This is a genomic window from Streptomyces sp. NPDC001822 (assembly GCF_042892135.1).
GTDB lineage: Bacteria > Actinomycetota > Actinomycetes > Streptomycetales > Streptomycetaceae > Streptomyces.
The window spans coordinates 1-115343 of sequence record NZ_JBIATW010000013.1 but is presented as its reverse complement, the minus strand read 5'-3'; the positions used below and the strand labels follow the sequence as shown (position 1 = coordinate 115343).

89 protein-coding genes, 1 tRNA gene, 1 pseudogene and 1 riboswitch (1 of these 92 running past the window's edge) are annotated in these 115343 nt (G+C 70.7%); of the genes and pseudogenes, 25 read left to right on the top strand and 66 right to left on the bottom strand.

The features are described from left to right. From ACFYY2_RS26665 to ACFYY2_RS26655, 3 genes are all read right to left on the bottom strand, one after another. Positions 1-264, bottom strand: partial view of a M23 family metallopeptidase gene (locus tag ACFYY2_RS26665; protein ID WP_388747372.1) — the 5' end (the start) only. 492 nt of this gene lie to the left of the window's left edge; only the first 264 of its 756 coding nucleotides appear in the window; its start codon is at positions 262-264; the stop codon falls past the left edge of the window. A 12-nt stretch (positions 265-276) separates the two neighbouring features. Next, positions 277-446, bottom strand: a riboswitch (cyclic di-AMP (ydaO/yuaA leader). A 189-nt stretch (positions 447-635) separates the two neighbouring features. Beyond that, positions 636-2018: a M16 family metallopeptidase gene (locus ACFYY2_RS26660; protein ID WP_388747604.1), complete on the bottom strand. Its 1383-nt coding sequence runs from the start codon at positions 2016-2018 to the stop codon at positions 636-638. 26 nt (positions 2019-2044) lie between these two features. Beyond that, positions 2045-3412, bottom strand: a complete 1368-nt coding sequence (locus tag ACFYY2_RS26655; protein WP_388747369.1) for a M16 family metallopeptidase — start codon at positions 3410-3412, stop codon at positions 2045-2047. 246 nt (positions 3413-3658) lie between these two features. On the opposite strand from ACFYY2_RS26655, the gene ACFYY2_RS26650 reads away from it, so the two are divergent. Continuing rightward, positions 3659-6109 carry a DNA topoisomerase (ATP-hydrolyzing) subunit A gene (locus tag ACFYY2_RS26650; protein ID WP_388747366.1) on the top strand — a complete coding sequence of 817 codons (2451 nt, stop codon included), beginning with the start codon at positions 3659-3661 and terminating at the stop codon, positions 6107-6109. Between the two features lie 34 nt (positions 6110-6143). On the opposite strand, the gene ACFYY2_RS26645 is transcribed toward ACFYY2_RS26650, so the two are convergent. Both ACFYY2_RS26645 and ACFYY2_RS26640 read right to left on the bottom strand, forming a co-directional pair. Continuing rightward, positions 6144-7319, bottom strand: a complete 1176-nt coding sequence (locus ACFYY2_RS26645) for a CobW family GTP-binding protein (RefSeq protein ID WP_388747363.1) — start codon at positions 7317-7319, stop codon at positions 6144-6146. Next, on the bottom strand, positions 7316-8503 hold the full coding sequence (locus ACFYY2_RS26640; RefSeq protein WP_388747361.1) for a citrate synthase/methylcitrate synthase: 1188 nt from the start codon (positions 8501-8503) through the stop codon (positions 7316-7318). Before ACFYY2_RS26640 ends, ACFYY2_RS26645 begins: the two co-directional genes overlap by 4 nt. Positions 8504-8654: 151 nt before the next feature. Here ACFYY2_RS26640 and ACFYY2_RS26635 point away from each other — a divergent pair, with 151 nt between their 5' ends. Further along, the gene (locus ACFYY2_RS26635) at positions 8655-10172 is read left to right on the top strand and encodes a citrate/2-methylcitrate synthase (RefSeq protein WP_388747358.1); all 1518 of its coding nucleotides are present in this window, start codon (positions 8655-8657) and stop codon (positions 10170-10172) included. Positions 10173-10320: 148 nt separating this feature from the next. Here ACFYY2_RS26635 and ACFYY2_RS26630 read toward each other — a convergent pair whose 3' ends face one another. Continuing rightward, positions 10321-11328: a LacI family DNA-binding transcriptional regulator gene (locus ACFYY2_RS26630; protein ID WP_388747355.1), complete on the bottom strand. Its 1008-nt coding sequence runs from the start codon at positions 11326-11328 to the stop codon at positions 10321-10323. A 276-nt stretch (positions 11329-11604) separates the two neighbouring features. On the opposite strand from ACFYY2_RS26630, the pseudogene ACFYY2_RS26625 reads away from it, so the two are divergent. Together ACFYY2_RS26625 and ACFYY2_RS26620 are read left to right on the top strand one after the other, a co-directional pair. After that, a pseudogene (locus ACFYY2_RS26625) lies at positions 11605-13337 on the top strand (ATP-binding protein). Continuing rightward, positions 13334-14011, top strand: coding sequence for a response regulator (locus ACFYY2_RS26620; protein ID WP_388747352.1), 678 nt, complete (start codon positions 13334-13336; stop codon positions 14009-14011). The pseudogene ACFYY2_RS26625 and the gene ACFYY2_RS26620 overlap by 4 nt, the downstream one beginning before the upstream one ends. Before the next feature lie 348 nt (positions 14012-14359). On the opposite strand, the gene ACFYY2_RS26615 is transcribed toward ACFYY2_RS26620, so the two are convergent. The 6 genes from ACFYY2_RS26615 to ACFYY2_RS26590 all read right to left on the bottom strand — a co-directional run bounded on the left by ACFYY2_RS26615 (position 14360) and on the right by ACFYY2_RS26590 (position 21144). Further along, positions 14360-15952, bottom strand: coding sequence for a cation acetate symporter (locus tag ACFYY2_RS26615; RefSeq protein ID WP_388747349.1), 1593 nt, complete (start codon positions 15950-15952; stop codon positions 14360-14362). Further along, a complete protein-coding gene (locus ACFYY2_RS26610) occupies positions 15949-16425 on the bottom strand; it encodes a DUF485 domain-containing protein (protein ID WP_388747346.1) in 477 nt (158 codons plus the stop codon). Before ACFYY2_RS26610 ends, ACFYY2_RS26615 begins: the two co-directional genes overlap by 4 nt. Positions 16426-16521: 96 nt before the next feature. After that, a complete protein-coding gene (locus ACFYY2_RS26605; protein ID WP_388747343.1) occupies positions 16522-17199 on the bottom strand; it encodes a response regulator in 678 nt (225 codons plus the stop codon). Further along, on the bottom strand, positions 17196-18359 hold the full coding sequence (locus tag ACFYY2_RS26600; protein WP_388747340.1) for a sensor histidine kinase: 1164 nt from the start codon (positions 18357-18359) through the stop codon (positions 17196-17198). The genes ACFYY2_RS26605 and ACFYY2_RS26600 overlap by 4 nt, the downstream gene beginning before the upstream one ends. Next, positions 18356-18895, bottom strand: a complete 540-nt coding sequence (locus ACFYY2_RS26595) for a DUF1453 domain-containing protein (RefSeq protein ID WP_388747337.1) — start codon at positions 18893-18895, stop codon at positions 18356-18358. The genes ACFYY2_RS26600 and ACFYY2_RS26595 overlap by 4 nt, the downstream gene beginning before the upstream one ends. A 122-nt stretch (positions 18896-19017) precedes the next feature. Then, on the bottom strand, positions 19018-21144 hold the full coding sequence (locus ACFYY2_RS26590; protein WP_388747334.1) for a type IIA DNA topoisomerase subunit B: 2127 nt from the start codon (positions 21142-21144) through the stop codon (positions 19018-19020). 432 nt (positions 21145-21576) lie between these two features. Between ACFYY2_RS26590 and ACFYY2_RS26585 the strand changes: the two genes are divergently transcribed. Next, entirely contained in the window at positions 21577-21810 is a 234-nt protein-coding gene (locus ACFYY2_RS26585; protein ID WP_327113740.1) for a hypothetical protein, read from the top strand. Between the two features lie 106 nt (positions 21811-21916). Here the strand turns inward: ACFYY2_RS26585 and ACFYY2_RS26580 are convergent, their stop codons facing one another. The 6 genes from ACFYY2_RS26580 to ACFYY2_RS26555 form a co-directional block, all read right to left on the bottom strand. Continuing rightward, the gene (locus tag ACFYY2_RS26580) at positions 21917-22747 is read right to left on the bottom strand and encodes a S1 family peptidase (RefSeq protein WP_388747328.1); all 831 of its coding nucleotides are present in this window, start codon (positions 22745-22747) and stop codon (positions 21917-21919) included. Between the two features lie 154 nt (positions 22748-22901). Continuing rightward, the gene (locus tag ACFYY2_RS26575; RefSeq protein ID WP_388747325.1) at positions 22902-24449 is read right to left on the bottom strand and encodes an RNA polymerase sigma factor; all 1548 of its coding nucleotides are present in this window, start codon (positions 24447-24449) and stop codon (positions 22902-22904) included. A 323-nt stretch (positions 24450-24772) separates the two neighbouring features. After that, positions 24773-25633, bottom strand: coding sequence for a FadR/GntR family transcriptional regulator (locus ACFYY2_RS26570; RefSeq protein ID WP_388747322.1), 861 nt, complete (start codon positions 25631-25633; stop codon positions 24773-24775). 180 nt (positions 25634-25813) lie between these two features. After that, positions 25814-27574: an ATP-binding cassette domain-containing protein gene (locus tag ACFYY2_RS26565; protein ID WP_388747319.1), complete on the bottom strand. Its 1761-nt coding sequence runs from the start codon at positions 27572-27574 to the stop codon at positions 25814-25816. A gap of 146 nt (positions 27575-27720) precedes the next feature. Further along, a complete protein-coding gene (locus ACFYY2_RS26560; protein WP_388747316.1) occupies positions 27721-28485 on the bottom strand; it encodes an NUDIX domain-containing protein in 765 nt (254 codons plus the stop codon). Positions 28486-28629: 144 nt separating this feature from the next. After that, complete coding sequence (locus ACFYY2_RS26555; protein ID WP_388747314.1) at positions 28630-30057, bottom strand: DUF4192 domain-containing protein; 1428 nt, start codon at positions 30055-30057, stop codon at positions 28630-28632. Between the two features lie 111 nt (positions 30058-30168). Between ACFYY2_RS26555 and ACFYY2_RS26550 the strand changes: the two genes are divergently transcribed. Then, a complete protein-coding gene (locus ACFYY2_RS26550; protein ID WP_388747310.1) occupies positions 30169-32340 on the top strand; it encodes a RecQ family ATP-dependent DNA helicase in 2172 nt (723 codons plus the stop codon). Positions 32341-32627: 287 nt separating this feature from the next. Then, positions 32628-33260 carry a hypothetical protein gene (locus ACFYY2_RS26545; protein ID WP_388747307.1) on the top strand — a complete coding sequence of 211 codons (633 nt, stop codon included), beginning with the start codon at positions 32628-32630 and terminating at the stop codon, positions 33258-33260. 72 nt (positions 33261-33332) lie between these two features. Here the strand turns inward: ACFYY2_RS26545 and ACFYY2_RS26540 are convergent, their stop codons facing one another. The 6 genes from ACFYY2_RS26540 to ACFYY2_RS26515 all read right to left on the bottom strand — a co-directional run bounded on the left by ACFYY2_RS26540 (position 33333) and on the right by ACFYY2_RS26515 (position 39475). Beyond that, positions 33333-33968 (bottom strand): hypothetical protein, encoded by a 636-nt coding sequence (locus ACFYY2_RS26540; RefSeq protein ID WP_388747601.1) that lies wholly within the window; start codon positions 33966-33968, stop codon positions 33333-33335. Positions 33969-34023: 55 nt separating this feature from the next. Beyond that, the gene (locus ACFYY2_RS26535; RefSeq protein WP_388747303.1) at positions 34024-34734 is read right to left on the bottom strand and encodes a ribonuclease HII; all 711 of its coding nucleotides are present in this window, start codon (positions 34732-34734) and stop codon (positions 34024-34026) included. A gap of 303 nt (positions 34735-35037) precedes the next feature. Next, positions 35038-36936, bottom strand: coding sequence for a DUF4153 domain-containing protein (locus ACFYY2_RS26530; RefSeq protein ID WP_388747300.1), 1899 nt, complete (start codon positions 36934-36936; stop codon positions 35038-35040). 227 nt (positions 36937-37163) lie between these two features. Beyond that, the gene (locus tag ACFYY2_RS26525; RefSeq protein WP_388747297.1) at positions 37164-38078 is read right to left on the bottom strand and encodes an ADP-ribosylglycohydrolase family protein; all 915 of its coding nucleotides are present in this window, start codon (positions 38076-38078) and stop codon (positions 37164-37166) included. Positions 38079-38090: 12 nt separating this feature from the next. After that, a complete protein-coding gene (locus tag ACFYY2_RS26520; RefSeq protein ID WP_388747294.1) occupies positions 38091-38750 on the bottom strand; it encodes a histidine phosphatase family protein in 660 nt (219 codons plus the stop codon). Positions 38751-38869: 119 nt separating this feature from the next. Then, positions 38870-39475, bottom strand: a complete 606-nt coding sequence (locus ACFYY2_RS26515; protein ID WP_388747291.1) for a YdbC family protein — start codon at positions 39473-39475, stop codon at positions 38870-38872. A gap of 202 nt (positions 39476-39677) precedes the next feature. Here ACFYY2_RS26515 and ACFYY2_RS26510 point away from each other — a divergent pair, with 202 nt between their 5' ends. Beyond that, the gene (locus ACFYY2_RS26510; protein ID WP_388747287.1) at positions 39678-40208 is read left to right on the top strand and encodes a TerD family protein; all 531 of its coding nucleotides are present in this window, start codon (positions 39678-39680) and stop codon (positions 40206-40208) included. 212 nt (positions 40209-40420) lie between these two features. Here the strand turns inward: ACFYY2_RS26510 and ACFYY2_RS26505 are convergent, their stop codons facing one another. Next, complete coding sequence (locus ACFYY2_RS26505; RefSeq protein ID WP_388747284.1) at positions 40421-43330, bottom strand: vitamin B12-dependent ribonucleotide reductase; 2910 nt, start codon at positions 43328-43330, stop codon at positions 40421-40423. Positions 43331-43475: 145 nt separating this feature from the next. Next, entirely contained in the window at positions 43476-43991 is a 516-nt protein-coding gene (gene nrdR, locus ACFYY2_RS26500; protein WP_327113771.1) for a transcriptional regulator NrdR, read from the bottom strand. A gap of 556 nt (positions 43992-44547) precedes the next feature. On the opposite strand from nrdR, the gene lexA reads away from it, so the two are divergent. Then, positions 44548-45345, top strand: a complete 798-nt coding sequence (gene lexA, locus ACFYY2_RS26495; RefSeq protein WP_327113773.1) for a transcriptional repressor LexA — start codon at positions 44548-44550, stop codon at positions 45343-45345. Between the two features lie 311 nt (positions 45346-45656). Here the strand turns inward: lexA and ACFYY2_RS26490 are convergent, their stop codons facing one another. Genes ACFYY2_RS26490 through ACFYY2_RS26470 form a run of 5 tightly spaced genes read right to left on the bottom strand, consistent with a single transcriptional unit; the run spans position 45657 to position 53679 of the window. Then, positions 45657-47624: an ATP-dependent DNA helicase gene (locus tag ACFYY2_RS26490; protein ID WP_388747277.1), complete on the bottom strand. Its 1968-nt coding sequence runs from the start codon at positions 47622-47624 to the stop codon at positions 45657-45659. 50 nt (positions 47625-47674) lie between these two features. Next, the gene (locus tag ACFYY2_RS26485) at positions 47675-49519 is read right to left on the bottom strand and encodes an IucA/IucC family protein (protein ID WP_388747274.1); all 1845 of its coding nucleotides are present in this window, start codon (positions 49517-49519) and stop codon (positions 47675-47677) included. Between the two features lie 60 nt (positions 49520-49579). After that, positions 49580-50275 (bottom strand): GNAT family N-acetyltransferase, encoded by a 696-nt coding sequence (locus ACFYY2_RS26480; protein WP_388747271.1) that lies wholly within the window; start codon positions 50273-50275, stop codon positions 49580-49582. A gap of 40 nt (positions 50276-50315) precedes the next feature. After that, positions 50316-52259 carry an IucA/IucC family protein gene (locus tag ACFYY2_RS26475; RefSeq protein ID WP_388747268.1) on the bottom strand — a complete coding sequence of 648 codons (1944 nt, stop codon included), beginning with the start codon at positions 52257-52259 and terminating at the stop codon, positions 50316-50318. A gap of 28 nt (positions 52260-52287) precedes the next feature. After that, a complete protein-coding gene (locus ACFYY2_RS26470) occupies positions 52288-53679 on the bottom strand; it encodes a diaminobutyrate--2-oxoglutarate transaminase family protein (protein WP_388747265.1) in 1392 nt (463 codons plus the stop codon). A 346-nt stretch (positions 53680-54025) separates the two neighbouring features. Between ACFYY2_RS26470 and ACFYY2_RS26465 the strand changes: the two genes are divergently transcribed. Then, positions 54026-55237, top strand: coding sequence for a trypsin-like serine peptidase (locus ACFYY2_RS26465; RefSeq protein WP_388747597.1), 1212 nt, complete (start codon positions 54026-54028; stop codon positions 55235-55237). A gap of 69 nt (positions 55238-55306) precedes the next feature. On the opposite strand, the gene hflX is transcribed toward ACFYY2_RS26465, so the two are convergent. The 10 genes from hflX to miaA form a co-directional block, all read right to left on the bottom strand. Then, positions 55307-56827, bottom strand: coding sequence for a GTPase HflX (hflX, locus tag ACFYY2_RS26460; protein ID WP_388747262.1), 1521 nt, complete (start codon positions 56825-56827; stop codon positions 55307-55309). A gap of 133 nt (positions 56828-56960) precedes the next feature. Then, complete coding sequence (locus ACFYY2_RS26455) at positions 56961-58451, bottom strand: M1 family metallopeptidase (RefSeq protein WP_388747259.1); 1491 nt, start codon at positions 58449-58451, stop codon at positions 56961-56963. Positions 58452-58551: 100 nt separating this feature from the next. Then, positions 58552-60696, bottom strand: coding sequence for a RelA/SpoT family protein (locus tag ACFYY2_RS26450; protein ID WP_388747255.1), 2145 nt, complete (start codon positions 60694-60696; stop codon positions 58552-58554). A gap of 141 nt (positions 60697-60837) precedes the next feature. Then, positions 60838-61710 (bottom strand): diaminopimelate epimerase, encoded by an 873-nt coding sequence (dapF, locus tag ACFYY2_RS26445; protein WP_388747251.1) that lies wholly within the window; start codon positions 61708-61710, stop codon positions 60838-60840. Between the two features lie 78 nt (positions 61711-61788). After that, entirely contained in the window at positions 61789-62226 is a 438-nt protein-coding gene (locus ACFYY2_RS26440; protein ID WP_388747594.1) for a hypothetical protein, read from the bottom strand. A 245-nt stretch (positions 62227-62471) separates the two neighbouring features. Further along, entirely contained in the window at positions 62472-63269 is a 798-nt protein-coding gene (locus ACFYY2_RS26435; RefSeq protein WP_388747248.1) for a thioesterase II family protein, read from the bottom strand. Between the two features lie 248 nt (positions 63270-63517). Beyond that, the gene (locus tag ACFYY2_RS26430) at positions 63518-64393 is read right to left on the bottom strand and encodes an acyl-ACP desaturase (protein ID WP_388747245.1); all 876 of its coding nucleotides are present in this window, start codon (positions 64391-64393) and stop codon (positions 63518-63520) included. Positions 64394-64468: 75 nt separating this feature from the next. Continuing rightward, positions 64469-64723, bottom strand: a complete 255-nt coding sequence (locus tag ACFYY2_RS26425) for an acyl carrier protein (protein ID WP_388747242.1) — start codon at positions 64721-64723, stop codon at positions 64469-64471. A gap of 238 nt (positions 64724-64961) precedes the next feature. Beyond that, positions 64962-66596 carry an AMP-binding protein gene (locus tag ACFYY2_RS26420; protein ID WP_388747240.1) on the bottom strand — a complete coding sequence of 545 codons (1635 nt, stop codon included), beginning with the start codon at positions 66594-66596 and terminating at the stop codon, positions 64962-64964. Between the two features lie 849 nt (positions 66597-67445). Beyond that, positions 67446-68384, bottom strand: coding sequence for a tRNA (adenosine(37)-N6)-dimethylallyltransferase MiaA (miaA, locus tag ACFYY2_RS26415; protein ID WP_388747237.1), 939 nt, complete (start codon positions 68382-68384; stop codon positions 67446-67448). Positions 68385-68558: 174 nt separating this feature from the next. On the opposite strand from miaA, the gene ACFYY2_RS26410 reads away from it, so the two are divergent. Beyond that, positions 68559-68816, top strand: a complete 258-nt coding sequence (locus tag ACFYY2_RS26410; protein WP_327113795.1) for an antitoxin — start codon at positions 68559-68561, stop codon at positions 68814-68816. 105 nt (positions 68817-68921) lie between these two features. Here ACFYY2_RS26410 and ACFYY2_RS26405 read toward each other — a convergent pair whose 3' ends face one another. Continuing rightward, entirely contained in the window at positions 68922-69641 is a 720-nt protein-coding gene (locus tag ACFYY2_RS26405) for a class III extradiol dioxygenase subunit B-like domain-containing protein (RefSeq protein ID WP_388747234.1), read from the bottom strand. A 14-nt stretch (positions 69642-69655) separates the two neighbouring features. After that, positions 69656-71170: a tRNA (N6-isopentenyl adenosine(37)-C2)-methylthiotransferase MiaB gene (gene miaB / locus ACFYY2_RS26400; RefSeq protein WP_388747231.1), complete on the bottom strand. Its 1515-nt coding sequence runs from the start codon at positions 71168-71170 to the stop codon at positions 69656-69658. 98 nt (positions 71171-71268) lie between these two features. On the opposite strand from miaB, the gene ACFYY2_RS26395 reads away from it, so the two are divergent. Next, the gene (locus ACFYY2_RS26395; protein ID WP_388747228.1) at positions 71269-72267 is read left to right on the top strand and encodes a TAXI family TRAP transporter solute-binding subunit; all 999 of its coding nucleotides are present in this window, start codon (positions 71269-71271) and stop codon (positions 72265-72267) included. An 81-nt stretch (positions 72268-72348) separates the two neighbouring features. Here ACFYY2_RS26395 and ACFYY2_RS26390 read toward each other — a convergent pair whose 3' ends face one another. Together ACFYY2_RS26390 and ACFYY2_RS26385 are read right to left on the bottom strand one after the other, a co-directional pair. Next, positions 72349-73743, bottom strand: coding sequence for a sensor histidine kinase (locus ACFYY2_RS26390; RefSeq protein ID WP_388747225.1), 1395 nt, complete (start codon positions 73741-73743; stop codon positions 72349-72351). Positions 73744-73757: 14 nt separating this feature from the next. Further along, positions 73758-74450 carry a response regulator transcription factor gene (locus ACFYY2_RS26385; protein WP_388747222.1) on the bottom strand — a complete coding sequence of 231 codons (693 nt, stop codon included), beginning with the start codon at positions 74448-74450 and terminating at the stop codon, positions 73758-73760. A 355-nt stretch (positions 74451-74805) separates the two neighbouring features. Between ACFYY2_RS26385 and ACFYY2_RS26380 the strand changes: the two genes are divergently transcribed. From ACFYY2_RS26380 to ACFYY2_RS26340, 9 genes are all read left to right on the top strand, one after another. Continuing rightward, a complete protein-coding gene (locus tag ACFYY2_RS26380) occupies positions 74806-75591 on the top strand; it encodes an amino acid ABC transporter ATP-binding protein (RefSeq protein WP_327113807.1) in 786 nt (261 codons plus the stop codon). Between the two features lie 62 nt (positions 75592-75653). Next, positions 75654-76493 carry a glutamate ABC transporter substrate-binding protein gene (locus ACFYY2_RS26375; RefSeq protein WP_388747217.1) on the top strand — a complete coding sequence of 280 codons (840 nt, stop codon included), beginning with the start codon at positions 75654-75656 and terminating at the stop codon, positions 76491-76493. Positions 76494-76591: 98 nt separating this feature from the next. Beyond that, positions 76592-77260, top strand: coding sequence for an amino acid ABC transporter permease (locus ACFYY2_RS26370; RefSeq protein WP_329041096.1), 669 nt, complete (start codon positions 76592-76594; stop codon positions 77258-77260). Next, positions 77257-78171 (top strand): amino acid ABC transporter permease, encoded by a 915-nt coding sequence (locus tag ACFYY2_RS26365; RefSeq protein ID WP_388747213.1) that lies wholly within the window; start codon positions 77257-77259, stop codon positions 78169-78171. The genes ACFYY2_RS26370 and ACFYY2_RS26365 overlap by 4 nt, the downstream gene beginning before the upstream one ends. Positions 78172-78356: 185 nt before the next feature. Beyond that, positions 78357-79991 carry an FAD-dependent monooxygenase gene (locus tag ACFYY2_RS26360; RefSeq protein ID WP_388747210.1) on the top strand — a complete coding sequence of 545 codons (1635 nt, stop codon included), beginning with the start codon at positions 78357-78359 and terminating at the stop codon, positions 79989-79991. Positions 79992-80023: 32 nt separating this feature from the next. Continuing rightward, positions 80024-80110, top strand: coding sequence for a putative leader peptide (locus ACFYY2_RS26355; protein ID WP_311605579.1), 87 nt, complete (start codon positions 80024-80026; stop codon positions 80108-80110). A 199-nt stretch (positions 80111-80309) separates the two neighbouring features. Then, positions 80310-80840: a cysteine dioxygenase gene (locus ACFYY2_RS26350; protein WP_388747207.1), complete on the top strand. Its 531-nt coding sequence runs from the start codon at positions 80310-80312 to the stop codon at positions 80838-80840. Continuing rightward, entirely contained in the window at positions 80837-81265 is a 429-nt protein-coding gene (locus ACFYY2_RS26345) for a rhodanese-like domain-containing protein (protein WP_388747204.1), read from the top strand. The genes ACFYY2_RS26350 and ACFYY2_RS26345 overlap by 4 nt, the downstream gene beginning before the upstream one ends. Positions 81266-81702: 437 nt before the next feature. Then, positions 81703-82368: a hypothetical protein gene (locus ACFYY2_RS26340; protein WP_388747591.1), complete on the top strand. Its 666-nt coding sequence runs from the start codon at positions 81703-81705 to the stop codon at positions 82366-82368. 467 nt (positions 82369-82835) lie between these two features. Here ACFYY2_RS26340 and recX read toward each other — a convergent pair whose 3' ends face one another. From recX to ACFYY2_RS26320, 4 genes are all read right to left on the bottom strand, one after another. Then, positions 82836-83555, bottom strand: a complete 720-nt coding sequence (gene recX, locus ACFYY2_RS26335) for a recombination regulator RecX (RefSeq protein ID WP_388747201.1) — start codon at positions 83553-83555, stop codon at positions 82836-82838. Positions 83556-83558: 3 nt separating this feature from the next. After that, positions 83559-84689 (bottom strand): recombinase RecA, encoded by a 1131-nt coding sequence (recA, locus tag ACFYY2_RS26330; protein WP_388747198.1) that lies wholly within the window; start codon positions 84687-84689, stop codon positions 83559-83561. Between the two features lie 323 nt (positions 84690-85012). Next, complete coding sequence (locus ACFYY2_RS26325; protein WP_388747588.1) at positions 85013-86134, bottom strand: AI-2E family transporter; 1122 nt, start codon at positions 86132-86134, stop codon at positions 85013-85015. A 316-nt stretch (positions 86135-86450) separates the two neighbouring features. Further along, on the bottom strand, positions 86451-86645 hold the full coding sequence (locus ACFYY2_RS26320; protein ID WP_327113828.1) for a DUF3046 domain-containing protein: 195 nt from the start codon (positions 86643-86645) through the stop codon (positions 86451-86453). 79 nt (positions 86646-86724) lie between these two features. Here ACFYY2_RS26320 and ACFYY2_RS26315 point away from each other — a divergent pair, with 79 nt between their 5' ends. Continuing rightward, positions 86725-87639: a hypothetical protein gene (locus ACFYY2_RS26315; RefSeq protein ID WP_388747195.1), complete on the top strand. Its 915-nt coding sequence runs from the start codon at positions 86725-86727 to the stop codon at positions 87637-87639. Between the two features lie 10 nt (positions 87640-87649). Here ACFYY2_RS26315 and ACFYY2_RS26310 read toward each other — a convergent pair whose 3' ends face one another. Genes ACFYY2_RS26310 through ACFYY2_RS26300 form a run of 3 tightly spaced genes read right to left on the bottom strand, consistent with a single transcriptional unit; the run spans position 87650 to position 89608 of the window. Further along, entirely contained in the window at positions 87650-87955 is a 306-nt protein-coding gene (locus tag ACFYY2_RS26310) for an AzlD domain-containing protein (RefSeq protein ID WP_388747192.1), read from the bottom strand. Further along, positions 87952-88734 (bottom strand): AzlC family ABC transporter permease, encoded by a 783-nt coding sequence (locus ACFYY2_RS26305; RefSeq protein WP_388747189.1) that lies wholly within the window; start codon positions 88732-88734, stop codon positions 87952-87954. Before ACFYY2_RS26305 ends, ACFYY2_RS26310 begins: the two co-directional genes overlap by 4 nt. A 10-nt stretch (positions 88735-88744) precedes the next feature. Beyond that, a complete protein-coding gene (locus tag ACFYY2_RS26300; RefSeq protein WP_388747186.1) occupies positions 88745-89608 on the bottom strand; it encodes an AraC family transcriptional regulator in 864 nt (287 codons plus the stop codon). A 101-nt stretch (positions 89609-89709) separates the two neighbouring features. On the opposite strand from ACFYY2_RS26300, the gene ACFYY2_RS26295 reads away from it, so the two are divergent. Then, a complete protein-coding gene (locus tag ACFYY2_RS26295; protein WP_388747183.1) occupies positions 89710-94410 on the top strand; it encodes a DEAD/DEAH box helicase in 4701 nt (1566 codons plus the stop codon). 57 nt (positions 94411-94467) lie between these two features. Beyond that, complete coding sequence (locus ACFYY2_RS26290; protein ID WP_388747180.1) at positions 94468-95274, top strand: Fpg/Nei family DNA glycosylase; 807 nt, start codon at positions 94468-94470, stop codon at positions 95272-95274. On the opposite strand, the gene ACFYY2_RS26285 is transcribed toward ACFYY2_RS26290, so the two are convergent. The 11 genes from ACFYY2_RS26285 to ACFYY2_RS26235 form a co-directional block, all read right to left on the bottom strand. After that, a complete protein-coding gene (locus ACFYY2_RS26285; protein ID WP_388747177.1) occupies positions 95271-95564 on the bottom strand; it encodes a hypothetical protein in 294 nt (97 codons plus the stop codon). The genes ACFYY2_RS26290 and ACFYY2_RS26285 overlap by 4 nt on opposite strands. A 294-nt stretch (positions 95565-95858) precedes the next feature. Next, positions 95859-96047, bottom strand: a complete 189-nt coding sequence (locus tag ACFYY2_RS26280; protein ID WP_388747174.1) for a CsbD family protein — start codon at positions 96045-96047, stop codon at positions 95859-95861. Positions 96048-96073: 26 nt separating this feature from the next. Further along, positions 96074-96544: a DNA starvation/stationary phase protection protein gene (locus ACFYY2_RS26275; protein WP_327113843.1), complete on the bottom strand. Its 471-nt coding sequence runs from the start codon at positions 96542-96544 to the stop codon at positions 96074-96076. A gap of 216 nt (positions 96545-96760) precedes the next feature. Next, positions 96761-97135: a helix-turn-helix domain-containing protein gene (locus ACFYY2_RS26270; RefSeq protein ID WP_388747170.1), complete on the bottom strand. Its 375-nt coding sequence runs from the start codon at positions 97133-97135 to the stop codon at positions 96761-96763. Positions 97136-97244: 109 nt separating this feature from the next. After that, positions 97245-97757 carry a CinA family protein gene (locus ACFYY2_RS26265; RefSeq protein WP_388747166.1) on the bottom strand — a complete coding sequence of 171 codons (513 nt, stop codon included), beginning with the start codon at positions 97755-97757 and terminating at the stop codon, positions 97245-97247. Then, positions 97754-98557, bottom strand: coding sequence for a CDP-diacylglycerol--glycerol-3-phosphate 3-phosphatidyltransferase (gene pgsA / locus ACFYY2_RS26260; RefSeq protein WP_388747163.1), 804 nt, complete (start codon positions 98555-98557; stop codon positions 97754-97756). The genes ACFYY2_RS26265 and pgsA overlap by 4 nt, the downstream gene beginning before the upstream one ends. Further along, the gene (rimO, locus tag ACFYY2_RS26255) at positions 98554-100032 is read right to left on the bottom strand and encodes a 30S ribosomal protein S12 methylthiotransferase RimO (protein WP_388747160.1); all 1479 of its coding nucleotides are present in this window, start codon (positions 100030-100032) and stop codon (positions 98554-98556) included. The genes pgsA and rimO overlap by 4 nt, the downstream gene beginning before the upstream one ends. Positions 100033-100217: 185 nt before the next feature. Further along, positions 100218-101018 carry a helix-turn-helix domain-containing protein gene (locus tag ACFYY2_RS26250; protein WP_388747158.1) on the bottom strand — a complete coding sequence of 267 codons (801 nt, stop codon included), beginning with the start codon at positions 101016-101018 and terminating at the stop codon, positions 100218-100220. A gap of 213 nt (positions 101019-101231) precedes the next feature. Next, positions 101232-104003 (bottom strand): DNA translocase FtsK, encoded by a 2772-nt coding sequence (locus tag ACFYY2_RS26245; protein ID WP_388747155.1) that lies wholly within the window; start codon positions 104001-104003, stop codon positions 101232-101234. 109 nt (positions 104004-104112) lie between these two features. Beyond that, positions 104113-104793, bottom strand: coding sequence for a two-component system response regulator (locus ACFYY2_RS26240; RefSeq protein ID WP_388747148.1), 681 nt, complete (start codon positions 104791-104793; stop codon positions 104113-104115). A 284-nt stretch (positions 104794-105077) separates the two neighbouring features. Beyond that, positions 105078-110510 carry a HAMP domain-containing protein gene (locus tag ACFYY2_RS26235; RefSeq protein ID WP_388747145.1) on the bottom strand — a complete coding sequence of 1811 codons (5433 nt, stop codon included), beginning with the start codon at positions 110508-110510 and terminating at the stop codon, positions 105078-105080. A gap of 403 nt (positions 110511-110913) precedes the next feature. Between ACFYY2_RS26235 and ACFYY2_RS26230 the strand changes: the two genes are divergently transcribed. Then, positions 110914-113541, top strand: coding sequence for a SpoIIE family protein phosphatase (locus tag ACFYY2_RS26230; protein WP_388747142.1), 2628 nt, complete (start codon positions 110914-110916; stop codon positions 113539-113541). Between the two features lie 68 nt (positions 113542-113609). Here ACFYY2_RS26230 and ACFYY2_RS26225 read toward each other — a convergent pair whose 3' ends face one another. The 3 genes from ACFYY2_RS26225 to ACFYY2_RS26215 all read right to left on the bottom strand — a co-directional run bounded on the left by ACFYY2_RS26225 (position 113610) and on the right by ACFYY2_RS26215 (position 114986). Next, a complete protein-coding gene (locus ACFYY2_RS26225; protein WP_388747139.1) occupies positions 113610-114080 on the bottom strand; it encodes a hypothetical protein in 471 nt (156 codons plus the stop codon). Between the two features lie 140 nt (positions 114081-114220). Continuing rightward, positions 114221-114754 (bottom strand): DinB family protein, encoded by a 534-nt coding sequence (locus ACFYY2_RS26220; protein WP_388747135.1) that lies wholly within the window; start codon positions 114752-114754, stop codon positions 114221-114223. 159 nt (positions 114755-114913) lie between these two features. Beyond that, positions 114914-114986 (bottom strand) — tRNA-Thr (locus ACFYY2_RS26215). Between the last annotated feature and the right edge of the window lie 357 nt (positions 114987-115343).

Sequence of the window (115343 nt, the reverse complement as noted above, 5' to 3'; positions counted from 1 at the left end):
CTCGGCCTTCGCCGCGGCGACGTCGGCCTGGTGCTGCTGCGCCTCCGCCTGGGCCTCGATCTGTGCGGCGAGGCTCGTGTCGAGGGCGACCGCCTGGGCCAGGCCGGTGCTTGCGGTGACCTCGGAGTCCGCGGCGAGCGCCGGGGAGGCTGTGGCGCCGATGACACCGGTGGTGGCGAGGGCGGCGATGCCGGCGACCCGGGCGCCCCTGCGCGTCAGGCGGCTCGGGGCACGGTGCTTCCCGGCGGCACGGATGAACGCCATGAAGTGGCTGGTCCTTTCCTTCCTTCTCGCCTACCGGGTTAGCTGACGGGTTCGGAGCAGGAAGGTCTCCTACGGGCCCCTCTCGTCTCGTGCGAGACGCAGGGATCCGATTCACCCCAGGGACTTCATGGGTCCCCGGCTCCCCAGGCTCGCGCCTGACGGGGACTCGGCGATGGCTGTCCGGAGCCGCGGTCGCGGCTCGTGTCCGGCGGACAGCCGAGCCGACGCTAGGACGGGCCCCTCGCCCGCACCAAACGGAAAGCATCTTTTGTCGGACATCCCACAGGATGAACGCGCACTTCTCTTGATAAATCAGACAAAAGACAGGACCCCGGCGGAGTGCCCGCCGGAGTCCCGAATGTGCCGGACCGTCAGCCGCTGACGACCGTCACCTCGCCGATGCCCAGCTCCCGTACCGGGTCCGCGATCTGCGCGGCGTCACCGACCAGCACGGTGACCAGACGGTCGACCGGGAAGGCGTTGACCACCGCGGCGGTGGCCTCGACCGTGCCCGTCTCGGCCAGGCGCGCGTACAGCGTGGCCTGGTAGTCGTCCGGGAGGTGCTGCTCCAGCTGGTCGGCCAGGGTTCCCGCGACAGAGGCCGCCGTCTCGTACTTCAGCGGGGCCACGCCGACGAGGTTCTGCACGGCGGTCTCACGCTCAGCGTCGGTGAGCCCCTCGGCCGCCAGGGTGCGCAGGACCTTCCACAGGTCGTCGAGCGCCGGCCCGGTCGACTCCGTGTCCACGGAGCCGCTGATGGCGAGCATCGCCGCACCGGTGGAGCCGGAGGACGAACCGGGGGCCGTCGAACGCAGCACCTGGCCGAAGGCCCGGACACCGTAGGTGTAGCCCTTCTCCTCGCGCAGCACGCGGTCCAGCCGGGAGGTCAGGGTGCCCCCCAGGCAGTACGTGCCGAGGACCTGGGCGGGCCACACGCTGTCGTGCCGGTCGGCGCCGATCCGCCCGATGAGGAGCTGGGTCTGCACGGCCCCGGGTCGGTCCACGATGACCACACGGCCGGTGTCGTCGGCGGTGATCGGGGGCACCGGGCGTGCCTGGACCGTGTCCCCCGACCAGTCGCCGACGGTGTCGGCGAGCAGTTCGTCCAGATCGATGCCGGTGAGGTCGCCGACGACGACCGCGGTCGCGGTGGAGGGACGGACGTGCGCGTCGTAGAAGGCGCGGACGGCCGCGGCGTCGATGCGCCGCACCGTCTCCTCCGTCCCCTGGCGCGGACGCGACATCCGGGCGGTCGCCGGGAAGAGCTCCTTGGAGAGCTGCTTCGCCGCCCGCCGGGCGGGGTTGGCCTGCTCGTGGGGGATCTCGTCGAGCCGGTTGCCCACCAGGCGCTCGATCTCGCTCTCCGCGAAGGCCGGGGCCCTCAGCGCCTCGGCGACCAGGCCGAGCGCCTTGGCGAGCCGGGAGACCGGCACCTCCAGGGAGACGCGGAGACCCGGGTGGTCGGCGTGGGCGTCCAGGGTGGCGCCGCAGCGCTCCAGCTCGGCCGCGAACTCCTCCGCGGAGCGCTTGTCCGTGCCTTCGGACAGCGCGCGGGCCATGATCGTGGCCACACCGTCGAGGCCCTCGGGCTCCGCGTCCAGCGGCGCGTCGAGGAAGATCTCCACGGCGACGACCTGCTGGCCGGGGCGGTGGCAGCGCAGGACGGTCAGGCCGTTGGGCAGGGCACCCCGCTCGGGCGCGGGGAAGGCCCAGGGCCTGGCCTCGCCGGCGGTCGGCTGCGGGTGGTACTCCATCGCTACTCCAGTCACGGCGGCGTCGGTCACTTGTCGGCCCCCTCGTGCGCGTCGGTCTCGGGCGCGTCGGTGCCGTCCGCCTCGTCCGCCGGCTCCACCGGCTCGTAGACCAGGACGGCACGGTTGTCGGGCCGCAGATGGGCCCGGGCGGCGGCCTTGACCTCGTCGGCGGTCACGTCGAGCACGCGGCCGACCGCGGTCAGGGCGAGCTGCGGGTCGCCGAACAGGACGGCGTACCGGCACAGTTCGTCGGCACGGCCGGAGACCGTGCCGAGCCGGTCCAGCCACTCGCGCTCCAACTGTGCCTGGGCGCGTTCCATTTCCTCAGGGGTGGGGCCCTCCTCGGCGAAGCGGGCCAGCTCCTCGTCGACCGCCTCCTCGATCCGCGGGACCTCGACGCCGCCGGACGTCTTGACGTCCAGCCAGCCCAGCGAGGGCGCGCCGGAGAGCCGCAGCAGCCCGAATCCCGCGGCCACGGCCGTACGGTCGCGGCGGACCAGGCGGTTGTGCAGGCGGGACGACTCGCCGCCGCCGAGCACGGTCAGCGCGAGATCCGCGGCGTCGCAGGCACGGGTGCCGTCGTGAGGAAGCCGGTAGGCCGCCATCAGCGCACGCGCCGGCACCTCCTCGTGGACCACTTCGCGCAGCTGGCCGCCGATGATGTCCGGCAGCGTGCCGTCACGCGGGGGCTGCTTGCCGTCGTGGGAGGGGATGGACCCGAAGTACTTCTCGATCCAGGCGAGCGTCTGCTCCGGGTCGATGTCCCCGACCACGGAGAGCACGGCGTTGTTCGGCGCGTAGTACGTCCGGAAGAACGCCTGCGCGTCCTCCAGGGTCGCCGCGTCCAGGTCGGCCATCGAACCGATCGGCGTGTGGTGGTACGGGTGGCCCTCCGGGTAGGCGAGCGCGGTGAGCTTCTCGAACGCCGTGCCGTACGGGACGTTGTCGTAGCGCTGGCGGCGCTCGTTCTTCACCACGTCCCGCTGGTTCTCCATGGACTCCTCGTCGAGCGCGGCGAGCAGCGAGCCCATCCGGTCGGCCTCGAGCCACAGGGCCAGCTCCAGCTGGTGCGTGGGCATCGTCTCGAAGTAGTTGGTGCGCTCGAAGCTGGTGGTGCCGTTGAGGGACCCGCCGGCTCCCTGCACCAGCTCGAAGTGTCCGTTCCCCTTGACCTGGCCCGAGCCCTGGAACATCAGGTGCTCGAAGAGGTGGGCCAGGCCTGTGCGGCCCTCGACCTCGTGTCGGGAACCGACGTCGTACCAGAGGCAGACCGCGGCTACCGGGGTCAGATGGTCCTCGGAGAGCACCACGCGCAGGCCGTTGGCCAGCCGGTGCTCGGTCGCCGTCAAGCCGCCGGAACCGGCCTGGGCTGTGGCCGTGTGACCCATGGGCATGTACGTCCCTTCGATCGGTACAGGATTTTCCTGCCGGACCTGCCACTGTAAGCAAGCGCACGGGCACCTGGCGAAGTTCCCGCCGGGTGAATGTTGTCGTAGATCCTGCCGTGAAGAGGGGCTTCGCGGGGCCCCGGAGACCGCTTCGGACGGGTCGAGGTCGGGGTTGTCGGTGCGGCGGTCCACAATGGTCGGCGTCAGAACCTGAGGTTGCCCGACAGAATCTGTGAAGGAGTCGCAGCCGCGATGGCCCGCCGCAGCACCAAAACCCCGCCGCCGGACGACTTCGAGGAGAAGATCCTCGACATCGACGTCGTCGACGAAATGCAGGGCTCCTTCCTCGAGTACGCGTACTCGGTGATCTACTCCCGGGCTCTGCCGGATGCCCGGGACGGCATGAAGCCCGTGCACCGCCGCATCGTGTCTCAGATGAACGAGATGGGACTGCGCCCCGACCGTGGGTACGTGAAGTGCGCACGGGTCGTCGGCGAGGTGATGGGCAAACTGCACCCGCACGGCGACGCGTCGATCTATGACGCACTGGTGCGCATGGCACAGCCGTTCTCGATGCGCCTGCCCCTCGTCGACGGGCACGGCAACTTCGGCTCCCTGGGCAACGACGACCCGCCGGCCGCCATGCGGTACACCGAGTGCCGGATGGCCGACGCCACGTCGCTCATGACGGAGTCGATCGACGAGGACACCGTCGACTTCCAGTCGAACTACGACGGCCAGGAGCAGGAGCCGGTCGTCCTCCCGGCGGCGTACCCGAACCTCCTGGTCAACGGCGCTTCGGGGATCGCGGTCGGCATGGCCACCAACATGCCCCCGCACAACCTCGGCGAGGTCGTCGCCGCCGCGCGCCACCTGATCCGGCACCCGGGCGCCGACCTCGAGACCCTGATGCGATTCGTCCCCGGACCCGACCTGCCGACCGGTGGCAGGATCGTGGGCCTCGGCGGCATCAAGGACGCGTACGCCTCCGGGCGCGGCACGTTCAAGATCCGTGCCACGGTCGCCATAGAGAGCGTCACGGCGCGCCGCAAGGGCCTCGTGGTCACCGAACTCCCCTTCACCGTCGGTCCGGAGAAGGTGATCGCCAAGATCAAGGACCTGGTCGGGTCGAAGAAGCTCCAGGGCATCGCCGACGTCAAGGACCTCACGGACCGCGCGCACGGGCTCCGTCTGGTGATCGAGGTCAAGAACGGCTTCGTGCCCGAGGCCGTGCTGGAGCAGCTCTACAAGCTGACGCCGATGGAGGAGTCCTTCGGCATCAACAACGTCGCGCTCGTCGACGGACAGCCGCTCACCCTGGGGCTCAAGGAGCTCCTGGAGGTCTACCTCGACCACCGTTTCGACGTGGTGCGCAGGCGCAGCGAGTTCCGCCGGACCAAGCGTCGCAACCGGCTCCACCTGGTCGAGGGCCTGCTCGTGGCCCTGCTCGACATCGACGAGGTCATCCGCCTCATCCGGGACAGCGACAACTCGGGACAGGCGAAGGAGCGCCTGATGGAGCGCTTCTCGCTGAGCGAGATCCAGACGCAGTACATCCTGGACACCCCGCTGCGCCGCCTCACCCGCTTCGACCGGATCGAGCTGGAGACCGAGCGCGACCGCCTGAACCAGGAGATCGCCGAGCTGACCGCGATCCTGGAGTCGGACGCCGAGCTGCGCAAGCTCGTCTCGGCCGAACTGGCCGCCGTGGCGAAGAAGTTCGGCACCGACCGGCGCACGGTACTGCTGGAGTCGTCGGGTTCGCAGGTCGCCTCGGTGCCGCTGGAGGTCGCCGACGACCCCTGCCAGGTGCTCCTCTCCTCGACCGGCCTGCTGGCCCGTACGGCGAACGCCGAGCCGATCGTCCAGGCCGAGGACGCGAGGAGGGCGAAGCACGACGTGATCGTCTCGGCCGTCCGCGCGACGGCACGCGGCGACGTGGGCGCGGTGACGTCCGGCGGACGGCTGCTCCGCCTCTCGGTGATCGACCTGCCTCAGCTGCCGGACACCCATGCGGCGCCCAGCCTGTCGGGCGGGGCGCAGATCTCGGAGTTCCTCACGCTTGAGGCGGACGAGACCCTGGTCTGCCTCACCACCCTGGACGAGGAGTCACCGGGTCTGGCCATCGGCACCCTGCAGGGTGTGGTGAAGCGCGTGGTGCCCGACTACCCGGCCAACAAGGACGAGTTGGAGGTCATCGCGCTGAGGGACGGCGACCGGATCGTCGGCGCCTCCCAGCTGCGTACGGGCGAGGAGGACCTGGTCTTCATCACGTCCGACGCACAGTTGCTGCGCTATCCGGCGGGTCAGGTCCGGCCGCAGGGCCGGGCGGCCGGCGGCATGGCGGGCATCAAGCTCGCGGCGGGATCGTCGGTCCTGGCCTTCTCCGCGGTCGACCCGTCCGCGGACGCCGTGGTGTTCACGGTCGCGGGGTCGCACGGCACGCTGGACGACTCCGAACGGACCTGGAAGCTCACCCCGTTCGATCAGTATCCGCGCAAGGGCAGGGCCACCGGCGGGGTGCGCTGCCAGCGCTTCCTGAAGGGTGAGGACGTCCTGGTGTTCGCCTGGGCCGGGGAGACACCGGCGCGGGCGGCGCAGAAGAACGGCACACCGGCGGATCTGCCTGCCCAGGATCCGCGCCGTGACGGTTCGGGGACACCGTCCACGAACCCCGTCGCGGTGATCGCCGGACCGCTGTAGGACCCCGGCCGGACGGCGGGACCGGGGTAAGCCCTCAGGCCCCGCCGTCCGGCTGCCGCACATAGCGCAGGACGCCCCACATGCTGCGTTCCAGCTCGTCGGCGGCGTCGGTGTCCTGCGGCACCCGGGCGGCGGCGGTGTCCTGCCGTTCCCGGTCGGCGGCGTCGGTGTCCTGCGGTACCCGGTCGGCGGCGTCGGTGTCCTGCCGCCCGTCGAGGGCGTTGCGCGGCTCCTCGCGGCACCCCTCAAGCTGCTTGTGGAGCGCCTCGGCGTCGATGCCGGACCCGATCAGCACCAGTTGGGTCCGCCGGGGCTCATGCCGGGGCCACGCCTGCGGGACGAAACGCAGGAACCCGCCGACGGCATGCAGGGCGTAACGGTTGCGCGGATCACCCGCGCCGAAGTCGGCGAAGCCCTTGATGCGGTAGAGCCCGGCCCGCCGGGAGTCGAGGAACTCCATGAACCTGCGGGGGCTGAGCGGCAGTTCCGTGGTGAAGGAGACGCTCTCGTACGCCGCGTGCAGATGGGCCTCGTGCGTACGGTCCGCCTCGGGAAGCAGATCCTCGAAGGTCAGCTGCCGCGCGATCTCGCCCTCGTCCGGCGCGAGGGCGGGGTCGAAGAGGAGCTCGGGGTCGATTCTGCCGTAGACGGCGCTGATCACGGCCGCCCTGCCACCGGCCTCACCGACGGCACCCCGCACCTCGCTCAGGTCCGCTTCCGTCACCCGGTCGGTCTTGTTCAGCACGATCAGGTCGGCGACGGCGAGGTGACGGTCGATCTCGGGGTGGCGCGTCCTGGTCGCCGGGAATTCGGCGGCGTCGACAACCTCGACCAGCCCTCCGTACCTGATGTGGGGGTTGTCGCTGGCCAGCAGCATGCGCACGAGTTCCTGCGGCTCGGCCAGGCCGCTGGCCTCGATCACGATCACGTCGAGTCGGGCGCTCGGCCGGGTGAGCTTCTCCAGGAAGGTGTCGAGTTCGCTCGCGTCGACCGCGCAGCACAGGCAGCCGTTGCCGAGGGACACCGTGGCCCCGACGTGACCGGCGACCGTCATGGCATCGATCTCGATGGATCCGAAGTCGTTGACGATCACGCCGATCCGGTTGCCCGACCTGTTGCGCAGCAGATGGTTGAGCAGCGTCGTCTTACCGGAGCCGAGGAACCCCGCCAGGACGACGACCGGGATCTGCGAGGCGTGGGGCGGGGTCAACTGGTGCCTTCCTGGGTCGGCCGGAGCGCCGGTACGGGGCGCGGCGGCGGGGTCCCGACATAGCGGGCCGCCGGTCGGATGATCTTCGGGTCCTGCGCCTGCTCCAGGATATTGGCGCTCCAGCCGACCATGCGCGCGGCACAGAAGGTGGGCGTGAACATCTCACGGGGAAGCCCGCAGAGCTCCATGACGACACCGGCGTAGAACTCGACGTTCGTGTGCAGCTCACGCCCGGGCTTGAGCTCGGCGAGAATCGCCTCGACCTGCTGCTCGACCTCGACCGCGAAGTCGGCCAGCGGTCCCCCGAACCCCTGCGCGATCGACCGCAGCATGCGGGAACGCGGGTCCTCGGTGCGATAGACGGGGTGCCCGAACCCCATGATCCGCTCCCCCGCGAGGACCCGTTCCCGGATCCAGCCGTCGATGCGGTCGGGGCTGCCGATGGCGTCGAGGGTGTCCAGCGCCCGGCTGGGGGCGCCGCCGTGCAGCGGCCCGGAGAGCGCGCCCACGGCCCCGACCAGACAGGCGGCGACGTCCGCGCCGGTGGAGGCGATCACCCTCGCGGTGAACGTGGAGGCGTTGAAGCCGTGATCGATCGTGGAGATCAGGTAGCGCTCGACCGCCGAGGCCCGCGCGGCGTCCGGCTCCTCGCCGGTGAGCATGTACAGGTAGTTCGCGGCGAACGGCAGGTCGTCGCGCGGCTCGACCGGTTCGAGGCCGGCGCCGAGGCGGTACAGAGCGGTCAGCAGGGTGGGAACCACGGCACACACGGCGAGCGCGTCGTCCCGGCGGCGGTCGGCGCCGATGTCGTACACCGGACGGAAACCGGCGGTCGCGCCGAGGAGCGAGAGCGCGGTACGGAGCCCGGCGAGCGGACCGGAGACCGCTCCGGCGCGGGCGATGGACGGCAGCGCCTCCCGCACCTCCGCGGGCAGGCGGCGCAGGCCCGCGGTACGCGCGGCGAATTCCTCGGCGGCGGCCGGGGCGGGAAGCTCCCCGTGGAACATCAGGTACCAGACGTCCTCGAAGCTGCGGCTCGCCGCCAGCTCGATCGCCGAGTAGTGCCGGTAGTGGTAGAAGCCCTCGCGGCCGCGTACGTCGCCGAGAGCGGTGTCGGTGACGATCACACCGGCGAGCCCGCGGGGCACGTCGAGCGAGGTGGTTTCCGTACGCGTGGAAGGCATGGCAGATCTCTTTCCGCTGGGAGGTCGTGCATTGATTCCACTGTCCAAGGTTGACGGCAATGTCGTCAATGTTGATTGAATCAACATCAGGACCGGATTCCTCGTGACTGAACATGGATGAGACATGGACAGGCACGGGTACGGTGATGTCATGACGCATGAGCCAGTCCATGGAGCCGCCGGCGATGAACGCGAGGCCGGTGTGAGCCGGGAGGCCGACCTGAGCCGGGAGGCACGGGGAACGGGCGCCGGCCGTGAGTCGTCGGGAGCTGGCTTCGGGTCGGACATCGGGGAAACGGACTCCGGGCCGGACGCCGGAGCGTCGGGCCGGGGTGGCAGGCTCACCACCCGCGAGGCCGCGGACCTGCTGGGGGTCAAGCCCGAGACCGTCTACGCGTACGTGAGCCGCGGACAGCTCACCAGCAGGCGCACTCCCGGCGGACGCGGCAGCACGCTCGATGCCGCACAGGTGGAGGCGTTGGCCCGCCGGACCGGGCGCAGGGACCCGGCCACTGCAGCGGCCGGTGATCTGGTCTTCCGCACAGGCCTCACGCTCATCGAGCCGGACCGGTACTTCTTCCGTGGCGTCGACGCCACGCAGCTCGCTCGCCATTACGGCTTCGAGGAGGTCGCCGAGTGGATCTGGACCGGCGAGCTGCACCCCGGCATCCGATTCGCCGCCGCCCCCGACTCACTGGCCGCCGCCCGGCGTACGGCCGCCGCGCTGCCCCGGCACAGCAGCTCCACGGACAGGCTGCGAGCGGCGGTCGCCGCGGCGGCGGCCGCCGACCCCTTGCGGTTCGATCTCTCCGCCCAGGGGGTCCTCGACTGCGCGCGCAACCTGGTCCCCACCCTGGTCGGGGCGCTGCCCGATGCGGCCGAGGCAGGCCCGGCCTCGGCCGGGCCGGAGCCCGCCGTCGGTTCGCAGGAGGCACAGGATGTGCAGCAGGCGCAGGAGAGTGCCTTCGGCAAGGAGGACGGTGCGGGTGAATCGCTGGCCCACCGGCTGTGGCGGAAGCTCTCGGGCCGGCCCGTGGACGCGGCCTCGCTGGACGTGTTGGACACCGCGCTCGCGCTGCTGGCCGACCACGATCTGGCGGCTTCGACCCTGGCAGCACGGGTCGCCGCGTCGACGCACGCGCATCCGTACGCCGTGGTCTCCGCCGGCCTCGGCGTCCTGGAGGGGCCCCTGCACGGTGCCGCGAGCGGGCTGGCCCACCGCATGCTGGCCGAGGTCGTGGAGCGGGGCAGCGCGGCACCGGTGGTCGCCGACCACCTGCGGGCGGGCCGCCCGATCCCGGGACTCGGCCACAAGCTCTACACGGGCGAGGACCCACGGGCGCGACTGCTCTTCACACTGCTGGAGAGCGTGCCCCAGGCGGAGGCCGCACTCACGGCGGCTCGCGACGTCATCACCACCACGGCCCGCCACACTCCCCTGCACGCCAACATCGACCTGGCGCTCGCCGTGCTCTCGGTGTCCTCCGGCATGACAGGAGAGGCGGGCGAGACCGTGTTCGCGGTGTCCCGCACGGTCGGCTGGATCGCCCACGCCATGGAGGAGTACGCGGAACGTCCGCTGCGCATGCGTCCCAGCGGGCAGTACTGCGGGCCGCGCCCACCCCGCCCCCTGCCGACTCCCCTGCCGTCCGTACCGGACGCCGAGTAGGCACCGCCGTACGACGGCGTGGCAGCCGGCGACGCGGTCGTCGTACGACTCCGGGCGCGGCGTCGGCCGCGCTGCACGACTCGGCAGCGCGACTGTCGACCCCGTCACCGCAAATTAGCTACAGCCGACGGCAATTCTCTCCTGTGCGCTACCGGGGCGGGCGGGTCGTGGACCCGCGGACCACCAGTTCCGGCTCGAACAGGAGCTCGTCGGACGGCACCGTACGCCCGGCGATCTGCACGGAAAGCAGCTCGACGGCCGCCCGCCCCATGGCCTCGATCGGCTGTCGCACCGTGGTCAGGGGCGGCTCGGTGCAGTTCATGAACGCAGAATCGTCGTAGCCCACGACGGAGACGTCACCGGGAACGGACAGTCCGCGGCGCCGCGCCGCGCGCACCGCTCCGAGAGCCAGCGGGTCACTGGCACAGATGATGCCGGTGACGCCGTGGTCGAGCAGCCGCATGGCCGCGGCCTGGCCGCCCTCCAGCGAGAACATGGCCCGCGCCACCCACTCGTCCGGGATGGTGACCCCCGACTGCTCGGCCAGCGCTCGGGCGGCGGCCAGCTTGCGCTGGGAGGGCACGTGATCGGCCGGGCCGAGGACGAACCCGATCTTCTCGTGCCCCAGGGAGACGAGATGGCGCCAGGCCTGTTCGACGGCCACCGAGTCGTCGCACGAGACCGCGGGGAAGCCGAGGCGCGCTATGGCGGCGTTGATCAGCACGACCGGGATCTTGCGGTCGGCCAGCACCTTGTAGTGGTCGTGGGGCGCGTCGGCCTGGGCGTAGAGCCCACCCGCGAACACGACTCCGGACACCTGCTGCTGGAGCAACAACTCGACGTAGTCGGCCTCCGAGACACCGCCCTTGGTCTGCGTGCAGAGGACCGGCGTCAGCCCCTGTTGGGCGAGCGCGCCGCCGACGACTTCGGCGAAGGCCGGGAAGATGGGGTTCTGCAGTTCCGGCAGGACCAGTCCGACCAGTCGGGCCCGCTCTCCGCGGAGTTGCGTGGGACGTTCGTATCCGAGGACGTCGAGGGCGGAGAGGACGGCTTGCCGTGTGGCGTCGGAGACACCCGGCTTGCCGTTCAGCACGCGGCTGACCGTGGCCTCGCTGACTCCTACTTTCTTGGCAACCTGAGCAAGTCGTCGCGTCATGAACGCAAGATTAGCGCAAGAAGCGCAAACAGATTGCGTGGAGTCGGATGCCCATAGAACGCTCACAGACGCGACTCCCGAAGGCAAGGGCCCCGGTGCGCCGGTGTTCGGACGAACCGGGCGGACGGGCCACCGTTTCGGTCCACCGGCGCTGGAGCCGGCGCCGGCTCTGACTCCGGCTCCGGCTCCGGCTCCAGCTCCAGCTCCAGCTCCAGCTCCAGCGACCGAACCGTGCAGATTTCGGGAAGGCCGCGTTCGGCATCTACCGTTCGTACGATGAGCGCCCCACCGACCACCCCGCGGGGACAGCGCCGGTTCGGCCGGCCGAGACGGGTCTTCTCGCAGGTCCTCCTGATGCAGCTGGCCATCATCACCGGCGTCACCGTTCTCGCCACCGGGCTCTTCCTGGCGCCGCTCAGTGCGCAGCTCGACGACCAGGCCATGCGACGCGCCCTGGCCATCGCGCAGAGCACGGCCGCGCAGCCGCAGATCGCCGAGGCCCTGCTCACCAGCGAAGCGAGCGCGCACGGCCCGGTGCAGTCCGCGGCCGAACGGATCCGACGGTCGACCGGTGCCGAATACGTCGTGGTCATGGACCTGCACGGGGTGCGCTGGTCCCACACTGATGTCTCCCGCATCGGCGGCATCGTCTCGACCGATCCCAGCAGCGCGCTCGCCGGCAGGTCGGTGATGGAGATCGACAGCGGAACCCTCGGCCGGTCCGCGCGCGGCAAGGTGCCGCTGCGCGACGGATCGGACCGTGTGGTCGGGGCCGTCTCGGTCGGCATCGCGTACGACAGCGTTCGCGCCCGGCTGCTCTCCGTGATCCCGGTTCTGCTCGCCTACGCCGGGGGGCACTGGCCGTGGGCGCCCTTGCCGCGTACCTGATCTCCCGGCGCCTCCAGAGGCAGACCCACGACCTGGCGTTCTCCGACATCTCAGCGCTGCTGACGGAACGTGAGGCCATGCTCCACAGCATCCGTGAGGGCGTCGTCGCGCTGGACCGCACCGGGCACATCAGGCTCCTGAACGACGAGGCCCAGCGTCTGCTCGGCCTCGGCCCGGACGCCGCGGGCAAGCAGCTCGAAGAGGCTCTAGGTGCGGGCCGGACCGCCGACGTACTGGCAGGGAGGGTCGTCGGCGACGACCTGGTGACCGTACGCGGCAGCCGGGTGCTCCTCGCCAACCGGATGCCGACCGACGACGGCGGGGCCGTCGCCACGCTGCGCGACCGTACGGAGCTGGAGTACCTCGGGCGTGAACTCGACTCCACCCACGGCCTCATCGACGCGCTCCGCGCCCAGGACCACGAGCACGCGAACCGCCTGCACACGCTCCTGGGGCTCCTGGAACTGGAGATGCACGAGGACGCGATGGAGTTCGTCACGGAAGTCGTCGGCGTCCACCGGGCCACGGCCGAGCAGGTCACCGAGAAGGTGCACGACCCTCTGCTGGCCTCGCTCCTGGTCGGCAAGACGACCGTGGCCGCTGAGCGGGGTGTCGCCCTGCGGATGGCGCCGGGGTCATTGCTGCCGGACCGGCTGGTGGACCCACGCGGCCTGGTCACGGTCCTGGGCAACCTCGTGGACAACGCCCTGGACGCGGCTTCCGGGTCCACCGGTGCCCGGATCGAGGTCGGGCTGCGCGCCGAGGGCCGCACCGCCGTACTGCGGGTGCACGACAGCGGGCCGGGTGTGGCTGCGGATGACCGGGAACGCATCTTCACCGAGGGCTGGTCGACCAAGGAGGTTCCCGCCCACGGCAAACGAGGCCTGGGATTGCCCCTGGTACGCCGGTTCGCGGAGCGACAGGGGGGCAGCGTCTCCGTGACGGACGCCGACGAGGGCGGGGCGGTGTTCACCGTCGTTCTCCCCGAAGCGCTCCGCGAAACGCCACCGGGACCGGAACCCGGGCCGGGACCGGCGGCTGCGCAGGTCGGAACGGACATCCCTGATCCGTGCGGCCCGTCGGTTCACACACCGTCCGCGAAGTCTGGAGAAGCCCTGTGATCGAGGTCCTCGTCGTGGACGACGACGTAAGGGTGGCCCGCATCAACGCGGCCTACGCCGCCAAGGTGCCCGGCTTCCGCGTGGCCGCCGTGGCACATTCCGCGGCCGAGGCTCTCGCCCGGGTCGGGGAGATGCCGGTCGACCTGATCCTGCTCGACCACTACCTGCCGGATCGCGACGGCCTGGCCGTGGTACGGGAGTTGCGTGAGCTGGGCCACCAGGCGGACGTGATCATGGTGACCGCGGCCCGCGACGTCGCGACCGTCCAGGCAGCGATGCGCCACGGTGCACTTCAGTACCTGGTGAAGCCGTTCGCGTACGCCGGGCTCCGCACCAAGCTGGAGGCGTACGCGGCGCTGCGCCGCACCTTCGAGGGCGGTGGCGAGGCCGAACAGACCGAGGTGGACCGCTTGTTCGGCGCTCTGTGGGCCACGGGCGAATCAGGTCTGCCGAAGGGGCACTCGGCGACGACCGCGGAACTCGTCCGTCAGTCGCTTCGCTCGGCCGCCGGGCCGCTGTCCGCTCAGGAGATCGCGGACGGCGCCGGTATGAGCAGGCAGACGGCCCAGCGCTACCTCAAGCTGTTGGAGCGCACCGGCCGGGTACGGCTGTCCCTGAAGTACGGCGAGACGGGCCGCCCAGAGCACCGGTACACCTGGGCCACGGACTCCTGAGCTCCGCCGGAACGGACTCCTGAAGTCTGCCGACGTCTGCTGATGTACACGCGGCGCATAACGGCGGTGCAGACGCTCAGGCGCCACGGCCGGTCGGAGCACGGTCGGTCAGGCGCCCCGTCAAGGACGCGCAGCACCGCCGGGCGGGTGGCCGGCGATTGCGCTGCCTGCGGTTCCGGGCGCCCTATCCGGGGCGCCCGGAACCGCAGGCAGCGCACACACGGGCATGGGGCGCGGGGCATGTGCCTGGCTGGGGCTCCGGGCCTCCGGAGCCAACAGCGCCGAGCCAAGGCCACGAAACCAGCACCGCACCGGCACCGGCTCCGCCACCCACACCACCGGTCGGGGCTACGCCGCACCCGCTCCGGTGAGCGCCCGGACCTCCGTCTCCGCGTGCTTCGCCGTGTCCGGAGGTTCGGAGGACGTGACGGTGCCGATCCAGCCCGCCAGGAATCCGGCAGGGATGGACACCAGTCCGGGGTTCTCCAGCGGGAACACCGCGAAGTCCACGCCCGGGAGGAGTGAGGCCGGCCCCCCGCTGACGACCGGCGAGAGCAGAACGAGCAGGATCGCCGGGACCAGTCCGCCGTACACCGCCCAGACCGCTCCCCGGGTGGTGAAGTTCCGCCAGAACAGCGAGTAGAGCAGCGCCGGGAGATTGGCGGAAGCAGCGACCGCGAAAGCCAGCCCCACCAGGAAGGCGACGTTCAGGTTCTGCGCGAGGAGACCCAGCGCGATGGCCACCACCCCGACGCCGGCCGCCGCCACCCTTGCCACGCCTACCTCACTGCGCTGCTTGGCACCTGGCCGCCGGAACGAGGCGTAGAGATCGTGGGCGACCGAGGCGGAGGACGCGAGGGTGATACCGGCCACGACGGCGAGGATCGTGGCGAAGGCGATCGCGGCGACGACGGCGAAGAGCACCGTGCCTCCCGTAGAGCCCTCGCCGCCTCCCAGGACGAGTGCCAGGAGGGGAACCGCCGTGTTCCCGGAGGTGTTCGACGCACGGACGTCGGCCGAGCCCACGAGCGCGGCGGCTCCGAAGCCGAGCACGATCGTCATCAGGTAGAAGCTGCCGATCAGGCCGATGGACCAGACGACGGAGCGACGGGCCGCCCGCGCCGTCGGCACGGTGTAGAAGCGCGACAGGATGTGCGGCAGGCCCGCCGTCCCGAGGACGAGTGCCAGGCCGAGGCTGATGAAGTCGAAGCGCGCGGTCCAGCTGCCGCCGTACCTGAGCCCCGGAGCGAGGAAGTCCTTGCCGTGACCACTGCGGTCGGCGGCGGCGGTGAGGAGGGCGTTGAAGTCCCCTCGGAAGTGCACGAGGACGAGAACCGTGAGTGCCACGGCCCCGGCCATGAGCAGGACGGCCTTGACGATCTGGATCCACGTCGTGGCACGCATGCCGCCGAGGGACACATAGACCACCATGAGCGCACCGACTCCGACCACCGTCCAGGACCGGGCGGTGTCGCTCGTACCGCCGAGCAGCAGCGCGACGAGGCTACCCGCGCCCACCATCTGTGCCACGAGGTACAGCACCGAGACGGTGACGGACGACGCCCCCACCGCCGTACGCACGGGGCGCTCCGCCATACGGGCGGCGACCACGTCCGCGAGCGTGAAACGCCCGCAGTTGCGCACGAGTTCCGCCACCAGCAGCAGGACGACCAACCAGGCCACGAGGAAGCCCACCGAGTAGAGCATGCCGTCGTAGCCGAAGAGCGCGATCAGCCCGGAGATCCCGAGGAAGGAGGCGGCGGACATGTAGTCCCCGGCGATGGCGAATCCGTTCTCCATGGGTGAGAACAGTCGGCCTCCGGCGTAGAACTCCTCCGCCGAACCCTGCCGATTCCGGCTCACCCACGTCGTGATGCCGAGTGTGACGGCGATGAACACGCTGAACAGCAGCAGCGCCAGCGTCTGGTGGTTCCCGCTCACCGGCTGATCCCTCTTGTCATCTCCTGGGTCTCCCAACGCAGTTCCAACGCCGCCCGGTCCCGGTGCAACCGCGCGTGCCGCGCGTACGCCCAGGTAAGGAGGAAGGTCGTGAGGAACTGCCCCAGCCCTGCCACCATCGCGACGTTGAGCGCCCCGGCCACGGGGCGCGCCATCAGGTCGTGAGCCGTGGTGGCCGCGATGACATAGGCGAGGTACCAGAGCAGGAACGCGGCAGCCGCGGGAACCACGAACCGCCGGTACCGGCGCCGCACTTCGCGAAAGGCCGGACTGTTCTGCACCTCCAGATAGATCTCGGCCGCGCTGTACTCCTGCCGTGCCCCCGCATGGGACCAGCCGTCCCCGGCCGCACTGCCTCCCGCGCCGTCCGGCTCGCCCCACCCGGCGGCCGGCGCCTCGTACCACGGGTCGTCGAGCCGCAGTCCTGCGGCGTCCGGCCCTGCTTCCTTCTCCACCAACAACTCCCTTGTCCACGAGCCTTTTCGGCCGCGTAGCCAAGAATGGGCAGATCGGGAAGATCCCGGGCACTTCATTCGCCGTGCTTCACCATTTCAGGTGACGGAAGTCCCGGGTGGGTGTGCGATCCCCCTGCCGTACGCATAGCGCACCGCCCCTGTTCTGTCGCGCGCTCCCGTCTTGGCGAAGAGATTGTTGATGTGCGTCTTCACCGTGGCCCGCGAGATGTGGAGGGTGCGAGCGATCTCCGCGTTGGAGAGCCCGTCCGCGATGAGGATCAGCACCTCGGCCTCGCGGGGCGTGATCCCGTCGGGCAGTTCGGACGGGACCGCAGAACCCGACACGGCGGCCTGGGCGGTGACCCGCTCGAGCAACCTGCGCTGCACCTTCGGTGAGAGCCCCGCCTCACCGGACAGCACCGCCTGGATGGCCTGCGCGATCTCCTCGCCGCGGGCGTCCTTGGTCAGATAGCCACGAGCGCCCGCCTGCAGAGCGGTGAACAGCGAGTCGTCGTCGGCGAAGGTCGTAAGGACCACCACCTGGGTGCGCGGATGCTCACGGCGGATGCGACGCGTCGCCTCGACCCCATCGCATCTCGGCATCCGGAGATCCATCAGGACCACGTCGGGCGCTTTCTCCTCGACGAGGGCGACTGCTTCCTCCCCGTCCTTGGCAGCCCCGACGACCTCGATCCCGGGCAGCAGTCCCAGCAGCATGACGATGCCCTCGCGGACCACCGACTGGTCGTCGGCGACCACCACCCGCGCGGTCACGCGGGAACCCGCAGACTCACCACGAACCCCTCCTCGTCCGGCCCTGCCTCCAGGGTGCCGCCGAGCAGCTCGGCGCGCTCTCTCATCCCGAGAAGACCGTAACCGGACCCACTGTCAGCGAGATCCCCACCCGAACGGTTGCCCCCGGCATCCCGGACCTCCAGTACCACGGTCTCCGGCCCGTACTCGAGGCGGACGAACACGGCCGCCCCGGGGGCGTGCTTCCGGGTGTTCGTCAGCGCCTCCTGAGCGACCCTGCGGACCGTCTGCGACGCCTCCGCGGTGAGCTCCCGGCGCTCCCCTGCCACAGACACCTCGGCCGGCTCACCGGCGACCAGTTGCTTCAGGAACTCCTCCACCGGAGTCATCTCCCCACGCAATGCGGACAGAGCCTGGCGCGTTTCGGCGAGACCCTCACCCGCCATGGCCCGGGCGGCCACCACCCTCGCCAGCACCTGATCACGGAACGGCCCGGCAGGCTCCCGCTCGATCAGCAGCCTGGCCGCCTCCAGATGCACCAGTTGCGCGGAGAGACTGTGGGCCAGTACGTCGTGGATCTCGCGGGCGATCCTGGACCTCTCCGCCAGGGCGGCTGCCCCTGCCTCTGCCTTACGAGCGGCCCTTTCCTGGGCGAGGAGCCTCCGGGAACTGCCACGGGCCTCCGCGTCGAGTCGCAGTACGTATCCGCCCAGGCACAGACTGCCCGTGGTGATGACAGTGGTCAGCCAGCCGTCCTGCTTCACGACCGCGTAAGCGACGAGCGCCACTGCCGTGAGGGGTACCCCGGCGGAGAGCGGGAGGCGTTCCAGCGCGATCACGGCACAACCGCACCACAACGCCACCGCGAGTGCGCCCGCACCGGCTTCCAGAGCCCCGAACGCCACCGTGATCAGCAAAACGAGCAACCCGAGGGACGGCCACAGCCGGTGTTCCCTGGTGGTGCGGAAGAACGTCCTGCCCGCCATGGCACAGCCTGCCGTCAGCAGCAGGCCGATCGCGATCTGCCACAGCGCGAACCGGCCGTCCGAGAAGGCTGACCAGAGGAGACCGATCAGCACCGCGCTCCACACGAACCGCGCGATCATCGCCCGGCTGCGGGCCTGGGGCGCCTTGCTGAGAGCTTCCCGGGACGGCCAGTCCGTCCACGTACTCCGCATCACGCGCGGCCCTTCCCCATGCTCTGCGCGGGCGTCGGAGGCATGACGCCCGCTGCGACAGCGACTGCGTCACCGTACTGCTCGCGCAGACTCCGGGTCCGCAGGACCAGCACGCCGCTGCGGGCCAGCAGCATGGCCGCCAGCGACACGAGCAGGGCCGGCGTGCCCTGGTGTATCCCCAGGGCGAGGGCGGCGGCCGCGAGGGACACCCGCAGGCCCATGCCCCCGGCCCATATGAAGAGGGTGGCCCTGGTCCCACGGCTCCAGACCGACGCGTCGGGCTCCTGCCACAGCCGAGCGGTCCATCCCCACCCGGCACCGGTGATCAGCCCCACCAGCAGTCCCGCGCCGAGCATCGCGCCGGAGATCGCTTCATGGTGAGGGTCGATGACGCCGTCGCTCTTCAGGGCGACGAACGTCAACACGGCCGGCAGCACCCACCAGCGCCTCTCGTCACCGACCCGCTGGGCCGAGAACTGGCGCGCGACGAGAAGCGCGAGGACCGCGCAGATCACCAGAACGTCGAAGAGCCGTGACATGGCTGCCTCCGGGAGACGTGAAGAAGTGTTGTCTTCGACGCTACGGAGGCCCGGCGATCATGGGATCGGCCCAGGGGTTGACCGTGAGTGGAGAAGCACTCTCCACCCACGGGTGGAGAGTGTCAGACGTCGATCCGCGACCGGTCCAGTGTGGCCGCCGAGCTCGTGATGAACTCCTTGCGGGGCGCGACCTCGTTGCCCATCAGGAGGTCGAAGACCTGCTCGGACGATTCCAGGTCCCCGATGTTGATGCGCCGCAGGGTGCGGTGGCGCGGGTCCATCGTGGTCTCCGCCAGCTGGTCCGCGTCCATCTCGCCGAGGCCCTTGTACCGCTGGATCGATTCCTTGATCCGGACGTTCTTCCGCTGCAGCTCCAGCAGCGTCTGGCGGAGCTCGTTGTCGGAGTACGTGTAGATGTACTTGTCCTGGCCCTTCTTGGGCTGGACCAGCTCGATCCGGTGCAGCGGGGGCACGGCCGCGAAGACCCTCCCCGCCTCGACCATGGGCCGCATGTAGCGCTGGAAGAGCGTGAGCAGCAGGGTGCGGATGTGCGATCCGTCGACGTCGGCGTCCGTCATCATGATCACCTTGCCGTAGCGTGCGGCATCGATGTCGAACGTGCGGCCGGATCCAGCTCCTATGACCTGGATGATGGCGCCGCACTCCGCGTTCTTCAGCATGTCCGAGACGGACGACTTCTGGACGTTGAGGATCTTTCCGCGGATGGGCAGCAGCGCCTGGAACTCGCTGTTGCGAGCCAGCTTCGCGGTGCCGAGCGCCGAGTCGCCCTCGACGATGAAGAGCTCGCTGCGCTCGACGTCGTCACTGCGGCAGTCGGCGAGCTTGGCCGGCAGCGAGGAGGACTCGAGCGCCGTCTTGCGGCGCTGGGCGTCCTTGTGCTGGCGGGCCGCGATGCGCGTGCGGGCCGCGGCCACGGCCTTGTCCAGGACAGCCCTGGCCTGGGCCTTGGCGTCCCGCTTCGTGGACGTCAGGAACGCCTTCAGTTCCTTGGCGACCACGTTGGCGACGATGCGATTGGCCGCGGAGGTACCCAGCACCTCCTTGGTCTGGCCTTCGAACTGCGGCTCCGCGAGGCGCACGGTGACGACCGCCGTGAGGCCTTCGAGGGCATCGTCCTTGACGACGTCGTCCTCGGCGACCCGCAGCAGCTTCGCGGAACGCAGTGCCTCGTTGACCGTCCGTGTCAGTGAGCGTTCGAAGCCCGACACATGGGTGCCGCCCTTGGGGGTGGCGATGATGTTGACGAAGGACTTGACGTTGGTCTCGTAGCCGGTTCCCCAGCGGAGGGCGATGTCCACACCCAGTTCACGGGTGACCTCCGTCGCGGTCATGTGCCCCCGGTCGTCGAGCACCGGCACGGTCTCCTTGAATGTCCCGGTCCCACTGAGCCGCTGCACGTCGCAGACGGCCTTGTCCTGGGCCAGGTACTCGCAGAACTCGCTGATACCGCCGTCGAAGCGGAAGGTCTCCTCCGTCTTGCCCTCGCCGTCGATGCCCCGCTCGTCGCGCACGACGATGGTGAGGCCGGGGACGAGGAAGGCGGTCTGGCGGGCCCGCTGGTACAGCGTCTCGAGGTTGAGCTTGGCGTCCTTGAGGAAGATCTGGCGGTCGGCCCAGTACCGCACGCGGGTGCCGGTACGGGTCTTGGGGACCCGCTTGCCCTTGCGGAGGCCGTTGGCGGGGTCGAAGGGGCTGTCGGGGTCCTGCTCGGTGAACATGCCCGGGACCCCGCGCCGGAAGCTGATGGAGTGGGTCGCGCTGTTGCGGTCGACCTCGACGTCCAGCCGGGCGGAGAGCGCGTTCACGACGGATGCGCCCACGCCGTGCAGGCCGCCCGAGGCCGCGTAGGAGCCGCCCCCGAACTTTCCGCCGGCGTGCAGCTTGGTCATGACGACCTCGACGCCGGAGAGGCCGGTCTTCGGCTCGACGTCCACCGGGATCCCGCGGCCGTTGTCGCGCACCTCGACGGAGGAATCGTCATGGAGGATGACCTCGATGGAGTCGCAGTAGCCGCCCAGGGCCTCGTCGACCGAGTTGTCGATGATCTCCCAGAGGCAGTGCATGAGTCCGCGGCTGTCCGTGGACCCGATGTACATTCCGGGGCGCTTACGAACCGCTTCGAGCCCTTCGAGGACGAGAAGGTGCCGCGCGGTGTAGTTGGAGCTGTCCCTGTCTGCGCCGCCTGCTCCGGTCAGCAGCGCAGTGGACGGCACGGAATCGGCGGTCACGCGGTTCGCTCCTCGCTGAATTTCATTTTGGGCCCAGTGGGGATCGGGCTCGGCCTGGGTGGCCGCTGAGAGCCTACCGAGGCCTGGTAGAGCGGTTGTAACGCCACCCATGGGGAATCCTTATGCTAGTGCAGCCTCGCATAGGCGTTCGATCACTCGTCGGAGTGACGCGCACATCACGTTCCCTTCGAGGCATGAACCATTTAGGCTCCGGGCACGTCCTCATGAACAACCGGCACGCCAGCCGGCGGACCGGCCCACACAAGCAACGCGAAACCGTAGCGCTACGCAATACGGCACATTCGCCGCCAACCGGCGACAGACAGCCATCCCGAGAAGAAGTTTCGAAGAAATGCCACGAGCGGGAACGTTTTCGGCCTGGTTGGATGTTGACCCTGGTACGACAGCTCGTCGAGCTAGAGAAGAGGCGACGTGACTACTGTTCTGACCCCCGCGAGCCCGCTGACCGCAGCAGACCGCTGTGACCGTTGCGGCGCCCAGGCATATCTGCGCGTCGTCCTGATCAGCGGCGGTGAACTGCTCTTCTGCGCCCACCATGGTCGCAAGTTCGAGCCGGAACTCAAGAAGATCGCCGCGGAAATACAGGATGAGACGGACCGGCTCACTGCCGTGCAGGCCAGTTCCGCCGACGAGGAACAACACTGACACCTCGCATCCACGACGAGCCATGGGCCCGGTCCTGGACCGGCCGACGGGCGGCCTCCCGGCAGGGGGGCCGCCCGTTCTCATGTGCCGCGACGCGATCCGGCGGTCAGCTCCGGCCGGCCATCCACCGGATCGCCGACGAGACGCGCGTGTACACACCGGGGCTTCCGGGGCTCCCGCAGCCGCTGCCCCACGAAACGAGCCCGACAAGGCGCCCACGGGCCACCAGCGGCCCTCCGCTGTCCCCCTGGCATGCATCCCGCCCCCCGGCGGTGTCACCGGCGCAGAGCATCGATGAGGCGTCGTACGCACCCCTTGCGCCGCCGGGGTAGGCCCGGGCGCAGTCACTGTCCGGGAGCACCCGCACCGAGGCGGCCCGCAGCCGGGCCGCGTAGGTGCCGTATCCGGTCGTGTCCCCCCAGCCGTACACCTTTGCGGCCGTACCCGGCTCGTATGCCGCGCTCCCCGCTCGCGCCATCGGGATGACACTGCTCTCCGGCAGCGCACGGGCCAGGGTGACCACCGCGAGGTCGCCGGCGTTCGTACGGGGGTCGTACGCCGGATTGGCCCATGCGGACCGCACCGGGATCTCCTGGCCACCGGGTCCGTTCAGTTCGTCCCGGCCGACGATGATCCGCAGGTCTCGGATCTCCGAGACGGCCGCCCCGAGGACGTCCTGCCTCAGACAGTGGGCAGCGGTCAGCACCTGTGTGGGGGCGATCGCCACACCGCCGCAGAACTGGCCCGCGCGGGTTCCCCCGAATCGGTCACGGCTCGACAGGGCCACCACCCACGGAGTGTCCGCGATCGCCGCCGGTTTGCCGCCGATGATGATGCTGTCAGCCGCCGCGGTGGACGGGGGGCCGAGCGGCGTGACGGCGGTAGCTATCGCCAGGGTGCAGGCCGCCGGCAGGACACGGGCGAGGACGCGGGGCATGAAGACTCCTTACGCCGAGGTGATCAGTGTCCACTCAGCGTGATCTCCATTGACGTGGGCCGCACGCGGACATGGGCCGGGGCCCGGAACCTCTTCTGGTTCCGGGCCCCGGCCCATGTCCGTACGCGACGACCCTGTCCGTACTCGACGCGGTCTAGTCGAGGTAGTCGCGCAGCACCTGCGAACGCGACGGGTGGCGGAGCTTCGACATCGTCTTCGACTCGATCTGGCGGATGCGCTCGCGCGTCACCCCGTAGACCTTGCCGATCTCGTCGAGCGTCTTCGGCTGGCCGTCGGTGAGGCCGAAGCGCATCGAGACGACGCCGGCCTCACGCTCGGAGAGCGTGTCGAGCACGGAGTGCAGCTGCTCCTGGAGCAGCGTGAAGCTCACCGCGTCGGCCGGCACGACCGCCTCGGAGTCCTCGATCAGGTCTCCGAACTCGCTGTCCCCGTCCTCACCCAGCGGGGTGTGGAGCGAAATCGGCTCACGGCCGTACTTCTGGACCTCGATGACCTTCTCAGGGGTCATGTCGAGCTCCTTGGCCAGCTCCTCGGGCGTGGGCTCACGGCCCAGGTCCTGCAGCATCTGACGCTGCACGCGCGCGAGCTTGTTGATGACCTCGACCATGTGCACCGGGATACGGATGGTGCGGGCCTGGTCGGCCATGGCCCGGGTGATCGCCTGACGGATCCACCAGGTGGCGTACGTGGAGAACTTGTAGCCCTTGGTGTAGTCGAACTTCTCCACCGCGCGGATCAGACCGAGGTTGCCCTCCTGGATGAGGTCCAGGAAGAGCATGCCGCGGCCCGTGTAGCGCTTGGCCAGCGAGACCACGAGACGGAGGTTGGCCTCCAGCAGGTGGTTCTTGGCCCGGCGGCCGTCCTCGGCGATGATCTCCAGCTCGCGCTTGAGCTTCGGCGCGAGCTTGTCGGAGTTGGCGAGTTTGTCCTCGGCGAACAGACCCGCCTCGATGCGCTTGGCGAGCTCGACCTCCTGCTCGGCGTTGAGGAGGGGAACCTTTCCGATCTGCTTCAGGTAGTCCTTGACCGGGTCGGCCGTGGCGCCGGCGACGGCGACCTGCTGCGCAGGCGCGTCGTCCTCGTCGTCGTCGGAGAGGACGAAGCCCTTGTTCTCGCCCTCGCCCTCCTCTTCCTCACCCTTGCCGGCCTTGACTTCCTCGGCCGCCTCGTCACCGTCGAGCAGTTCGTCGTCCTGCTTGCCGGACTTCTTCGCGGCGGTCTTCTTCGCCGCCGTCTTCTTCGTGGCGGTCTTCTTGGCAACCGTCTTCTTGGCTGCCGTCTTCTTCGCAGGAGCGGCAACGGCAGCGTCGTCCGCTGCGGCGTCCGCACTCTCGGCCGCCGGAGCGGTGGACGCCGCGACGGTCCGCGTCACGGTCGTCTTGGCGGCGACTGTCTTGGCGGCGGTGCGCTTGACCGGGCTCTTCGCTGCGACGCTCTTGCGGGCGCGCTTAGGCGACTCCGCGGCACTGACCATCAGCGTCACACCCTCTTCCTCGAGGATCTGGTTGAGGCTGCGCAGAACATTCTTCCACTGGGTTGGCGGAATCTGGTCAGCCTCGAAGGCCCGACGCACGTCGTCGCCGGCGATCTGCCCATCAGCCTTTCCCCGCTCGATGAGCGCCATCACAGACTCGGACTCGGCGATCTCCGGCGGGAGCGTACGGGATGTGCTGGCCGACACGAACAACCTCTCGGAACGATGGAAACGGCTTCCGGCCCGGCCCTGAAGAGGACTGGAACCGACGACCGGCGGCTGGGGATGTCGCCGACGGCGCGGGCTTGGCCTCAGAACTGCACAGCGCACTACGTGGCTGCTGTATTCCTTCCGCGGCGGTCACCTCTTAGGTCATCGCACTGTTTCGAGGAGTGTTACGCCCAATTCGCGTGGCCCCAGTCACACCTCATTCGCGACAAACCGACCCAGAGGTCATATCTCCGCATAACTGCTCCGCCGAGCCGCACCGGCTCGGCGGCACAGGGACCCCATACCCCGGTCCGGGCGGTTCAGTGCTCGCGCGGCGCGGGGACGACGCGCTCCTGGTGCCCGACCAGCAGCTGTCGCATCGCGGTCTCGGCGCCGACACCGTCACCCGACGCCAGAGCCTCGGCGATGCGCGCGTGATGACCGAGCGACGACTCCGCCGGCCTGTCGCAACCCGTGACCGGTCCGCCGGACACGTGCAGCGCCGCCGACACGATGCCGGAAAGGTGTTCGAGCATGCGGTTCCCTGCCGCCTGGATCAGCAGGGAGTGGAACTCCGCGTCCGCCCGGGAGAAGGTGATGGCGTCCCCCTGCCCCATCGCGTGCCCCATGATCTCGATCATGTCGCCGAGGCGCTGCTGAATGTCTTCGCGGCCGTGGCCGGCCGCCAGCCTGGCGGCGAGTGGCTCGATGGTCCACCGGAGGTCGTCCAGTTCGCGGCGCTGGTCTTCGCGCTGCGGCCCGAACGCACGCCATTCGATGATGTCCGGATCCAGCAGATTCCAGTCACTCACCGGCCTGACCCGCGTGCCCACGTTGGGCCGCGCGCTCACCAGCCCCTTGGCCTCGAGCACGCGCAGGGATTCCCTGACAACGGTGCGGGAGACCTCGAAACGCTGCCCGATCTCCTCCGGGACCAGGGGCCTGTCGGCGCCGAGGTCACCCGAGACGATCATCTGGCCGAGCTGCTGGACCAGTTGACCGTGAAGCCCGCGGCCCCGGCTGGCCGCACCGCGTCGGCCCACCCGCCCCAGTTCGGAATCGGTGCCGCCCCAGGAGCGCAGCGCGGCACGTTCGCCGGGCGGCGCCTCGGTGTACGGGTAGCGGTCGATCTCGCCCGGGCCGGCCAGGCCGGAGTCGGCGGAGCGGGCGGCGGTCATCATGGTATGCGCAAGGGTACTCACGCATCCTTTTTCGGCGCGGCTCAGCCACCCCTTGAGGTCTTTGCTGAAAAGCACACGAAAGGGTGATCGGCGCCCACCTCTCAATTGACGCGTTATCGGTAGAAATCGAGCGTTTTCAGGGGAGTTGCGAATGAGGGGTCGCCGGCGGCCGCACGGTGATCACCAACGAGCCTTCCCGCGTAGCCCGGTGAACGCATACGCGCAGATCAGAGCCGCCAACGAGAGCGTGAGCGCCAGTCCCACAGGTTGCGCGACGACCCTCACAGCCGCCATGGCCCAGCGATCCACTTCGTACGGCCACTGCAGCCAGGCCAGTTCGCGCAAGCGGCCCGGAAGTCCCGTGATCGAACGCGCGGACGGACCCGCGAGGAGCTTCTGCACCAGTGGCACGACAAGGACCGGAACCGCCAGCACGGCGGCGACCCCCGCCCCCGCGAGCCTGAAGACACCGGCGGCCAGCAGGCCGGCCCAGGCGCAGCCGATCGAAAGCCCCGCCCAACTTGCTGCCATGCGCGGCGCATTGGCGGGAACGGACACCAAGTCGCCGCCGTAGACGAGTCGCAGGACTTCCGCGTTGCCCACTACCGCCAGCAGAGCGAGCAGGAGGGCCACCCCCGCGGAGACCGCCAGCTTGGCAAGCAGGAGGCCGAGACGACGCGGCACAGTCCCCCGCCCCGCAGCGAGCGCCGGATAGCGAAACTCGTCACCGAACGACAGCGCTCCCAGCAGTCCTGCGGCGAAAGCGGCCGGGGGAAGGGGAAGCAAGGGCGGCCACGCGACCAGCAGATCGGACAGGGGCGTCCTCCCGGACCGGGCCAGCACTACGGAGAGCCCCGCCGAGACCACGAGCGCAGCCGCCATGATCATGACGGTGGTCCTGACGCCGAAGAGACGCCGCAGTTCGTAGCGCAGGGGCCGCAACGGGCCGCGTGCCGGCCTCACCGGGATCGGAGGAGGCAGCTCCGAGATCGCCACCGCCGAGGCAGGCCCCGGGGGAACGGCCCTCGTCGCGGCCCCGGGCAGCGCCCGTCCAGGAACTGTGACGGGGCCCGCGTCACCGGTCTCGTCGGAGAGTTGGTGTACGGGGACGCCGTGCCGGTACGCCGCGTCACCGACCTCGGCGCAGCTGCTGCCGTACACGGACAGTCGGCTGCCCCCCTCGGCGACGACCTCGACCGACCGCCGGGAGACCCGGGCCTCCCGGTTCATAGCCGCTGCCAGCCGGGCCGCGTGCGGCGTCCGTACGGCGACGCGCGGACGGAGGCGGGTGCGGGAGAAATCCGCGACGTCCTGATCCGCGACAAGCCGGCCGTCGTCGATGGTGACCACGTGATCGGCGGCGCGGGCGGCCTCCTTGGGATCACTCGTCGTGTGCAGGACCGTGCCCCCTTCGGCCGCGTGCGCGCGCAGCAGCCCGTGGAGCCAGCTCCTTTCGCGCGGCGAGAGCCCCTTGGACGGCTCGTCGAGCACAAGGGTGTGCGGGTCGCCGAGCAGCGCCGAGGCAAGGCCGAGCCGACGGTCCATGCCGGCCGACAGTGTGCCGATGCGCTGGTCGCCCAGGCCGGCGAGCCCGACGACCTCGAGCAGTTCGTCGGCGCGCGAGGCAGGAACTCCGGCGGCGGCACAGAGCATGCGGAGTTGCCCGCGTGCCGTGCGCACCGGGTGGCCCGGCACGTCTCCGAGCAGCACCCCGACCTCTCGGGCGGGATGACCGATGCGATGCAGCGGCCGGCCTCTGAAGTAGGTGACGCCCCGCCCCGCTTGGAGTTCGAGCATCAGTCGCAGGGCGGTGGACTTGCCGGCTCCGGGAGCACCGAGCAAGGCGGTGACACGGCCGGGCGGGGCTTCGAAGGTCAGGTCGTCCACGACGGGGGGATTGTCACGGCGGGGGGCACTGGTGAGTCCGATGGCCTGGAGCATCGCTTCTCTCGCTGAGGGTGAGACCGCTCGGCGGCAGGGTGGGGTACCCCAGCAAGATAACGCGACATTTCAGACTTTTTGTGCACCGATGCCTCTGTGCGCGTTCCGTGCAGCCCGTTCGGCGACCGCGCCGGGACTGGGTGCCGTCAGACCTCCGGCCTCAGCATCGGAGGGTTGAGCACCGTGGCCGCGCCCGAGCGGAACAGTTGTGCGGGGCGTCCACCCTGACGCGTCGTCGTCCCTCCGGACGGAACCAGGAAGCCGGGCGTGCCGGTGACCTTGCGATGAAAGTTGCGGGGGTCCAGAACCACACCCCACACGGCCTCGTACACCCTTCGCAGCTCCCCCACCGTGAACTCGGGCGGGCAGAACGCAGTGGCCAGCGACGAATATTCGATCTTGGAGCGGGCTCGCTCCACGCCGTCCCCGAGGATCCTCGCATGATCGAACGCCAGTGGCGCGGACTGCTCGTCGTCGTCACCGAATCCGCTTTCGGGGCCGAGCAGGTCACCCACGGGCGCCCAGCGCGCGCTGTTCGCGTCACCTCCCGCACGTGGAGCGGGCAGATCCGGCGCGAGGGCGAGGTGAGCGACGCTGACGACCCGCATCCGGGGGTCTCGCCCCGGATCTCCGTAGGTCGCGAGCTGCTCGAGGTGGGCGCCGTTACCGACGGCGGGTGCTGCCGGATCGTGGGCGCAGAGCCCCGTCTCCTCGACGAGCTCACGCGCGGCCGCCGCGGCGAGATCCTCGTCGGTGCGGACGAATCCGCCCGGCAGGGCCCACCTGCCCTGGAAGGGCGATTCGCCGCGGCGGACCACCAGGGCGCACAAAGCGTGCCGGCGCACCGTGAGGACAACCAGATCGACGGTGACGGCGAAGGGCGGGAACGTCGACGGGTCGTAGGGCGGCATACCGAAATCATAGTCGTCTCCCTGACGATAAACACTCCCTTCGCGATGTTGGTTCGTTGCCCGATGCGGGTGCCGTGGCCTTCCCCCGCCCGGGTCGGCACACGTGTGGTGCGGCAGGCCACCGCCCTCGCCCGCGGCGGCACCTCAGCCGCCGTCCCTGGTGGTCTCGGCGCCGAACCGACCGCCCCTCCCCACGTCACGGACCGGGCGCCGGGCTCCCGGCACATTGGGCCGGTGGCCGGCACCCAGCGGCCGCCCGGTCGCCCGCGTCCTCCCCTGTTTCCGGGCGGGGGCACATACGGGACGGCGCCCCCGAGCAGGAGTGGGGCCGCCCGGGGGCTTCTGTCCCTGCTCCGGACCCGGAACACTCCGGCACCCGCGGCCCGGCCGGGGCCCAGGAGGTCGCGTGGCATCCTCGGCCGGGGTGCTCTCCGCGACGCGCCCCTGTCGCAGGTCCCGCTCACCGCGCAGACACCGGCGGAGCGTCTCCGGGTCCAGGCCCTGGTTGCACGCCTGATGCAGCAACTGCGCGAAGGTGTAGTCGGGGTCCGCCCGAAGTGCGAGCCCGAGGGCCACCCTGGCGGCCGCTTCGTCACCCGTGGACCAGGAGACCCAGCCCGCCAGCGCGAGCGGAGCGGCGGAGTGCTCCACGTACGGGCCGACACACCTACGCGCGAGCGCCCTCCACAGCCGCAGCGCGCTCTCGGCGTCGTCGCCCTCCATCCACTCGGCCGCCCTGTCCCTCGTCTCGCGGTCCTGCAGACCGAGGATGAGCGCCGCCGCTTCGTCCGGCCCGATCAGACAGTCGTCCCTTGCGTCCGCGCTTCCGGGACTCACGGCCGGCGCACGGCGCAGGCGGTCCATGAGCCGGCGCGCGAGCGCCAGGGTCTCTCGGGCCACCTCACCCCGCCCGTCGGCATCAAGGATCCGGGCCACCATCACGGCCCCCGCCGAGTCCAGCGCGCTCTCCTGCTCCGCCGCCGCCGGAGTCCGCCACGGCGTGAGCCCGGACTCCATGTCCCGCAGCGATCCACGGACCTGGATACCCGCGTAGGCCGCTGCCGCCGCCATGACCGTGGTACCCGGAAGCGCCAGCGGATTGCCTTCGGCGGGGCAGCAGCGGCCGTCCGGACAGCAGTAGGACCAGTAGCGTCCGTCCGAGATGCACAGCGCCTCGAGCACGGGAACGTCGAGCGCGCCGCAGGCCGTGCGCAGGCTCTGCGCCAGCGGCCTGAGCCGCTCCATGGTCTCGGGAGCGGTCTCCCCCTCGGCCGGGTCCTGACAGAGGAAGACGACGATGGCGTCCGGACGGGAGTCCCGCTTCTCACTTCCCACGATCAGGCTCTGCGCGAGCTGGGCGGCTACCGGCGTCCACTCCCGGGCATCGTGCGGGATGCCCAGCCGAAGCCGGCCTCCGAAGCGGCCCCGGCCGCCGTGCAGGGCCACCATGACCACGCTGTCGTTCGGATGGAATCCCATCAGGTACGGAAGGGCGTCGGCGAGTTCCGCGGGACTGCGCAGGGTGATCTCCTGCGCGTCGGACGGACCGGTGGATTCGTGGCTCTTGTTCATGCCACGACCGTCCCGTGCGGCACCGATTTCCGCGACCCCTGTGGATAACTTTATCCACAGGGGTCGCACCAGCGTTCGCGCATTGTCGTAGGCATCGGGTTGCATGGGGGCATGACCAACGCAGACCGCGCAGATCTCAGGGCCTCGGCCGATTCCGTACTCGCCCGCCTGGTCGGGGACGCGACCGGCACCGCGCGACTGCGCGAGGACCAATGGCGTGCGATCGAGGCCCTCGTCGCCGACAAGCGCAGAGCCCTGGTCGTCCAGCGGACGGGATGGGGCAAGTCCGCGGTCTACTTCGTCGCGACGTCGCTGCTGCGCGCGCAGGGCAGCGGGCCGACGGTGATCGTCTCTCCCCTGCTCGCCCTCATGCGCAACCAGGTGGCGGCGGCGGCCAGGGCCGGCATCAGCGCCCGCACGATCAACTCGTCGAACACCGAGGAGTGGGACACGGTCCAGGCCGAGGTGGCGGCGGGCGAGGTGGACGTGCTGCTGGTCAGCCCCGAGCGGCTCAACAACCCGGACTTCCGGGACCAGGTGCTGCCGCAGCTTGCCGCCGCCACCGGCCTGCTGGTCGTCGACGAAGCGCACTGCATCTCCGACTGGGGCCACGACTTCCGGCCCGACTACCGCCGGCTGCGGACCATGCTCGCCGATCTGCCCGCGGGGGTTCCCGTGCTCGCCACGACGGCCACCGCCAACGCGCGCGTGACCGCGGACGTCGCCGAGCAGCTCGGGACAGGCGCGGGCACGGACGCGCTGGTGCTTCGCGGTCCGCTGGACAGGGAGAGCCTCAGTCTCGGCGTGCTCGAACTGCCCAACGCCGCACACCGTCTGGCCTGGCTGGGAGACCACCTCGGAGAGCTGCCGGGCTCCGGCATCATCTACACCCTGACCGTCGCAGCCGCCGAGGAGATCACCGCCTACCTCCGCCAGTGCGGACACCCGGTCACCTCATACACCGGCAGGACCGAGAACGCCGACCGGCAGCAGGCCGAGGACGATCTGCTGGCCAACCGGGTCAAGGCACTGGTCGCCACCTCCGCGCTCGGTATGGGCTTCGACAAACCCGACCTGGGATTCGTCGTGCACGTCGGGTCGCCCTCCTCCCCCATCGCCTACTACCAGCAGGTGGGACGTGCGGGACGTGGCGTGGAGCACGCCGAGGTCCTGCTGCTCCCCGGCAAGGAGGACGAAGCGATCTGGCAGTACTTCGCCTCCGTCGCGTTCCCTCCCGAGGAGCAGGTCCGCCGGACCCTGGACGTCCTCGCCCATGCGGGCCGGCCGCTGTCTCTGCCCGCCATGGAACCCCTCGTCGACCTGAGGCGCACCCGCCTGGAGACAATGCTCAAGGTCCTGGACGTCGACGGCGCGGTGAAGCGGGTCAAGGGCGGCTGGATCTCCACCGGCGAGTCGTGGACCTACGACTCCGAGCGGTACGCCTGGGTCGCGCGGCAGCGGTCTGCCGAACAGCAGGCCATGCGTGACTACGCCTCATCGACCGGATGCCGCATGGAGTTCCTGCGACGCCAGCTGGACGACGAGGAGGCCACCGCGTGCGGACGGTGCGACAACTGTGCGGGAGCCCGATTCGACGACAAGGTCTCCACCGCGGCCCTGGACGGTGCGCGCGGCGAACTCGGCAGGCCCGGTGTGGAGGTGGACCCGCGCAAGATGTGGCCGACGGGTCTCTCCGCGGTGGGAGTCGACCTCAAAGGCCGTATTCCAGCGGGCGAGATGACCCTGCCGGGACGGGCGCTCGGCCGGCTTTCGGACATCGGCTGGGGCAACAGGCTCCGTCCGATGCTCGCGGCGCAGGCGCCGGACGCCCCGGTCCCCGACGACGTGGCGGCCGCTGTCGTCACGGTGATCACCGACTGGGCGAAGGGGCCGGGTGGCTGGGCTTCGGGGGCACCGGACGCCGCCCCGCGGCCGGTCGGCGTCGTGACCGTCGCCTCCCGCCGGAGGCCGCAGCTCGTCGGGTCACTCGGCAGCCGTATCGCCGAGGTCGGCCGTATGCCGCTGCTGGGTACCGTCACCTACGCGCCGGGCGGCGAAGACCTGCGGATCTCCCAGACCAACAGCGCCCAGCGGGTGAAGGCGCTGCACGAGGCTCTCGTGGTGGAGCCCGCGCTGGCGGAGGCCCTCGCGTCAGCGGGCGGCCCCGTCCTGCTCGTCGACGATCTCTCCGACACCGGGTGGACCCTGGCCGTGGCCGGGCGGCTGCTCCGCCGGGCGGGGGCTGAGGGGGTGTTCCCGCTGGTCCTCGCCGTACAGGGCTGACGTTCGCCGTCGTACGCCACCGAGGCGGACGCCGGAGCGGGGATCCCGGCGTACCCGTCGTCCACGTCCGTCCGATGGCTTGATCCACCGCCGAGCGGGCAGGGATATCTGTGTCATTCCGACCGATACCCGTCAGCCGAGTCAATTGCTCGTTGCCGCCTGCCGATACGACAGGAAGAATTGGAGTCGCTCCCCGCACGGTCTTTTCGCGGGCCCGGAAGGGCTGTGCCGCGGCGCGCCCCCACTCGACCCTGCCCGCATCGTGGGCGCGTAGCGAAGGGAGGACCGTGACCTTCGGATTCGCTCCGTCCGCAGCCACTTCACTGTCGGCGTCCGCCGGCTCCGTCAACCACGTCGCCAGAATGCTCGAACCGGCCGAGTGGGCTTCGGCCGGCATACCGCTGCTGCGTAGTCCACGCGAGGTCGTCAGCGGCCTCCACGCACGGCACCGTCCGACCCCGGCCACCGCGGTCGTCGCGGTGCTCGACCACGAGGAACGGCTCACGGCCAGCGCGTCGTTCGTCCGGCGGACCACCACGGCTGCGGACGGCTGGGAGTTCCGCAACGCGTTGCTGTCCCACCTGCGGCGGGTGATCCCGCACGATCTGCGCCGCCGTACGCCCGTGCGCACCGCCGTCCTGCTCTACTGCCGGGAAGGTGACGAGCGGTGGACGGAGGAGGACGGGGCATGGATGTGGGGGCTTCGGGACGCCTGCACCCTGCACGGTCTGCGCTGCGGGGCCTACATCACCCTGACGCACGGAGGCTGGCAGGTCCTGGGTGAAGGCCGGGGCGGGCGCAGTCCGACGTCACTGTCCAAGCCGTCGGCACTCGCGGACGTCTCGGCCGAACCCGATCCGGTTCCCCTGCGCACGGGCGGCGGGGCGGCGGAGGCACTGCGGCGCAGCGCCGCCCGGTGAAACGGGATGTGGGCCCCGAGCGTCCTTGACGGACGGACGGGACCCACGACCCACGACCCACGTTGCGACGGGTCAGACGCCGGCTCCCAGAGCGGCGTTGACGCTCTTCGGGTCCCCGCACACGATCAGCAGCACACCGGCGCGCTCCCGCGCGTCGGACAGGGCACGGACCGAGGCATCGTCGAGGTCACCGTTGACAGCGACGACGATCACCGAACGAGGTGCGTAGCGGCCCGCGTTCGCGGTGCCGGCGAAGAACACGTCGTCACCGGCGTCGTGCTGGGCCCAGTACGCGGCCTCTCCGAAGGAGAGTTCGTGCGCGGCCCAGGGGTGCTGGTCCCCGGTGGTGAGGACCAGGATGTCGCCAGGCGCCCGACCGGAGTCGAGCAGCAGGTCGACGGCCTCGTCGGCGGCGTCGACCGCGCCGCCCGCCGGGGCGGGGATCAGCTGGAACTGGGCCGCGGCACGGTCTTCCGGCCGCGCCTGCGCAGCAGGAGCGACGGTGGACGCCGCAGCGGGTGCGGGATGCGGGCGCGGCGCCGGCGGCGCGGGGCGCGCGGGGCCGCGGCCCGGGCTTCCGGGACGGGGCGTGGCCGCTGAACGCGGACCGGGTACGGGGCGGGGGGTCGGCGCGACGCGGCCTGCGGCCGATGCGACGCGGGGACTCTGGGCGCTCTCGGGAATCTGAGGCTCCTCGGGAAAATGAATGGTTGTCTGTCACAGCCGACGCGACGGGCGTCGACGGGTAAACGCGCTCGCGCGGTCAGAAGTCGAAGCCGAGCTGGCCCCCGCTTTCGAGTGCGGCCGCCTCGGCGGAGAACCGTACCTTCTTCAGGTGCTGCCACCTGGGAAGGGCGTCGAGGTAGGACCAACTGAGGCGGTGGTGGGGCGTGGGCCCCAGCTCCTCGAGTGCGGCCCGGTGCACGGGCGACGGGTAACCCGCGTTCGCGTCGAAGGCGAAGTCCGCGTACAGACCTGCGTCCGCGCCCAGTTGGGCCATCATCGTGTCCCGCCTGACCTTGGCTATCACCGAGGCCGCGGCGACGGCGATGCAGGACTGGTCGCCCTTGATCACCGTGCGGACCTTCCAGGGATGCCCGAGGTAGTCATGTTTTCCGTCGAGGATCACGGCGTCCGGCCGCACGGGCAGCGCGTCCAGTGCCCTGACAGCGGCCAGACGGAGCGCCGCGGTCATGCCGAGGTCGTCGATCTCCAGCGGTGAGGCGTGCCCCAGCCCGTAGGCCGTGACCCAGCTCTCGAGCAGCGGGGCGAGTTCCGCCCGGCGCTTGGGCGTGAGCAGTTTGGAGTCGGTGAGGCCTTCCGGGGGCCTGCGGAGACCGGTGACGGCCGCGCACACAGTGACGGGGCCGGCCCACGCTCCGCGTCCGACCTCGTCGACTCCGGCGACAATCCTGGCACCGGAGGTAGCGCGCAATGAGCGCTCGACGGTGTGCGTGGGTGGTTCGTACGGCATGGCGCCTGCAAGGGTACGCCGATACGCGGAGCAAGAACACCCCGGGGCACCGTGCGGCCGGGCGGCCCGCACCCACCCGCCGCCGAGCGCGGGCGGGTCGGCACCGCGCGGTGCCGCACCCGCCCGCGGACCGTTGCCGTGCGCGCGCTTCGGGAATCCGACGGATCTGTTCGGGAGCGGTGTGGGAGAGCGGCGGCCCGGACGTGGTTCAGCGCAGGTGAGGCCGTCCCCCCCGCTCGGCACCCACCCGGGGACGGACGCGGAGCGGAGGCGGACTCCGGGCGGGGGAACGCCCGAGGTCACTCAGTACGGATCGTAGGAGTACTCCTCGTCGTAGCCGTCACGCTCGTCGGCGTCCCTTCCGGCGCCGGCACACTGGATGCCGCCGTCCTTCACGGGGTGCTTCTCGAGGATGTCCCGGGCCCTGGCCTCGCCCCAGCTGGTGGCGTACCACGATGCCCCGGGTCCGGCGAAGTCGCGGCGGAAGAACTCCAGCGCGCAGGACCGCAGCGGCTCCGGGAGGGTGTCCAGAGCGGGTACGGCGTCGGCCGAAAGCCCCTTGAGGTACTGGATGTCGATCGACTTGTGGTTCCCGTACCGTTCGACGTTCTGCTCGGCGATCAGCCCGTCGGGCGAGAGCAGGCCGAAGGCGAGTACGCCGACGGCGGCACTCACCGCGACGGCGCGCGGAAGGAGCCGGGCCCCGAAGACCCCCGCGGCGATGATGAGGAGCAGCACCACTCCGAGCCAGAGCTCCACGGCGGCAACGGAGATGCGCAGCCGGGTCAGCCCGAAGGCATCGACGTAGAGGTCCATGCGGCGCAGCGCGGACGCCACGACGACGAGTGTGAGCGCGCACAGGACGCCCAAGACGCTCCGGACCAGCGTGCGGTCGCGCGGACCCCCTCGCGGCGCCCAGCGCAGGGCCAGGGCGATGACGATCAGCGTCAGCACGGTGGCCCAGAGGAGCTGCCAGAATCCCTGACGGGCGTACTCGGCGGGCAGCAGCCCCGTCTTCTCCGCCACCTTGTCGTAGCCGCCGAGAAGGACGACGAGCTGGAGCGTGATGAAGGCCGCGAACAGCAGGTCGAGCAGAATCAGCGGAAGCGCCCATTCCACTCTGTTCCTGGCCTTGCCCGGCCGGAAGGTCGTGCGGTCCCAGCGCACCGGTGCGGCTGCGCTGTACGCGGCCGCAAGGGCGCCTGCGAGGCCCAGCACGAACAGGAAGACGCGCCAGGGGCTGTCCCCGATGGTGATGTCCGGGGTGAGCTCGCCCAGCAGATCGGCGAAGGCGGCGTCCGCGGAAGCGAAGAGCGCGCCGAACACGAGGAGGAGGACGACGGCCACCACGGTGCTTCGCACCGCCGTGCGCACCCGGCCACGCGAGTCGTCTGCACGGTCGCGCACCCCGCGCCAGCCCCAGCGCACGCCGCTCGCGACGGCGGGTACCAGCCCGAGCGAACCGAGCAGCACCCCCGGCCAGCTGCGGCTGCCGTGCAGAGCGAGCGAGCCGAGCGCGAGGGCCGACACCACGGCCAGGAACACCGGCCATCCCGCGTCGCGGAGGGCCGGTATCGCCAGGAGCGCGAGCCCGCCGACCGCCCAGACGGCGGTCCATGGCCGCAGCCTCCTTCCCGCGGTCCGCGCGGCGAAGTACGCGGCCAGGGCCGCCGGCACCGCCACGATCAGCAGGTTCAGCCCGACGCCGTCGCCGAGCAGCAGGGCACTCAGGAGCCCCGTGGCGAGGACGGACCACAGTGTCGCCGCCCGGATCGGCTGCGGGGGTTCCGGCATGAGCTGGGACATCGGACCGGGCGACGGGTGCCGGCCCGGGCCCTGCCAGACGTCCGTGGTGGCCGGCGCATGAAGGTACGCGGGGACCTTCGGTATGTACGGGCCGGTGCTCCGGGGCGGTGCGGCCCCGGAAGCCGCGTCTTCGGATCCGCCCGCGACGGGGACGGTGCCCTGAGGCGGCACCGACGCGGAGACCCCCTCTGCGGACGCTGCCACGGCAGGCTTCGCCGTGCCAGGATCCGCCGGAGCGTCTTCGCCCCCTGTGCCGGCGGGAGTCCCTTCGCCCGCCGGTCCCGGGCCGGAACCGTGCGTGGCCGCGGATGCGGATGGGCGCGCGTCGTCGGACTCCGGTGACGCGCCGGGCCGGCGGGATGCCTCGGAAGGCTGATCGGACGGCTGATCGGACATGGGACCCCTCCCCCACCGGGGTCCGCTCGCGCGGCCACGTTGCGGCGCGTCGGCCCCGGCGTCTCTAGGCGCACGTCCCCAAGATCAATGGGGGACGGCGTGGCCGAAAGAGTAAGGGCCGCGCGGGTCGTCGGGACGGGCCGGGACTTCGCTGTGGCAGGACCGTGACACGCGACGGCGCTCCGGGCATCGCGGGAGGCCCGGCGGGCGATCGGGAGGGCGGACCGTCAGCCGCGTACGGGTGCGAGGGGCACCCAGCCGGGCAGTTCCTCCGTGCGGGCCAGCCAGCCGGCCGGAGGGGTCCCCGCCGGGTTGGAGGCGACGATCCCACCGACGATGGCACAGGTGGTGTCCACGTCACCGCCAGCCTGCGCCGTCACCCAGAAGGCTTCCTCGAAGTCGCCGAGACTCCGCGCCGCCGACCAGAGGGCGAAGGGCACGGTGTCGTGGGCGCTGGTCCGGCGGCCGTTGCCCAGCACCGCCGCGACCGTCCCCGCGTCCCGGTAGTCGAGCATGTCGCGCGCCCTGCGGAGCCCCGCCCCCACCGCGCTGCGCGGCACCAGTGCGACGACGCCGTCGAGCAGGGCCTCGGGCGTCGGCGGGCCCCCGGGTGCGGCGGCCAGGGCGGTCGCTGCCGCGACGGCCATCGCGCCCACGACTGCTTCGCGGTGCTGGTGGGTGGTGTAGGACGAGATCTCGGCCTGATGGGTGGCCTGCTCCGGATCGTCCGCGTACCAGGCACCGAGCGGCGCGATCCGCATCGCCGAACCGTTCCCCCAGGAGCCCTGGCCGTTGAAGAGCGCCGAGGCGAGCTCGCGCCAGTCGCCCCCCTCCCTCACGAGCCTGAGCAACCTGTTGACCGCGGGTCCGTAGCCCCGGTCGAAGTCGTGGTGCGCGGCGAACGACTCCGCGAGCGCGTCCTGGTCGACCCGCCCGTGCGCGGCCAGTACCGCGAACACGGAGGAGGCCATCTCGGTGTCGTCGGTCCACTGCCACCCGTCGGGCGGCAAGGTCCGGTTCTTGAGCAGCGGGTAGTTGGCCGGGACGAAGAACTGGGAGCCGAGGGCATCTCCCACGGACAGTCCACGCAGGCTGGCCAGGGCGCGTTCGAAGCGCCCGTCGGAAACGGAGTCAGCGGTCATCGCGACGCCACTCTATCCGGTGATGCCGTACGGCTCGGGGGTACGCCACTGTTCGAAGGGCCGGTCGAGTGCGTAGCGGCCGTCCTCGCCGAGGAGCAGGGTCCGGGACTCGCCGTTGCCCGGGTTGGACAGCGACTCGAACTCCGCGACCGACCAGTGGAACCAGCGCATGCAGAAGAGCCGCATGGTCAGCCCGTGGGTGACGAGCAGCACGTTCTGGGGGTGGTCGGCGTCGTCGAAGCTCCGGTGGAGGCTCTCCAGGAACGCGTCGACCCGGTCGTAGACGTCGGCTCCGGACTCGCCCTGCGCGAAGCGGTAGAAGAAGTGCCCGTAGGCGTCCCGGTAGGCCTTCTGCAGCCTGACGTCGTCGCGGTCCTGCCAGTTGCCCCAGTCCTGCTCACGCAGCCGGGGCTCCTCCCTGACCCGCACGTGCTCCGGGTCGAGGCCGAAGCACCTCAGCGTCTCGTGGGTGCGCCGGTAGGGGGAGACGTACACGCTGACGCGCTCGTCACCGAACATCTCCCTGAGCTGTACACCGGTCTCACGTGCCTGCCCCCGCCCCTTGGCCGTGAGTTTCAGCGCGTGGTCGGGTTCGCGTTCGTAGACCGTGTCGTCGGCGTTGCCCTCCGACTCCCCGTGCCGGACGAGAACGATGCGTTGCGGTCGTGCCATGTGACGACCCTAGATCCCCGTCGGCACGATCGGGCGGTGGCGGGGGATCCATCGGGCATGTGTGACGAACAAGACGCGCGGCGGGAGCGCGGTCAGACCGTCCACGAGGGTTCGAGGCGTCAGACCGTCCACGAGGGTTCGAGCTGGACCACGTCCCCGTCGAGAGCCTCCACGTCCCGCTCCGTCTCGGCGCGCGCCGAAAGCCTGGCGGCTCCCTCCGGCCGGTATTTGCCGCGTTCAGAGCCCGACTGCCACATCGACAGCGCCAGGAACTCGTGCCCCGGCGCCTCCCCGAAGACGCCGCGCAGCATCCCGGGGGAACCCGCGACGGCGGGGTTCCACACCTTCCGCTGCATCAGGGCGAAGTGCTCGGCCCGGTCCTCGTACACCCGGCTGTGAGCCACCCTGACCACGTCCGCGTCGGTGAAATGCGGCTCGAATCCGGTCTTCACGTCGAAGCGGTACTCGAACAGTTTGACCTGCATGTCCTTGTAGGTGCCGGACTGAGCGGCGGCGAGCCGCTCGTGCTCCCGGGCCATGAAGGCGTCGTAGAAGACACGGTTCTCCCAGAACGCGAACACATGGGCGACATCGGGACGGCCGCGGCTCCAGCCGCCGCTCTGCGCGCGGAACCCCGGCTCGCCGAGCAGCCCCGCCCACGTCCGCTGCCCGCGCTCGAAACCCTGGCGATCGACCACGGTGCAGCGAATCCACTTGACCAGCACGGCGCCATCCTACGGCGCCGGGCGTGGCGCGGGTCACGCCCGGTCCGGCCCGGGCCGGACAGCACGCCGCGGCGCGCGCAACCGGCCACGGCCTGGCGCGAATACGTCGCCCGTTTCCAACGCGGTTGGATTCACGGACAGTTACGGACATGATCTGAGGGTGCAAGCGGTCCGTCGGCCCAGACGCGAGGAGACACGTCCGATGAGCACCCCCAACAAGGACATCGAAAAGGTCGAGGTGCGGGTCAAGTGGGACCCGAGCGACACCGGCGAGCCCGCCAACGACCTCGACATCATCGCGGCCACGTACGGGACGGAAGCGCCGTACGGCAGCCCCGTGTACCTCGTGCACTTCGACAGCAGGTCGCCCGACGGCACGATCACGCTGAACCGGGACAGCCGCACTGGCCAGGGCTACGGCTTCGACGAGGTCATGACCCTCGAACTGGACCGGCTGTCGGACGCCTACTCCCGGGTCGTCGTCGGCGTGGCCATCCAGCAGCGTGACGGCCACAAGACCTTCGGCCACATAGAGAACACGGCCGTGCAGATCCGCGAGGGTTACACCAGTCTGGCCGAGGACGACTTCTCGGCGGTGGCCGCCGCCACCGCGGCGGTCGTGGCGGAGTTCGTCCGTGACGCGTCGGGGTCGTGGGGGTTCATATCGGCCGTACGCGGGTTCGACAGCGATCCCGGTTCGTTCGCCTCGGTGATGGGGAACCGCTCGGACTGATCCCTCATCCGGCCGGGGGCACCGTGGGCGCCGACCGGCGCGCGCATCGCCGGGCCGGCAACCGCTGTGCCGCCCGGGCGCGTGACGGCAGCGGGTGCGTAGAGGCTCCGCTTCCGCAGCGACGGAGGCGCGGCAGCACGGTGGGGGCGGTGGCGCCGACTCCGGCTCCACCGCCCCCACCGCCAGCTCACCCCGTCACGGGGTGTGCGACGTCAGCTGCAACCGCTGGTCGAGCCGCACCCCTCGCAGATGTAGCAGGATCCGGCGCGCTGCATCTTCGTACCGCACGAGAAGCAGAGCGGGGCGTCCGCGCTGATGCCGAGCTGCATCTCGACCAGTTCGGCCGAGGTGTGCGCCGTCCTGGGGGCGGGCTTCTCCGCGACGTTCTCCTCGGGCGGAGCGACCGCCTTCAGCGGCTCCACGTGCACGGGAGCGGACTGGGCGAGGCCCTCGACGTCGAGCTCGTCGTCCCCGAACTCGGGTTCGTAGGAACCGGTGTCCAGGTGACGCTGACGCTCCTCGGCCGAGTGGATCCCCAGCGCGGAACGCGTCTCGAACGGCAGGAAGTCGAGCGCCAGGCGACGGAAGATGTAGTCGACGATCGACTGCGCCATCCGCACGTCCGGGTCGTCCGTCATACCGGCCGGCTCGAAGCGCATGTTCGTGAACTTGGAGACGTAGGTCTCCAGCGGCACTCCGTACTGGAGACCGACCGAGACGGCGATCGAGAAGGCGTCCATCATGCCCGCGAGGGTCGAACCCTGCTTGGACATCTTCAGGAAGACCTCGCCGAGACCGTCGTCCGGGTAGGAGTTGGCGGTCATGTAGCCCTCGGCGCCACCCACGGTGAAGCTGGTGGTGATGCCGGGACGGCCCTTGGGGAGCCGCTTGCGGACCGGGCGGTACTCGACGACCTTCTCGACCGCGGCACGGATCGTGTCCTCGGTCTTCGCCGTGACCTCGGCCTTCTCCTTCTCCTTCGTCTTCGCGGAGAGGGGCTGGCCGACCTTGCAGTTGTCGCGGTAGATCGCGAGCGCCTTGACGCCCATCTTCCACGCCTCGAAGTAGACCTCCTCGACGTCCTCGACGGTGGCCGTCTCCGGCAGGTTCACCGTCTTGGACAGCGCGCCGGAGATCCACGGCTGGATCGCCGCCATCATCCGCACGTGACCCATGGCCGAGATGGAACGCTCACCCATGGCGCAGTCGAACACCTCGTAGTGCTCGGTCTTGAGGCCGGGGGCGTCGATCACGTTGCCGTGGTCGGCGATGTGGGCGACGATCGCCTCGATCTGCTCCGGCTGGTAGCCGAGGCGGCGCAGGGCCTGCGGGACGGTGCCGTTGACGATCTGCATCGAACCGCCGCCGACCAGCTTCTTGAACTTGACCAGGGCGAGGTCGGGCTCGAGGCCGGTGGTGTCGCAGGACATCGCGAGACCGATGGTGCCGGTCGGGGCGATGACCGAGGCCTGCGCGTTGCGGAAGCCGTTCTTGGCGCCGAGGCGGATCACGTCCTGCCAGGCCTCCGTCGCGGCGGCCCAGATCGGCGAGTCGAGGTCGTCCACGTGGACGGCCACGGCGTTGGCGTCGGAGTGCTGCTTCATGACGCGCTGGTGGGGCTCGGCGTTGCGGGCGTAGCCGTCGTAGGCGCCGACGACCGCGGCGAGCTCGGCGGAGCGGCGGTAGGACGTGCCGGTCATCAGCGAGGTGATGGCGCCGGCGAGCGCGCGGCCTCCCTCGCTGTCGTAGGCGTGCCCGGTGGCCATCAGGAGGGCGCCGAGGTTGGCGTAACCGATGCCCAGCTGGCGGTAGGCGCGGGTGTTCTCACCGATCTTCTGCGTCGGGAAGTCCGCGAAGCAGATGGAGATGTCCATCGCGGTGATGACCAGCTCGACGACCTTGGCGAAGCGCTCGACCTCGAAGGACTGGCGGCCGTTGCCGTCGTCCTTCAGGAACTTCATGAGGTTCAGCGAGGCCAGGTTGCACGAGGTGTTGTCCAGGTGCATGTACTCGCTGCAGGGGTTCGAGCCGTTGATGCGGCCGGACTCCGGGCAGGTGTGCCACTTGTTGATGGTGTCGTCGTACTGGATGCCGGGGTCGGCGCAGGCCCAGGCGGCTTCCGCCATCTTGCGGAAGAGGGACTTGGCCTCGACCTCTTCGATGACGTCCCCGGTCATCCGCGCACGCAGGCCGAACTTGCCGCCCGACTCGACGGCCTTCATGAACTCGTCGTTCACCCGGACCGAGTTGTTGGCGTTCTGGTACTGGACGGACGTGATGTCGTCCCCGCCCAGGTCCATGTCGAAGCCCGCGTCGCGCAGGGCGCGGATCTTCTCCTCCTCCTTCACCTTGGTCTCGATGAAGTTCTCGATGTCGGGGTGGTCGACGTCGAGGATGACCATCTTGGCCGCACGGCGGGTGGCGCCACCGGACTTGATGGTGCCCGCGGACGCGTCGGCACCCCGCATGAAGGAGACCGGACCCGAGGCGTTGCCGCCCGAGGAGAGGAGCTCCTTGGAGGAACGGATGCGGGAGAGGTTCAGGCCGGCGCCGGAGCCGCCCTTGAAGATCATCCCCTCTTCCTTGTACCAGTCGAGGATGGACTCCATGGAGTCGTCGACGGCCAGGATGAAGCAGGCGGAGACCTGCTGGGGCTGCGGCGTCCCGACGTTGAACCAGACCGGCGAGTTGAAGCTGAAGATCTGGTGCAGGAGTGCGTAGGCGAGCTCGTGCTCGAAGATCTCGGCGTCGGCGGGGGACGAGAAGTAGTTGTAGTCCTCGCCCGCCTTCCGGTACGTCTTCACGATCCGGTCGATCAGCTGGCGCAGACCGGTCTCGCGCTGCGGCGTGCCGACAGCTCCGCGGAAGTACTTGCTGGTGACGATGTTGACCGCGTTCACCGACCAGAAGTCGGGGAACTCGACGCCACGCTGCTCGAAGTTGATCGAGCCGTCGCGCCAGTTGGTCATGACGACGTCACGGCTCTCCCACGCGACCTCGTCGTACGGGTGCACGCCGGGAGTCGTGTGGATGCGCTCGATGCGCAGGCCCTGCTTGGTCGCAGTCGACTTGGCTCCCTTGGTGCGGGAACCTCGTGCCGGGCCGCTCGCCGTCTCTGTCATGCCGCCTCCCATATGTGGGCAAAAACGCCCTGAAGTACCCAGTTCTTCCCAGGGCACAGTGTGTGTCTGATGCTCCGGACGCCACGCACAGCGTCTCGGAACAGGTCTGGTGCGCCGGTCGCCGGTTCCCCGGCCCGGCCAGTGATCAATCAGCGGCGACAGCGGCGGGCGCGGGGACCTCGGGGGTCCCACCGCTCCCGTACTGCGCCGCGGGGGGCCGCTCCTCGCGGAGTTCCGCGATGGCGGCCTCGAAGTCCTCGAGGGAGTTGAAGGCCCGGTACACGGACGCGAATCGCAGGTACGCGACGAGGTCGAGCTCCTGCAGGGGGCCGAGTATGGCCAGGCCCACGTCGTGCGTCGTCAGCTCGGCGCTCCCCGTGGCCCGCACCGCTTCCTCGACCCGCTGGCCGAGCTTGGCCAGCGCGTCCTCGGTGACGGGACGACCCTGGCACGCCTTGCGGACACCCGAGATGACCTTGGTGCGACTGAAGGGCTCGGTCACGCCACTGCGCTTCACCACCATCAGCGAACAGGTCTCCACCGTCGTGAAACGACGGGAGCAGTCCGGGCACTGGCGGCGGCGTCGGATCGACGTCCCGTCGTCCGTCGTACGGCTGTCGACGACCCTGCTGTCGGGGTGCCTGCAGAAGGGGCAGTGCATGTCTCCCAACCCTCCCTCACGGCACGACTGAATAGCCTCGGGAGCCCGTCACGGGCCCTCGACGACAGCCTCAAGCATAGGCGATGAACTCGACCCGGTGAGACCGGGGACCACTACTTGTGGGCGGCGACGACAATCCAACCACTACATCTTGGGTTTTGCTTCACTCCCACGCCCAGCGCGTGTCGCACGTCCCCAGCGGTCGGCAGGCAGCCTACGGCCCGGCACGAGGGTACGGGAAACGCCCGGCGGCCGAGGCCGCGGGCCCTGCCGCCCGGAGCCGCGGGGAGCCCCTGGGGAGTCACACCGAACGCCCGCGGAGGGACCCCGCGGACACCCCGGGCCGCACCCCCGGGCACCCCCGCGGCCCGGCGGACCGCTAGCGTGGACCCCCGGAGCCACCGGCTCGGGGTCCGGCCCGTCGGGTCATCCCATACACCTCTCGGTAAGCCCACGACAGCCCTTTATTTGTTTTTCACTCGAACGTGTGTTTGGCGCAACCTTTCGAAAGCTACTACCGTTGCCTAGTTAGGGAGACCATTCGAGAGGGGCCGACGTGACCACCACCGCAGACAGTGCCGCCATCACTGCCCAGGACCACCGCTCCCAGAGCCGACTTGAGCCGGTGCATGCCATGAATGACGCAGTCATGAACGCGGAGGGGCCAGAGCCCTCGCGACCCGCGCGTTCCTTGCCCGGTCGCCCACCCGGAATCAGGGCGGACAGCTCAGGCCTCACCGACCGGCAGCGGCGTGTGATCGAGGTGATCCGGGATTCCGTGCAACGACGGGGTTATCCCCCGTCGATGCGGGAGATCGGCCAGGCGGTGGGACTGTCGAGCACCTCGTCCGTCGCCCACCAGCTGATGGCACTGGAGCGCAAGGGTTTCCTGCGCCGCGACCCCCACCGCCCCCGCGCCTACGAGGTCCGGGGCTCGGACCAGCCCAGCAACCAGCCGACCGACACCACCGGCAAGCCGGCCGCGTCGTATGTGCCGCTGGTCGGCCGGATCGCGGCAGGTGGGCCGATCCTGGCCGAGGAGTCCGTCGAGGACGTCTTCCCGCTCCCCCGCCAGCTCGTCGGTGACGGTGAGCTCTTCGTGCTGAAGGTCGTCGGCGACTCGATGATCGAGGCGGCGATCATGGACGGCGACTGGGTCACGGTCCGCCGCCAGCCCGTCGCGGAGAACGGCGACATCGTGGCAGCCATGCTCGACGGCGAGGCCACCGTGAAGCGCTTCAAGCGCGAGGACGGCCATGTGTGGCTGCTCCCGCACAACTCCGCCTACCAGCCGATTCCCGGCGACGAGGCGACGATCCTGGGCAAGGTCGTGGCGGTGCTGCGGCGGGTGTGAGCCCACCGGTTCGGACCGGGCCCCGGGATCTCTGCGCCGATTCCGGGGCCCTGGCATGTCCGGACGTCACTGTTCCGGCCCTCTCGGTACCGATGGCCGTCGGCAGCGCGCGCCCGCACCGTGCGCCCCCGCACCCGTGCGCACCCTCCCCGTCCGCGAGGGCCCTCGCCGCCACCGCCGGCGGGCTTCCTCCGCCACGCTGAGGCCGGTGTGTGCACGCCTGATGCCCGCGCACACCGGTGAGGCCGCCCACCGCACCGGCATGGCCGCCGCGCGATCAGGGGCGGGCCGCCGGGCTGCTCACGCCTCCGTCACTTCTCCGTCCTGGCCGCAGCGTCGATCGCCGCCAGCGAGCGCCGGGCCTGGTTGCGGTCCGTGGTGTACCAGAAGTCGGGCAGCGAGGCCCGGAGGTAGCTCCCGTACCGGGCATTGGCCAGACGCGGGTCGAGCACCGCGACCACGCCTTTGTCCCCCATGGCGCGCACCAGACGCCCCGCACCCTGGGCCATCAGCAGGGCGGCATGGGTCGCCGCCACCGCCATGAAGCCGTTGCCGCCGGCCTCCTCCACCGCCTTCTGCCGCGCGCTCATCAGCGGGTCGTCCGGACGCGGGAACGGAATCCGGTCCATGACCACGAGCTGACAACTCGGGCCGGGCACATCGACTCCCTGCCAGAGCGAGAGCGTCCCGAAGAGGCAGGTCTCGGGATCCGCGGCGAAGTTCTTGATCAGCTCACCGAGCGTCTCCTCGCCCTGCAGCAGGATCGGCTTGTCCTGCCGGCCCCGGAGCTCCTCCGCCGCCGCCTGCGCCGCCCTCATCGAGGAGAACAGGCCCAGGGTCCGGCCTCCCGCGGCCTCCACCAGTTCGGCGAGCTCGTCGAGCATGTCGGTGCGGGAACCCTCCCGCCCGGGCGTGGCCAGATGGCGCGCGACGTACAGGATGCCCTGCTTCGGGTAGTCGAACGGCGAGCCGACGTCGAGTCCCTTCCACTGGGGGATGTCGTCGCCCGCGGTCCCCTCGGGCGCGAGCCCCAGCGACGCCCCGACGCCGTTGAAATCACCGCCGAGTTTCAGCGTGGCCGACGTCAGGATCACCGAGCGGTCGGCGAAGAGCTTCTCCCTCAGCAGCCCGGACACCGACAGCGGCGCCACACGCACGGAGGCGCCGAAGCGGTCGTGGCGCTCGTACCAGACGACGTCGTACTCGGAGCCCTGGGTGATGCGCTCCGCGACCCCGTGAATGGACTCGACGGACGCCATGGCCTGCTTGCGCACCGCGTCCTCGTCCTGCACGGACTTGTCGCGCGTTCCTCCGAGAGCCGAGATCACCGTACGCGCGGCGTCACGCAGGGCCATCAGCGCGTAACCGAGGTCCTCCGGCACCTCTTCCAGACGTCCCGGGAGCGCCAGCTCCATCACCCGCTCGAACCCTTCCGAGGCGGTGAGCAGGGCGTCGGCGGCCTTCTCGTTGACCAGCTTGGACGCACGGCGAACCGCGCGGTTGACCTGCCCGGGGGTGAGTTCGCCGGTGGCGACACCCGTGACGCGCGAGACCAGCTCGTGGGCCTCGTCGACGATCAGCACCTCGTGCTTCGGGAGCACCGGGGCACCCTCGATGGCGTCGATGGCCAGGAGGGCGTGGTTGGTGACCACCACGTCGGCGAGCTTGGCCCGCTCGCGGGCGCTCTCCGCGAAGCACTCGGCGCCATACGCACACTTCGTCGCGCCCAGGCACTCCCGCGAGGAGACGGAGATCTGCGCCCACGCCCGGTCCGAGACACCCGGCGTCAGGTCGTCCCTGTCTCCGCTCTCCGTCTCGTCCGCCCAGTCACGCAGGCGCAGCAGGTCCTGGCCGAGCTTGCTCGACGGCGCTGCCGCCTCGAACTGGTCGAATAGGCCCTCCTCCTCGTCCTGGGGGACCCCTTCGTGGAGCCGGTGCAGGCAGAGGTAGTTCGACCGGCCCTTGAGCATGGCGAACTGGGGGCGGCGGCGCAGCAGCGGGTGCAGTGCGTCGACCGTACGCGGAAGGTCCCGCTCCACCAGCTGGCGCTGCAGGGCCAGCGTCGCCGTGGCCACCACGACGCGCTCGCCGTGGGCCAGCGCCGGCACGAGGTAGCCGAGGGACTTGCCCGTGCCGGTACCGGCCTGGACGAGCAGGTGTGCGTTGTCGTCGACCGCCTCGGCCACGGCCTCGGCCATGGAGACCTGGCCGGGCCTTTCCGTGCCGCCGACGGCGGTGACGGCGGCGTGGAGGAGCTCGGGGAGAGATGGCTTCGTCATAGCGCGTCCACCCTACGGCGCGCCACCGACAACGGCGCTCACTCCCGGACTCACGCGGACGGATGGAGCGGGTTGTCGACGCTCCCGTGCACGGCCGCGTGCGGGCGGTCCGGCCGGTCCCGGTAGCCGTCCAGATGCAGACGGTTGCGGTTGAGGCACAGGCGCTCGATCGTCGGCGTCAGCATGTCGAAGATCTCGAAGCGCTCCTTGAGCTCGGGGAAGCGCGCGTGGTGCCGCAGGATCTCGGCCCGGACGAGCGCCCAGAATTCACCCTCCGGCACGTCGAGTTGTTCCTCGCAGAGCGGGGACAGATAGCGGAAGACGCCCACGAAGAGCCCCGAGTGGATGAACTGGGTGAGGAAGGAGGGTTCCTCGGTGAGCAGGATCTCCCGGACGTGCGGCGGCATCGTGTCGAGTTCGGGCAGCCGCCGGGCGCTGACGTTCACGTCGTCGACGAAGTCCTTGATGGCCAGGCGCACGGGTACGTCGTCCTCGTCGAAGACCACGATGGCGTTCTCGCCGTGCGGGGAGAACACCGTGCCGTAGCGGTAGAGGAAGTGCAGCAGCGGGGGCAGCAGCGCGGCGAACAGCCGGGTGAGCCAGGCCACCGGGGTCAGCCCCGACCGGGCGACGAGTTCGGCGGTGAAGGAGCGGCCGTCGGGGTCGGTGAGCAGCAGCGAGGCCAGCGTGCGGGCGCGCTCCCCGGCTGCCAGCCGTGGCTGCAGGGGCTCGCGCCAGATCGCCCCGAGGATCTCCTTGAACTGGTACGGCGATTCGGGGAGACGGTCGTAGAGCGGATGCTCCACGGTCACGGAGGCCACCTCCCCGAGCAGGACGACCCGACAGGTGTCGCGCAGGAACGGGTCGCCTTCGCACAGCCCCTGGACCCACGCGGTGACGGCGGGGGCGGCGAGGGTGCGTTCGGTGGGCAGGCCGCGCCAGACAAGGGTGTTGAGGATCGAGAGCGGGAGCTTGACCGTGTGCCGGTCGGGCCGTCCGACGTTGGTGAAGGTGCGGATGGACTGCTGCGGGAGGCGGAGGTCGTCGTCGGCGTGCAGGGGCACCACGGCGCCGTCGGCGATGGCGGGGGCGAAGAGCGGGACGATCCATTCGTCCCACTGCCACGGATGCACGGGCAGGAACAGGTAGTCCCCGGGGTCCAGGCCGCGTCCTCGCAGGATCGCGGCGAAGGAGTCCCGTACCTCCGGATCCAGTTCCTGGTCGTAGAGGACGTCCGGGGCCGCGAGGCTTCCCACCCCGCGGTATTGCGCTATGTGCGAGCTGACGGCGATCCAGGGCAGCGCGGTGGCCGAGCGCGCCTCGGGCGTGAAGCGCGCGGCGTCCGCGGCGGAGAAGCCGAGCCGTCCCTTGTTCGCCACGAGCCAGGGGTGTCCGGTCTGGTGGCCCTCCAGCTCGGCGTAGGGGAGTTCGGCCAGTTGCGCCGCACGGAGCGCGGTGCGGTCGATGCGGGCGTCGGCGACGAGCGTGGCCGTGAGCTCACGGATGAGGTGGGCGAGGGTGGCGCCGTCGAGCCCGAGCAGCCGTCGGCCGCGGGCGAGGAAGCCCAGCGGGTCGCGGAAGGGCGTGCCGTCGGCTCCGCCGGCCTTGACCTCGTGGATCGTCCCGGGGTCGACCCGCCAGCTGCCGTAGGCGCCCCGCCGGGCGTGGAAGGACAGGGTGCCGCCGTCGTCGAGGGTCAGGGTGTAGGTGCCGCCGTCCCGTCGGCCCTCGTACTCCTGCGGTGACGGCCGGACGACTTCCTCGTAGGCGAACTCACCGAGCATCTTCGCCAGGAGTGCCGAGGTCACCCGCTCCCAGCGCGTCCGGTCGAGTTCTGGGGTGTCGAGCGGTGTGTGGGGCGCCGCCGGGTGTGGGCTCGCGGGATATGTCGGCACGGGGACTCCTCCGGGTGGGACCGATGGGGTTCGAGCGGGCTGTGCGGTGCGGCGAGTGGTTCACAGGTGATCACGGTGGGCCCGGTCACGGATCATGAGCGCGGCCGGCTTGTCCGGGAGTTCCACTTCCGCGCAGAAGCGGAAGCCGGCGCTCAGGAACGCGGCGACGGACGGGGTGTTGCGCAGGTCCGGCTCCGCGACCACGCGGGCGCAGCGTGGGCGGTTGTCGAACACGAGGTCACAGACGGCCCTGAGCAGTACGGAGCCGATGCCCCGTCCGCGGTTGCCCACACCGCCGATGAGGAGGTGGACGCCCATGTCGTGGGGGCGGGAGGGATAGTGGCGGGCCAGCGGGTCCAGGTCCGCCCGGTAGATCTCCCAGTAGCTCATGGGGGTACCGTCCAGCACTCCGAGACAGGGGATGCTGCGGCCGTCTCCTTCCAGCTGGCGCCCGAGGTGGGTTCCGGTGACGGACTCGGGGCCGGACAGTTCCCAGAAGGCCGCGACCGCGGGATCGTTCATCCAGCGGCTGATGACGGAAAGGTCGCGCTGCGGTTCCACGGTGACCAGCCGGAACGTCCCGGCTGAGGTGGCGGCGGGGCTCCATGCGTCCGGGCTGCCCACGAGAGCGGCGCCGTCGGCCCGTTCGGCCGCCTTCGGAGAGACGTCACCGAGCAGTCCGAGGAGCTCTTCGGTGAGCCGCAGTTCGAGGGTGTCCTCGGTGCCGTCTCCGGTGTGCGCTTCGGCGTGATGCACGGTGACGCTCTCCTCTCGTGGGTTCAGTCGGTCATGTCTCTCAGGTGTTGAGGGGGTTGGCGATGGTGACGTACACGGACTGGGTGTCGACGGGCCCGACCAGTTCGTCGAGGCCGTGCATCCTCGTGAGCAGGTTGGCCTTGCAGCGCAGCTGTGCCGTGCCGAGCAGATAGGCGGGGAGGGAGGAGCCGAGCGTCACGGCGCTTTCGAGGAACCGCCGGAATGCGGCGAGGAGCAGCCGCTCGTCGGCGAGCCGCTGCGCGCCGAAGGCTCCGATCAGCCCGAACACGTTGTTGATGCCCAGGTAGTAGGCGAGACGCTCGTCCGTGACGGCGTCGGAGACGAACGTGTCGCTGACGGCGCCGATGCCGGGCAGCCTGGCTTCCAGCGCGGTGCGGTGGGACTCACGGAAGTAGTAGCCCTGATTATCACGGTATCTGCCGCCGACGGGCCAGCCGTCCCGGTCGAGGATCACGATCGTGTTCTGCTGATGGGCCTCCAGGGCGACGCCCGCGTGCGCGTCCAGCCAGAGGACGGGGAGGACCACTCGGTCGAGGTAGCGCAGGAACCACTCGGCGCAGACAGCCCCGGTCGTCCGGCCGGTACGGGCGGCGAGCGAGGACACCGCGGCCGCGAGCCGTGAATGGGTGCCCGGACGCCCGGGCCAGGGGCGGGGCGAGGTGAGCCCGGCGATGCACACCGCGTCGTCGGCCGGGCCGAACGGGTTGTGGCGCAGCATGACGTCGAGGCCGGGGACGGGCGTGCCGTCCGGATCGTCCACGGCCAGCCAGGCGGGGTCCCTGACGATGTCGAAGCCGGGGTGTGCGGCGTGCCACCGGTCGGCCAGCCCGGTGCGCAGCAGCCGGTGGACCTCTGCTCCGCGGTGGAGCTCCTTGCGGAGGTTCTCCCGCCGGGAGTTGGTGATGCGTACGCCGAGGGAGAGTTTCAGCATGAGGTCGGACCCCGGCCGGTACACCGTGCGCACCGAGGACGTGGGGTGCCAGTGGGCGCCGTGCGGACCGAGGACGTGCAGGAGCCCCTTCTCGCACAGGGCGGTGACCTCCGGGCGTCGCATGAGCTCCGCGGCCTGCCAGGGGTGGAGCGGCAGGGCCGTGGTGCCTTCGGGGAGGCGCAGGCCCTCGGTGTGGGGCGCGAGGAGCGCACGGGCCGTCACCGGCCGGCCCGCCTTCGTCCAGGAGGAGTCCGTGGCCAGTACGGAGCGGTCGGCGGCCATCCAGTGGAGCGGGAAGGAGCCGCGCAGCTCGGGTGAGTAGTGGACGGCCTCGGACTCGGAGAGGCCTTCGCGGCTCTTCGGCGTGGGGTGCAGGGGATGGCCGAGGACGAGGGACTGCTCACCGGTCAGGAACGGGCCGGCCTCGGACGGCGCGGTGGGTGTACGCCGCCGCTCCGCGATGAAGGTGGCCGTGTGCCGCACGGAGTCGGCCACCCTGGCCACCAGGTCGACGCCCGCGCTCCGCTCGCTCTCGCGCCCGAGGAGTGCGGCCACGGTGACGGCGTCCACGCCCGGGGTGCCGGCGGGCGCGTTCTCCAGGACCGGTGTGCCGAAGCGGTGCCAGCCGGTGTGGGACCAGTGGGTGACCGGGACGAGCAGGGCCGTGCCGCTCGCGGGGAGAGGGACGCGCAGGGTCGCCCCCAGCGGCCGGGGAAGGTCGTACTCCCGGGCCCAGCAGCGCAGCAGGTTCTCCGTGCCCGCGGAGTCGGCGGCCCGGAGCGGGTCCGGATGGTCCAGCGGGTCCGGATGGTCCAGCGGGTCCGGATGCTCGGCCTGACCGGCCTGGCAGGAGCGGCCCGCCGGACCGGAACCGGCCGGGGTGTCCGCTTTCGCGCGCGGGGTCCCGTGCGGACCGGCCTTCTGACGGGGCACGGTCGTCGACTCGACCGCGAGCGGGCCGTCCGGCAGTTCGTGTCCCCGCTGCTCGCGGGTGAGGGGGCCGTCGGCCTCGGGGGCGGGGGTGGGGTTCACGGCGGTCTTTCTTGTGAGGGGTCCGGGATCAGCGGGTCGGCCCGGCAGCGGCCCGGCGGTTCGGAGAGCGCTCGGCGGCGCTCAGCGCGTCCGCGAGGCGGTCGACGACCGCGGCCGCCTGCTCGTCGGTGAGGGTGAGTGGGGGGAGCAGCCGGACCACGGCGCCGTGGCGTCCGCCGAGTTCGACGATGAGGCCGCGCCGCAGGCATTCCTGCTGCACCGCGGCCGCGAGGGCGGGATCGGGCGGCGGGGCGGAGCCGCTCTCCGCGGTGACGGTGAGCGGTTCGGCCTCGGGGTCGACCAGCTCGATCCCGATCATCAGTCCGCGGCCCCGGACGTCACCGATGCTCGGATGGGCCGCGCCCAGCGCCTGGAGGCGGGCGAGCATGCGCGCTCCGAGCGTCCCGGCGCGCTCGGCGAGCCTGTTCTCCCGCACGTACGCGAGGGTGGCGGTGCCCGCCGCCATGGCCAGCTGGTTGCCCCGGAAGGTGCCGGCGTGGGCGCCGGGCTGCCAGAGGTCGAGGCCCGAACGGTAGACGATCACCGCGAGGGGGAGCGAGCCGCCGATGGCCTTCGACATGACCATCACGTCGGGCACGACGCCACTGTGCTCGACGGCCCAGAAGGCGCCGGTCCTGCCGACCCCCGTCTGCACCTCGTCGGCGATCAGCGCGATGGAGCGGTCCCGGGTGATCTCCCGCATCCGTCGCAGCCAGCCGTCGGGCGCGGGATTGACCCCGCCCTCGCCCTGGACCGGCTCCAGGATCATGCCCGCCGGAGCGGGCACCCCTCCCTTGGGGTCGTCCAGGAGGTACTCCGTCCAGTGCGCGGCGATGCCGGCACCCCGCTCCCCGCCGACGCCGAACGGGCAGCGGTAGGTGTGCGGGAAGGGCAGTCGGGTCACCCGGACGTCGGGGGCACCGCCCGACGCGCCCAGCGCTCCTGCCGTCATCCCGTGGTACGCGCCGGTGAAGGCGAGGAGTCCGCTGCGTCCGCTCGCCGCCCGCACCAGCTTGAACGCCGCCTCGACGGCGTCCGTACCCGCGGGACCGCAGAACTGGATCCGGGCGTCATCGGCCAACTCCCCCGGCAGGGTGGCGAACAGCTCGGTCGTGAACGCGTCCTTCACCGGGGTGGCGAGGTCGAGGACGTGCAGGGGCGCGCCGGAGTCGATGACCTTTCTGATCGCTTCGAGGACCACCGGGTGGTTGTGCCCGAGTGCCAGCGTGCCCGCCCCCGAGAGGCAGTCGAGATAGCGGCGCCCGTCCGCGCCCTCGATGGTCATGCCCCTCGCCCGGACCGGCACGATCGGCAGCGACCGCGCGTAGGTGCGTGCCGCCGACTCGCGCTGCGCCTGCCGCCGCAGGATCCCGTCGTGCGTGACGGGAGGTGCCACCGGAGCTGGTTGGGTCACGGCCACGGCTGTCGGTCCTCCTGCGGTAACAGTTGCGTCGCACCTCGGTGCGGTCCCCCGGGGGCGGACCGCGCCGATGAACGCCGTCCGGGTGTCCCCCGTACGTACCAACGACGCCGGACGCGGGAGATCACGGGTAAATCGGAAGATCCTTGCGCGCGGGGAACCGTGGACCTGCCGAGCGCCGTCCCCAACGGCACCGGCATAGTGGGGGCCGCACTCCGGACGGGGCCCTGCTCCGGCCTCCTCGGTGAGTTGCCGCGGTCACGCGGTACGCCGTGGCCCGCCCGAAGTCCGCGGTGCGGTAACGAAGTCAGTGACGAAGTCCCAGGGGGATCACCAGATGCGACCCATGCGCCCGACCGACACCGCACGCCGCGGGGGGAGCGTCCGCCGCACCCCCCGGGTGTTCGCCGCAGCCGCGCTCGCCGCTGCCCTGACCCTCACCGCGGCCGCCTGCGGTCCCGAGGACGACGGCGCCTCCGGCGAGCCGAGCGCTTCCGCGGGCCGGGCCGCCGACGGAAAGATCACCATCCCGGACGATCTGAAGGACCGTCTCAAGGAACACGGGATCGACCTCGACAAGTGGCGCGACGGCGAGTGGAAGAACTGGGACAAGGACACCTGGCTGCGTGAGGCCAAGGACTACGTCAACCCGGTCATCGAGGACCTGTGGGACCCGGACCGGATGCGGGAGGCGGACAAGCCCCCGGAGAATCCCGTCGCCAACGACCTCTCCGGCGACGCGGGCGTGACCGACCCGACCCCCGCCCCGGTGCGGGCGGCGGGCCTGGCGACGCCGTACCACGACAACGCCCCGGCGTCGGGCAAGCTGCTCTTCGACGGGCCCGAGGGCTCGATGGTGTGCTCGGCCACCGTGGTGCGGGACCCCGCCCGCCCCGGCCGGTCCAACATGGTGTGGACCGCGGGCCACTGTGTCCACGCGGGCAAGAACGGCGGCTGGTACCGCAACATCGCCTTCGTCCCGTCGTACAACGACAGCGGTCTCACGGGAGCCGGCCTGGAGAACGCGTCCCGGGAGCAGATGGCCCCGTACGGCGTGTGGTGGGGCCAGTGGGCGCAGACCTCCGAGCAGTGGATCGACCAGGGCGCGTCGACCGGCGGCCAGGGCGCTCCCTACGACTTCGCGGTCCTGCAGGTCGCCCCGGAGAAGGGTTCCACGGGCAAGTCCCTGGAGGAGACCGTCGGTTCGTCCCTGCCGGTCGACTTCAACGCCCCGGCGGTACCGGAGATCGACAGCATGACGGCCACCGGCTATCCGGCGGCGCCGCCGTTCGACGGCCAGAGCGCACTGCAGTGCACCGACCGCCCCGGCCGCCTCGCGGTCTTCGAGGACCAGCCCACGATGTACCGCATCGGCTGCACGATGACGGGCGGTTCGTCCGGCGGTGGCTGGGTCGCGAAGGGCCAGGACGGCAAGCCCGCCCTGGTGTCCAACACCTCGATCGGCCCCGTGACGGCGGGCTGGCTGGCGGGGCCCCGTCTCGGCCAGGAGGCCAAGGGCGTCTACGACTCCGTCAGCAAGAAGTACGCGGGTCGGTAGGGCCCGCCGGACGCACGAGGGCCGGGCTCCCGTACGGGAGCCCGGCCCTCGTGCGTCACAGGCGTCGTGTCAGTGGGCGACCGGTGCGAACATGCCCAGGTCGGCCCTGAGTTCCTCGTGGACCCGGGCCTTGAGCAGCGTGCCCTCCGGGGTGTGCTCCTCGGAGATCACCTCGCCCTCGGCGTGCACCCGGGAGACGAGCGCACCCTGGGTGTAGGGCACGAGTGCCTCGATCTCGACGGACGGCCTCGGCAGCTCGGCGTCGATGAGCGCGAGGAGCTCGTCGATTCCGGCACCGGTCCGCGCCGACACGGCGATCGCGTGCTTCTCGGCGCGCATCAGCCGCTGCAGCACCAGCGGGTCCGCCGCGTCCGCCTTGTTGATCACGACGATCTCGGGGACGTCGACCGCGCCGACCTCCCGGATCACCTCGCGCACGGCGGCGAGCTGCTCCTCGGGCACCGGGTGGGCGCCGTCCACCACGTGGAGGATCAGGTCGGACTCACCGACCTCCTCCATCGTGGACCGGAAGGCCTCCACGAGGTGGTGGGGAAGGTGGCGTACGAACCCGACGGTGTCGGCCAGGGTGTAGACCCGGCCGCTCGGGGTCTCGGCCCGGCGCACGGTCGGGTCCAGGGTGGCGAACAGTGCGTTCTCCACGAGGACTCCGGCACCGGTGAGCCGGTTGAGCAGCGAGGACTTGCCCGCGTTGGTGTATCCGGCGATCGCGACGGAGGGCACCTTGTTGCGCTTGCGCTCCTGACGCTTGATCTCGCGGCCGGTCTTCATCTCCGCGATCTCCCGGCGCATCTTCGCCATCTTCTCGCGGATACGGCGCCGGTCCGTCTCGATCTTGGTCTCACCGGGACCACGCGTGGCCATGCCGCCACCGCCGCTGGAACCGCCGCCGCCCATCTGACGGGACAGCGACTGACCCCAGCCGCGCAGCCGCGGCAGCATGTACTGCATCTGCGCCAGCGAGACCTGGGCCTTGCCCTCTCGGGACTTGGCGTGCTGGGCGAAGATGTCGAGGATCAGGGCGGTCCGGTCGACCACCTTCACCTTGACGACGTCTTCGAGATGGATCAGCTGGCCCGGGCTGAGCTCACCGTCGCACACGACGGTGTCGGCGCCGGACTCCAGCACGATGTCCCGCAGCTCCAGCGCCTTGCCGGATCCGATGTAGGTCGCCGGGTCGGGCTTGTCGCGGCGCTGGAACACCGCGTCGAGCACCTGTGCGCCCGCCGTCTCCGCGAGCGCCGCGAGCTCCGCAAGGGAGATCTCCGCGTCGTGGACCGTGCCCGAGGTCCAGACACCGACGAGCACGACGCGCTCCAGGCGCAGCTGCCGGTACTCGACCTCGGTGACGTCCTCGAGCTCGGTGGAGAGACCGGCCACACGGCGCAGGGCCGCGCGCTCGGAGCGGTCGAGCTGGTCGCCGTCCCGCTCTCCGTCGATCTCGTGGCTCCAGGCGACGTCCTCTTCCATCAGGGCGTCGGCCCGAAGGCCCTCGTTGAGGCTCTCGGATGCTGTTTCCGTGGCGCTCTGCGCGTCCTGCGCGTCCTGGGGAAGGGAAGAAGAGGAGGTCATTGGATCCTTACGTCGATAGAAGTCCGTTACGTCAGTCACAACGTGTGACGCCGCCGGAAGATTCCCGCGAGGGGTGCTCACCGGCCGGCCGCCGTGCCGACCCGTCGATACTGGCATGTCCGCGCCGGGCCCGTCACGCGGGTTTCGTTGCCCTCGCCGGGCTCTGCCCGTCCGCCGCGTTCCGGGGCTTCTCACTGCGCCACTCCGGGTGGCCGGGCATCGGCGGGGTCTTCTCGCCGTACAGCCAGCCGTCGAAGAACGCCGTGAGGTCCCGGCCGGCGATCCCCGACGCCAGGTCGGTGAACTGGCGGGTGGTCGCCGATCCGTCGCGGTGTGCACGGACCCAGGTCCGCTCCAGACGGTCGAACGCGGCCCTGCCGATCTCCTCCCGCAGGGCGTACAGGATGAGCGCGCTGCCGTCGTAGACGACCGGCCTGAACAGACTGATCTTGTGGTCGGGGGACGGGACGTCGGGGTGGGCCGGGGGGCCGCCCGCGGCCCGCCACGCGTCGGAGCGCGCGTAGGCGTCCTTCATCCGTCGCTCCAGCGGTTTGCCCGCGTGTTCCTCTGCGTAGCGCGCCTCGTACCAGGTGGCGTGTCCCTCGTTGAGCCACAGGTCCGACCAGGAGCGGGGCGAGACGCTGTTGCCGAACCACTGGTGGGCGAGTTCGTGGACCATGACGGAGTCGACGTACCACTCCGGGTAGCCGGTGCCGGTGAACAGGGAGCGCTCGAAGAGCGAGAGCGTCTGCGTCTCCAGCTCGAACCCCGTCTCGGTGTCGGCGACGAGGAGTCCGTACGTCTCGAACGGATACGGGCCGACCTGCTTCTCCATCCAGGTCAGCTGCCCGGGCGTCTTCTTCAGCCACGGCTCCAGCTTCGCGCGGTCGGCCCTGGGCACCACGTCGCGTACGGGAAGACCGTGCGGCCCGGTGCGCCGCAGCACGGCGGAGCGGCCGATGGACACCTGCGCGAGCTCCGTGGCCATGGGGTGCCGGGTGCGGTAGGTCCAGGTCGTGGCACCCGCGTGATGCCGCTTGCCTGCCGGCAGTCCTCCCGCCACCACCGTGAGGTCGTCCGGCGCGGTCACGCGGAAGGTGAAGTACGCCTTGTCGGCGGGGTGGTCGTTGGCGGGGAAGACCCGGTGCGCGGCATCGGCCTGGTTGGCCATGGCGAGGCCGTCGGCGGTCGGGACCCAGCCTCCGTTCGCCTTCTCCCCCGAGGGGTCGCTCGTGTGCCGCACGGTGATCCGCACGTGCGCTCCGGAGGACAGCCGGACGGGTGCCCGGACGACCAGGTCCTCCCGCGCGGTGGCGAAGTCGGCGTTCGTTCCGTCGACCTCGACGGAGCGCACGGTACCCCGCGCGAAGTCGAGGTTGATGCGCTCCAGCGGCGCGGTGGTGCGGGCGTCGATGGTCGTGACCGCTTCGAGGGGCTTGGTGTTGGCGCCCTTGTAGGTGAGCGCGATGTCGTACGAGAGGACGTCGTAGCCCGGGTTGCCCAGGTACGGGAACAGGCGGTCGCCGATGCCCAGCGGTTCGGGTGCGGGCAGGGTGGCGGCGACGAGGGAGAGCGAAGCGGTGGCCAGCAGAGCGGCGCGCAGTCGGCGCGAGGTGAGCGGCATGGACTACGGCTATCAGCGCGCGCCGTCCGGACGGGTGGTGCCGCGCGCCGCACCACCCGAACGGGTCGCGGCACCCGGCAGGGTGGCGGCGGCCGCGCGGTCAGCCGGTGGCCGCGGGCTGCTGGGCGCGGCTGACGTCGTACACACCGGGCACGTCGCGCATCGCCCGCATGAGCCCGGGCAGTCCCGCCGCGTCGGGAAGCTGGAGGGTGTACGTGTGCCGCACGCGCTGTTCGCTCGGCGGTTCGACGGTCGCCGCGACGATGGCCGCGTCCGCCGCCGCGATGGCCTCGGTGAGGTCGGCGAGCAGCCGGGGCCGTCCGAAGGACTCGGCGACGAGGGTGACCCGGTAGTCCGCGCTCCGGCTCCACTCCCCCGGGTCGTTCCAGCGGGCTCCGACGGCCGGCCGGCCGAGCGCGCGCATACGGGCGACCGCCGGGCACTCGTCCCGGTGCACGGTGACGGCGCCGCCCCGCACGGTGAATCCGACGATGGCGTCGGGCGGCACGGGCGTACAGCAGCCGGCGAGCCGGACCGCCGCGCCCGGCTTGTCGACGAGCACGCTCGGGTCCCGGCCGGACACCTTCCCCCTGCCGTTCCCCGCGTCCTCGGCGGGCTGCGCCTGCGGTCTCGGCGCGTCGGGGCTCTTGTGGAGGCCCGGCCCACCGTCCGGATGGGTGTCCAGCCACGCCGTGATCGCGATACGGGCACCCGGGGTGCGCACATGGTCGAGCCACTCGGGCGACGGGCCGGAGGAGCCGTCCTGGGCGATCAGCAGCTGCACGGTGTCGCCGTCGTTCAGCACGGTGCTGAGCGTGGCCAGACGCCCGTTGACGCGGGCGCCGATACAGCCGTGCGCCTCCTCGCCGTACTGCGCGTAGGCGGCGTCGACGCAGCTGGCGCCCGCCGGCAGCCCGAGGGTGCCTCCGTCGGTGCGGAAGACCGTGATCTCCCGGTCCTGGGCCAGGTCGGCGCGGAGCGTGGTCCAGAACTGGTCGGAGTCGGTCGCGGATTCCTGCCAGTCCAGGAGGCGGGAGAGCCAGCCCGGCCGGGTGGGGTCGGCGCGCTCGCCGTCGGCGGGCTCCGCCTGGTGCGCGCCGCCGGTGCCGTCCTGGGTGTACGGGTTGCCGAGGGCGACGACCCCCGCCTCGGCGACCTTGTGCATTCGGTGGGTGCGGATGAGGACCTCGGCGACGGCCCCCTCGGCACCGACGACCGCGGTGTGCAGCGACTGGTAGAGGTTGAACTTGGGAGCCGCGATGAAGTCCTTGAACTCGGAGATCACGGGGGTGAAGCAGGTGTGCAGTTCACCGAGGACCGCGTAGCAGTCGGCGTCCTCACCGACCAGCACCAGGAGCCGGCCGAAGTCGGTGCCGCTCATCTCCCCGCGTTTGGCCCTCACGCGGTGCACCGAGACGAAGTGGCGCGGCCTGATGAGCACTTCGGCACTGATGCCCGCGTCCCGCAGGGTCGAGCGGACGCGGTCGGCGATCTCGGTCAGCGGATCCTGCGCCCCCTCCCACGCGGTGATCAGGGCACGGGTGCTCTCGTACTCGACGGGATGGAGGATCGCGAAGACGAGGTCCTCCAGCTCCGTCTTGAGCGCCTGCACGCCCAGGCGTTCCGCGAGCGGGATGAGCACCTCGTGGGTGACCTTGGCGATCCTGACCTGTTTCTCCGGGCGCATGACACCGAGGGTCCGCATGTTGTGCAGCCGGTCGGCGAGTTTGATCGACATGACCCGGACGTCGTTGCCGGTGGCCACGAGCATCTTGCGGAAGGTCTCGGGCTCGGCGGCGGCCCCGTAGTCGACCTTCTCGAGCTTGGTGACGCCGTCGACCAGATAGCAGACCTCGTCGCCGAACTCCTGCCGCACCTGATCGAGAGTCACCTCGGTGTCCTCGACCGTGTCGTGCAGCAGTGACGCCGTCAGGGTCGTCGTCTCGGCTCCGAGTTCGGCCAGGATCAGGGTGACCGCGAGCGGATGCGTGATGTAGGGCTCACCGCTCTTGCGCATCTGGCCGCGGTGCGAGGACTCGGCGAGCACGTAGGCCTTGCGCAGAATGGCCAGGTCGGCGTCCGGATAGTGCGCGCGGTGCGCCTCCGCCACATGGCCGATGGCGTCGGGAAGACGGTCACGGGAGACGGGCCCGAGCAGGGCGACCCGGCCCAGCCTGCGCAGGTCGATCCGCGCACGACCGCGCTTGCGTAGGGGAGCACCTGGATTGGCGGCCTCTGCGCTCATGGGGCACCTCCGGCGAACGTCGACCGGCGGGCAAGGGATGCGGATACACCCCCGGGCCGGTGCTTGATGCTATCGACCCCACCACGTGGCGCAGTCCAGCTCTCGCCCAGCGTGAAACGGATCACCCATTCGAGCGAAGCTCTAACCGATCATCGTTTCGAGCCACGCGGCGTCGATCACACCCTCGGCGACGATGACAGCGGGGCCCGTCATGTCGATCCCGCCATCGGGGTGTTCGGTGATCACCAGCGTCCCCCCGGGGAGGTCAACGGTGTACGTCGCAGGGGCTCCCGTCAGCGCGGGGTCCACACCGTCCCTGCGCGCGGCGGCGACGGCCACGGCGCAGGCGCCCGTGCCGCAGGACCGGGTCTCGCCGGAGCCGCGCTCGTGGACGCGCATCGCGACGTGCCGGGGTCCGCGGTCCGCGACGAACTCGATGTTGACCCCGTCCGGGTAGACGGACTGCGGGCTGAACGGCGGTACGGAGTACAGGTTCCCGGCGTGGTCCAGGTCCTCGACGAACGCGACGGCGTGCGGGTTGCCCATGTTCACGTTGCGCGCGGCCCAGCTGCGGCCGTCCACCGTGACCGTGACTCCGTCGTCCGGGAGCACCGCACTTCCCATGGAGACCGTGACGTCGCCGTCCTTGGCGATGTGAACCCGCTTGACCCCGCCCCGGGTCGCGACGGCGAGATCGCCCTCGGCGGCGAGACCCGCGCGCTGGAGGTAGCGGGCGAAGACGCGGACGCCGTTGCCGCACATCTCGGCGACCGACCCGTCGGAGTTGCGGTAGTCCATGAACCACTCCGCCTGCTCCGCCATGCTCTCGGCGTCGGGGTGCGCCGCGGAGCGCACGACGTGCAGCAGCCCGTCACCGCCGATGCCGGCCCTGCGGTCGCACAGCCGGGCCACGAGGGAGACCGGCAGGTCGAGGGCGTTGTCGGGGTCGGGGACGATCACGAAGTCGTTCTCGGTGCCGTGGCCCTTGAGGAAGGCGATCTGCGATGTGCTCACGAGTCAACTGTACGAGGCTCCGACGGGTGTCCGCCGGACCGGGCTCCCGCTTCCGGCGGCGGGCCTCTCCGCGGAGTCTCAGCGCAGGCGTGCCACGCGCCAGACCGCCAGGGCGACCAGCGCCGCGCAGAGAGCGACGTACAGCGCGATCGCCCGCCAGTCGGGGCGCTCTGCCGGGCCCCGGGGAGTCAGGCCGGGCCAGGTGTACCCGACGCGGCGTGCCGCCATCATGCCCCAGCCCGCCGCGCAGCAGCTGATCAGCAGCCCCAGCATCGCGACCACGGCGCCGCCGCCGCCGAACTCGAAGGCGAGCGGGAACGCGAACATCAGGGATCCTGCCGCCGCCAGCCCCACGATCGGCGCGAGCTGCCAGATCCGCAGCCTGCGGGCCGGGCGGAGCTCGACCTCGACCTCGGGGGCCACGTCGTGTTCGTCGGGCCCGTCAGGGCTCAGGCTCCCTGCGCCGTGCTGCGTACCCGGTACATCCTGGTCTGTGTCGCGGGGGCCGGCTTCCATCGCCACGCGCCCTCCCAACTCGGACTCCACTGGTCGATCGATGCTCGATGATGGCACGCTCCAGGGCGCCGAAATGACTGGCGGGGCGTCCCGATGCCATCACGTGATCAGGCTGTTATAGCCCTGCTCCAGGGTTTACGCAGGTCAAAAGCCTGCTGCTGGGCGGTGAGTCAACGGGGGGTCAGCGATAGCCCCAGGTCAGCGCCGGATTGACCGGCCGTGACCAGCCCGGAGGAGGAACCGCCTCAATCATGTCGAACAGGCTTGCGCGGGGTTCGGGCGGCTTCTCCAGGCCCCGCGAGTGCCGACACGGCAGGGCCCAGGGCGGTGCGCACATCGCGTACGACGTCCGCCAGCAGGGGCTCCGAGCCGGCGCTGAGGTGGAAATGCCCCCCGTCGAACAGTCGCGTCCCCAGATACGTGGTCGTCCGGTCCGCCCAGGGGGTCAGCCGGTCCGGCGGCGCGAACTCGTCGTGACGTCCGCCGAACACCGACAACGGAACGTCCAGAGGGTCGGTGGCGTCCGACCGCCAGGTCTCCACCAGACGCAGGTCGGTCCGGATGAGCGGGCCGAAGATCCGCCACAGCAGCGGGTCACCCAGCAGGTGTTCCGAGGTCCCACCCAACTCCGCTATGTGGCGCAGCAGTTCCTCGTCTCCGGCGGTGTGGCGCTGCACGCCGCTCGGCTCGCTCGGCGCTCGGCAGGAGGAGACACCGAGCCAGACCGGCGGTTCGAGTCCCTCCTCGATCAGCCGGCGTGTCAGCTCGAAGGCGACGATGGCGCCCATGCTGTGCCCGAAGAAGGCGTAAGGGACGTCCAGTCCGGGCCGGATGGCCGCGAGGAAGTGCCCCACGAGGTGTTCCAGGTCGTCGAGGGGCGGCTGTCCCATGAGCGAGCCGTGTCCGGGCGCGTCGAGCGCCCGCAGGTCCCATGTGGGCGGAAGGAAGCGGGGCCACGCCCGGTAGAGGCTGCTCGATCCCCCGGCGTGGTGAAAGGCGAACAGCCGGACCTCGGTGTCGTCGTGCGTCTTGCTGCCGTTCAAGGCGGTGTTCCCCGCTGGATGGCCCCGTGCCGGGGGCGGTGTGCATGAGGTAGGCCGGCGTCGCCGTGTCCAAGGGGCGCGCTGCAGCCGGTCCATCGGTGTGGCCCGGCCGCACGTCGCCATGGCTTCGGTGAGCACGGTGATGTCTCCGGGGCCGCTCCGGACGTCGTCCCGGTGACAAGGTGTTCACCGGCCGGGTGGCCCCGTCACCGGCCGGATCTGCCGTCCGGTGACACGGCTCGCGGCGGCTACGGCATCTTCTGGACCGTCTTGACGAAGCGTCCGAAGTCGTCGACCTCGGGGGTGCCGAGCGTGTTGACGAATCGGCGCACGAGCTTGTCCAGTGCCTCGTAGGCCTCGGTGTGGTCGTGGCCCACCCTGTCGACGACCTTCAACGCGAGCCGCCAGTAGCCGTCGTAGACGCCGTCGAGCGGCATCTGGAAGGTGGACAGGACGTCCTTGGCCCGCGAGAGGGTCTTGGCCCCCGCTCGCCCCAGGGACTCCTCGATCACCCGCGAGTAGAACGCGAAGTGCCGGGCCTCGTCCCTGGCCATGAGGCGCAGCAACTGCTGCAGTACCGGCTCGCTCAGCGCGGCCCGGTAGTGCTGGTAGAAGAGCTGGGTGGCCTTCTCCTGCATGAAGAGGTAGAGGAACGCCTCCAGCGGGTCCTCGTAGTCCATGGAGAAGGGCTGCCGCCCGACCTCGGCGAGGTCGTCGGCCAGACTCTTCTCGTCCGCCATCTCCGACACCAGCTGGTACTCGCTCAGGGCCGACGCGTGCTTTTCCTCGTCGTTCGCCCAGGCGAACAGGAAGCGCGCGTACTCCCGGTTCCGGTGATATGTCGCCGTGCTTATGTCGCCCGTCGTGGGGAACGCCGACAGGTTGAAGCTCAGGAACGCGGGGATGTGGTCCTCTACATACGTGATGAACCGCACGATCGAGCGGTCGTCGTCCGTGAGTTCCTCCGGTCGGACTTCGGACCAGTTCACGTCCGACAGCGACCAGGGGTGCTCGGCTGTCCGCCGAACGGTGGTCACCGCCGACCGGCGAATGACCTCGATCTCCGACTCGGTGATCTCGGCTTCCGCGGCGTCGCGTTCGGCCGTCGCCTTGTCCGTCAACATGTGCTTGGTGTCCTCATTCGGTGAAGTGCCCGGCATATCGTGGGCCGCCGGGTCGCCGGCCCACGGCGGCGTTTGCTACGCCTTGGCCGCGAGCGCGGCGGAAAGGCCGTCCACGAGGTCGCCGACGGTCTTGGCGCCGAAGACGGTCGCGTCGTCGAACTGCACGCCGCATTCCTTCTCCAGGCCGGCGGCGACACGTACCAGGTTCAGTGAGTCGATCTCGGGCAGCTCGCGCAGCACGTCCGACTCCTGCAGCACGCGGCCGGTGAGCGGCAGCACGGTTGCGAGCTGCGTCGCCACCAGGGCCATGATCTCGTCCCGGTTCCTCATGATTCCAACCTTTTCGTTCGTGATCGATATGTGGTTGCGGTCGACCAGCCGAAACGTTTCTCCTGCCGGAGGAGGGCGGTTCGGGCCAGACTTGCTCTCCGGTGCACCTCGCTGGAGGGCCTTCGGAGCGGGGGTGGGTGCGCAGCGTGATGGAGCACTGTCCGTCGTGTGCCGCGTCGGCGCCCAGCGGCTTCCCGTGGTGCCGGGCACCTACGGGTGAGGACCACTGCCGCCCTGGTCAGGTCGCGGAAGCGACGAGCTGTCGCACCTCGTTGCGCCGCCATTTGCCACTTGTGGTGCGGGGAAGCCTGCCGGGCCGCACAAGATGCACGCGGATCGCGGACAGGCCGAGTTCCGCCGCCACCCTCAGCCGGATCTCCTCGGCCAGTTCCTGGTGCGCTTGCTTCGTCTCGGCCACGACGGTCAGGTGCTCCGCGTCGTCGGGCACGGCTACGCAGCGTCCCCGGTAGATCCCGGGGAGGTCGCACACGACGGCCTCGACGTCCTGGGCGAAGAAGTTCTTGCCCTTGACGATCACCATGTCCTTGATCCGGCCGGCCACGTAGAGCCGGTCCTGGTGGCGGAACCCGAGGTCGCCGGTCTTCAGCCAGCCGCCGTCGAAGAGCGCCTCGGTGGCGCCCGGGGAGCGGTAGTAGCCCTCGGTGACCCCTTGCCCCCGGATCTGGATCTCCGCGAGCTGCCCGTCGGCGGCCGGCTCACCGGACCGCGTGCGCAGGCGCAGTTCCAGGCCCTCGACAGGGCGCCCCACCGCCACCACCGGTTTGGCCTCGGGGTCGGCCGCGTCCACCAGGCGCACCTCTTCCTCACCGGCCAGGAGGGTGCGGTCGACGTGCAGGATCCGGGGGGCCTCACCCGGTTCGGGGAAGGTCACCGCCAAGGTGGCCTCGGCCATCCCGTACACCGGGAACATCGTCTCGGGGCGGACTCCCGCCGGCTTCAGACGTTCCATGAAGGCCGTGACCGTCGCCGCCGAGACGGGCTCGGAGCCATTGAAGGCGAATCGCCAGCTGCTCAGGTCCAGCTCGGCGACAGCCTTGTCGTCCATGGACTGGATCATCAGGTTGTAGCCGAAATCGGGCCCGCAGGTCACAGTGCCGCGATGCGCCGCGAAGTATTCCAAGAACCTCGCGGGGCGCCGGATGAAGCCGCCGGGACTGAAGGTATGAGTGGTCGCGCCGTGTGTCAGATAGGCCAGCCAGCCGAACAGCCCCATGTCGTGGAAGTGCGGGACCCACTGGATGAACACGTCGTCCGGCGTGATGTCCGCGGCGACACCTATGGAACGCAGTCCCGCCGCCACGGTGCGGTGCCGCAGCACCACACCCTTGGGCTGGGCGGTACTGCCCGAGGTGTACTGGACGATGGCGATGTCGTCCGGCGACACGTCGGGCAGTCCGGGCGTCGGACCTCCGGCAGGTACCTCGTCCGTCGGGAGACGCAGCACGGTGGTGCCGGGGCGGGCGGCTCGCACGAGGTCACCCAGCTCCGCCTGGGACGCGTCCACCAGCAGGTATCTCATCTCGGCGGAGTCCACGAACCCGGTCACGTGCCGAGCGGCGGATTCGAGGTCTCGCATCATCGGCGGGATCGGCAGCAGACTGACCGCCGCCCCGGCGCAGGTGGCTGCGAGGACACCTGTGAGGACCTGGGGTCCGGTTGCGGACAGCAGCCCCACCACGTCGCCTGTGCCCACGCCGGCCCGCAAGAGCTCTGCGGCGAACCGCTCGGCGTTCCAGGCGAGTTGTCGGACCGTCAGCTCTCTATCCAGTTCGGGAAAGGCCAGCCGTCTCTCGGGCCACTTCTCCACACAGTCACGCAGAGCTTCGGCCAGTGTGGCCGCAGTGAATGTCACGATTGTTCCTTACGGGTGCCGGGCAGCTCGTACGACGCGGCCTGATTCGGCGAAGTTCAGCTCGAGTTGGGGCGGGCAGGGCAACGCCCCCGAAGTCCCGCCATCCGAAATGTCCGAGGACGGCTTCGGCGTGCGCCAAGGACGTGCACCCCGGACATCGGGACGTCGTCCGCTCAGCCGCCTGCCACGTCCGGACCATACTATTGATTGTCGTCTCAAGTAACATCGACCACATGCGCGATGGGGTCGGCAAGAGTGACGGCTCATCAAATAGTGCTGAATTGAGTCGACTTGCCTGACATCATCTGACTTTGATCAGCGTGACACGACTTGACCGACCCGGCCCGCATCGCCCCCACGTGGTTAGCACACGGCACAACTGGCCCCAGCGGACGACTGATTGAGATCCGGACGGTCAGCATCGGGTGCGAGGTCTTGGATCGAGACCGCCGGCATCAACCTGACATTCAGTCACACTGCTTCGCACTGTGGGCATTGGATGCCATTGAGGCCGGCTCACCGCACCGCGCACGTTCCGGACCAGTCGTCGGGCACCCGTCACGCCCGGCCGCTCCCCGGACGCGCCCCCGGCTTGCCGAACCGCCGGGCCCGCCGGCCCACGCCGGGCGCGGACCGGGCAGTCGCGGCGGCCGGTACCCGTCGGCCCGGACACCCCTGGCATCGACGCCACACCCTCTGGCTCCTGAAACAGAGCCCGGGCCGCCACCCGTCCGAGTGCCCCACCCCTGGAGCCGCAGACCGCTGGCCCGTCCGGACGAGGGCTACAACACCTCGCCCACGCCGCGCAGGCCAAAAATCACGCGAGGCAGGTGATCCCTCGTCGCGCCATCAGGCTTCGATCATTCGTTCGACCAACGACATCGCTCGCTGCGGAAGTTCTCCCCGGTGTTCTTCGGCGCCATTCAGCCACGTGACACGCGGGTCGCGCCGGAACCACGAGTCCTGGCGGCGCGCGAAGCGCTTGGTGGCGCGCACGGTCTCGTTGCGCGCCTCTTCCTCGTCGCACTCCCCCGCGAGCGCCCCGAGCACCTGCTGGTAGCCGAGGGCCCGGGACGCCGTGCGTCCCCCGCGCAGTCCGAGGGCTTCGAGCGCGCGCACCTCGTCGACCAGGCCCGCCTCCCACATCCGGTCGACCCGGGCGGTGATCCGCCCGTCAAGCTCGGGGCGTCCGACGTCCACACCGATCTGGATGGCGTCGTACACCGCCTCGTCGCCCGGAAGGTTGGCCGTGAAGGGCTTGCCCGTGATCTCGATGACCTCCAGCGCGCGGACGATCCGCCGCCCGTTGCCGGGCAGGATGGCGTGCGCGGCCGCAGGGTCCGCCGCCGCCAGCCGGGCGTGCAGGGCGCCGGAGCCCTCTTCCGTCAGCTCCTGCTCGAGCCTGGCCCGCACCTCGGGGTCCGTGCCGGGGAACTCCAGGGCGTCGATCGCGCCCTTCACGTAGAGACCGGAGCCGCCGACCAGGACCGGGGTGCGGCCCGCCGCCAGCAGCCGGTCGATCACGATGCGGGCGAGGCGCTGGTATTCGGCCACACTCGCGGCCTCTGTGACGTCCCAGACGTCCAGCAGGTGGTGGGGTACGCCGTCGCGTTCGTCCAGGGTCAGCTTCGCCGTGCCGATGTCCATGCCCCGGTAGAGCTGCATGGAGTCGGCGTTGACCACCTCACCGCCGAGCTGCTGGGCGAGGAAGACGCCCAGATCGGATTTTCCGGCCGCCGTGGGGCCGACGACGGTGATGACGCGGGGGGCGGGAGCTGATCTTCTCACCGGGACAGTCTCCCAAACTCCACGGACCGCACCGACCGCCCGAGGAGGCGTTCCCGGCCGCGCGCACGAGCCGCGTCCGGACGGGCAGCGGTGCGTCCGGTCACGGCGAGTCACGCGTGTTTGCCCGCCGACGGGTAAAATGTGACCACAGTCTCCCAGCACGGAAGGTGACCCATGGGTTTCCTGGACAACCTGAAGGCCAAGCTGGCCCCGGCCAAGGAGAAGGTCGGCGACCTCGCGCAGCAGCACGGGGGCAAGATCGACCAGGGTCTCGACAGGGCCGCACGCACGGTCGATCAGAAGACCAAGGGCAAGTACAGCGACAAGATCGTGTCCGGCACGCAGAAGGCGAAGGACGCGGTCGATCGGCTGGGGCAGAAGGACGGTGGCGGCACCCCGCCGACGACACCGCCCGCACCTCCCGCCGCCTGACGTACCGATGGCGGGGTGAGGGGCGTGGAGGCACCGGCTCCACGCCCCTCGGGGCGTCCTCACCGTCGCTGACGGTTGTGCCCGGGACCTTCGTCGTGCCCGGCGTCACGACCAGGCGGCGACGACGTACCCCACGCCGTAGGGCGCGTCCTCGTACAGCAGGTGCCCGGCCAGGTCCGCCCCGCCGGCCGCGCCCGCGAGCACCTGCCAGGGGGCCCGGCCCGACACCTTCAGCTCGTGCGCGAGCGTCTCGTCCAGCGCACCGAGTGCGGCCAGGTCCGCCGAGCCCAGGGCCCTGGCGGCCGCCGCGTCGAAGTCCTCGGCCCGTTCGTCCAGATAGCCCGGCGCCTTGACCGTCCGGCAGGCACTGCCGTCGCCCATGACCAGCAGGGCGACCCGCTCCGCCCGGTCCGCGAGTTCCTTCCCGGCCCGCAGGCAGCGCTCGGCGGAGAGTGACTCACGGACCCCCAGACCTTCGGCCGGAGCGCCGTCCCACCGGGCATGCTCCAGCAGCCACGCCCCGACCGCGAGTGACGCCGGGAGCCGCTGCCCGGGGGCGGCGGACCCAGCGGGTGCCGTACCCAGCCGCACGGTCAGGTCCACACCGAAACCCGCGAAGGAACCGGCCGCCCCGGGCGGGTACGGGCCCCTGCCGTCCGGTGCGGCGGGCCCGGCCACGATCAACAGGTCCGGCCTCGCCGCGGCGAGCACACCCAGGGCGTCACGGCACGCGTTCCGCGCGGCGTCGAGTTCGGGCCCGGCTCCCGCGGCCACCTCGGGAACCAGCAGCGGCGGGCAGGGACAGACAGCAGCGGCGACAAGCATGCCGGTCAGCGTACTCAGTCGATCGCGCACCCCGCGGCCGCCGGCAGCGGGTCGGGCACGCCGACGCCGGGCAGGCCCAGCATCACTCCGGCGGGCTGCGCGGCCGGAGCGGCGGTGCGCTTCTCCCAGGCGTCGCCCGACCGGGTGCGCCGGACGCCCAGGGGGGCGCCCTCGGCGAGCAGGTGGTGCGGCGCGGCGTAGGTGATCTCGACGGTCACCACGTCACCGGGGCGCACGTCCTGAGACGGCTTGGTGAAGTGGACCAGGCGGTTGTCGGGGGCGCGGCCGGAGAGCCGGTGCGTGGCGCCGTCCTTGCGCCCCTCGCCCTCCGCCACCATGACCTCCAGGGTGCGGCCGACCTGCTTCTTGTTCTCGTTCCAGGAGATCTCCTCCTGAAGGGCGGAGAGGCGCATGTAGCGCTCCTGCACCACTTCCTTGGGGATCTGCCCCTCCATGTCCGCGGCGGGTGTCCCGGGGCGCTTGGAGTACTGGAAGGTGAAGGCGTTGGCGAAGCGGGCCTGGCGCACGGCGTGCATCGTCTGCTCGAAGTCCTCCTCGGTCTCGCCGGGGAAGCCCACGATGATGTCCGTGGAGATGGCGGCGTCCGGCATCGCGGCGCGCACCTTCTCGATGATCCCGAGGAAGCGCTCCTGGCGGTACGAACGGCGCATGGCCTTCAGGATCGTGTCCGAGCCGGACTGCATCGGCATGTGCAGCTGGGGCATCACGTTCGGGGTCTCGGCCATGGCGGCGATCACGTCGTCGGTGAAGTCGCGCGGGTGGGGCGAGGTGAAGCGGACGCGCTCCAGGCCCTCGATCGTGCCGCACGCCCGGAGCAGCTTGGAGAAGGCCTCGCGGTCGCCGATGTCGGATCCGTAGGCGTTGACGTTCTGGCCGAGCAGGGTGATCTCGCTGACGCCCTCGGCGACGAGGGCCTCGATCTCGGCCAGGATGTCGCCGGTCCGGCGGTCCTTCTCCTTGCCGCGCAGTGCCGGGACGATACAGAAGGTGCAGGTGTTGTTGCAGCCGACGGAGATCGACACCCATGCCGCGTAGGCGGACTCACGCCGGGTGGGCAGCGTCGAGGGGAACGCCTCCAGGGACTCGGCGATCTCGACCTGCGCCTCCTCCTGGATCCGGGCGCGCTCCAGGAGCACCGGCAGCTTGCCGATGTTGTGCGTGCCGAAGACCACGTCGACCCAGGGGGCCCGCCGCACGATGGTGTCGCGGTCCTTCTGCGCCAGGCAGCCGCCGACGGCGATCTGCATCCCGGGGCGCTTCGTCTTCATGGGGGCGAGGCGGCCGAGGTTGCCGTAGAGCTTGTTGTCGGCGTTCTCCCGCACTGCGCAGGTGTTGAAGACGACGACGTCGGCGTCGCCGTCGGACCCCTCGGGCGCGCGCACGTATCCGGCGTCCTCCAGGAGCCCCGACAGGCGCTCGGAGTCGTGGACGTTCATCTGGCACCCGTAGGTGCGTACCTCGTAGCTCTTCTGGACGTCCACTGCTTCGCTCCGGTTGCCGCTGGTCATGGAACAAGGGTAGGCGCTGGCCGGACCTCCCCCTCCGCCGGAGGTCCGGCCCCCGTCCGGCCTGGCCAGGACGGGGCACCGCCTGGCAGGATCGCGCCATGCTCCACGCACTGTCCCGGGCCGGCAGGCGCCGCACCCTCCAGGGGGGCGCTGCCGGCGTCGTCGTGCTCGGGCTGCTGCTGTGGTGGGTGCTCCCGCTCGGCGACAGGGAGCCGAGCGGCTCGCTCACCTTCTCCACGGGCGTACGGAGCGGGGTCTACCAGCGCTACGGGCAGCGGCTGGAGGGCGCGCTGGCCAAGGACATGCCCAAGGTGTCGATACGGCTGCAGAACAGCGAGGGCTCGCAGCAGAACATCGAGCGGGTCGCCACCGGCGAGGCCGATTTCACCATCGCCACCGTCGACGCGGTGGCCACCTACCTCCAGAGCGGCAAGCCCGGTGGCGAACGGCTGCGCGGATGCGTGCGCCTGTACGACGACTACGTGCAGCTGGTCGTGCCCCGGGGCTCGGACATCCGGAAGGTCTCGGACCTGCGGGGCAAGAGGGTCGGTGTCGGGCAGAAGGGCTCGGGCGTGCTCCTCGTCGCCGACCGGCTCATGACCGCCGCGGGCGTCGACCCGTCGGAGGACATCACACCGGTCGAGGCGGGCATCGACACGATGCCGCAGCGGCTGACCGACGGTGAGCTCGACGCCTTCTTCTGGTCCGGCGGGCTGCCGACCGGCGCGGTGGAGAAGCTCTCGCAGGAGTTCGACATCAGGCTGGTGCCGCTGGAGACGCCTCTGATCAGCAGACTCCAGGCGGCGGGCGGTTCCACCCGCCACTACAGATCCGCCGTCATGCCGGCCGACGCCTACGACCACGCGCAGCAGGGACAGGCCGTGCAGACGGTGGCGGTGGCCAACCTGCTGATCACCACGGACCGCACGGACCCGCTGATGACCGAGGCGTTCACCCGGACCGTGATCGACAGCCGGGACCGGATCGGACGCGAGGTGCACGCGGCGCAGCTGGTGGACCTGCGTACGGCGATCTACACCGATCCGCTGGCCCTGCACGAAGGGGCCAGGCGCTACTACCGCTCCGCCAAGCCCTGATGCATGCGCGCGGGACGTGCGGGACGTCGCGCGGGCTCGCGCGTCGCGCAGTACCGATCGGTGCCGGCGCCCCGTGCTGGATCAGACGTGCGGGGCGTCGCGTGGCACGGTGACCGTCACCAGCAGGCCGTGCGGCTCGTGCGTGCCGTAGCGGATGGTGCCGCCGCCCGCCGCGAGCAGGGCGCGAGAGATGGAGAGGCCGAGACCGGACCCCTTGACGTTCTGGTGCCGTCCGCTGCGCCAGAAGCGGTCGCCGACGCGCTCCATCTCCTGCTCGGTGAGCCCGGGCCCCCGGTCGGCGACGGTGACGGTCGCGCCGGTCCCGTCGGTACCGGCCGTGACCCGGACCTCCTCGCCCTCCGGGGTGAACTTCAGGGCGTTGTCGATGACGGCGTCGAGCGCGCTCGACAGGGCGATGGGGTCGGCCCAGCCGGTGACCGCGGGGGCGCCGTCCAGGGTCAGCGTGACGCCCTTCTCCTCGGCCAGGGGGCGCCAGGCGGCCACCCGTTCGCCGGTGAGGGCGCCGATGTCCGTGAGCCGGAGGTCGGCCTCGGCGTGCTCGGCGAGCGCCAGGTCCAGCAGATCGTCCAGGACGTTCGCCAGGCGCTTGCCCTCCGTACGCACCGAGGCGATCTCCTCGTTGCCCTCGGGGAGTTCGAGTGCGAGGAGCTCGATGCGAAGGAGGAGTGCGGCCAGCGGGTTGCGCAGTTGGTGGGAGGCGTCGGCGACGAAGGCGCGCTGCTGTTCGAGTACGTCCTCGACGTTGTCGGCCATCTCGTTGAACGACTTCGCCAGGCGCCTGAGTTCCGGTGGGCCGCCGGACGCGACGACCCGGGAGCGCATCCTGCCGCTGGCGATGTCGTGGGTGGCCGCGTCCAGGGTCCGCACCGGCAGCAGCACCCAGCCGGTGAGACGGAAGGCAGCGCCCACCGCCACCAGCATCGCCACGACTTCGCCCAGGGCGATGAGCAGCCAGCCGCGCAGAGTCCTGGAACGCATGTCGCCGGTCGGGGAATCGGTCACCACGACGGCGACCACGTCCCCGTCCCTGACCACGGGGGAGGCCACGGCGAGCCTGCCCCGCTGCCACGGCCAGACCTGTGCGGGGTCGTGGGACCGACGGCCGAGCAGGGCCTCCTGGAAGGCGTCCCGGCCCTCTCCCTCGACGGGCAGGGTCCAGCCGGACGGCGCCTTGGCGAGCGCCCTGTCGTCGCGGTAGAAGACGCCGGCCCTGATCCCGTACACCGAGTCGTAGGCCCGGAGCTCGGTCTGCAGGATCCGTCGTCGCTCGTCCGAGCCCTCGACCGGTTCGCTGACGAACTGGGCGAGGGCGGCGAAGCGCGCGGTGTCGTCGATGCGGTCGATGACGACACGCTGCTGCTCCGCGGCGGCCACCCGCACGGCGAGCGGGAAGCCCAGGGCGAGCAGGACGGCGGCCATGAGGACGATGAGCAGGGGGAGCAGGCGGGTGCGCACCGGGCGTTACGTCCTCAGCCCGCCGGCGACACGAGCCGGTAGCCGACGCCCCGCACGGTCTCGATCAGGGCGGGGAGCCCCAGCTTGGAGCGCAGCGACGCCACGTGGACCTCCAGTGTGCGCCCGGTCCCCTCCCAGCTGGTCCGCCACACCTCGCTGATGATCTGCTCGCGGCGGAAGACGACGCCGGGCCGCTGCGCGAGCAGCGCGAGCAGGTCGAACTCCTTGCGGGTGAGCTGGACTTCCCGGCCGTCGACACCGACCCTGCGGGTGGGCAGTTCAATACGGACGGGGCCGAGCAGCAGGGCCGCGAGCGGGGTGGGCCCGGTGTCCTCGCCGGCCGTCCTGCGCCGGGCCACAGCGTGGATACGGGCGAGGAGTTCGCCGGTGTCGTAGGGCTTCACGACGTAGTCGTCCGCACCGAGGTTGAGGCCGTGGATGCGGGAACGGATGTCGGAACGTGCGGTGACCATGATCACCGGGATCGCGGACCGCTTGCGGATCTTCCCGCACACCTCGTAGCCGTCCTGGTCGGGCAGCCCGAGGTCGAGGAGGACGACCCCGAAGGGCTCCTTCTCGGCGGGCAGCAGCGCCTGCAGCGCCTCTTCGCCGCTGCGGGCGTGCACGACCTGGAAGCCGTGGCGCGCCAGAACGGCTGACAGGGCCGCCGCGACGTGGTCGTCGTCCTCGACGAGCAAAAGCCTCAAGGCCCCTCCCCTCCGTTCACGTTTCCGCGTCCATGTCTTCCGGGACCGCGGAGACTATCCGTGATGGCCGGCGGAAGTTCCGCCGGGTGAACCTTCGCGTACGGCGACGATTCACGCCATCCCGCATCAGGGCATCCACGCCGATGACGGGTACGTCAGTCAAGACCCTCCCGGTTACCAGCGGGTTTCCGTTACCCACCCGGTACGACGACGAGCGCGCCGTGGTGTCCCGTTCACGCGGAGTGTCCGGCTGAGGCCGGATCGTTATGCTCAATTTCCGCTCAGATGTAATGACGTTCGTCGCACTGCGTCACTAGGGTCCTTCCCTAACCGAGGAGGACGGAGCAAGAAGCCGATGAGCGGAGTGTCAGTGACCAAGGCCGCCGAGGATGCCGCACCTGCGGGAGACGACCTTGTCGTACTGAGCAACGTCAACAAGCACTTCGGCGCGCTGCATGTGCTCCAGGACATCGACCTGACCATCGCCAGCGGCGAGGTCGTCGTAGTCATCGGGCCCTCCGGGTCCGGGAAGTCCACGCTGTGCCGCACGATCAACCGCTTGGAGACGATCGACTCGGGCGCGATCTCGATCGACGGCAAGCCGCTGCCCCAGGAGGGCAAGGAGCTCGCCAGGCTGCGTGCCGATGTCGGCATGGTCTTCCAGTCGTTCAATCTCTTCGCGCACAAGACGGTGCTCGAGAACGTGATGCTGGGCCAGACCAAGGTCCGCAGGACGGAGAAGAAGCTCGCCGAGGAGAAGGCCCGGGCGCTGCTCGACCGCGTAGGCGTCGGCGTACAGGCCGACAAGTACCCGGCGCAGCTCTCCGGCGGCCAGCAGCAGCGCGTCGCGATCGCCCGTGCACTGGCCATGGATCCCAAGGTCATGCTCTTCGACGAGCCCACGTCGGCGCTCGACCCGGAGATGATCAACGAGGTCCTGGAGGTCATGCAGCAGCTGGCCCGGGAGGGCATGACGATGGTCGTCGTCACCCACGAGATGGGCTTCGCCCGTTCCGCCGCCAACCGGGTCGTCTTCATGGCCGACGGCAAGATCGTCGAAGAGGCCACGCCGGACCAGTTCTTCAGCAACCCGCGCAGCGACCGGGCCAAGGACTTCCTGTCGAAGATCCTTCACCACTGATCCGCACGGCTGGTCCAGTGCCGGCTGAACACTCACATCGCGTCAACCCGAGGAATCCCATTATGCAGCTTCGCAAGGTCACCGCCGCGTCCGCCGCCGTGCTCGCTCTCGCCCTCACCGCCACCGCCTGTGGTTCCGACGACAAGGACGACGCCGCGGGTGGCGGCGGCGGCAAGATCACGATCGGCATCAAGATCGACCAGCCCGGTCTCGGTCTGAAGACGCCCGACGGCAAGTTCACCGGCTTCGACGTCGACGTCGCCACGTACGTCGCCAAGGAACTCGGCTACGACGCCAAGGACATCAAGTTCGTCGAGACGAAGAGCGCCGACCGCGAGACCGCGATCGAGCGCGGCGACGTGAAGTTCATCGCCGCCACGTACTCGATCAACGACGAGCGCCTGCAGAAGGTCGACTTCGCGGGCCCGTACCTCCTCGCGCACCAGGACGTCCTCGTCCGCGCCGACGACGACTCCATCAAGTCGCCCGCGGACCTGAACAACAAGAATCTCTGCTCGGTCACCGGTTCGACCTCCGCGAAGAACGTCAAGGAGAAGCTGGCGCCGAAGGCCCAGCTGCAGAACTACGGCGGCTACTCCGAGTGCCTCACCGGCCTGGAGAACAAGGCCGTCGACGCGCTGACCACGGACGACTCCATCCTCGCCGGATACGCCGCGCAGGAGGTCCACAAGGGCAAGTTCAAGCTCGCCGGCTTCAAGATGACCAACGAGAACTACGGCATCGGCCTCAAGAAGGGCGACGCCGACCTCAAGAAGAAGATCGACGCCGCACTCACCAAGATGGTCTCGGACCGCTCCTGGGACAAGGCGGTCGCGGCCAACTTCGGCCCCGCCAACTACAAGAACGACCCCGCACCGAAGATCGGCAACGTCGTCAAGTAGGGCTCCACTCTCCGGACGGTCCGAAGCCGGGCTGACGAGGTGCGCCGCCGACGAGGCGGCGCACCGAGCCCTCCCCACACGTGGAAGCACGGGAGATCGTGTTCGACTTTCTTGAAGGTTACGACCTACTGGGGGCCTTCTGGGTGACGGTGAAACTCACCGTCTACTCCGCCCTCGGTTCCCTCATATGGGGAACGCTGCTGGCCGGTATGCGGGTCGGCCCGGTCCCCCTGATGCGCGGTTTCGGTACCGCCTATGTGAACATCGTCCGCAACATTCCGCTGACCGTGATCATCGTCTTCGCCTCGCTCGGTCTCTTCCAGACCTTGCAGGTCGAGCTCGGAGGCGGCGGCAACTTCGAGGTCATCAACTTCCGGCTCGCCGTGCTCGCACTGGCCCTCTACACCGCCGCCTTCGTGTGCGAGGCGCTGCGGTCGGGCATCAACACCGTGCCGGCCGGACAGGCCGAGGCCGCACGTGCCCTGGGCCTGAGCTTCGTCCAGGTGCTGCGGCTGATCATCCTCCCGCAGGCCTTCCGCTCGGTCGTGAACCCGCTGGCCAACGTGCTGATCGCGCTGACCAAGAACACCACCGTCGCCGCGGCGATCGGCGTTCTCGAAGCGGCGACCCTGATGAAGTCGATGATCGAAGCAGAAGCCCAGCTCATCCTCATATCCGCCGTCTTCGCGTTCGGATTCGTCTGCCTCACCCTCCCGACCGGGCTGCTGCTCGGCTGGGTGAGCAAGAAGGTGGCGGTGAAGCGATGACGACGTCCGTCCTCTTCGACGCACAGGGGCCGCGCGCCAAGCGGCGCAACATCCTGTACACCGTCGTGTTCCTGGCGGTCCTCGTCGCGGTGGCCTGGTGGGTGTACACCAGCCTCGACGAGAAGAACCAGCTCGACTGGATCAAGTGGGAGCCGTTCTTCACGAGTCCCCAGCCGTGGGAGACGTACATCTGGCCGGGGTTCCAGAACACGATCAAGGCCGCGTTCTTCGCCCTCGTGATCGCTCTCCCGCTCGGGGCGCTGTTCGGCATCGGCCGGCTCTCCGACCACCGCTGGGTGCGCATGCCCTCCGGCATCGTCGTGGAGTTCTTCCGCGCCATCCCCGTGCTGATCCTGATGATCACGGCGAACGCCGCCTACGCGGAGTTCACCGACATCGCCACCGACCAGCGCCTGCTGTACGCGGTCGTCACGGGCCTGGTGCTGTACAACGCCTCGGTGCTCGCCGAGATCGTACGGGCCGGGATCCTCTCCCTCCCGCGCGGGCAGACGGACGCCGCGAAGGCGATCGGCATGCGCAAGGGCCAGACGATGCGGTACGTGCTGCTCCCGCAGTCGGTCACCGCGATGCTGCCCGCGATCGTCAGTCAGATCGTCGTCATCGTGAAGGACACCGCACTGGGCGGCGCGGTGCTCACCTTCCCCGAGCTGCTGGCCTCGGTCCGCCCCATGAGCGCGAACTACGGCGCGAACACCATCGCGTGCTTCACGATCATCGCGCTGATCTACATCGCGCTGAACTTCGCTCTCACCTCGTTCGCGAGCTGGCTGGAGCGCAGGCTCCGGCGCGGGAAGAAGAGCACAGGCGGGGCGATCACTGCCGGCCCCGACGGCGGCCTCAAGACCGTCGGCGAAGCGCCGCTCGTCCTCCAGGACGGACACGGGATCTGACGGTCCGTCGCTGACGGAAGGACGGGGGGCGCCGGCGCACACGCCGCGCCCCCCGCCACGTCCCCCGGTCACTTGACGCAAGCACCGGCAATAGGTTGCATACGTTCTGTGATCCCGCCCCGAACAGCCCCCGCCGCACCCTCCTCCCCCTCGACCCCGACGACCGGCGCCGGAGGGATCACACCGTGGACCCGGTGATCGTCGTCGGCGCCGGGCCGGTCGGCCTGGCGCTGTCGCTCGCCCTCGCGGCTCAGGGCGTCCCGTCCGTCCTGCTCGACGAGGGCCCCGGCAAGGACGAACCCCGCCCCGCCCGTACCGTGGTGCTGCGCGAGGACACCGCGGACCTGGTGCAACGGCTCGGCTGTTCCGCGCTCCGGGACGAGGGACTTCGCTGGGCGGGCTGGCGCTCGGTACGGCGCAAGCAGCTGGTACGGGCGGTTCCGCTGGGCGACGAGGAGAGTGCCGTGCCGCTCCCCTCCCCCGTCCATCTGCCCCAGCACGCGCTCACCGGAGGACTGCGGGCCGCGGTCGCCGCCCACGACCTGGTCGAAATGGTGCCGTTCAGCCGGATCGACACGCTGGAGCAGGACGCCGACGGTGTCACCGTGCACACCAGGGAACCCGGTTCGACCTGGTGGCGCGGGAGTTTCCTGGTCGGCTGCGACGGCGCGCGCTCCACGGTGCGCAAGCTCCTGGACATCAGGTTCCCCGGCCGTACGGCGGTCGAGCGGCACGCGGTCGCCGCGCTGCGCGCCGAACTGCCCTGGCCTGGCGAGGCCGTGCTGCACCGGTCGCCGCCCTGGCGCTCTGGCGGTACGGAGGTCACGGCCCGGCCGCTGCCCGACGGGGTCTGGCGGCTGGACTGGCTCCTCCCGCCGCGCGGTGAGCTGGTCACCCCGGACGCCCTGATCATCCGTATCCGCGACACCCTCGAGGGCTGGTGCGGCGAGACGCCGGCCTACGACCTGCTGGACACCGGCGTCTACACGCTGCACCACCGGCTGGCCAGGCGCTGGCGGTCCAAGCGCGCCTTCCTCGCCGGGGACGCCGCGCATCTGCTGGGCGCCCTCGGGACCCAGGGAGTGGACGAGGGGCTGCGGGACGCCGAGAATCTGGCCTGGAAACTGGCGCAGGCCTGGCACCACGGTGCCTCGGAGGTGCTGCTCGACAGCTACCAGGCCGAGCGCAGGGCGGCGGTGGCGGCGCGGCTCCGAGCCGCCGACCAGTCGCTGCCGATACTGCGCGGGGGTGCCGGCCTCCGCACGCTCGTGCAAGGCGGCGCACGCGGGCACGACACGCTGCTCGCCGATGGCCACCTGGGGTGCGGGCCGCTGGGTGCGCCGCCTTCGTACACGCACTCCCCTCTTTCACCCCAACACACCGAAGCGCACGCCCCGGTGGGAACGGCTCCCGGAGCGCCGGTCGCCGACGTGCGGGTGACCGCGCCCGACGGCACGGCGGTCCGGCTGCGCGAGCGGCTGGGACAGGGACACCTGCTGGTGATCCTGGTCGCACCGGGCACGGGGGTGTGGGACCGGCGGCACTGGCTCACGGCCGGGGTCATGCCCCGGCTCGTCGACGCGGTGAACGCGCTCCCGGTCAGGGCCGAGTTGCTGGTGACCGAGAGCTACCCGGGAGCGACGGCTCACACCGTGCTGCTGGTCAGACCGGACGGGCATCTCGTGGCCGCCTTCAGCGGGGTGCGCGCGGCGGAGCTGTACGCGGCCGCCGACACGGCGCGCGGGGGTGGTGCGAGCACGGCGCACAGGGAGGGGACACGCACCACGGCGCGCTCCGACCGGACCGCGGACGTCAATTGACCGTCGCAGGCCCACATGGTGTACTCCAGATCATGACCGACACCGATGTGCGCCTGTGGCGGAGGGTCCATATGGACCTGGTCCGCTACGCGGGCTGCGTGTGTCGTCCGTCCTGCTGAATCGCCTGCCCCGGCACCCCGCGCCGTCTTCGGTGCGTGGCCGTGCCTCCTCGCGAACCCCACAGGACGGTCCCCCGTGTCTGCATCCTCTTCTTCCTCCCTGCCCACGCCCGCATCCGCCGCCGACCCCGATGCCTCGGCCGCAGCCCCGACGGCGGGTGCCGGCGTCGCTGATCCCACCGCCGGTAGCGCGCTCGGCGTGAGCGGTACTGCGTCCGCCGCCGACGTGCGGGTCCCGGCCCCGACCGCCGCGGAACTGCTCGCCTTCGTCCGCCGGACCGCGGAGGACACCGCGCTCGTCGCCTCGCTCCCCCTCGACCCCGAGGGGCGGACCTGGCTGCGGCTGGAGGGGCCCGGTGGCAGTGAGGCGTGGCTGATCGCCTGGCCTCCCGGCACCGGCACCGGCTGGCACGACCACGCCGAGTCGACGGGAGCCTTCACCGTGGCAGCGGGCACGCTCAGGGAGCACTCACTCGCCGCACGCCTCCCCGCCGGCGGCTGGAAGACCCTCGAACTCAACGAGGACATCGACCGGACGCGTCGGCTGGCCACCGGCCAGGGCCGGGCCTTCGGCCGGCACCACGTGCACGAGGTGCTGAACGAGTCCGGACACGAGCACGCCGTTTCCGTGCACGCGTACTACCCGCCCCTTCCGCAGATCCGACGGTTCAGCCGTACGGGCGCTGTACTCCGACTCGAGCAGACCGAACGCCCGGAGGACTGGCAGTGAGCGTCGACGGCCGGAACCGTCCGCAGGAGCCGCTCGGCATCGACGACCTGGTGGACCGGGTCCGGGCGGGCTACACCCGGATCAGCCCCGAAGAGGCCGCGGCCGCAGCCGGGGAGGGCGCGCTGCTCGTCGACATCCGCTACGCGGCCCTGCGCGAGAGGGACGGACTGATCCCCGGCGCACTGGTCGTCGAGCGAAACGAACTCGAGTGGCGCCTCGACCCCCGGGGCAGCCACCGCGCCCCCGAGGCGGTCAGCCACGACCTCCGCATCGTGATCATCTGCAACGAGGGTTACGCGTCGAGCCTCGCCGTCGCCTCACTGCACCAACTGGGACTGCACCGGGCCACGGACCTCACCGGCGGTTTCCAGGCATGGCGCACCGCAGGACTCCCCGTCACTCCCGGACAGCCCACCGCACCCTGACCCGACCCTACGGGCTCGCAGACCGGGGAGGCCCGTGGCCTCGCGCCCGGCCCTCCGGCTGCCGAAAAGGCCCGAATGCCTCCCCGACACACCCGAACGCTGCTCTCCGGTGGAGCTGTCAGCGCGCGAAGCCGACATTCACCTCATCACTGAGGACCGGAATGTACGGAGATGTCGCGTTGATGGATACCGCCCAGCTCACCCCGGATCAGCTCGACGCACAAGCCTCCCGGCTCCATGACACGGATGCGTGGCAGCGCATCGTCACGGGCTGGGAGGTCGCTGCCCCCGAGGGCGAGTGCCCGGGCGGCCCCGAACGCTCGGGACCACTGCCGGCGTCCGAGGACGAACTGCCCGGAGTCGAGGCCCTGGACGCGGTATCCGGAGCGGAGACGCTGCCCACGGTCCGGAGGGCCACGCGCGCGGTCCCGTTGGCCATGCATGCGGTCCCGTTGGCCACGCGTGCGGCCATGGTGACCACGCGTGCGGGCGCCGACGAGGTGGAGGCAGGTCGCACGGTCGCTGGGGCGGATCCCCTCCCTCCCGAGCGCCGGTACCCGGCGCCCGCCGCACCGCATGACAAGGCGCGGCCCGCACCCCCTTCCGAATCTTCCGACGCTTCCGACTGGCGGGATCTTCTGTCGGTGCCCGTCGAGCGACTGGTGGAGGATTCCCTGCGGACATTGCCCGCGGCGCCGACACCGCCGACAGGCGCGCGCAGGCTTCCCGGGCGCCTCGGTGCGTTGCTGCCCGACCACCTGCACGCCTGGCGCCGAATCGGACAGCCCGACGTACGCCCCTCGACCCACCTCGGCCACGCCCGGCAGATCCTGACGGAATGGGGCTGGCAGAACACCCCCTACCGCCTGCGCAACGCACGTGGTGCGCGCTGCGTCTGCGGGGCCATGCTGACAGCCCACCGGCTCGGCTACGGCTCTCTCCGGACCGTGGACCGCGCCGGCGCCTGGATGATCACAGAGCTGCGCTCGCAGGGCTGGACCGATCTGATCGGTCCCTGGAACCGGCACCCCGGCCGCACCGCCGACGATGCGCTCGCCCTCATCGACGCGACCATCCGGCGGGCTTCACTGGCAGGCGAATGACCTCTCCTGGAGACGCCCTGGGGCATTCCGCGACACTGTGACCGAGTCCACTCGCCGGCATCCAACCGTCGGCGTCCGACCATCGGCATCCAGCCCTCGGCATCTCCCCTCGGATCGGCATCCGCCCCTCGGAGCCGAACGCTCGGCCCTGCGGCGGTGGCCCCCTCCGCCACCGCCGCAGGCAGGCTCGTCAGGCCGTGCGCGTATATCGCCGCCTAATTCGGCTATCGCCGGCTTATTCGGCTTCGAGCCCCTCGATGGGCTCGAAGCCCGTCGCCCCCGAGCGGCGCGACCCGCGTCCTGTATGCACCCACTCCCCTGCCCCCACCTGGCGCCCCGTGCAGCTGCCTGCCCCGCCTGGCGCATGCGGTCGACGGACCCGCACCGCCCCGGGTTCGCGTTCGGCCAGGCCCGCCGCTCGCTCCGCCCCCGCCGTCGGCCCGACCCGCCGTTCGCTCCGCCCCCGCTCAGAAGGGCTCGTCCAGCCCCTCGGTGTCCTCCCCCTCGGCCTCCAAGGCCTGGCGCACCACGCGCAGGGCCATTCCCTCGCCATATCCCTTGCGCGCCAGCATGCCCGCGAGCCTGCGAATCCGCTTGTCTCGGTCCAGCCCTCTGGTCGAGCGCAGTTTCCGCGCCACGAGTTCCCTGGCGGTCTCCTCCTCCTGATCGGAGTCGAGCTGCCCGACCGCCTCGTCGATCAGCGCGGAGTCCACCCCCTTGGTACGCAGCTCCCGCACGAGGGCACGGCGGCCGAGCCCTCTGCCGTGATGCCGGGACTCGACCCAGGCGTCCGCGAACGCCGCGTCGTTGATCAGCCCCACGTCCTCGAACCGCGACAGCACTTCCTCCGCCGCCTCGTCGGGGATCTCCCGCTTGCGCAGGGCGTCCGCCAACTGCTTACGCGTACGCGGAGTCCCGGTCAGCAGCCTCAGGCAGATGTTGCGCGCCTGCTCGACCGGGTCGCGCGGCTCCCCCTTCTCGGCCCTCGGCTTCTCGGCCCTCGGCTTCTCGGCCCTCGATGAGGAGGAACCGCCGCCTCCGGAACGGGAGCGCGAACGCCGTCCCGCCCCCTCGCCGAACCCGGCCCCCCGACCGGGCTCCGCGGGGGACCCGGAGACGTCTGCGGCGTACTCGGGGCCGGGGGCCGTGCCGGCTTCAGCACCCGGCCATTCCGTGCGACGCGTCATCGCCTAGCTCTTGGCCGCCGTGGCCTTCACGGGCTTGGCCTTGGTCGCGGGAGCCGGGACCGACTTGGCAGCCGCGTCGGCAGGAGCACCCGTGGCGGCCGCGGCATCGGCCGCGGGCTCCGCGGACGACTCGTCCGGACGGACGCCGACGCCCAGCTTCTCGAGGATCTTCTTCTCGATCTCGTTGGCGAGATCAGGGTTGTCCTTGAGGAAGTTGCGGGCGTTCTCCTTGCCCTGGCCGAGCTGGTCGCCCTCGTACGTGTACCAGGCGCCGGCCTTGCGGACGAAGCCGTGTTCCACGCCCATGTCGATCAGGCCGCCCTCACGGCTGATGCCCTGGCCGTAGAGGATGTCGAACTCGGCCTGCTTGAACGGCGGCGCGACCTTGTTCTTGACGACCTTGACGCGGGTGCGGTTACCCACTGCGTCGGTGCCGTCCTTGAGGGTCTCGATACGGCGGATGTCCAGACGCACAGAGGCGTAGAACTTCAGCGCCCGGCCACCGGTCGTGGTCTCCGGGGAGCCGAACATGACCCCGATCTTCTCGCGGAGCTGGTTGATGAAGATGGCCGTGGTCTTGGACTGGTTGAGCGCACTGGTGATCTTGCGGAGTGCCTGGCTCATCAGACGGGCCTGCAGACCCACGTGCGAGTCACCCATCTCGCCCTCGATCTCGGCACGGGGCACCAGGGCCGCGACGGAGTCGATGACGATCAGGTCCAGCGCACCGGAGCGGACCAGCATGTCGACGATCTCCAGCGCCTGCTCGCCGTTGTCCGGCTGCGAGAGGATGAGGCTGTCGATGTCGACGCCGAGCTTCTTCGCGTATTCCGGGTCGAGGGCGTGCTCCGCGTCGATGAACGCCACCGAGCCGCCGAGCCGCTGCGCGTTCGCCACGGCGTGCAGCGTCAGCGTCGTCTTGCCGGAGGACTCCGGTCCGTACACCTCCACCACGCGGCCGCGGGGCAGACCGCCGACGCCGAGCGCGACGTCGAGCGCGGTGGACCCGGTGGGGATCACCTCGATCGGCTCGTTCGGCCGCTCACCGAGGCGCATCACCGCGCCCTTGCCGAATTGCCGTTCAATCTGTGCGAGTGCGGCGTCCAGCGCCTTCTCGCGGTCGGTTCCTGCCATGGGTTCCACCCGATTTGCTTGAGTCGATCGCTTCACGTCACAGACGCTAACCCCTGCCACTGACAATGGGCCTCGACGTCCTCCCGGCCTGTGGACAACTCCACGGTCGGGCCCGGGAAAACCCGGCCGGAATCCCATAAGAATGGATGTTCGATTTTAGTGTCAAGCGCACCGCGCCGGGATCGCCACGAGAGGGAGCGGGCACTCGAAACGACCCAAAACAGACAAGTCAATTATCCGTGACATGAGCCGGTGAGACCCGACAGGGCATCCAGAACCCGTCCTGCGGGCGGATGACCGGTTCCTGCCCGCAGGACACCGCCTCACTCCCCGTCCGCGCCCCGCACCGCACTCCGCACCCTCTCCAGGAGCGGTACGCCACGGCGCAGGCGGTGGCCGCCGTGCATCCTCGGATCGTCGGTCAGGTCATAGCGCTTCACGTAGGCGCCCAGGAAGGCCTGCAGCGTCGCGACGGCCGGAATGGCGATCAACGCCCCGACCGCGCCCAGCAGCGCGGTCCCGGCGACCACCGATCCGAAGGCGACCGCCGGGTGGATGTCGACGGTCCTGGAGGTGAGCTTCGGCTGCAGGACGTAGTTCTCGAACTGCTGGTAGACCACGACGAACCCGAGGACCCACAGCGCGTACCAGGGGTCCACGGTGAAAGCGATCAGCATGGGCAGCGCACCGGCGAGATACGTGCCGATCGTGGGGATGAACTGCGAGACGAGGCCGACCCAGACGGCGAGCGCGGGAGCGTACGGCACCCCGAGGACGACGAGCAGGATGTAGTGCGCCACACCGGAGATCAGCGCCATCAGCCCGCGGGAGTATATGTAGCCGCCGGTCTTGTCGACCGCGATCTCCCAGGCGCGCAGCACCTCGGCCTGCCGGGAGGGCGGGAGCACGGAGCACAGAGCGCGCCTGAGCCGGGGGCCGTCCGCGGCGAAGTAGAAGGAGAACAGGAAGATCGTCAGCAGCCGGAACAGTCCGCCCAGCACGGTGGTGGAGACGTCGAGCACTCCGGTCGCACTGTTCTGCACGTACTTCTGCAGCCAGTCGGAGTGCAGCAGGCTGTCCTGCACCTCGACCCGCGACAGCTTCGTGCGGAAGGTCTGGTTGACCCAGTTGATCACCGAGTCGAGGTACTTCGGGAACTCGTCGACCATGTCGACGATCTGGCCCGCGAGCATGGAGCCCAGCAGCACCACGAATCCGATGCCCGCGATCAGGACGCCCAGGAAGACCAGGAAGGTCGCGAGCCCCCTGCGCATCCCACGCCCTGCCATACGGCTGATGGCGGGCTCGATCGCCAGCGCCAGGAAGAAGGCGATGAGGATGTTGATGAGCAGCCCGATGAGCTGGTCGAACGCCCAGCTGCCCAGCCGGAAGCATCCGTAGAGCGCCAGCGCCATGACCATGGCACGCGGGAGCCACCGGGGCATGCGGGCGGAGCCGGTCCCCGTCGGCGCACCGGATGGTGCGGCCGGCGGGACGGACGGCGCGGCGGGCGGCTGGGTCTGGGCGGTGTCGTCTGTCGGTGCCACGGGACAAGTCTCGCGCACCGCGCTGACAGCGGATCGCGCGGGCCGACCGCCGACGCCCGCGACGCGCGCGACCCCGGGGGCCGGGGGTCAGTGCCTGCCGACGAGATCCAGTCCGTGGCCTTCAGCGCCTGCCGGGGCACTGGCTTGAGCGGCGGTGCCCCGGCGGGATGCCGACGGAAAGGTCGGTGCGCGCGGCGGAAGACCGCCCCGTGCGTCAGCGCTTGTCGGCGGGGATGCCCACCGCGGAGCAGACACCCCGCCAGACGTCCTTCGTCTCCCAGCCGGCGGCCAGGGCCTCGTGCACCGTGCGGCCCCCGAGCTCGGCCATGACATGGTCGCGCGCGAAGGACTCGGCGTAGGCCTCGCCGAAGTGGTCTGCCATCCGTTCCCAGAAAATCGTCAACCGCATGCCCTCAGTATCCCGCTCCTGAGAGTGCAGACGGGCCGGGTGGGCACTGCCGGCGACGGTTCGCCCCTACGGTCGGTCCATGGCTGGAACCGGAGCAAGCCCCCTCGCCCAGGCCGAGCAGTTCATCTGGCTCACCGCACGCGTCCTCGAGCAGCGGCGGTTCGCGCATCTTTTCCTGCGAGGGAGTGCGGACGCCGTCGAGACCGCGCTCGCCGCCTACAGGAACGAGGACGGTGGCTACGGTCACGCGCTCGAACCCGACCTCAGAGGGCCGGTGAGCCAGCCGCTGCACACGGCTCACGCGCTGAGCGTCCTCGACTCGATCGATCGCTGCGGCGGTCTGCGCGTGGAGCGGATCTGCCGCTATCTGACCGACGTGTCGACCAAGGAGGGTGCGCTGCCCGCGCTGCATCCCTCGCAGCGGGGCTATCCCGCCGCACCCTTCATCCCCGTCGTCGACGACCCGCCCGCCGAGCTCCTCGCGACGGGCCCCGTGGCCGGGCTGCTGCACCGCAATCAGGTCTGGCACGCCTGGCTCTTCCGGGCCACGGACTTCTGCTGGGCCGCCGTGGAGGCACTGGAGCAGTCGCACCCGTACGAGATCGAGGCGGCCGTCGCCTTCCTGGACGGTGTGCCGGACCGGGCGCGGGCGGAGTCCGCCGCCGAACGCCTCGGCCGGCTGGTGCGCGAGCAGCGGCTGGTGGTGCTGGATCCGGGCCGGAGGTCCGAGTACCCGGTCTCTCCCGGCTACGCCCCGGGGGAGCATCACTTCCCGTACGACTACGCCCGCACTCCCGGGTCCCTGGCCCGGCGCTGGTTCACCGCCGACGAGCTGGAGAGCGCGCTGGACCACCTGGCGGCGGAGCAGCAGGAGGACGGGGGCTGGCCGGTGGACTGGCGGCAGTGGGCCCCCGGGACGGCCCTGGAGGGCCGTCCCATCGTGACGCTCAGGGCGTTGCAGACGCTGCGGGCGTACGGGCGCGCTCTTCGCTGACCGTCACGCCTCAGAAGAGGGCGCGGCCGGCCGCGGTGACCACGACGGCGGCACCGACGACGACCAGGAAGGGAGCACGCAGGACGAGAGCCAGAGCGGCTGCGGCGAGGCCCGCTGCCCTGGCGTCCAGGACGAGTTGCCGACTGTCGCCGAGGGTCTGCTGGGCGGTGAGGGCCGCGAGCAGTGCCACCGGCAGGAGTGCCGCCAGTCGCTGCACCAGGGGGCGTTCCAGCACTCCGGCGGGGACGAGCAGGCCCAGGAGCTTCGCGAGGTAGCAGCCCGCGGCGGTGAGCCCGACGGCGATCCAGATGTTCATCGGCCCTCCCGGGGCGTCGTCGTGTCCTCGGTGACTGTGCCGCCCCGGGCGTCGTGGCCGCGCCCCTTCAGGAAGAGGACGACGGGCGCCGCGAGTGCGGCCATGAGCACGGGCACGCCCGCCGGGAGGACGGGCAGGAGCCCGAGGACCAGCAGAACCGCGAGGCCCGCCGTCACACGCTCCGTGGTGCTCCTGAGCATCGGGGCGAGCAGGGCGAGGAACACGGCGGGACTCGCCGCGTCCAGGCCCCAGGCCTCGGTGTCGCCCAGTGCCTCGGCGCCGAGGGCGCCGGCCAGCGTGGTCAGGTTCCACAGGACGTAGAGGCTGAGCCCCGTGACCGTGAACCCGATGCGGGCGGCCCTCCTGGTGGGCTGCCCCAGGGTGACCGCCGTCGTCTCGTCGATGACCCACTGGGCGGCGAACGGGCGCAGCATTCCCGGAACGGCGAGGAGCTGGGACAGGCGCAGCCCGTAGAAGGCGTTGCGGATGCCCAGGAAGAACGCCCCGGCCGCCGCGGTGTAGGGGTTCCCGCCCGCCGCGAGGGCGCCCACCAGGGCGAACTGCGAGGCGCCGGTGAAGACGAGAAGGCTCAGGGCGCAGGTCTGGAGAAGGGTCAGTCCGGAGCCCGCCGAGGTCACGCCGAAGGCGAATCCGGAGAGGCCCACGGCTATGCCGACGCCGAGTGCGTCCCTGACGACCGCGGAGTCGGGCTTGGCCCCGGCCGCGCCCGGTGGATCGCCGGCGCCGGTGTTCTGCGGGGGTGCTGTCTGTTCTGCCACGCCCGGAACGCTACGGGCGGGGGTCCCCGGCGGTCTTGTACGTTCTTGCGCGCTCGCGCCGGTAGGCCCCGGGGGGCACGCCGACGATGCGGGTGAAGTGCCGGTTGAGATGGGGCTGGTCGGTGAAGCCGACCGCGACCGCGGCGTCCGCCGGTGCGGATCCGGCGTCGAGCATGCGCCGCGCGCGGCGCACCCTCGCGTCGGTGAGCCAGGTGTGCGGAGGCATCCCGTAACGCTTCTTGAAGGCCCGCAGCAGCGCGAAGGGGCTGGTGCCGAGCTCGGCGGCGAGTGCCTCAAGGGTCGGCGGCCGTTCCATCCGCTCCTCCAGCACCGCGCGGGCGCGGGCCGCGTCACGGGCTCCGGCGGAGTGCGACACCCTGGTCTGCGGCACTCTGCCGTGCCGGTCGAGCAGCCCGGCGACCAGCACGCGCAGGACACTGTCGGCGGCCAGCGCGTTGCCCTCCTCGGCGGCGCGGTGGACCTCCGTGATGAGCCGGGCGGTGTGCGGGTCGCGCACACCGGCCTCCGCGAAGCGGACCGTGCCGCGCAGGCCGGTCGTGTCGGCGGCGATGCCGTCTATCACCCGCGCCGAGGGGTAGAGGGTGGCGTACACCCATCCCTCGGCGGCTCCGGCGCGCGCGGTGTGCGGCACCTCGGGATTGATCATGATCACGGTGCCGGGCCCCGCCCGCAGACTGCCTCCGGGGAGCCCGACGTCCTCGACGCCACTGGTGACGGCGGCGATGACGTAGCCCTCGTGGCTGTGCCGCGGAAAGGTGTGGCGGACGTACCTGGCGCGCAGCAGGTCGAGGTCCGGCAGCTCCGCGCACTGCCAGTGCCTCGCCCACTCCCGCGTGGTGTCCGCCTCCGCCATGTCCGTATTCTCGCAGGTCCTGGCGGTGCGAGGCAGTCGCGGGGACGGGGTGCGGGCACGCCCACCGGCCGTTGTCGGTGCCGGGGTGCACGATGGGGGGCATGGCCGGTTCAGCACTCGACTCGTTCTCGCCCGCGACCCGCGGCTGGTTCGCGGGCGCTTTCGACGCGCCCACCGCTGCGCAGGAGGGTGCCTGGCGGGCGATCGCCGAGGGTTCGGACGTGCTGGTGGTCGCCCCGACCGGATCGGGCAAGACGCTCGCCGCCTTCCTCGCCTCCCTGGACCGGCTGGCGGCCGTCCCGCCGCCCGCGGACGCGAAGAAGCGCTGCCGCGTTCTCTACGTGTCTCCGATGAAGGCACTCGCGGTCGACGTGGAACGCAATCTGCGCTCCCCGCTGACCGGCATCCGTCAGGAGTCCGTGCGCCTGGGGCTGCCCGAGCCGGAGGTGCGCGTGGGGATCCGCTCGGGCGACACGCCTCCCGCCGAGCGGCGTTCGATGGCCACACGGCCTCCGGACATCCTGATCACCACGCCGGAATCGCTGTTCCTGATGCTCACCTCGTCGGCCCGGGAGGCGCTCTCCGGCGTCGAGACGGTGATCATCGACGAGGTGCACGCGGTGGCGGGGACCAAGCGCGGGGCGCACATGGCCGTGTCCCTGGAGCGACTGGACGAGCTGCTGCCGAGGCCCGCACGGCGGATCGGGCTGTCGGCGACGGTCCGGCCGGTCGACGAGGTCGCCCGGTTCCTGTCGCCGCAGCGGAAGGTGGACATCGTCCAGCCGCCCTCCGCCAAGGAGTTCGATCTTTCCGTCGTGGTCCCGGTGGAGGATCTCGGCGAGCTCGGCGGCTCCCCCGCGACGGGTGACGAGGGCGGGCAGGCCGAGAAGCCGTCCATCTGGCCGCATGTCGAGGAGCGCATCGCCGACCTCGTCCAGGCGCACCGCTCCACCATCGTCTTCGCCAACTCCCGGCGGCTGGCCGAGCGCCTGTGCAACCGGCTCAACGAGATCGCGTACGAGCGCGCGACGGGCACCGCCTTCGAGGAGCCCTCGGAGAGCGTCGGGGCGTTGCCCGAGGCCCACTCCCCCGCCGAGATCATGGCCCAGTCGGGAGCGGCCAGGGGTGCACCCGCCCTGCTCGCCCGCGCGCACCACGGCTCGGTTTCCAAGGAGCAGCGCTCCCAGGTGGAGGAGGACCTGAAGGCCGGCAGACTTCCCGCGGTGGTCGCCACCTCGAGCCTGGAGCTGGGCATCGACATGGGTGCGGTCGATCTGGTGATCCAGGTCGAGTCGCCGCCGTCCGTGGCCTCCGGCCTGCAGCGGGTGGGACGCGCCGGTCACCAGGTCGGGGCGGTGTCCACCGGCGTGGTCTTCCCCAAGTACCGCGGCGATCTCGTGCAGGCCGCAGTCGTCACGGAGCGCATGCGCGAAGGGGCCATCGAGGCCCTCCGGATCCCGTCCAACCCGCTGGACGTGCTCGCCCAGCAGATCGTCGCCATGGTGGCGCTCGACAGCTGGCAGGCCGACGACCTGCTGGCCCTCGCCCGCCGTGCCGCCCCGTTCGCCTCGCTCCCCGAGTCCGCGTTCACCGCGGTGCTCGACATGCTCGCCGGGCGCTATCCCTCCGACGCCTTCGCCGAGCTGCGCCCCCGGGTGGTCTGGGACCGCGTCGCCGGGACGGTCACCGGGCGTCCCGGTGCACAGCGGCTGGCCGTCACCTCGGGCGGCACGATTCCCGACCGTGGGCTCTTCGGCGTCTTCCTCGCGGGCGCCGATCCGAAGAAGGGCGGCGGCCGCGTCGGCGAGCTCGACGAGGAGATGGTCTACGAGTCCCGGGTCGGCGACGTCTTCACGCTGGGCACGACGTCCTGGCGGATCGAGGACATCACCAGGGACCGGGTTCTGGTGTCCCCGGCCCCCGGCGTCCCCGGACGGCTGCCGTTCTGGAAGGGCGACCAGCTGGGCCGGCCGCTCGAACTGGGCCGTGCGCTGGGCGCGTTCCTCCGGGAGATCGGCGCACTGTCGAATGAGGACGCCAGGCTCCGGCTGCTCGCCGCGGGGCTCGACGCGTGGGCGGCGGACAACATCTTGGCGTACCTGGACGAGCAGCGCCGTGCCTGCGGTCATGTCCCGGACGACCGGACGGTCCTCGTCGAGAGGTTCCGGGACGAGCTGGGCGACTGGCGGATCGTGGTGCACTCTCCGTTCGGCGCCCAGGTGCACGCCCCCTGGGCGCTCGCCCTGTCCGCCCGGCTCGGCGAGCGCTACGGCATGGACGCGCAGGTGATGCACGCGGACGACGGCATCGTCCTGCGGCTGCCCGACGCCGACCTGATGGGTCTGGACCTCCTCGATTTCGACCCCGCGCAGACCGGCGGGGGTGGCGGTGGCACGGGCGATCAGGGCCCGGCCTTCCCCGCCGCGGGGTACGACAGCGACCAGCCACCCGTGGCGGCCGCAGACGTGGTCTTCGACAAGGGGGAGATCAGTCAGGTCGTGACCGATCAGGTCGGCGGGTCCGCCCTGTTCGCCTCGCGGTTCCGGGAGTGCGCCGCGCGTGCGCTGCTGCTTCCCCGGCGCAGTCCCGGGAAACGCACTCCTCTGTGGCAGCAGCGCCAGCGTGCTTCACAGCTGCTCCAGGTGGCCTCGGAGTTCGGTTCGTTCCCGATCGTCCTCGAAGCCGTCCGCGAGTGCCTGCAGGACGTCTTCGACGTCCCGGGTCTCACGGAGCTGATGGGCGACCTGGAGGCACGGCGCGTCCGCCTGGTCGAAGTGACCACGCCCGAACCGTCTCCCTTCGCCCGCTCGCTCCTCTTCGGCTACGTCGCACAGTTCCTGTACGAGGGCGACTCACCCCTCGCCGAGCGCCGGGCCGCGGCCCTCTCCCTGGACTCCCACCTCCTCGCCGAACTCCTCGGCCAGGCGGAACTGCGCGAGCTGCTCGACGCCGACGTCCTCGGTGAGCTGGAGCGTGAACTGCAGTGGCTGACGGACGACAGGAAGATCAAGGACGCCGAGGGTGTCGCCGACCTCCTGCGCGTCCTCGGTCCGCTCACCGACGCCGAACTCGCCGAGCGCGGTGCGGAATCGACGTGGGCGCCGGCGCTGGAGGCGGCCAGGCGGGCCATCCGGGTCCGTATCGGCGGCGCTCCCCACTGGGCGGCCGTCGAGGACGCGGGACGACTGCGCGACGCACTCGGCACCGCCCTCCCGGTGGGCGTGCCGGAGGCGTTCACCGAGCCGGTGAAGGATCCGCTCGGCGACCTGCTCGCCCGTCATGCCCGTACGCACGGCCCGTTCACCGCCGCTCAGGCGGCGCGGCGCTTCGGCCTCGGCACCGCGGTCACGGACGGGGCCCTTCAGAGACTCGCCGCGTCCGGCAGGGTCGTCCAGGGCGAGTTCCATCCCGCCGGCATCGGCCAGGAGTGGTGCGACGCGACGGTTCTGCGGAGGCTGCGCCGGCGCTCGCTGGCCGCGCTCCGCCAGGAACTGGAGCCGGTGCCGCCCGCGGCCCTGGCCGGCTTCCTTCCGCAGTGGCAGCACATCGGCGACAACAGCCTGCGCGGGATCGACGGACTGGCCCGCGCCATCGAGCAGTTGCAGGGCGCCCCGGTTCCCGCGTCCGCCCTGGAGAAGCTGGTCCTCCCGAGCCGGGTCCCGGGATACCACCCGGCCCTGCTCGACGAGCTCACCACCACCGGCGAGGTCGTGTGGGCGGGGGCGGGCGCCCTCCCCGGCAAGGACGGCTGGCTGTCGCTCTACCTCGCCGACAGCGCGCCCCTGCTTCTGCCGCCGCCCCACCCGTTGGAGCAGACGGCGCTGCACGAATCCGTGCTCACCGTCCTCTCCGGCGGATACGGTCTCTTCTTCCGGCAGATCGCCGACCAGGTCCGCGCCACCACCCATCCGGACTGCACCGATCCGCAACTGGCCGACGCGCTCTGGGACCTCGTCTGGTCGGGGCGCCTCACCAACGACACCCTCGCCCCCCTGCGGTCCCTCCTCGGCTCCGGCCGCACAGCGGGTTCCACCGCGCACCGGGCGAAGCGCAACGTGCCGCGCGGGCGTTACGGGTCGCTGACCGCAGCGGCCCGTCCCGCGTCCCGCACGGGGCCGCCGACCGTCTCGGGGCGGTGGTCGCTCCTGCCCCCGCCCGAGCCCGAACCGACCCATCGCGCACACGCCTTGGCGCGCACCCTCCTGGACCGCCACGGTGTGGTGACCCGAGGTGCCGTGCAGGCCGAGGGCGTCGAGGGCGGGTTCTCGGCCGTCTACCGCATCCTCGCCGCGTTCGAGGACAGCGGGCAGGCTCGCCGCGGTTACGTCGTCGAGGGCCTGGGAGCGGCGCAGTTCGCGATGGACGGTGCCGTGGACCGGCTCAGGGCGGCGTCGACCGCGCGCGACCGGGCCGAACCGGGCACCGCCTCCCGCGCCCTGGTCCTCGCCGCGGCCGACCCCGCGAACGCGTACGGCGCCGCTCTGCCCTGGCCGGAATCACCGGACGGCGCGGGTCACAAACCGGGCCGCAAGGCCGGGGCCCTGGTCGTCCTCGTCGACGGCGAGCTGACGCTGTACATGGAGCGTGGCGGCAAGTCCCTCCTGGCCTGGCCGGCCGATCCGGCCGACCCCGCCCTTCGCGCGGCCGCCGAAGCCCTCGCCGCCGCGGCCCGGGCGGGGACGCTCGGCACGGTCACGGTGGAGCGGACGAACGGGGCGTCCTCCCTCACCTCACCGCTGGGCCGCACCCTGGAGGCCGCGGGCTTCCTGGCCACGCCGCGAGGTCTGCGCCTGCGGGCGTGACGCGGCCCGACGGCGCCGGCCGGGCCGTGTCAGGCGGCGAACCCGCATCATGGAGTCATGCCCGAAGGTGACACGGTCCTGCAGGCCGCACGGCGTCTCGACACCGCGCTGGCAGGTCAGGTGCTGACCGGGTTCGACCTGCGGGTCCCCCGGTTCGCCACGTCGGACCTCACGGGCCGGAGGGTGCTGGGCGTCGTCTCGCGGGGCAAGCACCTGCTCACCCGGTTCGAGGAGGGTTTCACGCTCCACAGCCATCTGCGCATGGACGGCGCCTGGCGTGTCTACGGCCCCGGCGAGCGCTGGCGGGGTGGCCCGGCCTTCCAGATCCGCGCCGTACTGGCGACGGCGGAGCACACGGCCGTCGGCTACCGGCTGCCCGTACTGGAGTTGCTCAGGACCCGGGACGAGGAACAGGTCGTCGGTCATCTCGGCCCTGATCTGCTGGGGTCCGACTGGGACCCGGACACCGCGCTGCGCAATCTGCTCGCCGACCCGGCACGTCCCGTGGGTGAGGCACTGCTGGACCAGCGCAATCTCGCGGGCATCGGCAACGTCTACATGTGCGAGCTCTGCTTCATGGCCCGTGTGACGCCGTGGCTCCCCGTGGGCGAGATCCCACCGCCTCTGGCCACGCGTCTCGTCACCACGGCCAAGCAGCTCCTGGAAGCCAATCGCGACCGTCCCACGCGGACCACCACGGGTGCCGTCGCCGCCGTATCGCGCGGCAGGGTGCGCGAACGTCTCTTCGTCTACGGCCGGGGCGACCGCCCCTGTCTGCGCTGCCGGACGCCCATCAGGAGGGCGGAGCGCGATGACCGGCCCGTTTACTGGTGTCCACAATGCCAGCCGGGGCCCACGGCCTAGAACGGCCCGCCGTCCGCACCACCCGGACGATCCACGGTCGGAGGCGGGCCGGATATGCAGGTCCGCGGCTCGTCCGGGGTCTGCTCCGGCCCCGAGGTCCGCGGCCGGCCGGGGGCCCGGTCCGGGCGCCTCGTGGCCGTCACGTGCACGGGCAGGAGGCTGAGCCCCCATCCACCGGCCGCGACCGCGCCCTCCATGAGTCCGGAGTGCTCCGGTTCGAGGAGGAGGCGCAGGACCGCCCACCACCACATGCCGCCGAGGACGAGCACGGGCACCCATCGCCGCACCATGGCTGCCTCCTCCGGCCGACGCTAGTACGGCTTGATCCGCTTCGGGAGGGCGCACCGGTGCATCGCAGGCGTGCGGGGCGCGCGGACAGCGCGTCTGCGCGCTGTCCCAGGTCTTCGTGGGGAGCGGCGAACCACGGCCCTCCCCCGCAGTCTCCCCCGGGTGGGCGCCGCCTGCATCCCGCGGCCTCCCCCGGACATGCGGACGTTCGGACGTTCCCGAACGGGTTCGCCCTGGACATGCCGGTGCCCCCGGGAACCGTGCGTTCCTCGGGGGCACCGTGTGGGCGTTCTCCGCTACTTGTCGTCGCCCAGGGAGTCCTTCACGCCCTTGGCGCGCTCCCCGACCCCGCCCATGGCGCCTTCCGCCTTGGCCTTGGCCTGGTCGGACTTGCCCTCGGCCTCCTTGCGGCGGTCTCCGGTGAGCTTTCCGGTGGTCTCCTTGGCCTTGCCCTTGAGCTTGTCCACTGCCTTCTTGTCCGTCACGGCGAATTCCTTCCTCGAGTTCGAGCTCAGGCACTCTCGGCCTGGAACATCCACGCGTGCTTCTCAAGATCCGCCGTGAGCGTGATCAGGATGTCCTGGCTGATGGGGTCGGGCTCGTCGGTCGCCTCGATGCGCTCCCGCATACGGTCGATGACCACCCGCAGGGCGTCGACGAGCACGCGTACCGCGTCCACGTCCTTGATCCACCCCTCCGGGACGGCGTCGATGGCGGTGGTCTTGGCGAGTGTGCGGGAACGGCCGTCGGGGTTGACGCCGACCGCGGAAGCCCGCTCCGCCACCGTGTCCGAGTGCTGTCGCGCCGTGTCCACGACCTCGTCGAGTTGCAGGTGCACGGAACGGAAGCGCGGGCCGACCACATTCCAGTGGACCTGCTTGGCCACGAGGGAGAGGTCGACGAGGTCGACCAGCGCACCCTGCAGTGCGTCACCCACGACCTTGCGGTCACCTTCGGACAGAGCGCTCTTCACGACAGACATCCACTTCTCCGTTCAGATAGCTGTTCGACGTACCACCCGTCCACGATGTCACATATGGCGCGAAACGGTCATTCTGGTAGCCGATCCCGAAAGCCGCCTTCCGGGCTCATCTCGCGCCTGCCCCGGGAAAGGCGCCGCACACACCGGTACGCGAAAGGCCCCGGCCGACCCGCAAAGGGGTCGGCCGGGGCCTTTCGCGCACGTGAAACGCGCCGGTCAGGCGGCGACGACGTCCACCGCTTCGGCCGGTGCCTTGATCGTCACCCGGCCCGCCGGCACTCCGGCGACGGTGACGGCGTTCAGCATCGGGCGTACCGGCACAGCCATCGCATCGGTGGCCGCCGCCGACTCGGCGAGCTCGGCCAACGACAGTTCATCGCTCACTTCACGCATGAGCTCGGACATCCGTACGTCCAGCGCGTCGCAAATGGCGGAGAGCAGCTCGGAGGATGCCTCCTTCTGCCCCCGCTCCACCTCGGAGAGATAGCCGAGCGAGACTCGGGCGGACGAGGAGACTTCGCGCAGAGTACGGCCTTGGCGCTGGCGCTGCCGACGCAGCACGTCACCAAGCAGGCGACGGAGCAGAATCATCGGTGGCTCCCTCCTCGGACCGCGTAGCCGCATCCTTCACGCCCCACCGTACCGCCTCGCGCTGCGGCCGTGCGGGGAGCGATGTCGTGTTCACTCAGGGCTGCAAACATCAATTCCCCCCGATCTGTTCCGTATCCTGTGCCCTCGCATTTTCGCCGAGTTCGCCGGAGAGCAGCTCGAGCAGGGTCCGCACACTCTCTGTACGGATGTCCGCCCGCCCGCCGTTCAACCTCAGCCCGGCTACTTTCCGCACACCGTCCGGCCCGGCGACGGCCACGAAGACGGTGCCGACCGGCTTGCCGTCCTGGGGTTCGGGGCCCGCGACGCCGGTGGTCGCGACCCCCCAGTCCGCGCCCAGGATCCGGCGCACGCCGACGGCCATGGCCCGTGCGACGTCCGGGTCCACCGCGCCCCGCTCGTCGAGGAGCGCCCCGTCCACCCCCAGCAGGTCACGCTTCAGGGGCGTCGCGTAGGCCGTCACGGACCCGCGGAAGGTCCGCGAGGCCCCGGGCACCGAGGTCAGCTCCGCGGCCACGAGGCCGCCGGTGAGGGACTCGGCGACGCCGAGCGTCTCACCGCGCTCCTCCAGCCGCCGCAGCACCTCTTCCGCGCCGGAGCTCACCGCTCGGCCTCGGTGGCGCCCCGGCCCCCCACGACGGGCTCGCTCAGCGGCCCCACGACGGGTGCGGTGGCTCCGGCCGCCGGTTCGTCCGTGGCGCAGACACCCCGGCCGGCGTCGTCCGCCGCCACCGCGACGGCCTCGGTCGCCGCCGCGTGTTCCGCCGCGAGCCCCAGCCTCCGCAGTACGAAGGCCTGGCGTACGTAGTCGAGACCGGTGACGACGGTGAGCACCACGGCGGCCATCATCACCCAGAAGCGCAGGGTCGCCAGGGGGCCCGTGAGTGCCAGGACGTACATCCCCACGGCGATGCCCTGGGCGAGGGTCTTGATCTTCCCGCCCCGGCTGGCGGGGATCACCGAGTGCCGGATGACCCAGAAGCGCATGAGGGTGATCCCCAGCTCGCGGAAGAGGATCACCGCCGTGATCCACCACGGCAGGTCGCCCAGCCACGACAGACTGATCAGCGCCGCACCCATGATCGCCTTGTCCGCGATGGGATCGGCGATCTTCCCGAAGTCGGTGACCAGGTTGTACGTACGGGCCAGGTGGCCGTCGAAGACATCGGTGATCATCGCGATGGCGAAAGCGGCCCAGGCGAACGAGCGCCAGGCCGGGTCGTAGCCGCCGTCGTGCAGGAGCAGCACGACGAACCCCGGCACGAGCAGCAGCCGCACCATGGTGAGGATGTTCGCGATGTTCCACAGGCCGGCCTGGTTGACGGCCGCCGCACCCAGCCTGCCGCCGCGGTGCGCCGGCGTCGCGCCGGAGCCGCCTGCCGCGGATGCCGGGGCTTCCGTCATCTGGCTGCCTCCACAAGCTCGTGGTGTTCGGCCACGAGGTCCACTCCCTCGCTGCCGACTGCCTTCGCTTCGACCATACGGCCCGGCACGAGCCCTTCGCGTGCGGTGAAGACGACCTGGCCGTCCGTTTCAGGTGCCTGATGCGCGGCGCGTCCCACGGCGACCGGCCCGTCCTCCTCGGACTCGACCGACTCGACGAGCACCTGGAGGGTCTCGCCGACCCGCTCCTCGGCCCGCTGCGAGGTCAGCTCCTCGGCCAGCTGCGAGATGTGCGCCAGACGCTCCGCGATGACGTCCGCGTCCAGCTTGTTCTCGTAACCGACGGCCTCGGTGCCCTCCTCGTCGGAGTATCCGAAGACGCCGATGGCGTCCAGGCGCGCGCCGGTGAGGAAGCGTTCCAGCTCGGCCAGGTCGGCCTCGGTCTCGCCGGGGAAGCCCACGATGAAGTTGGACCGGGCTCCCGCCTGGGGGGCCTTGCTCCGGATGGTGTCCAGGAGCTCGAGGAAGCGGTCCGTGTCGCCGAACCGTCGCATCGCGCGCAGCACCCCGGGGGCGGAGTGCTGGAAGGAGAGGTCGAAGTAGGGGGCGACCTTGGGCGTGGAGGTGAGTACGTCGATCAGTCCCGGCCGCATCTCCGCGGGCTGCAGGTAGCTGACGCGGATCCGCTCGATCCCGTCGACGTCGGCGAGCTCGGGCAGAAGGGTTTCCAGAAGCCTGATGTCACCGAGGTCCTTGCCGTACGAGGTGTTGTTCTCGGAGACGAGCATGACCTCCTTGACGCCCTGCTCGGCGAGCCAGCGCGTCTCGCCCAGGACGTCCGAGGGGCGGCGGGAGATGAACGACCCGCGGAAGGACGGGATGGCGCAGAACGTGCAGCGCCGGTCGCAGCCGGACGCGAGCTTCACGGAGGCGACGGGGCTGGTCCCCAGCCTGCGGCGCAGCGGGGCGCGCGGCCCGGAGACGGGTGCGACACCGTCCGGCAGGTCGGCGGGGGCCGGCGCGATCTCCTGGGCGTGGCCGGGCAGCGCGACGGCGCTGTCCTGCCGCTCGGCAGGGCTGATGGGCAGCAGCTTGCGCCGGTCACGCGGGGTGTGGGAGGCGTGGATACCGCCGTTGAGGATCGTCTGCAGGCGGTCGGAGATGTCGGCGTAGTCGTCGAAGCCGAGGACTCCGTCGGCCTCCGGCAGCGCCTCGGCGAGGTCCTTGCCGTAGCGCTCGGCCATGCAGCCGACGGCCACGACGGCCTGGGTTCTGCCGTGATCCTTCAGGTCATTGGCTTCGAGGAGGGCGTCGACGGAGTCCTTCTTGGCGGCTTCGACGAATCCACAGGTGTTGACGACGGCGACATCGGCGTCCGTGGCGTTCTCGACGAGCTCCCAGCCGTCCGCTGCCAAGCGGCCTGCAAGCTCCTCCGAGTCCACCTCGTTACGGGCGCAGCCGAGAGTGACAAGGGCGACGGTACGGCGTTCGGGCATGGGCTCAAGACTACTTTGTCCCGGCACTCGCCCTACCGAGCAGGGTTCCCGCTACGCGCAGTGACGGTCGCGGTGGCGGCCCGGACCGTGCGTGACCTGCCGGCGGTTCGGGGGCGAACGGCATCGGTGGGTGCCCGGCAGGGTCGCCGGACACCCACCGATGGGCGGGACGAGGGGTGGTGAGGTCAGCCGGCCTCGGGGTCACCCTTGGTGTAGGAAAGCCGTTCGACCTGGCCCTGCTCGAACTGGTCCTCGACCTTCTTGCCGTTCACGAAGAGCTCGATCGCGCCGGCGTCACCGAGGACGAGGTCGACCCGCTCCTTGTCCTGGAAGGTCTTGGAGTCGCCCTCGAGCAGCAGCCCGTCGAAGAGCAGGCGTCCGTTGTGGTCCTTGGCCGAGATCCAGCTCTTGCCCTCGGTGGCACTCAGCTTGACCGTCACCTTGTCGCGCGGAGCGGCGGCGATGGCGCTTTCGGAGGGGGCGGGCTTGGGATCGGCGGGCTTGGACGGGGTGGGCTTGGGAGTGGTCTTGTCGGGGGTCGAGCCTTCGGCGACCTGCGTCGCACCCGGCCCCTCGTCGTCACCGTTGAAGAGCGTGAAGCCGACGAAGCCGACCACGGCGACGATCGCGGCCACCATGGCCGCGGTCCAGTTGGGCCGACGGGGTTCGGACCGGATCCGCTCCGCCTCGAACAGGGGCGCCGCGGGGGTGGGCGCGGGGCGGCCACCGTGCTCGGCGTCGAACTGCTCGATCATCGGATCGGGGTCCAGCCCGACGGCGCGGGCGAGCATACGGATGTGGCCGCGTGCGTAGACGTCGCCGCCGCTGCGCGAGAAGTCGTCCTCCTCGATCGCGTGCACGATGGGGATGCGCACCCGGGTGGAGCTGCTGACTTCCTCGACCGTAAGACCTGCGGCGATACGAGCCTGGTGAAGCGCGCGACCGATCGAAGGCCGGTCGTCTTCGGGAGAGTTGCCGATGGACACGGGGGCGCCTTTCGAGCGTGAGCCACCTGCTGGATGTCCAGTCTAGGGGTGGTACGAAAGGGTGGGGCAACCGGGAGAGACGGCTTTGTACGCCATCGGGTTCGCCGGGCAGCCCCTTGGGCAGGGCAGGGGGTGGAGCGCAGGACGGATCATCCCTCTGCTCCCTTCTTCAACTTGACGTACGACGGGGCGAAACGGTTGCCCGCAAAACTCTTACGAAGCGGTTTCCCCACGAATGACGGCCAACACCCCGTCGAGTTCGTCCGGCTTCACCATGACATCGCGCGCCTTGGAACCCTCGCTGGGACCCACGATGTTGCGTGATTCCATGAGGTCCATCAGCCGGCCGGCCTTCGCGAAACCGACCCGGAGCTTGCGCTGGAGCATCGAAGTCGAGCCGAACTGCGTGGAGACGACCAGTTCGGCCGCCTGGCAGAGCAGGTCGAGGTCGTCGCCGATGTCCTCGTCGATCTCCTTCTTCTGCTTCGTGCCGACCGTGACGTCGTCGCGGAAGACCGGTGCCATCTGATCCTTGCAGTGCTTCACGACTGCCGCGACCTCGTCCTCGGTGACGAAGGCGCCCTGCATGCGGGTCGGCTTGTTCGCTCCCATCGGCAGGAACAGTCCGTCACCCTTTCCGATGAGCTTCTCGGCGCCGGGCTGGTCGAGGATGACCCGGCTGTCGGCGAGCGAGGAGGTCGCGAAGGCCAGCCGGGAGGGCACGTTCGCCTTGATCAGGCCGGTGACGACGTCGACCGAGGGACGCTGTGTGGCGAGCACCAGATGGATGCCGGCGGCACGGGCCAGCTGGGTGATGCGGACGATGGAGTCCTCGACGTCGCGCGGGGCGACCATCATGAGGTCGGCGAGCTCGTCGACGATGACCAGCAGATACGGGTACGGCGAGAGCTCGCGCTCGCTCCCCTCGGGCGCCTTGGCCTTGCCGGTGCGCACCGCGTGGTTGAAGTCGTCGATGTGCCGGTAGCCGAACGCCGCGAGGTCGTCGTAGCGGAGGTCCATCTCCCGCACGACCCACTGCAGTGCCTCGGCGGCCTTCTTCGGGTTGGTGATGATGGGCGTGATGAGGTGGGGGATGCCCTCGTAGGCGGTGAGCTCGACCCGCTTGGGGTCGACGAGCACCATCCGGACGTCCTCCGGGGTCGCCCGCACCATGACCGAGGTGATCAGGCAGTTGATGCACGAGGACTTTCCGGAACCCGTCGCGCCGGCGACCAGGACGTGCGGCATCTTCGCCAGGTTGGCCATCTCGTAGCCGCCCTCGACGTTCTTGCCGAGCGCGACGAGCATGGGGTGGTCGTCCTCGGCGGCGTCCGCGAGGCGCAGGACGTCACCGAGATTGACCATCTCCCGGTCCGAGTTGGGGATCTCGATGCCCACGGCGGACTTGCCGGGGATCGGCGAGATGATCCGCACGTCCGGACTGGCGACCGCGTAGGCGATGTTCTTGGTGAGGGCGGTGATCCGCTCGACCTTGACCGCCGGACCGAGCTCCACCTCGTAGCGGGTCACCGTCGGGCCGCGGGTGAAGCCGGTGACCGCCGCGTCGACCTTGAACTCCGTGAAGACGTTGGTCAGTGAGGCGACCACGGCGTCGTTGGCGGCGCTCCGCGTCTTGCCGGGCCCCCCGCGCTCCAGGAGGTCGAGCGAGGGCAGGGAGTAGGTGATGTCGCCGGAGAGCTGGAGCTGCTCGGCGCGTGCGGGCAGCGCCCCGGTGCGTTCGGGGGCGGGCTTGGTCAGGTCGGGCACCGCGCCGCCGGACGGGCCCGGCTTCCGCGTGCTCTCGCCGTCGGCACGCGGCGTCTCCGCGGACCGGGCTCCGGGAACCGGGGTCCCGGTCCGCTCGCGGTCCGCGGAGACGCCCTGGGTCAGGTCGGCGACGACCGGGGAGGGCGGCATGCCGTTGAGCACCGCTCCGTCCAGGGCCGCGGCCGCGGCGGCGGCCACGTCGACGGCGTCCATGCCGCGGTTCATGGCGGGCTGGGCCGAGTGCCTGCGCGGACGGCGCCGCTTGGCCAGGGCCTCCCCCTCGGCGGCGTCCGGGTCGTACTCGCCGTCGCCGTCCGGACCGCGCACGGCCTTGCGCGTGCGCTCGGGCAGACCGTCGCGCCACTGCTCGTCGTACCGCTCGTCGTCGCTCCCGTCCTCCTCACCGGGTGCGTACACCGGGTCGAGGATGCCGAGCCGTTCGCCGAGCTGCCGCAGTCGGCGGGGAATGGCGTTGACCGGGGTGGCGGTGACGACGAGGAGCCCGAAGACGGTGAGCAGGAGGAGCAGCGGGACGGCGAGGACCTCACCCATCGTGAAGACGAGCGGCTGGGACGCACCCCAGCCGATCAGCCCGCCCGCATCCTGCATCGCGGCAGTGCCGTCGTCCCGGCCCGGCGAGCCGCAGGCGATGTGGACCTGGCCGAGCACTCCGACGACGAGCGCCGAGAGCCCGATCACGATGCGCCCGTTCGCCTCGGGCTTCTCGGGATAGAGGATCAGCCGTACGGCGACGGCGCCCAGCAGTATCGGCACCAGCAGGTCGAGGCGTCCGAACGCCCCGGTGACGAGCATCTCGACCAGGTCGCCGACGGGCCCCTTGAGATGCGACCAGGTACCCGCGGCCACCACGAGGGCGAGTCCGAGGAGCAGGAGGGCGAGGCCGTCCTTGCGGTGTGCGGGGTCAAGTCCCTTCGCACCGCGCCCTATGGAGCGGAAGACCGCGCCCACGGCGTGCGCCGTGCCGAGCCAGAGCGCGCGGACGAGCCGGAAGAGACCCCCGGTGGGCGACGGTGCGGGCTTGGGCGCGGGCCTCTTCGCCGCCGCCTTCCGGGCGGGGGCCTTCTTCGCGGGCACCGTCTTCTTCGCCGCCGCCTTCTTGACTGGCGCGGCTTTCTTCGCCGGTCCCTGGGTACGGCCGGGGCGCTTCGCGGTGCCCGCCGTGCCCAGGGAACCCTTGCCGGACGTACGTGAGGCCATGTGACTGAGGTTACCGGTGTCGACGCCGGTGGACACGTGTGCCTACTGCTTCACCCGTCCGTGTCGCCTTGCGCGGGCGCCCGGCTGACGCGCCGTCAACAGGCTCGGGTCAGCTCTGGGTGGGCAGCGCGGCGCCGGAGCCGCCCGTGCCCGGCTCGAGCGCGTCCAGCGCGCGGCGCAGCCCGGTGAGCTTGCGCTCCAGGTGGGCCGCGGTCGCCACGGCGGCGGCATCCGCCGAATCATCGTCCAACTGCTTGGAGAGCGCCTCGGCCTGCTCCTCGACGGCGGCGAGCCGCGCGGAGAGCTCGGCGAGAAGACCGGCCGGTTCCTTCTCGTCGGCGCCCTGGTGCGCGCCGCCTTCGAGCTGGAGCCGCAGCAGTGCGGCCTGCTCGCGCAACTGGCAGTTCTTCACGTAGAGCTCGACGAAGACCGAGACCTTGGCACGGAGCACCCAGGGGTCGAAGGGCTTCGAGATGTAGTCCACCGCACCCGCCGCGTAACCCCGGAAGGTGTGGTGCGGACCGTGGTTGATCGCCGTCAGGAAGATGATCGGGATGTCCCGGGTCCGCTCCCGGCGCTTGATGTGCGCGGCCGTCTCGAATCCATCCATCCCGGGCATCTGCACGTCCAGCAGAATGACCGCGAAATCGTCCGTGAGCAGCGCCTTGAGCGCTTCCTCCCCTGACGATGCCCTCACCAGTGTCTGATCGAGCGCAGAGAGGATGGCCTCCAGCGCCAGCAGATTCTCCGGCCGGTCATCGACCAGGAGGATCTTGGCCTTCTGCACCATGGCCCGCCCTCCTCGCCCCGGCATCGCACCGGGTTCCGCCCCAGAGGACGACTCTCTTACGCCGTCCGTCCTTGTGCCGGTCATGGTAGCTGCACCCCACCCATCACCACACCCTGTCACCGCGATGTCACTGTGCACACAGCGAAAACGCGGTCGAAGACCAGAAGGTTCCCCGGAATCCGCTCACTCACACCCCTCGGGGAGGTGCCGGCCGCGGATGCCTGGGAGCCGGCCGCGGATGCCGGGGAGCCGGTCCGGATGCCGGGGAACCGGTCCCCGTCCCGTCACTCGCCGCGCATCCACGTCTCCATCACCGACAGCAGGTGATCGGAATCCACCGGCTTGGTCACGTAGTCCGAGGCCCCGCAGTCGATCGCCTTCTCGCGGTCGCCCTTCATCGCCTTGGCGGTCAGCGCGACGATCGGCAGGCCGGCGAACTGCGGCATCCTCCGGATCGCCGTGGTCGTCGCGTAACCGTCCATCTCGGGCATCATGATGTCCATCAGGACGATCGTCACGTCGTCGTGCTGCTCGAGGACCTCGATCCCCTCGCGCCCGTTCTCCGCGTACAGCACCGAGAGTCCGTGCTGCTCCAGCACGCTGGTCAGGGCGAAGACGTTGCGGATGTCGTCGTCGACGATCAGCACCTTCTCGCCCTGGAACCGGAACGTCCTGCGCGGCTCCTGGTTCTCCTGCGGGCCCTGGACCCACTCATCCGGCGTCGTGGCCTGCTCGCCGGACCTGCCGTTCGCCAGGGCGGGACGCTGCGACGCGCCTCCCAGCGCCTTGCGCCTGCGCCGGAACACCCCGGCGGAGTTGGCCGGATCGCCGAGCGGCTGCTCGGTGCCGCCGGGCTGCGAGGCCTCCAGGCGCAGGACGCCGTCGGCGGAACCACCGCGCGCCTCGACGGTGCCGGGCACCGTCTGCGGATAGCCCTGCGGGGGCAACTCGCTGGGGTGCAGCGGAAGGTAGAGCGTGAAGGTCGAACCCCGCCCGGGTTCGCTCGCCGCGTGGATCTCGCCGCCCAGCAGCCGGGCGATCTCCCGGCTGATGGAGAGGCCGAGGCCCGTGCCCCCGTACTTCCGGCTGGTCGTGCCGTCCGCCTGCTTGAACGCCTCGAAGATCACCAGCATCTTGCTCGACGCGATGCCGATGCCGGTGTCCGTCACGGAGAAGGCGATCAGGTCGCCGTCGGCGTCCCGCAGCGAACCGGCTTCCAGCAGGTGTTCCCGGATGGAGTCCGGCACGTCCGCCCCGGCCGGCCTGATCACCAGCTCGACGGCCCCGCTGTCGGTGAACTTCACCGCGTTCGACAGGAGGTTGCGCAGGACCTGCAGCAGCCGCTGCTCGTCCGTGTGCAGCGTGGCGGGCAGCTCCGGGGAGACCCGTACGGAGAAGTCGAGCCCCTTCTCCGCGGTGAGCGGCCGGAACGTCGCCTCGACGTAGTCGACCAGCTGGACCAGGGCGATCCTCGTCGGGCTGACGTCCATCTTGCCCGCCTCGACCTTGGACAGGTCGAGGATGTCGTTGATCAGCTGGAGCAGGTCGGAACCCGCCCCGTGGATCGTCTCGGCGAACTCCACCTGCTTCGGCGAGAGGTTGCCCTCGGCGTTGTCCGCGAGCAGCTTGGCCAGGATGAGCAGCGAGTTGAGCGGCGTACGCAGCTCGTGCGACATGTTCGCGAGGAACTCGGACTTGTAGCGCATCGAGACGGCGAGCTGTTCGGCGCGCTCCTCCAGGACCTGCCGCGCCTCCTCGATCTCGGTGTTCTTCACCTCGATGTCGCGGTTCTGCTGCGCCAGCAGCTCGGCCTTCTCCTCCAGTTCGGCGTTGGACGCCTGGAGTGCCTTCTGCCGGTTCTCCAGCTCCTGGGAACGGTCCCGGAGCTGTTCGGTGAGTTCCTGGGACTGCTCCAGGAGTTTCTCGGTCTTCGTGTTGACGCTGATGGTGTTGACGCTCGTGGCGATCATCTCGGCGAGCTGGTTGAGGAAGTCCCGCTGGATGTGCGTGAACGGCTGGAAGGAGGCCAGCTCGATGACGCCGAGCACCTGGCCCTCGAAGAGCACCGGCAGCACGATCACGTGTGCGGGCGGTGCCTCGCCCAGACCGGAGGAGATCTTCAGGTACCCCGGCGGCACGTTGTCGACCTGGATCGTCCGCTTCTCCTCGGCCGCCGTGCCGATGAGCGTCTCGCCGGGCCGGAAGGAGGTCGGCATGGAGCCGGCCGAGTAGCCGTAACTGCCCCGCATGCGGAGCTCGTACGAGTTCTCCCTGCCGCTGTCCGATCCGACCTCGTCGGCCTCGCCGGTGGTCATGGCGAGGAAGAAGGCGCCGTGCTGGGCCGAGACGACGGGGGTCAGCTCGCTCATGATGAGGGAGGCGACGTCGTCCAGGTCGCGGCGGCCCTGCATCAGGCCGGAGATGCGCGCGAGGTTGCCCTTGAGCCAGTCCTGCTCCTTGTTGGCCAGGGTCGTGTCCCGCAGGTTGGCGATCATCGTGTTGATGTTGTCCTGCAGCACCTGGATCTCGCCGGCCGCGTCCACGTCGATCTTCAGGTTCAGATCGCCGCGGGTCACCGCGGTGGCGACGGCCGCGATGGCGCGCACCTGTCGGGTCAGGTTCCCGGCCATCTCGTTCACCGACTCGGTGAGGTCGCGCCAGGTCCCGTCGACGTCCCGGACACGTGCCTGCCCGCCCAGCTGGCCCTCGGTACCCACCTCACGGGCGACCCGGGTGACCTGCTCGGCGAACGAGGAGAGCTGGTCGACCATCGTGTTGATGGTGTTCTTGAGCTCCTGGATCTCACCGCGCGCGTCGATGTCGATCTTCTTGGTGAGATCGCCCTTGGCGATGGCCGTGGTGACCGTGGCGATCTGGCGCACCTGACCGGTCAGGTTGGAGGCCATGGAGTTCACCGACTCGGTGAGGTCCTTCCACGTGCCCGAGACACCCGGGACACGTGCCTGGCCGCCCAGTTCGCCCTCGGTGCCCACCTCACGGGCCACCCTCGTCACCTCGTCGGCGAACGAGGACAGGGTCGTCACCATCGTGTTGACGGTGTCGGCGAGCTCGGCGACCTCGCCCCGCGCTTCGACGGTCACCTTCTTCGTCAGGTCGCCGTTGGCCACGGCGGACGACACCCGGGAGATGTTCCGCACCTGGCTGGTGAGGTTGTTGGCCATGAGGTTGACGTTGTCGCTGAGGTCCTTCCAGATGCCCGTCGCGCCCCGCACCCGCGCCTGGCCGCCGAGGATGCCCTCGGTGCCCACCTCACGGGCCACCCTCGTCACCTCGTCGGCGAAGTTGAGCAGCTGGTCGACCATCGTGTTGACCGTCGTCACCAGTTCGAGGATCTCGCCCTTGGCGTCGACGGTGATCTTCTTGGAGAGATCGCCCTTCGCGACCGCCGTCGTCACCTCGGCGATGTTGCGCACCTGGAGGGTCAGGTTGTTCGCCATGCCGTTGACGGACTGGGTGAGGTCCTTCCACGTGCCGGAGACCCCCTGCACCTCCGCCTGGCCGCCGAGGATGCCCTCCGTGCCCACCTCACGGGCGACCCTGGTCACCTGCTCCGCGAAGTTCGAGAGCTGGTCGACCATCGTGTTGAGGGTGTTCTTCAGCTCCAGGATCTCGCCCCGGGCGTCCACGTCGATCTTCTGCGACAGGTCACCCCGCGCCACGGCCGTGGCGACCTGGGCGATGTTGCGCACCTGGGCGGTGAGGTTCCCGGCCATGCCGTTCACCGAGTCCGTCAGGTCACGCCACACCCCGGCCACACCGGGCACCTGCGCCTGGCCGCCGAGGCGGCCGTCCGTACCCACCTCGCGGGCCACCCGGGTCACCTGGTCGGCGAACGCCGAGAGCTGGTCGACCATCGTGTTGATGGTGTTCTTCAGCTCCAGGATCTCGCCCCGCGCGTCCACGTCGATCTTCTGCGACAGGTCACCCCGCGCCACGGCCGTCGTCACCTGGGCGATCTGACGCACCTGGGAGGTGAGGTTGCCGGCCATGAAGTTGACGGAGTCGGTGAGCTCCTTCCACGTGCCGGAGACGCCGTCGACACGCGCCTGGCCCCCGAGCCGGCCCTCCGTGCCCACGTCGCGCGCCATCCGGGTCACCTGGTCGGCGAAGTTGGAGAGCTGCGCCACCATCGTGTTGACGGTGTTCTTCAGCTCCAGCATCTCCCCGGCCACGTCGACCGTGACCTTCTGCGAGAGATCACCGTTGGCGACGGCCGTCGTCACCTGCGCGATGTCGCGCACCTGACCGGTGAGGTTGCGGAAGGCGGTGTTCACCGAGTCGGTGAGGTCCTTCCACGTCCCCGCGGCCCCGGGGACCTCGGCCTGTCCGCCGAGACGGCCCTCGACGCCGACCTCCCGGGCGACCCGGGTCACCTCCGAACCGAAGGCCTGGAGCTGGTCCACCATCGTGTTGACGGTGTTCTTCAGCTCCAGCATCTCCCCGGCCACGTCGACCGTGACCTTCTGCGTCATGTCACCGCTGGCCACCGCGGTGGTCACCTGCGCGATGTCGCGCACCTGGGTCGTCAGGTTCCGGAAGACCGTGTTGACCGAGTCGGTGAGGTCCTTCCAGGTACCGGCGGCCCCGGGCACCTGCGCCTGCCCGCCGAGCAGACCCTCGCCGCCGACCTCGCTCGCCACGCGAGTCACCTCGTCGGCGAAGGTGCGCAGCGTCTCGGTCATCTGGTTGATCGTCTCGGCGAGCTGCGCGACCTCGCCGCGTGCACTCACCGTGACCTTCTGCGACAGATCGCCGTTGGCGACGGCCGTCGTCACCTCGGCGATGCCGCGTACCTGGGACGTGAGGTTGCCGGCCATCGTGTTGACGGAGTCGGTCAGGTCCTTCCAGACCCCGGCCACCCCCGGCACGGTCGCCTGTCCGCCCAGCTCCCCCTCGGTGCCCACCTCACGGGCGACCCGGGTCACCTCCGAGGAGAACGACGACAGCTGGTCGACCATCGTGTTGACGGTGTTCTTGAGCTGGAGCATCTCACCGGCCACGTGGACGGTGACCTTGCGCGAGAGGTCGCCCTTGGCCACCGCCGTCGTCACCAGGGCGATGTCTCGCACCTGGGCGGTCAGGCGGTACGCCATGGTGTTCACGGAGTCGGTGAGGTCTTTCCACGACCCGGACATGCCCCGCACCTGGGCCTGACCGCCGAGCTTGCCCTCGGTGCCGACCTCGACGGCGACCCGCGTCACCTGCTCGGTGAACGCGGAGAGCTGGTCGACCAGGTTGTTGACCGTGCGGGCGACCTTCAGGAACTCGCCCCGCAGCGGACGCACCGTCTCGTCGGGCGCGTGGGTGCGCAGCTCCATCCTCTGGTCGAGATCACCGTCGGCGACCGCGGAGAGCACTCGCCCGACCTCGGAGACCGGCCGCGCCAGGTCGTCGACGAGTTCGTTGGACGCGTCGATGGCCGCCGCCCACGAGCCCTCGCAGGCCCCGGTCTCCAGGCGCTCGGTGAGCTTGCCCTCCCGCCCGACCACACGCCGCACACGGGCGAGCTCGCCCGTCAGGTGCAGGTTGCGGTCGGCCACCTCGTTGAAGACCGCCGCGATCTCCGTGAGCACGCCGTCGCCGGAGACGGTGAGCCGCCTGCGGAAGTTGCCGTCACGCATCGCCACGAGGGCCGCGAGCAGTCTGTTGAGGGCTGCCGCGTCCACGTCAATGGTCCCATTGCGCTGCTTTTTCACGGGCTGCCCGCCTTTTGTGCGCGTTCCTGAACCCCGCGCCGCCACGCCAGACTCCACCGTGTCCCTCCCGCAGGGGTTGACCGTATCGCTCGGGCCGTTTCTGGAAGCTTGCCCAGTTCCACTTTGGCTCACCGCCACAGCACACCGTCGACGGGTGACCATGCGGCCGTCAAATCGTTGAAACGTACCAGGCCGCAAGCCACGTGCGGGGAAAGTCCCACGGTCGTCCCACTTCCCTCACGGGGAGGACCGGATTCGTGCGCCCGGCGCACACCCGGCGGGCGGTCCGCGTACCCCAAGTCCGCCCTCGTGTACACGGGACACCAGGCGAGCGTCTAGCCTGGCAGGCGAATCGAAGCGGCGAGAAACGGGCACAGGACTCGGGGAAGCGACGAGACACCATATGGGGAGTGCTGTGATCACCGCGCGCGCGGCTGCCACCTTCGATCCGGTCGGACGCTCGGTCGCGACCGCCCGCGCCTTCGTACGCGACACCCTCCAGGGGTGGGGTTACACGGACGTCGTCGACGACGCCGTCGTGCTCACGAGCGAACTCGTGACCAATGCCGTCGTGCACGCGGGAACCGCCGCCGACGTGCTCTGCCTGCGCACCGAGGACGGCGTACGCGTGGAGGTCGCCGACCACTATCCGGAACGCGAGGTGCCGCTCCAGAGCTCCGGCCTCGACTTCGGCAGCCCGGACCGGGAAGGCGGTCGCGGCCTGCTGCTCTGCGCCGCTCTCGCCACCCGCTGGGGCGTCGAGTACACGCCGACGCACAAGCACGTCTGGTTCCAGCTCGACCTTCCCGAACGCCCCGTCGGCGTCCGCTCGGCCAGCCCGGTCCTGCCGACCGCCCTCCTTCCCGTCGCGGAACAGCGGGTCCGGGTGGCCGTCGTCCAGACCGACGGCCCGGGTGCCATCGCCTCGTGGAACGAGGACGCATCCTTCCTCTTCGGACACGCGGCGGAGCAGGTCGAGGGCAAGCAGCTCACCGACTTCGTGGCGTGGCCGCACACCCCGGGCACGAGCACGGGCATCGCCGACGCGCTGCGCCTCTCCCGGTGGGAGGGCAGCTACGGCATCCGCGGCGCGGACGGCCGTGTCATCCCGGTCTACGCCTCGCACCTCAGAGTCCGGGACGCGCAGGGCGAACCGTCCACCGTCTGTCTCCTGGTGCGCGACTACGAGCGAGCCGTGCTCCAGACCCCGGTGCGCGCCCCCGTCTCCGACACCTCGGCCGAGAACCGCAGTACGGACCCCTTCGAGATCTTCATCGGCTCCCCCGCCCCCGACGACCTCGACGGGCTGCTGCAGCGCACGGTCGAGCGTGCCCGCGACATGCTGGACGCCGACGCCGCGTTCCTGCTGCTCGCCACCGACGACGAGACGGAGCTGGAGGTCCGCGCGACGACGGGCCTGCCCTCGGCCCGCCAGCGTTTCGCACGGGTTCCCGTGGAGGCGGGAACGGGGCGTTACGGCTCCGCGCGCATGCCCGCCGTCCACGAGGACCTCACCGTCGTGCCGGGCGCGGTACCCCTGCTGAGCGACACGGGAATGCGCTCGGTCGTCACGGTGCCGCTCAAGGTCGAAGGCCGTCTCACCGGCTCCCTCGGCGTATCGGCGGAGGCAGCGGGCCGGTACTCCAACGAGGAGGCCCTGCGGCTGCAGTTCGCCGCCGACCGCATCGCGCTCGCCGTCGAGTCGGCGCGGCTCGGGGAGCTCGAACGCCTGCGCCGCGGTTCGCTGTCCTTCCTCGTCGAGGCCTCCGACCTCCTCGCCGGCACCCTGGACAGGGACCAGACACTGGCTCTCATGGCCCAGATGACCGTCCCCACCCTGGCCACGTGGTGCGCGGTGTACACCATCGCGGACCAGGCGTCCGAGCCCTACCTCTCGTACGTGCTCCACGAGGACGAGGAACGCATCGACGGCCTGAAGGCGCTGTTGTCCTCGATCAGCCCGCCGGATCCCGTCCCCGCCCCCGGGGCCCGCATCTGGCCGGCGCCCACGGAGGCCGGTCACGCGGCTGCGCTGCGTACGTCCAAGCGCACGCTCGGCCGGGACGCCCCGCTGAGCATGGGCGCGGCAGCCCGTACCACCCTGGCGACGGCCGCGGCCGTCGGAGGCGAGACCGTGGTACTGCCGCTGGTGGCGCGCAACCGCGTCATCGGCATGCTGACACTCGGCAAACCGTCCGACGAGCACTTCCGCCAGGAGATCCTCGAACTGGCCGAGGACCTGTCCAGACGGGCCGCTCTGGCCCTCGACAACGCCCGCCTGTACTCGGAGCGCATGGCCATCAGCCAGTCCCTCCAGCGCAGCCTCCTGCCGCCCGGCCTGCCCGACGTGCCCAATGTCGAGATCGAGGTCATCTACCGGGCCGCCGGTGAGGGCAACGAGGTCGGCGGCGACTTCTACGACGTCTTCCCCATCCGCGACGGCGCCTACGGGTTCGCCATCGGCGACGTCTGCGGCACGGGTCCGGAAGCCGCGGCCGTGACGGGGCTCGCACGGCACGCCCTTCGTCTGCTCGCCCGCGAGGGTTTCGGCGGTCCGGCGGTGCTGGAGCGACTGAACGCGGCCATCCTGGACGAGGGCGCCCGCAGCCGCTTCCTCACGCTGCTCTACGGCGAGCTGTGGCCGCAGGAGGACGGCAGCGCCCTCCTGAAGGTCGTCTGCGCCGGCCATCCGCTCCCCCTGCGCCTGCGCCAGGACGGCTCCGTCGAGGCGGCGGCCGAACCGCAGCCGCTGCTGGGGGTCATCGAGGACCTCGACCTCTACGAGGAGGAGGTCACGCTCGCCCCCGGCGACGTGCTCCTGTGCGTGACGGACGGGGTCACCGAACGCCGCGAGGGGACCCGCATGCTGGGCGACGACGGCCTGGCGGAGGTCCTCGCCACGTGTACTGGCCTGACGGCGGGCGCGGTGGCCGGACGCATCCTGCGGGCGGTCGAGCGCTTCGCCGCGGAGCCGGCCTCCGACGACATGGCCATCCTGGCCATGCGGGTCCCGGAGCCGCAGAACTTCTAGGTGTGTCGCCGGGGGCGCGTGCGGGCCGATGCAGTTGCTTCGACGGCTGAACCGCTGAGGCGCAGGAACTACGGCGCCTTGTCCTGGCCCGACTCGCGGTGCCAGTGGAGTTCCGTCACCGCATCCGAGGCCTCCCGGCGGACCTCGGAGCAGGGGTGGTGGAGGAACCGCTCGACGATCGGCAGCGCTGCCAGGTCGTGAGTACAGCCGAGGACGGACAGGACGTAGCCGAGGAGCAAGGGTTCGAAACCGTCCGCCCCGGCTGCGAGCGGCTCCACCACTCGGTAGGGAAGTGCGTAGTACGTGGAGGCCGTGAAGACTGCGTGCAGCGCGGACTCCCGCACTTCGTAACTCTCGCCGGAGAGCGCGACGGTGACGAGACGCCCGACGGCCCGCTCGACGTCGTGCTGCGCCAGACGGCCTGTCTCCAGGACGTCGCTGACGACATCGAGGCAGAGGTCCCGGCGGCCCGCATCGGAGCCGTTCAGCCCCTCCCAGGCCGATTCGATCAATGCAGTCAGGCCCTGATATCCATCCACGGCCAGAGCATAGAAGAGTTCGCTGCCCGGTCTCGCCGCTGCTCGTCCTGGGTACCGTCCAGGGCGAGGAGCCGCAGCCCCGCGCTTGTCCCGGTGCACCGGCCGTCCGGGCGCCGGCCTGTCCGGGGCGATCGGGGGGATCAGCCGTTGTCCCCCGTCGCCCCGTCCGTCCGCTCCCTCAGGAAGTCCGCGTGGCCGTTGTGCCGGGCGTATTCCTGGACCATCAGTACGTAGACCCAGCGCAGGGTGAGAGGCGCCCCCTGGGCCGACCGGAACCTCTCGTCGAGGTCGCGTCCGGCGGCGGCCGCGTCACAGAGGCGGAGCTCGGTCCGGAAGCATGCGAACGCCTGAGCCGCGTCCGCGGCCTCGACTCCGTCGAGCCCTTCGTCTCCGTCCTGCGGGCCTGTGAAGACGTCGCCGAGCGGCTCGCCCGCGAAACTCCTCCGGAACCACCAGCGCTCGACCTCCGCCATATGACGGACAAGGCCGAGGAGAGTGAGCGCGGACGGCTTCACGGTCGTCCTGGCCAGCTGCGCCGAGTCCAGCCCAGCGCATTTGGCCAGGAGCGTCTCCCGGTGCCACTGCAGCCAGCCCTCCAGCATCTGACGCTCCGGGAGGATCCCCAGATGCCCGAGCTCCACGGTCCGGACGACGCCCGGTGCTGTCCACGCCATGCGCCCACAGTGCCTCTCGCGATGGGCAGGTTCAAGCAGGGGAGCCGGCGCGGGAGCCGCGACCTGCACTCGTCGAGGTCGTCCATGGCTTGCGTCAGAGTTTGACTCCTGCCGACAAAGAAAAGGCCCCCGCCAATGGCGGGGGCCTTTTCTTTGTCGAGCCCCAATGCGGAATCGAACCGCAGACCTTCTCCTTACCATGGAGACGCTCTACCGACTGAGCTATTGGGGCCTGCTGCCTTGCGGCAACGAGGTAAAGCATACCCCGAACGAGGGGGTGATCAAAACCGTCCTGACGCAGTGTCTGTCGCCGGTGGCCGGCGTGGTGTTGCCTCATGGAGCGCGCTCCTCAGGCCCCGGCAGGCGGATCGGTTCCAGGGCGGTGCAGGGCGGTGTTCCCACAGGGCAGTGTCCCCCTGCGGCAGCCGGCATCGATCACGAGGACGCAGCACACACAGGAGGCACGCAGGGCACCGGGGGCACCGGCCGTCCGAGGTCCGGGAACGCAGAAAAGCCCCGTGCCACAAGGGCACGGGGCTTTCCCGGAATAATTGTTCGGCGGCGTCCTACTCTCCCACAGGGTCCCCCC

Coding starts and splice junctions, on each gene's coding strand:
- ACFYY2_RS26365 (WP_388747213.1), top strand. CDS start 77,257: ATGACGACGTCCGTCCTCTTCGACGCACAGGGGCCGCGCGCCAAGCGG.
- ACFYY2_RS26320 (WP_327113828.1), bottom strand. CDS start 86,645: ATGCGGTTGACGATTTTCTGGGAACGGATGGCAGACCACTTCGGCGAG.
- rimO (WP_388747160.1), bottom strand. CDS start 100,032: ATGCCCGAACGCCGTACCGTCGCCCTTGTCACTCTCGGCTGCGCCCGT.
- ACFYY2_RS26300 (WP_388747186.1), bottom strand. CDS start 89,608: ATGGCGGAGGCGGACACCACGCGGGAGTGGGCGAGGCACTGGCAGTGC.
- recX (WP_388747201.1), bottom strand. CDS start 83,555: ATGACGCGTCGCACGGAATGGCCGGGTGCTGAAGCCGGCACGGCCCCC.
- ACFYY2_RS26595 (WP_388747337.1), bottom strand. CDS start 18,895: ATGTCACGGCTCTTCGACGTTCTGGTGATCTGCGCGGTCCTCGCGCTT.
- ACFYY2_RS26655 (WP_388747369.1), bottom strand. CDS start 3,412: ATGCCCATGGGTCACACGGCCACAGCCCAGGCCGGTTCCGGCGGCTTG.
- ACFYY2_RS26530 (WP_388747300.1), bottom strand. CDS start 36,936: ATGTCCGATCAGCCGTCCGATCAGCCTTCCGAGGCATCCCGCCGGCCC.
- ACFYY2_RS26295 (WP_388747183.1), top strand. CDS start 89,710: ATGGCCGGTTCAGCACTCGACTCGTTCTCGCCCGCGACCCGCGGCTGG.
- ACFYY2_RS26465 (WP_388747597.1), top strand. CDS start 54,026: ATGCGCCCGACCGACACCGCACGCCGCGGGGGGAGCGTCCGCCGCACC.
- ACFYY2_RS26650 (WP_388747366.1), top strand. CDS start 3,659: ATGGCCCGCCGCAGCACCAAAACCCCGCCGCCGGACGACTTCGAGGAG.
- ACFYY2_RS26430 (WP_388747245.1), bottom strand. CDS start 64,393: ATGTTGACGGACAAGGCGACGGCCGAACGCGACGCCGCGGAAGCCGAG.
- ACFYY2_RS26640 (WP_388747361.1), bottom strand. CDS start 8,503: ATGCCTTCCACGCGTACGGAAACCACCTCGCTCGACGTGCCCCGCGGG.
- ACFYY2_RS26310 (WP_388747192.1), bottom strand. CDS start 87,955: ATGAACATCTGGATCGCCGTCGGGCTCACCGCCGCGGGCTGCTACCTC.
- ACFYY2_RS26550 (WP_388747310.1), top strand. CDS start 30,169: ATGACCAACGCAGACCGCGCAGATCTCAGGGCCTCGGCCGATTCCGTA.
- ACFYY2_RS26490 (WP_388747277.1), bottom strand. CDS start 47,624: ATGACGAAGCCATCTCTCCCCGAGCTCCTCCACGCCGCCGTCACCGCC.
- ACFYY2_RS26220 (WP_388747135.1), bottom strand. CDS start 114,754: ATGGCGTGGACAGCACCGGGCGTCGTCCGGACCGTGGAGCTCGGGCAT.
- ACFYY2_RS26510 (WP_388747287.1), top strand. CDS start 39,678: ATGAGCACCCCCAACAAGGACATCGAAAAGGTCGAGGTGCGGGTCAAG.
- ACFYY2_RS26325 (WP_388747588.1), bottom strand. CDS start 86,134: ATGCCCCGGTGGCTCCCGCGTGCCATGGTCATGGCGCTGGCGCTCTAC.
- ACFYY2_RS26630 (WP_388747355.1), bottom strand. CDS start 11,328: ATGACGCGACGACTTGCTCAGGTTGCCAAGAAAGTAGGAGTCAGCGAG.
- ACFYY2_RS26395 (WP_388747228.1), top strand. CDS start 71,269: ATGCTCCACGCACTGTCCCGGGCCGGCAGGCGCCGCACCCTCCAGGGG.
- ACFYY2_RS26455 (WP_388747259.1), bottom strand. CDS start 58,451: ATGCCGCTCACCTCGCGCCGACTGCGCGCCGCTCTGCTGGCCACCGCT.
- ACFYY2_RS26410 (WP_327113795.1), top strand. CDS start 68,559: ATGGGTTTCCTGGACAACCTGAAGGCCAAGCTGGCCCCGGCCAAGGAG.
- ACFYY2_RS26635 (WP_388747358.1), top strand. CDS start 8,655: ATGACGCATGAGCCAGTCCATGGAGCCGCCGGCGATGAACGCGAGGCC.
- ACFYY2_RS26440 (WP_388747594.1), bottom strand. CDS start 62,226: ATGGAAGCCGGCCCCCGCGACACAGACCAGGATGTACCGGGTACGCAG.
- ACFYY2_RS26425 (WP_388747242.1), bottom strand. CDS start 64,723: ATGAGGAACCGGGACGAGATCATGGCCCTGGTGGCGACGCAGCTCGCA.
- ACFYY2_RS26290 (WP_388747180.1), top strand. CDS start 94,468: ATGCCCGAAGGTGACACGGTCCTGCAGGCCGCACGGCGTCTCGACACC.
- ACFYY2_RS26565 (WP_388747319.1), bottom strand. CDS start 27,574: ATGCTCCAGGCCATCGGACTCACCAGTGCCCCCCGCCGTGACAATCCC.
- ACFYY2_RS26275 (WP_327113843.1), bottom strand. CDS start 96,544: ATGTCTGTCGTGAAGAGCGCTCTGTCCGAAGGTGACCGCAAGGTCGTG.
- ACFYY2_RS26660 (WP_388747604.1), bottom strand. CDS start 2,018: ATGGAGTACCACCCGCAGCCGACCGCCGGCGAGGCCAGGCCCTGGGCC.
- ACFYY2_RS26520 (WP_388747294.1), bottom strand. CDS start 38,750: ATGGCACGACCGCAACGCATCGTTCTCGTCCGGCACGGGGAGTCGGAG.
- ACFYY2_RS26405 (WP_388747234.1), bottom strand. CDS start 69,641: ATGCTTGTCGCCGCTGCTGTCTGTCCCTGCCCGCCGCTGCTGGTTCCC.
- ACFYY2_RS26380 (WP_327113807.1), top strand. CDS start 74,806: ATGAGCGGAGTGTCAGTGACCAAGGCCGCCGAGGATGCCGCACCTGCG.
- ACFYY2_RS26580 (WP_388747328.1), bottom strand. CDS start 22,747: ATGCCCCGCGTCCTCGCCCGTGTCCTGCCGGCGGCCTGCACCCTGGCG.
- ACFYY2_RS26375 (WP_388747217.1), top strand. CDS start 75,654: ATGCAGCTTCGCAAGGTCACCGCCGCGTCCGCCGCCGTGCTCGCTCTC.
- hflX (WP_388747262.1), bottom strand. CDS start 56,827: ATGACCTCCTCTTCTTCCCTTCCCCAGGACGCGCAGGACGCGCAGAGC.
- pgsA (WP_388747163.1), bottom strand. CDS start 98,557: ATGACGGAAGCCCCGGCATCCGCGGCAGGCGGCTCCGGCGCGACGCCG.
- ACFYY2_RS26555 (WP_388747314.1), bottom strand. CDS start 30,057: ATGAACAAGAGCCACGAATCCACCGGTCCGTCCGACGCGCAGGAGATC.
- ACFYY2_RS26245 (WP_388747155.1), bottom strand. CDS start 104,003: ATGGCCTCACGTACGTCCGGCAAGGGTTCCCTGGGCACGGCGGGCACC.
- ACFYY2_RS26570 (WP_388747322.1), bottom strand. CDS start 25,633: ATGATGACCGCCGCCCGCTCCGCCGACTCCGGCCTGGCCGGCCCGGGC.
- recA (WP_388747198.1), bottom strand. CDS start 84,689: ATGGCAGGAACCGACCGCGAGAAGGCGCTGGACGCCGCACTCGCACAG.
- ACFYY2_RS26535 (WP_388747303.1), bottom strand. CDS start 34,734: ATGCCGTACGAACCACCCACGCACACCGTCGAGCGCTCATTGCGCGCT.
- ACFYY2_RS26340 (WP_388747591.1), top strand. CDS start 81,703: ATGCATGCGGTCCCGTTGGCCACGCGTGCGGCCATGGTGACCACGCGT.
- ACFYY2_RS26450 (WP_388747255.1), bottom strand. CDS start 60,696: ATGAGCGCAGAGGCCGCCAATCCAGGTGCTCCCCTACGCAAGCGCGGT.
- ACFYY2_RS26315 (WP_388747195.1), top strand. CDS start 86,725: ATGGCTGGAACCGGAGCAAGCCCCCTCGCCCAGGCCGAGCAGTTCATC.
- ACFYY2_RS26525 (WP_388747297.1), bottom strand. CDS start 38,078: ATGACCGCTGACTCCGTTTCCGACGGGCGCTTCGAACGCGCCCTGGCC.
- ACFYY2_RS26270 (WP_388747170.1), bottom strand. CDS start 97,135: ATGATTCTGCTCCGTCGCCTGCTTGGTGACGTGCTGCGTCGGCAGCGC.
- ACFYY2_RS26240 (WP_388747148.1), bottom strand. CDS start 104,793: ATGGTGCAGAAGGCCAAGATCCTCCTGGTCGATGACCGGCCGGAGAAT.
- miaB (WP_388747231.1), bottom strand. CDS start 71,170: ATGACCAGCGGCAACCGGAGCGAAGCAGTGGACGTCCAGAAGAGCTAC.
- ACFYY2_RS26230 (WP_388747142.1), top strand. CDS start 110,914: ATGGGGAGTGCTGTGATCACCGCGCGCGCGGCTGCCACCTTCGATCCG.
- ACFYY2_RS26285 (WP_388747177.1), bottom strand. CDS start 95,564: ATGGTGCGGCGATGGGTGCCCGTGCTCGTCCTCGGCGGCATGTGGTGG.
- nrdR (WP_327113771.1), bottom strand. CDS start 43,991: ATGCACTGCCCCTTCTGCAGGCACCCCGACAGCAGGGTCGTCGACAGC.
- ACFYY2_RS26505 (WP_388747284.1), bottom strand. CDS start 43,330: ATGACAGAGACGGCGAGCGGCCCGGCACGAGGTTCCCGCACCAAGGGA.
- ACFYY2_RS26560 (WP_388747316.1), bottom strand. CDS start 28,485: ATGCCGCCCTACGACCCGTCGACGTTCCCGCCCTTCGCCGTCACCGTC.
- ACFYY2_RS26355 (WP_311605579.1), top strand. CDS start 80,024: ATGACCGACACCGATGTGCGCCTGTGGCGGAGGGTCCATATGGACCTG.